This window comes from Deinococcus apachensis DSM 19763 (assembly GCF_000381345.1).
In the GTDB taxonomy this organism is placed as follows: domain Bacteria; phylum Deinococcota; class Deinococci; order Deinococcales; family Deinococcaceae; genus Deinococcus; species Deinococcus apachensis.
On sequence record NZ_KB906406.1, the window covers coordinates 1 to 112,464 of the forward strand.

The 112,464-nt window shown below is 69.4% G+C and carries 110 protein-coding genes, 1 tRNA gene and 1 pseudogene (1 of these 112 only partly in view); 60 read left to right on the forward strand and 52 right to left on the reverse strand.

Going from position 1 to position 112,464, the window contains the following annotated elements; genetic code table 11:
* The 5 genes from F784_RS25360 to F784_RS0113430 form a co-directional block, all read right to left on the reverse strand.
* Positions 1–243 (reverse strand): transposase (locus tag F784_RS25360; protein ID WP_211211902.1); only part of this gene is annotated, 243 nt, incomplete at its 3' end.
* Between the two features lie 102 nt (positions 244–345).
* The gene (locus F784_RS0113415) at positions 346–1,128 is read right to left on the reverse strand and encodes a PSP1 domain-containing protein (protein WP_019587239.1); all 783 of its coding nucleotides are present in this window, start codon (positions 1,126–1,128) and stop codon (positions 346–348) included.
* A 305-nt stretch (positions 1,129–1,433) separates the two neighbouring features.
* On the reverse strand, positions 1,434–1,811 hold the full coding sequence (locus F784_RS0113420; RefSeq protein ID WP_019587240.1) for a RidA family protein: 378 nt from the start codon (positions 1,809–1,811) through the stop codon (positions 1,434–1,436).
* A 35-nt stretch (positions 1,812–1,846) separates the two neighbouring features.
* Entirely contained in the window at positions 1,847–2,902 is a 1,056-nt protein-coding gene (locus F784_RS0113425) for a PP2C family protein-serine/threonine phosphatase (protein ID WP_019587241.1), read from the reverse strand.
* Between the two features lie 163 nt (positions 2,903–3,065).
* Positions 3,066–3,560 carry a YbjN domain-containing protein gene (locus F784_RS0113430; RefSeq protein WP_019587242.1) on the reverse strand — a complete coding sequence of 165 codons (495 nt, stop codon included), beginning with the start codon at positions 3,558–3,560 and terminating at the stop codon, positions 3,066–3,068.
* A 99-nt stretch (positions 3,561–3,659) separates the two neighbouring features.
* Between F784_RS0113430 and F784_RS0113435 the strand changes: the two genes are divergently transcribed.
* The 6 genes from F784_RS0113435 (at position 3,660) to F784_RS0113465 (ending at position 9,320) form a co-directional block, all read left to right on the forward strand.
* On the forward strand, positions 3,660–4,727 hold the full coding sequence (locus tag F784_RS0113435) for a bifunctional nicotinamide-nucleotide adenylyltransferase/Nudix hydroxylase (protein WP_019587243.1): 1,068 nt from the start codon (positions 3,660–3,662) through the stop codon (positions 4,725–4,727).
* Positions 4,728–4,835: 108 nt separating this feature from the next.
* Positions 4,836–6,227, forward strand: a complete 1,392-nt coding sequence (locus F784_RS0113440) for a nicotinate phosphoribosyltransferase (RefSeq protein ID WP_019587244.1) — start codon at positions 4,836–4,838, stop codon at positions 6,225–6,227.
* 2 nt (positions 6,228–6,229) lie between these two features.
* A complete protein-coding gene (locus F784_RS0113450) occupies positions 6,230–6,886 on the forward strand; it encodes a hypothetical protein (RefSeq protein WP_157465253.1) in 657 nt (218 codons plus the stop codon).
* Between the two features lie 78 nt (positions 6,887–6,964).
* Positions 6,965–7,636 (forward strand): TM2 domain-containing protein, encoded by a 672-nt coding sequence (locus tag F784_RS0113455; RefSeq protein WP_019587247.1) that lies wholly within the window; start codon positions 6,965–6,967, stop codon positions 7,634–7,636.
* A 210-nt stretch (positions 7,637–7,846) separates the two neighbouring features.
* Positions 7,847–8,185, forward strand: coding sequence for a PadR family transcriptional regulator (locus F784_RS0113460; protein ID WP_019587248.1), 339 nt, complete (start codon positions 7,847–7,849; stop codon positions 8,183–8,185).
* Positions 8,169–9,320 (forward strand): permease prefix domain 1-containing protein, encoded by a 1,152-nt coding sequence (locus tag F784_RS0113465; RefSeq protein ID WP_157465254.1) that lies wholly within the window; start codon positions 8,169–8,171, stop codon positions 9,318–9,320. Before F784_RS0113460 ends, F784_RS0113465 begins: the two co-directional genes overlap by 17 nt.
* A gap of 3 nt (positions 9,321–9,323) precedes the next feature.
* On the opposite strand, the gene F784_RS0113470 is transcribed toward F784_RS0113465, so the two are convergent.
* Positions 9,324–10,598, reverse strand: a complete 1,275-nt coding sequence (locus F784_RS0113470) for an aminotransferase class I/II-fold pyridoxal phosphate-dependent enzyme (RefSeq protein WP_019587250.1) — start codon at positions 10,596–10,598, stop codon at positions 9,324–9,326.
* A gap of 165 nt (positions 10,599–10,763) precedes the next feature.
* On the opposite strand from F784_RS0113470, the gene F784_RS23160 reads away from it, so the two are divergent.
* Together F784_RS23160 and F784_RS0113480 are read left to right on the forward strand one after the other, a co-directional pair.
* Entirely contained in the window at positions 10,764–11,648 is an 885-nt protein-coding gene (locus F784_RS23160) for an NUDIX domain-containing protein (protein WP_019587251.1), read from the forward strand.
* A gap of 12 nt (positions 11,649–11,660) precedes the next feature.
* The gene (locus F784_RS0113480; protein WP_157465255.1) at positions 11,661–12,869 is read left to right on the forward strand and encodes a hypothetical protein; all 1,209 of its coding nucleotides are present in this window, start codon (positions 11,661–11,663) and stop codon (positions 12,867–12,869) included.
* A gap of 56 nt (positions 12,870–12,925) precedes the next feature.
* On the opposite strand, the gene F784_RS0113485 is transcribed toward F784_RS0113480, so the two are convergent.
* Together F784_RS0113485 and pheS are read right to left on the reverse strand one after the other, a co-directional pair.
* A complete protein-coding gene (locus F784_RS0113485; RefSeq protein ID WP_019587253.1) occupies positions 12,926–15,385 on the reverse strand; it encodes a phenylalanine--tRNA ligase subunit beta in 2,460 nt (819 codons plus the stop codon).
* Positions 15,386–15,487: 102 nt separating this feature from the next.
* Positions 15,488–16,507, reverse strand: a complete 1,020-nt coding sequence (gene pheS / locus F784_RS0113490; RefSeq protein ID WP_019587254.1) for a phenylalanine--tRNA ligase subunit alpha — start codon at positions 16,505–16,507, stop codon at positions 15,488–15,490.
* A gap of 209 nt (positions 16,508–16,716) precedes the next feature.
* Here pheS and F784_RS0113495 point away from each other — a divergent pair, with 209 nt between their 5' ends.
* From F784_RS0113495 to F784_RS0113515, 5 genes are all read left to right on the forward strand, one after another.
* On the forward strand, positions 16,717–18,060 hold the full coding sequence (locus tag F784_RS0113495; RefSeq protein WP_019587255.1) for a lamin tail domain-containing protein: 1,344 nt from the start codon (positions 16,717–16,719) through the stop codon (positions 18,058–18,060).
* Between the two features lie 130 nt (positions 18,061–18,190).
* Complete coding sequence (locus F784_RS0113500) at positions 18,191–19,654, forward strand: potassium/proton antiporter (RefSeq protein ID WP_019587256.1); 1,464 nt, start codon at positions 18,191–18,193, stop codon at positions 19,652–19,654.
* An 85-nt stretch (positions 19,655–19,739) separates the two neighbouring features.
* On the forward strand, positions 19,740–21,626 hold the full coding sequence (locus F784_RS24645; RefSeq protein WP_019587257.1) for a hypothetical protein: 1,887 nt from the start codon (positions 19,740–19,742) through the stop codon (positions 21,624–21,626).
* Positions 21,627–21,838: 212 nt separating this feature from the next.
* The gene (glyA, locus tag F784_RS0113510) at positions 21,839–23,080 is read left to right on the forward strand and encodes a serine hydroxymethyltransferase (protein ID WP_019587259.1); all 1,242 of its coding nucleotides are present in this window, start codon (positions 21,839–21,841) and stop codon (positions 23,078–23,080) included.
* 87 nt (positions 23,081–23,167) lie between these two features.
* Positions 23,168–24,274, forward strand: a complete 1,107-nt coding sequence (locus tag F784_RS0113515; protein ID WP_019587260.1) for an HD-GYP domain-containing protein — start codon at positions 23,168–23,170, stop codon at positions 24,272–24,274.
* A gap of 19 nt (positions 24,275–24,293) precedes the next feature.
* Here F784_RS0113515 and F784_RS0113520 read toward each other — a convergent pair whose 3' ends face one another.
* Positions 24,294–25,181: a metallophosphoesterase gene (locus F784_RS0113520; RefSeq protein ID WP_019587261.1), complete on the reverse strand. Its 888-nt coding sequence runs from the start codon at positions 25,179–25,181 to the stop codon at positions 24,294–24,296.
* Between the two features lie 81 nt (positions 25,182–25,262).
* On the opposite strand from F784_RS0113520, the gene F784_RS0113525 reads away from it, so the two are divergent.
* Genes F784_RS0113525 through F784_RS0113535 form a run of 3 tightly spaced genes read left to right on the forward strand, consistent with a single transcriptional unit; the run spans position 25,263 to position 27,114 of the window.
* Positions 25,263–25,526 carry a hypothetical protein gene (locus tag F784_RS0113525; RefSeq protein WP_019587262.1) on the forward strand — a complete coding sequence of 88 codons (264 nt, stop codon included), beginning with the start codon at positions 25,263–25,265 and terminating at the stop codon, positions 25,524–25,526.
* Entirely contained in the window at positions 25,523–26,356 is an 834-nt protein-coding gene (locus F784_RS0113530) for a metallophosphoesterase (protein WP_019587263.1), read from the forward strand. The genes F784_RS0113525 and F784_RS0113530 overlap by 4 nt, the downstream gene beginning before the upstream one ends.
* Positions 26,353–27,114: a CHAD domain-containing protein gene (locus F784_RS0113535; protein ID WP_019587264.1), complete on the forward strand. Its 762-nt coding sequence runs from the start codon at positions 26,353–26,355 to the stop codon at positions 27,112–27,114. The genes F784_RS0113530 and F784_RS0113535 overlap by 4 nt, the downstream gene beginning before the upstream one ends.
* A 9-nt stretch (positions 27,115–27,123) precedes the next feature.
* Here the strand turns inward: F784_RS0113535 and F784_RS0113540 are convergent, their stop codons facing one another.
* Positions 27,124–27,753 (reverse strand): nucleotidyltransferase family protein, encoded by a 630-nt coding sequence (locus tag F784_RS0113540; protein ID WP_019587265.1) that lies wholly within the window; start codon positions 27,751–27,753, stop codon positions 27,124–27,126.
* 82 nt (positions 27,754–27,835) lie between these two features.
* On the opposite strand from F784_RS0113540, the gene F784_RS0113545 reads away from it, so the two are divergent.
* From F784_RS0113545 to F784_RS0113575, 7 genes are all read left to right on the forward strand, one after another.
* Positions 27,836–28,300 carry an SRPBCC family protein gene (locus tag F784_RS0113545; RefSeq protein ID WP_019587266.1) on the forward strand — a complete coding sequence of 155 codons (465 nt, stop codon included), beginning with the start codon at positions 27,836–27,838 and terminating at the stop codon, positions 28,298–28,300.
* 7 nt (positions 28,301–28,307) lie between these two features.
* On the forward strand, positions 28,308–29,180 hold the full coding sequence (locus F784_RS0113550; protein WP_245557867.1) for an AAA family ATPase: 873 nt from the start codon (positions 28,308–28,310) through the stop codon (positions 29,178–29,180).
* Positions 29,177–30,391: a vWA domain-containing protein gene (locus F784_RS0113555; RefSeq protein WP_019587268.1), complete on the forward strand. Its 1,215-nt coding sequence runs from the start codon at positions 29,177–29,179 to the stop codon at positions 30,389–30,391. The genes F784_RS0113550 and F784_RS0113555 overlap by 4 nt, the downstream gene beginning before the upstream one ends.
* A 105-nt stretch (positions 30,392–30,496) precedes the next feature.
* Positions 30,497–30,847 (forward strand): four-helix bundle copper-binding protein, encoded by a 351-nt coding sequence (locus tag F784_RS0113560; RefSeq protein WP_019587269.1) that lies wholly within the window; start codon positions 30,497–30,499, stop codon positions 30,845–30,847.
* Between the two features lie 253 nt (positions 30,848–31,100).
* The gene (locus F784_RS0113565) at positions 31,101–32,321 is read left to right on the forward strand and encodes an erythromycin esterase family protein (RefSeq protein ID WP_026332469.1); all 1,221 of its coding nucleotides are present in this window, start codon (positions 31,101–31,103) and stop codon (positions 32,319–32,321) included.
* Positions 32,322–32,515: 194 nt separating this feature from the next.
* Entirely contained in the window at positions 32,516–34,063 is a 1,548-nt protein-coding gene (gene ilvA, locus F784_RS0113570) for a threonine ammonia-lyase, biosynthetic (RefSeq protein ID WP_019587271.1), read from the forward strand.
* Between the two features lie 22 nt (positions 34,064–34,085).
* Positions 34,086–34,649 (forward strand): chloramphenicol phosphotransferase CPT family protein, encoded by a 564-nt coding sequence (locus F784_RS0113575; protein ID WP_026332470.1) that lies wholly within the window; start codon positions 34,086–34,088, stop codon positions 34,647–34,649.
* Here F784_RS0113575 and F784_RS0113580 read toward each other — a convergent pair.
* The 3 genes from F784_RS0113580 to F784_RS0113590 all read right to left on the reverse strand — a co-directional run bounded on the left by F784_RS0113580 (position 34,646) and on the right by F784_RS0113590 (position 37,658).
* Positions 34,646–35,611, reverse strand: a complete 966-nt coding sequence (locus F784_RS0113580) for a PD40 domain-containing protein (RefSeq protein ID WP_019587273.1) — start codon at positions 35,609–35,611, stop codon at positions 34,646–34,648. The two genes, F784_RS0113575 and F784_RS0113580, sit on opposite strands and share 4 nt — an antisense overlap.
* A 20-nt stretch (positions 35,612–35,631) precedes the next feature.
* A complete protein-coding gene (locus F784_RS0113585; protein WP_026332471.1) occupies positions 35,632–36,351 on the reverse strand; it encodes a M23 family metallopeptidase in 720 nt (239 codons plus the stop codon).
* A gap of 521 nt (positions 36,352–36,872) precedes the next feature.
* Entirely contained in the window at positions 36,873–37,658 is a 786-nt protein-coding gene (locus F784_RS0113590) for an enoyl-CoA hydratase-related protein (RefSeq protein WP_019587275.1), read from the reverse strand.
* A gap of 64 nt (positions 37,659–37,722) precedes the next feature.
* On the opposite strand from F784_RS0113590, the gene ruvX reads away from it, so the two are divergent.
* The 9 genes from ruvX (at position 37,723) to F784_RS0113635 (ending at position 46,815) form a co-directional block, all read left to right on the forward strand.
* The gene (gene ruvX, locus F784_RS0113595) at positions 37,723–38,130 is read left to right on the forward strand and encodes a Holliday junction resolvase RuvX (RefSeq protein ID WP_019587276.1); all 408 of its coding nucleotides are present in this window, start codon (positions 37,723–37,725) and stop codon (positions 38,128–38,130) included.
* A gap of 129 nt (positions 38,131–38,259) precedes the next feature.
* A complete protein-coding gene (locus tag F784_RS0113600) occupies positions 38,260–39,945 on the forward strand; it encodes a long-chain fatty acid--CoA ligase (protein WP_019587277.1) in 1,686 nt (561 codons plus the stop codon).
* 85 nt (positions 39,946–40,030) lie between these two features.
* Complete coding sequence (locus F784_RS0113605) at positions 40,031–40,789, forward strand: nucleotidyltransferase domain-containing protein (RefSeq protein ID WP_019587278.1); 759 nt, start codon at positions 40,031–40,033, stop codon at positions 40,787–40,789.
* Between the two features lie 23 nt (positions 40,790–40,812).
* Positions 40,813–41,823, forward strand: a complete 1,011-nt coding sequence (locus tag F784_RS0113610; protein ID WP_019587279.1) for an alpha/beta hydrolase — start codon at positions 40,813–40,815, stop codon at positions 41,821–41,823.
* Positions 41,824–41,876: 53 nt separating this feature from the next.
* On the forward strand, positions 41,877–42,944 hold the full coding sequence (locus F784_RS0113615) for a peptidase C39 family protein (RefSeq protein WP_019587280.1): 1,068 nt from the start codon (positions 41,877–41,879) through the stop codon (positions 42,942–42,944).
* A gap of 20 nt (positions 42,945–42,964) precedes the next feature.
* Positions 42,965–43,747, forward strand: a complete 783-nt coding sequence (locus F784_RS0113620; RefSeq protein WP_019587281.1) for a TFIIB-type zinc ribbon-containing protein — start codon at positions 42,965–42,967, stop codon at positions 43,745–43,747.
* Between the two features lie 31 nt (positions 43,748–43,778).
* Positions 43,779–45,485 (forward strand): adenine deaminase, encoded by a 1,707-nt coding sequence (locus F784_RS0113625; protein ID WP_019587282.1) that lies wholly within the window; start codon positions 43,779–43,781, stop codon positions 45,483–45,485.
* A gap of 65 nt (positions 45,486–45,550) precedes the next feature.
* Entirely contained in the window at positions 45,551–46,402 is an 852-nt protein-coding gene (locus F784_RS0113630; RefSeq protein ID WP_019587283.1) for an alpha/beta fold hydrolase, read from the forward strand.
* A 26-nt stretch (positions 46,403–46,428) separates the two neighbouring features.
* Positions 46,429–46,815, forward strand: coding sequence for a 2Fe-2S iron-sulfur cluster-binding protein (locus tag F784_RS0113635; protein WP_019587284.1), 387 nt, complete (start codon positions 46,429–46,431; stop codon positions 46,813–46,815).
* Positions 46,816–47,182: 367 nt separating this feature from the next.
* Here the strand turns inward: F784_RS0113635 and F784_RS0113640 are convergent, their stop codons facing one another.
* The 6 genes from F784_RS0113640 to F784_RS0113665 form a co-directional block, all read right to left on the reverse strand.
* Entirely contained in the window at positions 47,183–47,968 is a 786-nt protein-coding gene (locus tag F784_RS0113640) for a DUF421 domain-containing protein (protein WP_019587285.1), read from the reverse strand.
* Positions 47,965–48,156 carry a hypothetical protein gene (locus tag F784_RS0113645; protein WP_019587286.1) on the reverse strand — a complete coding sequence of 64 codons (192 nt, stop codon included), beginning with the start codon at positions 48,154–48,156 and terminating at the stop codon, positions 47,965–47,967. The genes F784_RS0113640 and F784_RS0113645 overlap by 4 nt, the downstream gene beginning before the upstream one ends.
* 67 nt (positions 48,157–48,223) lie before the next feature.
* Positions 48,224–49,255 carry an endolytic transglycosylase MltG gene (gene mltG / locus F784_RS0113650; protein ID WP_026332473.1) on the reverse strand — a complete coding sequence of 344 codons (1,032 nt, stop codon included), beginning with the start codon at positions 49,253–49,255 and terminating at the stop codon, positions 48,224–48,226.
* Positions 49,252–50,214, reverse strand: a complete 963-nt coding sequence (locus F784_RS0113655; RefSeq protein ID WP_019587288.1) for a carbohydrate kinase family protein — start codon at positions 50,212–50,214, stop codon at positions 49,252–49,254. Before F784_RS0113655 ends, mltG begins: the two co-directional genes overlap by 4 nt.
* A gap of 84 nt (positions 50,215–50,298) precedes the next feature.
* Positions 50,299–50,799: a ribonuclease E activity regulator RraA gene (rraA, locus tag F784_RS0113660; protein WP_019587289.1), complete on the reverse strand. Its 501-nt coding sequence runs from the start codon at positions 50,797–50,799 to the stop codon at positions 50,299–50,301.
* 67 nt (positions 50,800–50,866) lie between these two features.
* Entirely contained in the window at positions 50,867–52,012 is a 1,146-nt protein-coding gene (locus F784_RS0113665; RefSeq protein ID WP_019587290.1) for an XdhC family protein, read from the reverse strand.
* 211 nt (positions 52,013–52,223) lie between these two features.
* Between F784_RS0113665 and F784_RS0113670 the strand changes: the two genes are divergently transcribed.
* From F784_RS0113670 to F784_RS0113700, 7 genes are all read left to right on the forward strand, one after another.
* Positions 52,224–53,207 (forward strand): LacI family DNA-binding transcriptional regulator, encoded by a 984-nt coding sequence (locus F784_RS0113670; protein WP_157465257.1) that lies wholly within the window; start codon positions 52,224–52,226, stop codon positions 53,205–53,207.
* Positions 53,204–54,442: an ABC transporter substrate-binding protein gene (locus F784_RS0113675; RefSeq protein WP_019587292.1), complete on the forward strand. Its 1,239-nt coding sequence runs from the start codon at positions 53,204–53,206 to the stop codon at positions 54,440–54,442. The genes F784_RS0113670 and F784_RS0113675 overlap by 4 nt, the downstream gene beginning before the upstream one ends.
* 58 nt (positions 54,443–54,500) lie before the next feature.
* A complete protein-coding gene (locus tag F784_RS0113680) occupies positions 54,501–55,598 on the forward strand; it encodes a carbohydrate ABC transporter permease (protein ID WP_019587293.1) in 1,098 nt (365 codons plus the stop codon).
* A gap of 34 nt (positions 55,599–55,632) precedes the next feature.
* On the forward strand, positions 55,633–57,168 hold the full coding sequence (locus F784_RS0113685; RefSeq protein ID WP_019587294.1) for a carbohydrate ABC transporter permease: 1,536 nt from the start codon (positions 55,633–55,635) through the stop codon (positions 57,166–57,168).
* A 45-nt stretch (positions 57,169–57,213) separates the two neighbouring features.
* Positions 57,214–59,103: a glycogen debranching N-terminal domain-containing protein gene (locus F784_RS0113690; protein ID WP_019587295.1), complete on the forward strand. Its 1,890-nt coding sequence runs from the start codon at positions 57,214–57,216 to the stop codon at positions 59,101–59,103.
* A 181-nt stretch (positions 59,104–59,284) separates the two neighbouring features.
* The gene (locus tag F784_RS24650; protein WP_019587296.1) at positions 59,285–59,740 is read left to right on the forward strand and encodes a hypothetical protein; all 456 of its coding nucleotides are present in this window, start codon (positions 59,285–59,287) and stop codon (positions 59,738–59,740) included.
* 90 nt (positions 59,741–59,830) lie between these two features.
* Positions 59,831–60,160: a hypothetical protein gene (locus F784_RS0113700; protein WP_019587297.1), complete on the forward strand. Its 330-nt coding sequence runs from the start codon at positions 59,831–59,833 to the stop codon at positions 60,158–60,160.
* A gap of 6 nt (positions 60,161–60,166) precedes the next feature.
* Here the strand turns inward: F784_RS0113700 and F784_RS0113705 are convergent, their stop codons facing one another.
* The gene (locus tag F784_RS0113705; protein WP_019587298.1) at positions 60,167–61,039 is read right to left on the reverse strand and encodes an ABC transporter permease subunit; all 873 of its coding nucleotides are present in this window, start codon (positions 61,037–61,039) and stop codon (positions 60,167–60,169) included.
* Positions 61,032–62,006 (reverse strand): ABC transporter ATP-binding protein, encoded by a 975-nt coding sequence (locus F784_RS0113710; protein WP_019587299.1) that lies wholly within the window; start codon positions 62,004–62,006, stop codon positions 61,032–61,034. Before F784_RS0113710 ends, F784_RS0113705 begins: the two co-directional genes overlap by 8 nt.
* A 239-nt stretch (positions 62,007–62,245) precedes the next feature.
* Here F784_RS0113710 and F784_RS0113715 point away from each other — a divergent pair, with 239 nt between their 5' ends.
* Positions 62,246–63,934: a GGDEF domain-containing protein gene (locus F784_RS0113715; RefSeq protein ID WP_019587300.1), complete on the forward strand. Its 1,689-nt coding sequence runs from the start codon at positions 62,246–62,248 to the stop codon at positions 63,932–63,934.
* Between the two features lie 69 nt (positions 63,935–64,003).
* Here the strand turns inward: F784_RS0113715 and F784_RS0113720 are convergent, their stop codons facing one another.
* From F784_RS0113720 to minD, 8 genes and pseudogenes are all read right to left on the reverse strand, one after another.
* On the reverse strand, positions 64,004–64,948 hold the full coding sequence (locus F784_RS0113720; RefSeq protein WP_019587301.1) for an aldo/keto reductase family protein: 945 nt from the start codon (positions 64,946–64,948) through the stop codon (positions 64,004–64,006).
* A gap of 63 nt (positions 64,949–65,011) precedes the next feature.
* Positions 65,012–65,431 (reverse strand): cupin domain-containing protein, encoded by a 420-nt coding sequence (locus tag F784_RS0113725; RefSeq protein WP_026332474.1) that lies wholly within the window; start codon positions 65,429–65,431, stop codon positions 65,012–65,014.
* A complete protein-coding gene (locus F784_RS0113730) occupies positions 65,428–66,018 on the reverse strand; it encodes a YdeI/OmpD-associated family protein (RefSeq protein ID WP_019587303.1) in 591 nt (196 codons plus the stop codon). Before F784_RS0113730 ends, F784_RS0113725 begins: the two co-directional genes overlap by 4 nt.
* The gene (locus tag F784_RS0113735) at positions 66,015–66,800 is read right to left on the reverse strand and encodes a DUF429 domain-containing protein (RefSeq protein WP_019587304.1); all 786 of its coding nucleotides are present in this window, start codon (positions 66,798–66,800) and stop codon (positions 66,015–66,017) included. Before F784_RS0113735 ends, F784_RS0113730 begins: the two co-directional genes overlap by 4 nt.
* 124 nt (positions 66,801–66,924) lie before the next feature.
* Positions 66,925–67,848, reverse strand: a pseudogene (locus tag F784_RS0113740) (SDR family NAD(P)-dependent oxidoreductase); the annotation flags it as partial.
* Positions 67,740–68,681: a helix-turn-helix transcriptional regulator gene (locus F784_RS23175; RefSeq protein ID WP_019587306.1), complete on the reverse strand. Its 942-nt coding sequence runs from the start codon at positions 68,679–68,681 to the stop codon at positions 67,740–67,742. The pseudogene F784_RS0113740 and the gene F784_RS23175, both read right to left, overlap by 109 nt.
* 247 nt (positions 68,682–68,928) lie before the next feature.
* Positions 68,929–69,186 carry a cell division topological specificity factor MinE gene (gene minE / locus F784_RS0113750; RefSeq protein ID WP_019587307.1) on the reverse strand — a complete coding sequence of 86 codons (258 nt, stop codon included), beginning with the start codon at positions 69,184–69,186 and terminating at the stop codon, positions 68,929–68,931.
* Position 69,187: 1 nt separating this feature from the next.
* A complete protein-coding gene (minD, locus tag F784_RS0113755) occupies positions 69,188–69,988 on the reverse strand; it encodes a septum site-determining protein MinD (RefSeq protein ID WP_019587308.1) in 801 nt (266 codons plus the stop codon).
* A 160-nt stretch (positions 69,989–70,148) separates the two neighbouring features.
* Here minD and rimO point away from each other — a divergent pair, with 160 nt between their 5' ends.
* From rimO to F784_RS0113785, 6 genes are all read left to right on the forward strand, one after another.
* On the forward strand, positions 70,149–71,615 hold the full coding sequence (gene rimO, locus F784_RS0113760; protein WP_019587309.1) for a 30S ribosomal protein S12 methylthiotransferase RimO: 1,467 nt from the start codon (positions 70,149–70,151) through the stop codon (positions 71,613–71,615).
* 80 nt (positions 71,616–71,695) lie between these two features.
* Positions 71,696–72,292 carry an alginate O-acetyltransferase AlgF gene (locus F784_RS0113765; protein ID WP_245557869.1) on the forward strand — a complete coding sequence of 199 codons (597 nt, stop codon included), beginning with the start codon at positions 71,696–71,698 and terminating at the stop codon, positions 72,290–72,292.
* An 11-nt stretch (positions 72,293–72,303) separates the two neighbouring features.
* Complete coding sequence (locus tag F784_RS0113770; RefSeq protein ID WP_019587311.1) at positions 72,304–73,722, forward strand: MBOAT family O-acyltransferase; 1,419 nt, start codon at positions 72,304–72,306, stop codon at positions 73,720–73,722.
* 8 nt (positions 73,723–73,730) lie between these two features.
* Positions 73,731–74,897 (forward strand): alginate O-acetyltransferase, encoded by a 1,167-nt coding sequence (locus F784_RS23180; RefSeq protein ID WP_019587312.1) that lies wholly within the window; start codon positions 73,731–73,733, stop codon positions 74,895–74,897.
* Between the two features lie 8 nt (positions 74,898–74,905).
* The gene (locus F784_RS0113780) at positions 74,906–76,258 is read left to right on the forward strand and encodes an alginate O-acetyltransferase AlgX-related protein (RefSeq protein ID WP_019587313.1); all 1,353 of its coding nucleotides are present in this window, start codon (positions 74,906–74,908) and stop codon (positions 76,256–76,258) included.
* Positions 76,259–76,408: 150 nt separating this feature from the next.
* Positions 76,409–77,527: a prepilin peptidase gene (locus F784_RS0113785; protein WP_019587314.1), complete on the forward strand. Its 1,119-nt coding sequence runs from the start codon at positions 76,409–76,411 to the stop codon at positions 77,525–77,527.
* Positions 77,528–77,784: 257 nt separating this feature from the next.
* Here F784_RS0113785 and F784_RS0113790 read toward each other — a convergent pair whose 3' ends face one another.
* The 6 genes from F784_RS0113790 to F784_RS0113815 form a co-directional block, all read right to left on the reverse strand.
* Positions 77,785–78,150, reverse strand: coding sequence for a hypothetical protein (locus F784_RS0113790; RefSeq protein ID WP_019587315.1), 366 nt, complete (start codon positions 78,148–78,150; stop codon positions 77,785–77,787).
* Entirely contained in the window at positions 78,147–78,692 is a 546-nt protein-coding gene (locus F784_RS0113795) for a VUT family protein (protein WP_019587316.1), read from the reverse strand. The genes F784_RS0113790 and F784_RS0113795 overlap by 4 nt, the downstream gene beginning before the upstream one ends.
* Positions 78,693–78,771: 79 nt before the next feature.
* Positions 78,772–79,464 carry a hypothetical protein gene (locus F784_RS0113800; protein WP_019587317.1) on the reverse strand — a complete coding sequence of 231 codons (693 nt, stop codon included), beginning with the start codon at positions 79,462–79,464 and terminating at the stop codon, positions 78,772–78,774.
* A gap of 58 nt (positions 79,465–79,522) precedes the next feature.
* Positions 79,523–80,482 carry a GNAT family N-acetyltransferase gene (locus tag F784_RS0113805; RefSeq protein ID WP_019587318.1) on the reverse strand — a complete coding sequence of 320 codons (960 nt, stop codon included), beginning with the start codon at positions 80,480–80,482 and terminating at the stop codon, positions 79,523–79,525.
* Entirely contained in the window at positions 80,479–81,447 is a 969-nt protein-coding gene (locus F784_RS0113810) for a GNAT family N-acetyltransferase (RefSeq protein ID WP_019587319.1), read from the reverse strand. The genes F784_RS0113805 and F784_RS0113810 overlap by 4 nt, the downstream gene beginning before the upstream one ends.
* A complete protein-coding gene (locus tag F784_RS0113815; protein ID WP_019587320.1) occupies positions 81,444–82,439 on the reverse strand; it encodes a GNAT family N-acetyltransferase in 996 nt (331 codons plus the stop codon). Before F784_RS0113815 ends, F784_RS0113810 begins: the two co-directional genes overlap by 4 nt.
* 75 nt (positions 82,440–82,514) lie before the next feature.
* Between F784_RS0113815 and F784_RS0113820 the strand changes: the two genes are divergently transcribed.
* The gene (locus F784_RS0113820; protein WP_019587321.1) at positions 82,515–83,168 is read left to right on the forward strand and encodes a PIG-L deacetylase family protein; all 654 of its coding nucleotides are present in this window, start codon (positions 82,515–82,517) and stop codon (positions 83,166–83,168) included.
* A gap of 335 nt (positions 83,169–83,503) precedes the next feature.
* Here the strand turns inward: F784_RS0113820 and F784_RS0113825 are convergent, their stop codons facing one another.
* From F784_RS0113825 to F784_RS0113840, 4 genes are all read right to left on the reverse strand, one after another.
* Complete coding sequence (locus F784_RS0113825; protein ID WP_040383216.1) at positions 83,504–84,043, reverse strand: DUF4142 domain-containing protein; 540 nt, start codon at positions 84,041–84,043, stop codon at positions 83,504–83,506.
* A 215-nt stretch (positions 84,044–84,258) separates the two neighbouring features.
* Positions 84,259–84,561, reverse strand: a complete 303-nt coding sequence (locus F784_RS0113830; RefSeq protein ID WP_019587323.1) for a hypothetical protein — start codon at positions 84,559–84,561, stop codon at positions 84,259–84,261.
* A gap of 89 nt (positions 84,562–84,650) precedes the next feature.
* Positions 84,651–85,754, reverse strand: a complete 1,104-nt coding sequence (locus tag F784_RS0113835) for a M20 family metallopeptidase (protein WP_019587324.1) — start codon at positions 85,752–85,754, stop codon at positions 84,651–84,653.
* 88 nt (positions 85,755–85,842) lie between these two features.
* On the reverse strand, positions 85,843–86,034 hold the full coding sequence (locus tag F784_RS0113840; RefSeq protein ID WP_019587325.1) for a hypothetical protein: 192 nt from the start codon (positions 86,032–86,034) through the stop codon (positions 85,843–85,845).
* A gap of 198 nt (positions 86,035–86,232) precedes the next feature.
* Here F784_RS0113840 and F784_RS23185 point away from each other — a divergent pair, with 198 nt between their 5' ends.
* On the forward strand, positions 86,233–88,227 hold the full coding sequence (locus F784_RS23185) for an alpha/beta hydrolase family protein (RefSeq protein ID WP_019587326.1): 1,995 nt from the start codon (positions 86,233–86,235) through the stop codon (positions 88,225–88,227).
* Between the two features lie 140 nt (positions 88,228–88,367).
* On the opposite strand, the gene F784_RS0113850 is transcribed toward F784_RS23185, so the two are convergent.
* On the reverse strand, positions 88,368–89,225 hold the full coding sequence (locus tag F784_RS0113850; protein WP_019587327.1) for a hypothetical protein: 858 nt from the start codon (positions 89,223–89,225) through the stop codon (positions 88,368–88,370).
* Between the two features lie 203 nt (positions 89,226–89,428).
* On the opposite strand from F784_RS0113850, the gene F784_RS0113855 reads away from it, so the two are divergent.
* Complete coding sequence (locus F784_RS0113855; protein ID WP_026332478.1) at positions 89,429–90,385, forward strand: ABC transporter substrate-binding protein; 957 nt, start codon at positions 89,429–89,431, stop codon at positions 90,383–90,385.
* A gap of 54 nt (positions 90,386–90,439) precedes the next feature.
* Here F784_RS0113855 and F784_RS0113860 read toward each other — a convergent pair whose 3' ends face one another.
* The 3 genes from F784_RS0113860 to F784_RS0113870 all read right to left on the reverse strand — a co-directional run bounded on the left by F784_RS0113860 (position 90,440) and on the right by F784_RS0113870 (position 93,822).
* Positions 90,440–90,646 carry a DUF2795 domain-containing protein gene (locus tag F784_RS0113860; protein WP_019587329.1) on the reverse strand — a complete coding sequence of 69 codons (207 nt, stop codon included), beginning with the start codon at positions 90,644–90,646 and terminating at the stop codon, positions 90,440–90,442.
* A gap of 107 nt (positions 90,647–90,753) precedes the next feature.
* Entirely contained in the window at positions 90,754–92,631 is a 1,878-nt protein-coding gene (locus F784_RS0113865; RefSeq protein WP_083939224.1) for a RecQ family ATP-dependent DNA helicase, read from the reverse strand.
* 222 nt (positions 92,632–92,853) lie between these two features.
* Positions 92,854–93,822 carry a magnesium transporter CorA family protein gene (locus F784_RS0113870; RefSeq protein WP_019587331.1) on the reverse strand — a complete coding sequence of 323 codons (969 nt, stop codon included), beginning with the start codon at positions 93,820–93,822 and terminating at the stop codon, positions 92,854–92,856.
* Between the two features lie 431 nt (positions 93,823–94,253).
* Between F784_RS0113870 and F784_RS0113875 the strand changes: the two genes are divergently transcribed.
* The 9 genes from F784_RS0113875 (at position 94,254) to lpdA (ending at position 101,673) form a co-directional block, all read left to right on the forward strand.
* On the forward strand, positions 94,254–95,141 hold the full coding sequence (locus F784_RS0113875) for an RIO1 family regulatory kinase/ATPase domain-containing protein (RefSeq protein WP_019587332.1): 888 nt from the start codon (positions 94,254–94,256) through the stop codon (positions 95,139–95,141).
* Positions 95,138–95,644 carry a GNAT family N-acetyltransferase gene (locus tag F784_RS23190; protein WP_019587333.1) on the forward strand — a complete coding sequence of 169 codons (507 nt, stop codon included), beginning with the start codon at positions 95,138–95,140 and terminating at the stop codon, positions 95,642–95,644. Before F784_RS0113875 ends, F784_RS23190 begins: the two co-directional genes overlap by 4 nt.
* Positions 95,645–95,675: 31 nt before the next feature.
* Positions 95,676–96,194 carry a DinB family protein gene (locus F784_RS0113885; RefSeq protein WP_019587334.1) on the forward strand — a complete coding sequence of 173 codons (519 nt, stop codon included), beginning with the start codon at positions 95,676–95,678 and terminating at the stop codon, positions 96,192–96,194.
* Between the two features lie 69 nt (positions 96,195–96,263).
* Positions 96,264–96,647 (forward strand): VOC family protein, encoded by a 384-nt coding sequence (locus F784_RS0113890; protein ID WP_026332480.1) that lies wholly within the window; start codon positions 96,264–96,266, stop codon positions 96,645–96,647.
* Positions 96,648–96,688: 41 nt separating this feature from the next.
* Complete coding sequence (locus F784_RS0113895; RefSeq protein WP_019587336.1) at positions 96,689–96,877, forward strand: hypothetical protein; 189 nt, start codon at positions 96,689–96,691, stop codon at positions 96,875–96,877.
* A 97-nt stretch (positions 96,878–96,974) separates the two neighbouring features.
* A complete protein-coding gene (locus F784_RS0113905; protein WP_019587338.1) occupies positions 96,975–97,808 on the forward strand; it encodes an HpcH/HpaI aldolase/citrate lyase family protein in 834 nt (277 codons plus the stop codon).
* Between the two features lie 290 nt (positions 97,809–98,098).
* Entirely contained in the window at positions 98,099–99,250 is a 1,152-nt protein-coding gene (locus F784_RS23195) for a carbohydrate kinase (protein WP_019587339.1), read from the forward strand.
* On the forward strand, positions 99,247–100,194 hold the full coding sequence (locus F784_RS0113915; RefSeq protein WP_019587340.1) for a pseudouridine-5'-phosphate glycosidase: 948 nt from the start codon (positions 99,247–99,249) through the stop codon (positions 100,192–100,194). The genes F784_RS23195 and F784_RS0113915 overlap by 4 nt, the downstream gene beginning before the upstream one ends.
* A 72-nt stretch (positions 100,195–100,266) precedes the next feature.
* Positions 100,267–101,673 (forward strand): dihydrolipoyl dehydrogenase, encoded by a 1,407-nt coding sequence (gene lpdA / locus F784_RS0113920; protein ID WP_019587341.1) that lies wholly within the window; start codon positions 100,267–100,269, stop codon positions 101,671–101,673.
* A gap of 64 nt (positions 101,674–101,737) precedes the next feature.
* Here the strand turns inward: lpdA and F784_RS0113925 are convergent, their stop codons facing one another.
* The 3 genes from F784_RS0113925 to gmd form a co-directional block, all read right to left on the reverse strand.
* Complete coding sequence (locus F784_RS0113925; RefSeq protein WP_019587342.1) at positions 101,738–103,165, reverse strand: phosphoglucomutase/phosphomannomutase family protein; 1,428 nt, start codon at positions 103,163–103,165, stop codon at positions 101,738–101,740.
* A 135-nt stretch (positions 103,166–103,300) separates the two neighbouring features.
* Positions 103,301–104,254: a GDP-L-fucose synthase family protein gene (locus F784_RS0113930; RefSeq protein ID WP_019587343.1), complete on the reverse strand. Its 954-nt coding sequence runs from the start codon at positions 104,252–104,254 to the stop codon at positions 103,301–103,303.
* A gap of 7 nt (positions 104,255–104,261) precedes the next feature.
* Positions 104,262–105,323 (reverse strand): GDP-mannose 4,6-dehydratase, encoded by a 1,062-nt coding sequence (gene gmd / locus F784_RS0113935; protein ID WP_019587344.1) that lies wholly within the window; start codon positions 105,321–105,323, stop codon positions 104,262–104,264.
* 261 nt (positions 105,324–105,584) lie between these two features.
* Here gmd and F784_RS0113940 point away from each other — a divergent pair.
* A tRNA-Glu gene (locus F784_RS0113940) sits at positions 105,585–105,659 on the forward strand.
* A gap of 63 nt (positions 105,660–105,722) precedes the next feature.
* The gene (locus F784_RS0113945) at positions 105,723–106,922 is read left to right on the forward strand and encodes an O-antigen ligase family protein (RefSeq protein WP_019587345.1); all 1,200 of its coding nucleotides are present in this window, start codon (positions 105,723–105,725) and stop codon (positions 106,920–106,922) included.
* Here F784_RS0113945 and F784_RS26255 read toward each other — a convergent pair.
* The 6 genes from F784_RS26255 to F784_RS0113970 form a co-directional block, all read right to left on the reverse strand.
* Positions 106,848–107,306 (reverse strand): hypothetical protein, encoded by a 459-nt coding sequence (locus tag F784_RS26255; protein ID WP_211211903.1) that lies wholly within the window; start codon positions 107,304–107,306, stop codon positions 106,848–106,850. The two genes, F784_RS0113945 and F784_RS26255, sit on opposite strands and share 75 nt — an antisense overlap.
* A 76-nt stretch (positions 107,307–107,382) precedes the next feature.
* Complete coding sequence (locus tag F784_RS0113950) at positions 107,383–108,546, reverse strand: glycosyltransferase (RefSeq protein ID WP_019587346.1); 1,164 nt, start codon at positions 108,544–108,546, stop codon at positions 107,383–107,385.
* Positions 108,543–109,535 carry a glycosyltransferase family 4 protein gene (locus tag F784_RS0113955; protein ID WP_019587347.1) on the reverse strand — a complete coding sequence of 331 codons (993 nt, stop codon included), beginning with the start codon at positions 109,533–109,535 and terminating at the stop codon, positions 108,543–108,545. The genes F784_RS0113950 and F784_RS0113955 overlap by 4 nt, the downstream gene beginning before the upstream one ends.
* Positions 109,532–110,566, reverse strand: a complete 1,035-nt coding sequence (locus F784_RS0113960; RefSeq protein ID WP_019587348.1) for a glycosyltransferase family 4 protein — start codon at positions 110,564–110,566, stop codon at positions 109,532–109,534. Before F784_RS0113960 ends, F784_RS0113955 begins: the two co-directional genes overlap by 4 nt.
* The gene (locus F784_RS0113965; protein WP_019587349.1) at positions 110,563–111,408 is read right to left on the reverse strand and encodes a glycosyltransferase family 2 protein; all 846 of its coding nucleotides are present in this window, start codon (positions 111,406–111,408) and stop codon (positions 110,563–110,565) included. Before F784_RS0113965 ends, F784_RS0113960 begins: the two co-directional genes overlap by 4 nt.
* Positions 111,405–112,464, reverse strand: partial view of an oligosaccharide flippase family protein gene (locus F784_RS0113970; RefSeq protein WP_019587350.1) — the 3' portion only. It continues 380 nt past the right edge of the window; the window shows 1,060 of its 1,440 coding nt (coding positions 381–1,440); its start codon lies off the right edge, out of view; it ends in the stop codon at positions 111,405–111,407. Before F784_RS0113970 ends, F784_RS0113965 begins: the two co-directional genes overlap by 4 nt.

Sequence of the window (112,464 nt, forward strand, 5' to 3'; positions counted from 1 at the left end):
GACCTGCGCATCCCACTGAGCGGTAGAGAGCAAACGTTGCACTCCATCTGGGGTGTGTTCCCCAATTCGCTCAGCCACCTGCCAGCCGTTTTTACGTTCGATTGGGCTCAAGAGGGCCTGTAAGTAGGCCAGGGCGCGTTGACGCTGTTCACTGCGGGCAAAACGAGGAGCAATCCGCTGGTGGAGCGTACCCAGCTCCGTCAACCATCGCCGAGGAAGTGAGGCTGCGCCGGAACGCGTCATTCCCCAGGCTACTGCGCCTTAACTGCGGCTGTAGTACTAATAGAGGGGTCAAAAAAGCCCTCTCCGAGGGGAGAGGGTGGGGTGAGGGGTCTTTTAAAGGCTCTACGCCTCCGCCTCGGGGCGCTTGCCCTTCCCGCCCGCCTCCGGGGCGCGGGTTAGCTCGGCGGCAGGCACCCCCACCAGCATCCCCTGCTCGGTGTGAACGTCCACGGTCCCTGATAGCGGGTGCAGCTTCACGACCTTGCCGCACGCCCCGCTCCCCTCGTGGCAGACGCGGGCGTTCTTGCGCGGGAGGTCCTTGAGGAGGTCGAGATACTGAGTGTGCTCGAACTGGAGGCAGCACAGCAGGCGGCCACAGGGACCACTCAACTTCTCCGGGTTCAGGGGGAGCTGCTGGTCGCGCGCCATGCGGATGCTGACAGGCGCGAACTCCTGGAGGTGGGTGCTGGAGCAGTTCTCGCGCCCGCAGGCGCCCAGGGTGCCGATCATCTGCGCCTGCTCACGCGGGCCGACCGCCGCGAAGTTCACCCGGGCGCGGGTGTGGGCGCGCAGCTCGCCGATCAGGCCGTTCAGCTCGATGCGGTCCTCGGCACTGTAACTCACCGTCACCAGGCTCTCGTCGAGCGTGAACTCGACCGCCACGATCTTGACGGGCAAACCACGCTCGCGGGCCCGGGCGCGCAGCAGCCACTTCAGGTCCTCGCCCTGCCGGTACAGTTCCTCCCAGCGTTCCAGGTCCTCGGGTCCCGCGGCCCGCAGCACGGCCCCGTAGCGGCCCTGCGGGTCAGGGGCCGTCCCCTCGCCGCGCACGGTGGCGACCTCCGGCCCGCGCTTGCCCTGCACGACGACGCGGGTGCCCACCGCGTGCGGCTCGGGGCTGAGCATCGCGTGCAGACGGGGACTGCGTTCGAACCTTACAGGCAGGACAACCACGAGGAGCAGGATGTCACGCCGGATGTGAGGGCGTCGAGAGCCGGGTTACGAACGGATGAGAGGCAAGGGGAACACGCCCCGTGATGGGCGGGCGAGGGCAGCCCCCCGGCATTCGTCACAGAGGAAGGCTGGTGAGCGCGGCTGCTCTTCCGTCGGCACTCGGCAAGAGAGGCCCGGGAATTCTGGCTGACCTTAGGACGCTCTGCCCGCTCACCCCTTCCCCCTCAAGGGGGACGTGCTTTGAGGATCAACGGTCCTCAGTGCCGCTCGGCGATGACCTCGATCTCGACGCGCACGTCCCTCGGCAGGCGGGCGACCTGCACGGTGCTGCGGGCGGGGTAGGGCGCCTGGAAATACTCGGCGTACACGGCGTTCATCACCGAGAACTCGTTCATGTCGGCCAGGAACACCGTGGTCTTGACGACCCGGCCCAGGTCGGTTCCGGCAGCGGTCAGGACCGCGACCAGGTTGTCGAGGACCTGGCGCGTCTGGGCCTCGATGCCCTCCTCGACGAGGGTGCCGTCGGGCCGCAGGGGAATCTGGCCGCTGGTGATGACCAGGTTGCCGAAGGTGACCGCCTGGCTGTAGGGACCGATGGCGGCGGGTGCGTCCGGGGTCTCCACGATGTCTTTCATACCCCCACTGTACCCGGGTGGGCGCGGGGGGCAGCTCAGCCCGAGGACTTGCGTGCCGCGCGCTCGGGGGGAGCGGCGGCGCGCAGGGGGGCCGGGCGGGGAGGGGGACGGCCCAGCCGGGCACGCGTCACCCGCTGGGCCACCAGGACCCCGCCCAGCAGCACCACGCCGAGCAGCCCAATGGCGGTGCGCTGCTCGGGGACCAGGATCATGCCCAACAGGGTGAAGTAGGCCAGGATCAGCAGGACGTAGGTGAGCGGGCTGCTGCCCCGCTGGGCGCTGAGGAGCATGTCCACGTACAGCGGGCCGTCGACCTGGCGCGGCGGCAGCGTGTAGTGCGGGAGGCGCTGATCCCGGGGGACGTCCACCACGATGACGGTGATGTTGTCGGCCCCACCGGCATCGTTCGCCGCGTTCACCAGGCTGCGGACCAGCACCTCGGGCGGCTGGGGGCGCAGCAACAACTCCAGCAGCGCCGCGTCGGTGACCGCCCCGCTCAGGCCGTCGCTGCACAGCAGCAGGCGGTCCCCGGCCCGCAGCGGCAGGCCGAACAGTTCCAGCCGCACCCGCTCCTCGCCGCCCAGCGCGTTGCTCACCACGCTGCGCCACTGGTGGTGCCGGGCTTCCTCCTCGCTCAGGTTGCCCAGCCGCACCTGCTCGGCCACCCAGGAGTGGTCGTCGGTGAGGCGGTGCAGCTCGCCCTCCCGCAGCAGGTAGGCGCGCGAGTCGCCCACGTGCGCGATGATCGCGGCCCCCCGGTCCACCAGCAGGGCGAGTAGCGTCGTGCCCATCCCCGCGTACTCGCCCACCGCGTGCCGCAGCACGGCGAGGTTGGCGGCCTGCACCGCCTCGGCCAGCCGCACCGGGGGGGCGCCGCGTCCCCTCAGGTAATGCTGGCTGAGGGTGTCGAGCGCCAAGTTCGCCGCGAGTTCCCCCGCCGCGTGCCCTCCCATGCCGTCGGCGACGGCATACAGTCCCCCCCGCGGCAGGTCGAGGGCCAGGGCGGCGTCCTCGTTCGCCCGGCCACGACGCTGCCGCCCCACATCCGTCAGAATCCCGGAAGACAGGGGAGGCGTCGCGGCGGCGCGCATGTGAACAATATAAGGGAAGTCCCCGGCCCCGCCGTGTCGCCAAAAGCACATCTGGAGTTGATGGTGTGCGGCCCCTCCCACCTTCTGTGAGAGGCGAGTTGGGGAGAACTGAGCGCTGGTCAGCGCGTCGCCCCGGAAGCCCGGCGTTCCCGGGCGGTTCCGCTTACGACAGCTCGCCCTCGAAGTCCTCCAGGTCGCTGAGGTAGTCGGTCATCCAGGCACTCAGGGCCGCGCGGGTGTAGCCGCCCCGCAGGGGCATGGTGCTGTCGAGGTAATAACGGCCCTCGTACACGTAGGCCTGGGTGTAGTAGTTGCCGTTCCACTCGTTCACCAGGTCGAGGTTCAGGTCGGCCTCGTCCGCCGGGTCCCAGCCGTGACTTGCCGTCACCCGGGCGCAACTTCCTTCACGGCAGCCACTGAACCACACGTCGAGCTCGCGCCCGCCTGCCCTTACGGTCACGCTGGGGTCCTCGTCTGCCCGGGTGGGGTTGGGGGTCACGGTGTAGCCCGCCGCCCGCAGCGCCGCCGTGACCGCCTCGGGAGTGGCCGCTTGCACCTGTCCACCTCCGACCACCGGGGCGCCCGCGCCTCCCGCAAGCGCGCCGCCCAGGCTGGCAGACAGGAGGAGGGCCGCGGCGGACGCAAAGGCTTTGTTCATGATCTCACCTTACGCCTTTTCCCGGAAGCCCAGCTCAAAGGGGACGGCAGCTCCCCCTTGACTCATCCTTCACATCTTCTCCGGCGCTCAACGTGAAGCATGACGGCACCGCGCGACCCGGCCCTGACCTCCCCCCCACCCACCCGCGCCCGCAAGCGCACCTTCGGCGTATATATCGGGCGCTTCGAGCCGCCGCACGCCGCACATCTCCTTGTGATGCTGGAGGCGCTGCAAAGCGTGCAGAAGCTGATCGTGGTGATCGGCAGCGCGCGGGCGGCCCGCAACACGAAAAACCCCTTCACGGCCGAGGAGCGCCAGGAAGTCATCACGGCGATGCTGCGCGAGGCGGGCGTGGCGCGCAGCCGCCTGCTGTTCGTCCACGTGCGCGACTACTTCTACAACGAGGGGCTGTGGCTCTCCGAGGTGCAGGGCGGCGTGGCGGAGCATACGCGCGGCAGCAGCGACGTGGCGCTGATCGGGCACATCAAGGACGAGAGCAGCTACTACCTGCGCTCCTTCCCCGCCTGGGAGTTCATCCCCACCCACGTGGTCAGCCCCCTCAGCGCGACTGATGTGCGAAGGGCCTACTTCGAGGACCGGCTGGAGGACGTGCGGGGCATGGTGCCGCCCGCCGTCCATACCTTTCTCACCCGCTTCAGCGAAACACCCGAGTACGCCGAGCTGCGCGCCGAGTACGACTACCTGCGCGAGTACCGCGCGGCGTGGGCCGCCGCTCCCTTTCCCCCCGTGTTCGTCACGGCGGACGCGATGATCACGCGCAGCGGACATGTCCTCGTGGTGCGGCGGGCGGGGTTGCCGGGCCGCGGACGGCTCGCCATGCCGGGCGGCTTCCTTGCCCCGGACGAGACGCTGCTGGGCTGCGCCGCCCGCCGCGCGTACCAGGAGGCCGGGCTGAGCGAGGCCGTCAACCTCCCCGCCCCCCTGCGCGCCCAGGCCGTCTTCGACTATCCCGACCGCAGCCAGCGGGGACGCACCGTGACGCACGCCTTCCACTTCGACCTGGGCATTGGACAGCTTCCCGTCCTGAAAGCCGCCGCCGGGGCTGCCGACGCCATGTGGATGCCCCTCTCGCAAGCCCTAAGCCAGCCCGAACTTTTCTTCGAAGACCACCACGCAATCATCGAGCACTTCCTGATGAGGGGGTGACGACAGGGACACCCCCATCAGGCCGTCGCTCGGCTCACCGTTCTAATAAAGTGTTGTAGCAATAGTGAGAGCAGAAGAACGGTCTTCCCCGCCCGCAGGAGGCTTGCCATGACTCTGCCGCACCTCGACGACCAAAACCTCATCCTCGACACGGACAGCTACAAGAGCAGCCACTTCCTCCAGTACCCGGGGGGGACCACGCGGCTGTTCTCCTACCTGGAGTCGCGCGGCGGGCGCTACCCGGCCACGCGCTTTTTCGGGCTCCAGTACCTGCTGGACCGCTACCTGACGCGCCGGGTGACGCGGGAGAACGTGGAGGAAGCCCGCGAGTTGATCGAGGCGCACGGCGAGCCCTTCCCCTATGAGGGGTGGCTGCGGGTGGTGGATCATCACGAGGGCCGGATTCCGCTGGAGATTCGGGCCGTGCCCGAGGGAACCGTGGTGCCCATCCACAACATCCTGATGAGCGTGACGAACACCGACCCCGAACTGCCCTGGCTGGTCGGGTGGTTCGAGACGATGCTGATGCGGGTCTGGTATCCCACGACCGTCTGCACCCAGAGCTACCACTTGCGCGAGATCATCCGTGCCGAGCTGGAGCGGACGAGCGACCGGGCCGCCGAGGAATTGCCCTTCAAGCTGCACGACTTCGGCTCGCGCGGGGTGAGCAGCCGCGAGAGCGCGGGGATCGGCGGGCTGGCGCACCTCGTCAACTTCCTGGGCTCGGACACGCTGGAGGCCCTGCGGGTGGGCCGCAACCACTACGGCGCCGACATTGTGGGATTCTCCATCCCCGCCGCCGAACACAGCACGATCACGAGCTGGGGCCAGGAGTGCGAGGCCGAGGCGTACCGCAACATGGTCCGGCAGTTCGGCAAGCCGGGGGGAATCTTCGCCGTCGTCAGCGACAGCTACGACCTCAAGCACGCGATCAACGTCCATTGGGGCGAGACGCTGCGGCGGGAGGTCGAGGAGAGCGGCGCCACCCTCGTCGTCCGGCCTGACTCGGGCGATCCCCCCGCGATGGTGCGCCTCGCCGTGAACGCGCTGGCCGCCAAGTTCGGCACGACCACGAACAGTAAGGGCTTCCGGGTCCTCAACCACGTCCGCGTGGTTCAGGGCGACGGCATCGACGAGACGACCATCCGCCAGATTCTCCAGAACCTGAGCGTGGACGGTTTTTCCGCCGAGAACGTCGCCTTCGGCATGGGCGGCGCGCTGCTGCAAAAGGTGGACCGCGACACGCAGAAGTTCGCCTACAAGGCCAGCGCGGGCGTGATCGACGGCGAGTACCGGGGCATCTACAAGGACCCCGTGACCGACCCCGGCAAGCGCAGCAAAGACGGTGTGCTCGACCTGGTGTTGGAGAATGGCCGCATGGTGACGCGCCAGTACCGGACCTTCGACACGGATTTTCCAGGGAGCCTGATGCGAACGGTTTACCGCGACGGGGAAGTGCTGGTGCGGGACACGTTGGATGTGGTGCGGGGGCGGGCGTAGGGATGAACGCGCTGGAGCCTCTACTGCCTATCCTGCAAACACTGGAACCGCTCGGACTTCCGGCCGCCGCGCTGCAAGGTTGGTATGCCTACGCTAATCAGAAGCAGGCAGCGCGGCTCGCCAGGCATCTTGATCACGAGCTGAAACTTGTTCACCAAGAACTCTCTACCCGTGTGAATCACGCCTACCTGCGTTCCGACGCCTTTCAGGCGAACGTCGTTCAGGCTGTCCGTGCCGCCGAAATGGCCGAATCGGAAGATAAGCTCCGCTTCATCGCCCGCTCTCTCGCCGGGTGCATCCTGAGTTTTCCCCCACCTCAACTCGACAAGTTCCAAACGATGCGGATCATCGAATCCCTCTCCGACCGGGAACTTCGGGTGTTCGCCGAGTATTTCCAACTGCTCGATCCGATTGACCCCTATCAGGACTTCATCCCCGCTGACAGCCAGGTATCCATCCCAGGTCTGTCAAAGCAGGAATTTATCGCTGCCCTCTTGGGACTGGAACAACTTGGCCTCCTCACCAAGGAAAACATCTCTGATCGGGATGGGGAATGGACGGCCACTCCTTCGCATTCCGGGCAGGGCTTTGCCTGGAAGCTCACGGCCCTGGCTCGGCAGATTGCCACCCTAAGCCGACTGCGAGGAGAAGAGCCCTGAGCCACCTCCCCCTCCCCCTTCCGGCGGACGCAACCCCTTCACCCCCTACCGCGTAATGGGCGGCAGGAGGCGCAAGGCATGACGAAGCCCGAAGACCCGACCCCCGGTCACGAACCCGACCCCAAGCCTAGCGTGCCGTCCTGGGTGGACGAGGTGCTGCGCGCCGAGCCGTCGCCCGCGCCCACCCGTCCGGCCACCGAGGAAGCGGGCGACCTCCGCATTCCCGAGGAGCCCCGTCCCCAGCCCGCCCCCACGGTCGTGACGGCCACCACCCGTTCCCACACGGACGAGGCCGACTGGGTCGCCCGGGCAACTGGCGGCACGGCGAGAAGCCCGTCCATGCCGGTCGGGGAGCCCCAGGTCGCGCCGCCCCTGCCCAGCCGCCCGTCCGCCTGGCCCGAGCCGCCGCGCAGCCTGTCCTCCGGAAATGTGCCCGCCGACATTCCCCAGAAGAAGCTGATCGCCGGGCTGCTGGCGATTGTGCTGGGCAGCCTGGGCGTCCACAAGTTCTACCTGGGGATGAACACGCCGGGCGTGATCATGCTCGGGGCGAACGTCGGCGTGTGGATTCTGGCGCTGCTGCTGGGGCTGATCACGCTGGGCTTCGGCCTGATCATCACCGTGCCGCTGGCGATCCTGGTCAGCAGCGCCATCGGCCTTCTGGGGCTGATCGAGGGCATCCTCTACCTCACCAAATCGGACGGGGACTTCTACACCCAGTACGTGCTGGGCAAGAAGCCCTGGCTCTGACAGGAAGAACGGCACCGGCCTTGGCCTCCCACTGACCTCCGGTCCCCACCCGGCCTCCCCCCTCTGTAAGTTGAAGGGGGAGGCGTTCTTGACTCTCCGCTTCCAGGAAGGCAGCTTCACTCCCTCGAAACTTTGCGGGCCAGATCACACACCATCCTTATTTATAGGATAACGATATCGTCAAACAAGATATCTCTAAAGGACGTGGGTATGGAACCAAACCTGCTCAAGGGGCACCTCGACCTGATTCTGCTCTCCATCCTGGCAGGCGGCCCGATGTACGGCCTTGAGATCAGCAAACAGGCCCAGGTGGAGACGGACGGCTATTTCGACCTGCGGGTGGGGAGCCTGTACCCGGCGCTGCACCGGCTGGAGCAGTCGGGCGCGGTGGAGGGCGAGTTCCGGCCTGCGCCCCGGGGAGGTGCGCCGGTCAAGTACTACTGGCTGACCGAGGACGGCCAACGCCTCCTCGCCCGCAAACGCGAGGACTTCCGAACGTTCAGCACCCATCTTCAGGCTCTGGGGAGGCGTTATGAGGGACGAGGATGAACGGCGGTATCTGAGGCGCGCGACTCATGGGTTGTGGGGCCGCAAACGGCGCGAGATCGAGGCCGAGCTGCGCGGCCATCTGGACGCCCGCCGCCGGGAACTGGCCCTGATCGGCCTGAGCCCGGAGGCCGCCACCCGCCAGGCCCTGCGTGAACTCGGCGAGCCGGAGCGGGTGAGCGTGGGCCTGGCCCGCGTCTACCTCCTGCCAACCGTGGCGCGGACGACGATGCTGAGCGCCCTGCTGGGCTGCGGAGCTTTTCTCGCCGCGATCGACCTGTCGCACGGGCTGGCGCAGGTGCGGGGCTACCAGCCGAAGTACGCCCTGCCCGCCGGACCCTACACGTACCTGGACATCGGGAGCCTCCAGGCCGAGTTGCGGGGGGTGGGCGTGGGGGTGTCGGGCACGCCCACCCGGCCCGTCCTGACCTTCCCCAATACGCCCGGCCCGGTCGTGGTGAAGACGGGCGGGGAGGACCTGGGACCGTACCTGAGCCGCTCGCTGGTGCGCGATTACGGCACGGGTCAGGTGTACCTCGACGCGAACACGCTGGCACAGTCGCTGCTGAGCGCCGGGCTGGACGTGCGGGTGCGGGGCTGGGTCAATCCCCGGCTCCAGGTGGGGAACGTGACCCTCCGGCTGGGGACACCCGCGCAGCCGGTCGAGGCCTACAGCCTCTACAGCCTGGCGCTGACGGGGCTGGCGCGGGAACTGGGCTTGCGGGCCCCGTACAGTGCGCGCTGGAGCGGCGTGGACCTGGCGAGCCGCCACATGCTGCGGGTGCAGGGAGGGGCGGAGGACGTATACGCCCTCGTCAGTGTGCAGCGGGTGCCCCCCCCCGACCTGGACCCGCGGGTCAATCCGCTCGTCTTGGCCTTCGACCTCGCCCGGCCCGACGCGAGCGGGCGGCTGGCCTTCGCCCTCCCGTACGACATGTTCCACCTGCGGCTGACGGGAAAGGTGGAGGACCTGAGGCAGGACGCCCGACGACTCGCGGACCCGGCGCAGCGGCTACGCTACGCGAGTGCCGAGTCGCCCGCCCACGCCCTGCTGCTGCGGCTCAGCGGTGAGCTGTCCTCCCGGGCCACCCCCTACACGCTGATTCCCAGAAGCGAATCCAGCGTGGGAACGGACTGACCCTCACCCCAGCGCCGCCGCCAGATCGGCCTGCAAGTCCTGCGGGCTCTCCAATCCCACGCTCATGCGGATGGTCCGGTCCGTGACCCCGGCGGCGCGGCGGGCGGCTTCGGGCAGGCGGCCGTGCGTGGTGGTCCAGGGGTGAACGACCAGCGTGCGGGTGTCGCCCAAGTTGGGCGCGATGCGGATGACCCGCAGGCGTGCCAGGAACGCGGCGGGGTCGGGCACCTCGAAGGTGAGGACCGCCCCAAAGCCTCCGCGCAGGTATTTCCGGGCCAGGTCATGGTGGGCGCTGCCGGGCAGACCGGGATAGGAGACGCGCCCCACCTGCGGCTGTTCCCCCAGCCAGGCGGCGAGCGCGAGGGCCGTCTCACTCTCACGGCCCAGACGCAGGGCGAGAGTTTCCAGACCCTGGGCGATCAGGAAGGCGTTGTGCGGGGCGAGCGTCATGCCGAGTTGATGGGCGCCGAACCACCGTTGCCGCCAGGCCAGGGCCGCGTCCCCCCTTACATTCAGGATGCTGTTCTCGCCACCCTCGGTGTAGATCGGGTTGCGCGTCAGATCGTGCCGGGTGCCGACGGTCACGCTCCCGCCCATCACGCTGCCGTGCCCGCCCGCCCATTTGGTGAGCGAGTGGGTCACGATGTCCGCGCTGAACTCCAGTGGGCGGCAGAGGTAGCCGACGCCACCCCAGGTGTTGTCGATTCCGAGGAGGGCACCCCGTTCGTGCGCTATGGCCGCGAACGCTTCGAGGTCCGGCACGTCCCCTGCCGGGTTGCCGATGGTCTCGGCCCAGACGAGGCGGGTGTTCGGCCCCATCGCTGCCCTGATAGCCTCCGGCGTGTTCTCTGTCAGGGTGGCCGAGATGCCCATCAGGGGCAGGATGTTGTTCAGCAGGCCCGCACTGCCGCCGAAGAGGCTGGCGGTGGAGACCACATGATCTCCCGCTCTACACACGCTGAGGATCGCGGTGAGGGTTGCGGCCTGTCCGCTGGAGAGGGCGACCGTCGTCGCCCCACCCTCCAGCGCCGTGATCCGTTCCTCCAGGGCGCGGACGGTGGGGTTTTGCAACCGGGCGTAGCTCAGGCCCTGGTTGAGCTGAAACTCGCTCTGCGCCTCCTCCAACGTGGTGAACTGGAAGGCGGCGGCCTGGTGGATGGGGATGCCCACCGTCTGGCCCAGGCCACGGGGAATGCCGGTCTGGACAGCAGCGGTCTCGTAACTCCATTCGGTGTCGGTCGGTTGGGTCTCGTCGAGCGGAGGGCGGGTGTCGGTCATGCGCCCACGCTACGCGCCGGGAGGGGATAGGGTGCGGGGCATGTCCTACCTGTCTGAACTGCGCGTGGTGTGGGGGTCAGCGCCCCTCATCGCGGTGGGGGTGGGGCTGCTCATTCAGGACGAACGGGGGCGGGTCCTCCTTCAGAAGCGGGGGGACGACGGGTCGTGGGGACGCCGGGGGGCAGCCTGGAACCCGGCGAGACTTTCCTGGAGGCTGCCCGGCAGGAGTTGCTGGAAGAGACGGGGCTGACCTGCCCGGATCTCGCCCTCCTCCCACTCGAAGAAGGGTTGGTGAGCGGCCCGCAGTTCTACCACCGCTACCCGAACGGCGACGAAATTTATCTGGTCGGGATGCGCGCCCACGGGACGCTGCCCTCTTCCGCCCTGGAGCACGCGACGCCGGACGACCGCGGGGAAATCCTCGCCCTGGCGTGGTTCGCGCTGGGCCAATTACCGCCCATCAGCGGCAACATCAACCGCGCGCAGATGAACGTCCTGTGTGCCCGCGCGGGCCTGCCACCCCTTCCCCTTCTCCCCTTCCCGGAGCCGCCACCTATCGGGAATCACATGGCCCAGCTCCGCTCAGTGGTCGGCCCACGCCCCCTCTTCGCACCCGGCTCGACCATCCTGGTGACGGACAAGGTGGGACGAATACTTCTGCTCCGGCGCGATGATACCGGCCTCTGGACCCTGCCGGGCGGCATCCTGGAACCCGGCGAGAGCTTCGAGGCGTGCGCCCGGCGGGAACTCTTCGAGGAGACGGGGCTGAGGGTCGAACAGCTTGAGCCACTGCACCTGTACGCCGGGGCCGAGTACCGCTTCACCTTCCCCCACGGTGACGTGACCGACAACGTGAGTGTGCTGTACCGGGCGCAGGAAGTCGGCGGCGACCTCCACCTTCAGGCGGAGGAAATTTCAGGGGCGGCCTGGTTCGTTCCGGCAGACCTTCCCGGCACAACAGAATTGAGTGGTCCACTCGTCCGGGCGATGCTGACCTCTGCCTCTTCCCTCCCTTCCTCAACTTCGCGCGACAATTCCCGAGCAAAATGATGTACTGCTGAGGTGAACCTAAAGATTGTTAGAACCGGCGCGCTTCTGAGCCTGTCTGCTCTGCTGCTCGCGGCTTGCGGTCCCAAGACTGGAATCGTCACCCCCGACCCCGATGTGCTGACGGAGCCGCCCGCGCTCACGGTGGGCAAGGCAACTGAAGTTCAGAGCGTACCCGCCGTCCTCGACCGCGCTTCCAGGACAATGGTGAGCATGCTCAATCCGGGCAGCCCGGACTTCGACCCGGACCTGAAAGTCCTCTTCCAGTTGCTGGGGGCCAGCGCCGTCCCGAACGCCTCCGCCAACCCGCTCGGCCTGGGGCACGACCTGACGCGGATGCTGACCGGGCAGGGCACCATTCGGCCCCTGGACACCTCCGCGACTCCCGTGACCCAGCAAAACTCCCTGCCCACCGGGACCTATACGCTCGACGCGGCGGGGAACGTCACCTCCAGCCCGGAGCCCACCACCGGGTACGTGATGAAGAATCTGGCCAAGGGCACGACCTTCGTGGTGAACTGGCGGGAGGGCGGTGCGGCGACCGTGTGGGTGGAGTACACCCAGGCTGGCCCGTACCTGGTCCGCATCCGGCAGGAACTCCCCACCCACGCGAGCGCGACCTTCAGCAAGGGCAACACCACGCTTGCCGCCGCTGAACTTAGGCTGACGCCGGGCGAGTGCCTGGGAACCGCCGGACCTAGCGCCCTCAGCCTGGGCGCCTGGGCGGGTCGCGAGCAGAACGCCCCCGTGGCGCTTGACCTCCAGTACGGCTGGACGGACACCGGCATCACCCTCAAGGCGCAGGCCAGCTACCACACGCGCACCTACAGCGCCGGGGCGGCGGTCGACCTGGATGTGCGCGGCACGACGGCCAACCGCTGCACCCCGGCCAGCCTGAGTTTCACGCCCACCCGTGCCGACTTCAAGGCGAGCGCCAGCGTGCCGGACGACGCGGTGGAGGCCACCCTGGGCCTGCGGAAGCTGAACAATCTGGTCATCAGCGGGGCCGAGGTGAAGACCCCCTCCCCCTTCGCGCGGATCACAGGTGACGTGAGCGCCAGCGTGACACACAACGGCCAGCCCATGCTGACCGTCTTCGGCCCGCTGGCGGACGGCACCGACATGGACCTGCTTCCCGGCGACGCGGTGACGGTGCGCTACGTGCAGAACGGCAAACTGGTCGAGACGAACCTCGCCGACACGCCGAAGAAGTTCTTCCGTTAAGGCAGGTATGCAGGAGGGGGAGGTCGCACCACCGGGCCTCCCCCTCCTGCTGCCCGCTATTTCTCCCGGATGCTCCAGCCCTGGGACCGCACCGCTCCCATCAAACGCTCCATGATGGGGTCCACCTCGGCGTCCGTCAGCGTCCGCTGGCCCCGGAAGACCAGGCGCACGGCCACGCTGCGCTGCCCCTCGGGGATGGGGGCGCCCACATACACGTCGAAGGGCTCGACGCTCTCGAGCAGTTCACCCGCCTCACGCCGCAGCAGGCCAGCGATGTCCCCGTAGCTGACCTCCTGCGGGGCGATCACGGCGAGGTCGCGCCAGGCAGCGGGAGCGCGACTGGGGTCGCGGAAGGTCCAGGCCCGGCCGGGCAGGGGCAGCGCGGCCTCCAGCAGGAAGGTATCGCCCTTCAGACCGAACTCCCCCGCGATCTCGGGGTGGAGGGCGCCGAGCCAGCCCACGGGCTGCCCGTTCCACACCACCTCGCCCGCGATGCCGGGATGAAGGGCGGGGGGAACGGCCTCCCCGCGCAGTTGCCGCAGTTCCAGTTCCGCACCCAGGCTGGCGGCGAAGGATTCCACCAGACCCTTGAAGGCGCCGAAGGACCCGGCAACCCCCGCGGCGTACGTCTGCGGCGCCAGCGGCCCACGCATCAGCAGGCCGAGGCGCTCCTGCTCCCCCTCGGCGGGGAAAATCCGCCCAATCTCGAACAGCAGGACGCGCTCGCCCTTGGGGTGGACCTGCGCCGCCCTGAGCAGGCTGGGGTAGAGGGCCGTCCTCATCCCCGTCCGGTCGGCGGTCAGTGGGTTCCGCAGGCGCACGCCCGGGTGCTCGCTGCGAGCCTTCCCCGCCTCCTCGTCGCTGGTGAAGGTGTAGGTCACGACCTCCTGAAAGCCCAGGCCGCTGAGGGTGCGGCGCAGGGTGTCACGTTCCCGGCTCGCTTGCTCGGCCCCCAGGTTGCTCTCGTGAACGCGCAGGGTGGGCAGCGTCTCGGGGAGGTGGGCGTAACCGTGCAGCCGGGCGACCTCCTCGGCCAGGTCCTGCCAGATAGTCATGTCCACGCGCCAGGAGGGCGGCGTGACAGTCAGGCGGTCGCCCTCCCACTCGACCCGGCACCCCAGGCGGGTGAGGATGTCCGCCATCTCGTCTGTGCCCACCCCCATGCCCAGCAGCGTGCGAATCTGCTCGCCCATCACCTCGATGGGGCCGGGCACCTCCGGTTGACCCACCAGGGTCGCGCCGGGGTGGGCCTGCCCGCCACCGAATTGCGCCAGCAGACCCGCCACCCGGTTCGCGCCACGCGGGGCGAGGAGGGGGTCCACCCCGCGCTCGTAGCGGTACACGGCGTCGGTCTTCAGGCCGAGTCGCGTACTCGTGCGGCGCAGCAGCACCGGGTCGAAGTGCGCCGACTCGATCACCACGTCCGAGGTGTCGGCCCGCACGTGGCCGTGGTCGCCCCCCACGATCCCCGCGATGCCGAGGACGCCCTGGCCCTGCTTCGGCTCCTTCGCCGTGGCGAAGGCCTCCGCCACGCTGGGAATGCTCACCTCGCGCCCGTCGCGGATCAGGAGGTCCTCGGGGCCGACCGTGTGCTCATTGCCCAGCAGGTCGCGCACGACCTCGCTCTGACGCAGGCCGAAGGACACGATGATCTGATCATCCGTCACCTCGCGGCGGTCGTACAGCGCGGTGGGCTGACCGAGTTCCAGCATTACATAGTTGCTCGTGTCCACGATCAGGTCGATGGGGCGCATCCCGGCGAGGGTGAGGCGACGCTGCATCCACAGGGGCGCGGGGCCGTTCTTCACGCCATTCACCGTGCGGGCGGCGAAGTGGTCGCAGCCGAAGCGAATCTTGCGCGAGGGATCACGTTCGAGGGTAATGCCGCGCGGGGGCAGGGTCACGCGAATCTCACCCTGACCGCCGGACGGGAGCCCCACTTCCGGCTCCACCAGGTCGAGCTTCAGAAAGGCCGCGAGGTCGCGGGCCAGACCCAGGGCGCTCAGCACGTCGGCGCGGTTGGGGGTAACCTCCACGTCGAGGACGGAGTCCGCCTGCCACAGCTCAGACATGGGGGTGCCAGGTGCCGCCGTGCCCGCCGGGAACAGCATCAGCCCCGCGCTGGTCTCGCCGATGCCGAGTTCCTTCGCGCTCGCCGCCATGCCCCAGGACTCGACGCCCTGCATCTGGCGGACGCCGTATTCCACCTCGCCCAGCGTCGTGCCGGGCGTGACGAGGGCGACCATCGTTCCGGCGGGGAGCTGGGCGGCGTTGGGCGCCCCGGAGGCAATCGTGCGAGGGCCGTGCGGCCCCACGTCGAGCGAGAGCTTGGTGAGCTGCGTCCCCTCGATGGGCTCGGCGGAAGTCACGGCGGCGAGGATGACGCCCTCGGGAGGAGCAGGCACTTCCTCAATACCCTCCAATGGCAGGCCCATGCTGGCGAGGATGGGTTCGAGTTCGGGGGCGGGGGGGAGTTGGGGAATCAGTTCTTGGAGCCAGGAGTGGGGGAGTTTCATGGGAACCTCGGAAGGGGTGGGAGTGGCCTACAAATCGCGCTGGCGGTCGCTTGCGTCCCCTACTCTCCCCACTCGTAGGGGGAGTGGGGGACGAAGAAAGACCTACCCCAACGCCCCCCGGAACTGCCCCAGCACCCGCGGGTCGTTCGCGTAGAAGTACCGGATGTCAGGGATTCCATACTTCAGCATCGCAATTCGCTCCGGCCCCAGCCCGAAGGCGAAGCCGGTCTTGCCCTCGTACACGCGCGGCTTGCCTTGAGCTTCCCTCAGGTCGTCCACCGCCCTGAAGACGTTGGGGTGAATCATCCCGCAGCCGCCCAGTTCCAGCCACTTGCTCTCGCCGCGCGGATTCTCCCACCACACCGCGAAATCGGCGCCCGGCTCGACGAAGGGGTAATAGCTGGGCTGGAAACGCACCTTCGCCGTGGGGCCGTACAGGCCCCTCGCCATCTCAGCAATCGTGCCCTTAAGATCCGCCATGCTGATGCCGTCGCCGACGACCAGGCCCTCAAGTTGGTGGAACATCGCCTCGTGCGTCGCGTCGGTGGCCTCGTAGCGGTAAACCTTGCCGCGCACCACGACCTTGAGGGGCGGCTCGTGGTCCACCATGTAGCGCACCTGCATCGGGCTGGTGTGCGTGCGCAGGAGGCGACCGTCCTCCAGCCAGAAGGTGTCCTGGAGGTCGCGGGCAGGGTGATACCACGGCACGTTCAGCGCCTCGAAGTTGTGGTGCTCGTCCTCGACCTCCGGCCCCTCGATCACCGCGTAGCCCATTCGTTCGTAGATGCGGATCAGGTCGTCATACACGCGGCTGATGGGGTGCAGGCCACCCGCCGGGAGACTTAACCCGGGCAGGGTCACGTCGAGGGCCTCCGAGGCGAGCTTGGCGTCGAGGGCGGCACGTTTGAGGACCGCCTCGCGCTCGGTGAGGGCCGCGTCGATCGCCTGACGGACAGCGTTGATCTCGGCGCCGCGCGTCTTGCGCTCCTCGGGGGGGAGCTTGCCCAGGCTCCCAAGTTCCTTGGTGACCAGGCCGCTCTTGCCCACATACCGGGTCTTAACGGTCTGGAGGGTGTCAAGGTCGGGGGCTCGCTGGATGGCTTGCAGGGCTTCTTCTCTCATGGGGACTCCTCCGGCAAAAGAAAACCCCGCCACGCAAAAGTGGCGGGGACGGACGCTCGACCCGTTCTCAGGTCAGCGCGGCCCCGCGGCCCGTAAAGGGCGAACGTGCACCGGGGCGGGGCGTCATGGCTTCAGGGTAGCGGGCATGGGAGAGAGGGTCAAGGTGGGCCTGACCGCGCGATCACACTTGGCCCGGCAGAGTGGGGCGTGTGAGACCCCACCCGACCCTGCCCACCCTGCTCGCCCTCTCGCTCACGCTCGCGGCCTGCGGCGCCCGTTCCGGTGCCGAGCCCCCGGCCCTCGGTGCGCTGGCCGCTGCCGGGGAACCCATCATCAACGAGCTGTACTACGACTCGGCGGGCACGGACACCGGAACCTTTATCGAGCTGCGCGGTCCGGCAGGCAAGAGCCTGAGCGGATACACGCTGACCGCCTACGACACGGCGGGCACGGCGTACCGGACACTCACCCTCTCGGGCACGATCCCCGCAAGCGGGTACTACGTGGTCGCGCAGGACACGACCGTGCCGGGCCGCACCCTGGTGAACTCGGGCACCGACCTGAACAACGGCAGCGCCAGTCTGCGCCTGCTGAGGTCCGGCACGGTCATCGACGCGGTCGCTTACGGCACGCCGACAACCGGGCGCGGCGAGGGCTCGTCCGCCCCCACCACGGGCGCCGGGTCCGCCCTCGCCCGCGTTCCTGACGGGCAGGACACGGATGCGAACAGCGCGGACTTCCGGGTGCAGGCGGCCACACCGGGCGCGGCGACTGGCGGCACCTCCACCCCCAGCGGGAAAACCGTGCTGTTCGACCTCACCAAGCACGAGGACGCCGGAAACGCCGACTGGCGCATCGACGGGGCCTACAGCGACTACGCGGCGGCGTTGCGCGGCCTGGGGTACACGGTGAGGGCGCTGACGGGGACGGCGATCACCTCCACCGCGCTGAGTGGCGCCCAGGTCCTCGTGATTGCCGAGCCGCAGAATCCCCTCTCGGACAGCGAACGCTCGGCCATTCAGACCTTCGTGCAGAACGGCGGGGGGCTCTTCATGGTCAGCGACCACCGGGATTCCGACCGCGACAACGACGGGTGGGACAGCCCGGAAGTGTTCGGCGGCTGGGACGGCAGCACGCCCGCGAGTGTCACGACCTCGCTGCAGCGCAGCCTGGACAGCGACACGCTCTTTGGCCTGCGCCACTCCTTCAACTCCAGCTTCAGCGACCCGGTGTACACGGCCACCCCGACGGCGGGCACCCATCCCATCGTGGTGGGCGGGGCGGGCAGCGGGGACGACGTGGTGAGCGCGGGGGTGTACGTGGGCACCAGCATTGACGTGCTGGCGGGCACGGGCGTGCTGGGCGCGAACGGGAAGACGTACCTGGGCGTGAACACCGTGGGGGCGGGCCGTGTGGCCGCCTGGGGGGACACCAGCACCTTCAGTGACGGGACCTTCAGCGACGGCACGACCAGCCAGTACGCGAACTGGGGGAACCTGGGCAACGCGAACCTCGGCAAGAATGTGGTGCGCTGGCTCGCGGGCGACCTGTAAACCGACACCCAGGGCGCGGGCGGGCTAATGCAGCTCCCCGCGTCCTTATTTTTGGCCTTGGGACCCGTGGCGACCTGTGCGACCATGCCCCCTATGAGCGAGATCGTGTGGCGGAGCGCGGAGTCGCGCGGTGGGTGAGGTTCACGCGGAGGTCCTTCTGCTCGCGGCGGGTGTATTGCTCCTCGCCAGCTTGGTCGTAAGCCGGTTGGGCGGGCGGCTGGGCATTCCGGGGCTGCTGCTGTTCCTGGGCGTGGGGATGTTCGCCGGGTCGGACGGGTTGGGCATCCAGTTCTCCGACTACCGGCTGGCGCAGGCGCTGGGCACGCTGGCGCTGTGCTTCATCCTCTTTCAGGGTGGGCTGGACACCAACTGGCGGCTGGTGCAGCCGGTGGTGAGGCGCGGCCTGAGTCTGGCGACCCTGGGCGTGCTCCTCACGGCGGGGGTGATGGCCGCCTTCGCCCACTTCGCCTTCGGGTTTCCGTGGCTGGCGGCGTGGCTCCTGGGGGCCATCGTGAGCAGCACGGACGCTTCGGCGGTCTTTTCGGTGCTGAAGGAACGCAATCTGGGCCTGAAGGGCGACATCGACCCGCTGCTGGAGTTCGAGTCGGGCGTGAACGACCCGATGGCGGTCTTTCTCACGGTCGGCCTGATCGAGCTGATCTCGCACCCCGGGGCAGGCGTCCTGGAGATCGTGCCCCTCTTCCTGCGGCAGATGGTGCTCGGCGCGCTGCTGGGGGCCGTGCTGGGACGGGCCGCCTTATGGATACTCAACCGAGTACAGCTCCAGTTCGAGGGGCTGTACTCGGTCCTCACCCTCGCGCTGGCGCTGACGATCTTCAGCGGGACGGCGGTTGTCGGCGGGAGCGGCTTTCTCGCGGTCTACATCGCGGGCGTGATCCTGGGCAACGCCGACTTTATCCACAAGCGCAGCCTGATCTCCTTCCACGACGGGCTGGCGTGGCTGATGCAGGTGGGAATGTTCCTCACGCTGGGGCTGCTCGTCAACCCGCGCGAGCTGCTGCCGACCGCCGGGCTGGCGCTGGCGTGCGCCCTGGTGCTCGTCTTCGTGGCGCGGCCCGTCAGCGTGTATCTCAGCCTGGCGCGGGCACGGATGCCGCTGAACGAGAAGACGATGGTCGCGTGGGTGGGCCTGCGGGGCGCCGTGCCTATCGTGCTCGCCACTTTCCCGCTGCTCGCCGGGGTGCCGCAGGCGCAGACGCTCTTCAACGTCGTCTTCTTCATCGTGCTGACGAGCGTGCTGCTCCAGGGCACCACCCTCACCCTCGTCGCCCGCTGGCTGGGGGTGCGCGAGACGTTGCCGCCGCGGGCCGCCTACCCGATCACCTACACGCCGACCGGCCACAACAAGAACGAGATGGTGGAGGTCGAGGTGCGCCCCGGCAGCGACGCGGACGGCGCCCGCATCGTGGACCTGCACCTGCCGCCCGAGGCGCTGGTGATCCTGATTCACCGCGCGGGGGAGTTCCTGATCCCCAAGGGGGCCACCGAACTCGCGGCGGGGGACAGCGTGCTCGTGCTCGCAGGTGGCGAGGAACTGACCGAGGTGCGCCGCCGCCTGGGCACGGCGGGCTGAACCGAGGGTGGGAGGCGGGCGCCGGGTTCGGTAGGCTGGGCAGCGGTTTTCCCCGATCCGAACGAATGTCCCCCGGAGGTTCCCTGTGGTTCATGTCCGCGCCCCCTTGAAGGTTCTTGTCGCCGCCCTGCTCGCCCTCCCGCTGACGGCCGCCGTGGCCCAGGGCTCTGGCCAGTTCGGCGGGCTGAAGTATCAGGTTCCCGCCGGGTGGACCTCCCGCAGCGAGGTGGGCGCGCTTGTCCTCAGCCCCTCGGGACTGGCATCGGGCGAGGTGGTCACGGTGCGTTTCCTGCCGCCCGCGAAGGCCCCCACCGACTTCGCCGCCTGGTTCGCCACGCACGTCGCGGCCAATGCGCGCGACCTCGCGGGACAGCGCGCCAGCCCCGTGCAGCCGGAGAAGACGGACGAGGGCGACCGGGCGCTCACGCAGGTCGTCATCGGGACCGTGAATGGGCAGCCCCGCTTCCGGTACTTCCTGGCCGTGCTGCACGGGAATCAGGTGTTCGCGGCGCACTACACGACTTCCAGCCTGGCGCTGCTGGAGAAGTACCAGCCGGGCCTGGAGGCGTTCCTGAAATCGGTGGACCCAGCGGGGCCTTCTTCCGGGCCCCAGGCGAAGGCGCCGACCACCCCGGCGCAGGGAACGACCCGGCCCACGACCCCCACCACATCCACTGGTGGCGCCTGGCCCAGCGTGACCGCCGTCAGCACCCCCAAGTTCGTCGCCTCGGGCCGGGACCCGGAGGCGGAACCCATTCCTGACGAGTTCCGCTGCTATGCCGAGTTGCGGGGCAGTGACTACAGCAAGGCCCCGCTGCGCCTGCAAATCCTGGAGGGGCGGCAGTACCGCATCGGCGACGGCACGAAGGTGCTGGGCTCGGGGGCCTTCACGACGGTGAAGGGGACGTTGAACAAGGTGCGCTGGACCTCCGGGCCGCTCGCCGGAACCGACGACGCCTACCTGAACTTCAACGACTACGGCCAGACCATCAGCCTCCAGAACATCGGCCCGGAGGACAAGCAGATCGACCTCGAGTGCTACCAGCGTGGCCCGCGCGAGGACCAGGCCCGGCTGACCTTCGGCCTGCGGACGCCCAAGCCCGGCCGCTACGCCTGCACGGCGGTGAACGCGAACGGGAAGGCCGCGCCGCCGCTGGAACTCCTGCCCGGCAACCGCTACCGCGTGAACGGCGCGGAGGGGCAGTACCGCCTGGACCTCCTGAGCGACCAGGACGACGACAACGGTGACGTGGACTTTCTGAGCGGCCCCTGGGCGGAGAGGTCCGGCTTCTACCGGGAGGAGAACGGCCAGCGCACCCTGTACGTATCCCGCACCGCCGAGTGCAGCGTGACCGTGAAACCCACGCCGATTCCCCGCTACGGGAAGACAAAGGCCCCGGCCCCACCCAGGGGTTCCGGCGTACTCTCGGGCGCCTACGCGAGCTGGCAGGCGGACGTGGGGGGCTACTGCGGCGGGCTGTGCTGGAACTTCTACGTCTTCGACAAGAACGGCTACGTCTACACCGACGAGCCGGACACGGGGCTGGAGGACGCCGACTGCTCGCGCACATGGCCCAACGGCCTGCCAATCTGCGAGGTGTACTCCTTCCGAAACGGACAGCTGAGGATCGGGGAGGGCAAGCCCGAGCCGCTGAGGAAAAAGCCCGGCGGCGGCTACGACCTGGACGGCACCACCCTGCTCGTCGTCCGGCCCGTCTCGGGGCTGAAGCTGAACGGGACGTACCGCAGCTTCTCGGCCAGTTCCAGCCTCGGTGGCCTGACGAGCAGCTACTCGGAGGCCTTCTTGCGCTTCACCCCAGACGGCCGCTTCTCGCGGGAATCCTCGGGGGGCGCCAGCTCCACCTTCACGGACACGGGCACGTCGTCCGGCACGACGACGGGCGGCGTGACCGGACGAGCAGCCGCAGCAGCAGCGGCACGTACCGCTTCGTGGGCAACACGCTGGAGCTGAAGTACGCTGGCGGCCACGTGGTGCGCTCCTTCGCCTTCCTGCCCGACTCCGAGGGCGGCAAGCCGAGCACCGGGATCGTCCGCATCGGCGGCCGGTCGTACACGGTGCAGGAGAAGTAGCCCCGCAGACAGCCCAGTCGACACCGGGCCGCCCGTCCGGATTCGCGGACGGCGGCCCTGTTGCCCGCCGGGTGGGGGTGTTACCGTGGGGGCATGACGAGCACCGCCGACAAACCCGCCGTCCGCGACCCGGCGGCGCAGGACCCCGAAGTCTTCGATTTGATCGCCCGTGAGGCCGAACGTCAGCGCACTGGCCTGGAACTCATCGCCTCCGAGAATTTCACCTCGGCCGCTGTGCGGGCCGCGCAGGGCAGCGTCCTGACGAACAAGTACGCGGAGGGCTACCCCGGCAAACGCTGGTACGGCGGCTGCGAGGTCGTGGACGAGGTCGAGCGCCTCGCCATCGAGCGGGTCAAGCAGCTCTTCGGCGCCGAGTGGGCGAACGTGCAGCCGCACTCGGGAAGCAGCGCCAACCTCGCCGTGTACAACGCGCTGATTGAGCCGGGCGACACGGTGCTCGGCATGGACCTCTCGCACGGGGGACACCTGACCCACGGCAACCCGGTGAACTTCTCCGGCCTGCGCTACAAGATCGTGGGCTACAAGGTGAACCCGGAGACGGAGCTCATCGACATGGAGGAGGTGCGCCGCCTCGCCCACGAGCACAAGCCGAAGATGATCATCGCCGGGGCGAGCGCGTACAGCCGCATCATCGACTTCGCGGCGTTCCGCGAGGTGGCGGACGAGGTGGGCGCGATCCTGTTTGCCGACATCGCGCACATCGCGGGACTGATCGCGGCGGGGCTGCACCCCAACGCGTTGCCGCACGCGCACGTGGTCGCCTCGACGACGCACAAGACGCTGCGGGGGCCGCGCGGGGGCATCATCCTGAGCAACGACCCCGAACTCGGCGCCAAGATCGACCGGGCCGTCTTCCCCGGCTACCAGGGCGGGCCGCTGGAACATGTGATCGCCGCCAAGGCGGTGGCCTTCGGCGAGGCGTTGCGGCCCGAGTTCAAGAACTACGCCGCGCAGATCATCAAAAACGCGCAGGCGCTGGCAAAAGCGTTCCAGGAGCGGGGCTACCGGGTCGTGTCGGGCGGCACCGACAACCACCTCTTCGTGCTCGACCTGCGCCCGCAGGGCCTGAACGGCACCAAGGCGACGAGGCGGCTCGACGCCAACGACATCACCATCTCCAAGTCCACCCTGCCCTACGACACGGAAAAGATTCTGCACGGCGGCGGCATCCGCATCGGCACCCCGGCGGTGACCACGCGCGGCATGACCGAAGAGGACATGCCCACCATCGCGGCCCTGATCGACCGCGCGCTGAAGGGCGAGGACGTGAAGGTGGAGGTCCACGCCTTTGCGGGCGGCTTCCCGCTGCCCTGAGCGTAACCCGCGCCCAGGCCCTCCACTCCCCCTGGAGGGCTCTTGTCACGGCATGTTTTTGTGAGGCCTTCCTTTTAAACTACACCCATGTCTGCCCTCCCCGCCCGTGAGGAGCCTGCCACTCCTCATGACCTGTCCCTGCACCTCACCCGCCTGGGCCTGACGGCGAGCGATCTGGGCGTCGCCATGCAGCCGGTGCTCGACGCGCTGGTGAGCCGGACGGCGGCGGTGGGGGCGGGGTACTTCCAGCTCCGGGACACCACCCTGACCTACCACGCGCGGGCGGCGAGCGGGGACATGCCGCAGGGGCCGCTGATGGAGGCGCTGCTGGCGCACGGCCTGCCCCCCGAGTTGCCGCTGATGGGCGCGCTGCGGTCGGCCGACCACGTGCTGTATTTCGAGGACACCCGCACCGCGCCCGACGCCGCGGGCTTTCCTGACCTGGGCGTGATGGCGCTGACCGCCGCGCCGGTCCGGGACCAGGGCGGGCGGCTGGTGGGGGCGCTGCTCTCGCACGTGTTCACGCCGCACGAGTGGTCGCCGGAGGAACGGGGGCTGGTGGGCACGGTCACCGGCCTGCTGACGCTGCTCGCCGCCCGCCTGGACGCCGAGGAGCGCGAGCGGGCCGCGCACGAGAGCGCTCTGCGTGCCCTGGGCCTGATGCTGGAGGCCCGGGACGCCGAGACGCAGGGTCACACTGACCGGGTCACGGCGCTCGCGCTGCGGCTGGGCCGCGCCCTGGGCCTGAACGAGGTCGAGCTGCGCGATCTGCGCTGGGGCGCGTATCTGCACGACATCGGCAAGGTCGGCGTTCCCGACGCGATCCTGCACCACCCCGGCGCCCTGGACGCCGCCGCGCGGGCCCGGATGCAGGAACACGTCGCCGAGGGCGGGCGGCTGGCGGGGCAGCTCCCCTTCCTGCCGCGCGCCGCGCTGGACGTGGTGATGGGGCACCACGAGCACTGGAATGGCGGGGGCTACCCGCACGGCCTGGCGGGCGAGGCGATTCCCCTGCACGCCCGCATCTTCGCCGCCTGCGACGTGTACGACGCCCTGACCAGTGTGCGGCCCTACAAGCGCGCCTGGACTCATGCGGAGGCCGCCGCCGAGTTGCAGCGGAGCAGCGGCACCCACTTCGACCCGGCGGTGGTGACGGCCCTGCTGCGCCTGCTGGAGGAGGACGGAACCGACTGACCCGGAGGTGACCCGCCCCTTACCCCTCCAGCGTCAGCAGCGTCAGTTCCGGCTCGCAGAGGTTGCGGAAGGGAATCCCGCTGGTGCCCAGGCCGCGGCTGACGTAGGCGGGCGTGCCGTAGGCCCCGCGCACCCAGCCCATCGCGTACCGCTGGCCGTAACGGCTGGGGACGACCGGGGCGCCGACGAAGGGGAGGCGCACCTGCCCGCCGTGGGTGTGCCCGCACAGGACCAGGCCCACCGGACCGGGCAGGTCGGGGAGGAGATCGGGGTTGTGGCTCAGGAGCAGGGTGGCCCGCTCCCCCGCCCCGGCGAGGGCCGCCGTGGGGTCGGTATCGTCCTGCCAGAAGTCATCCACGCCGCCCAGCCATAGGTCGTCCCGGACGGCCCGCCCGGCGTTGAGCAGGATGGGCACGCCCGCATGCTCGAAGGCTTCGGTCAGGCCCGCGCGGCGCTGCGCCCAGTCGGGGCGGGCGCGGCCGCCGCGGCGGGTGTCGCCCCGCCCGAAGGAGTCGTAGTCGTGGTTGCCCCACACTCCGAACACGCCCAGCGGCGCGCGCAGCCGGGCGAGTTCGGCGAGGAGCGGCGCGGGGTCGGCGTCCGAGCGGATGTCGAGGAAATCGCCCCCTATCAGGATCAGGTCGGGGCGCTCGGCGTTGGCCGCGTCCACCCAGGCGCGCACCTGGGGCGCGAAGACGTACAGGCCGTAGTGCAGGTCGGTCAGGAAGGCGACCCGCAGCGGGGCGCGCAGCCCCGGCAGCGTCAGCCGCTCGCGCACCACGCCGAAGCGGGCGGCCTGCGCCAGTCCCGCGCCGCCCAGCGCGCCCACGGCCAGCCCGCCGCCCAGCAGGCCGCGCAGCACCCGGCGACGGAGGGGATTCGGGGGGGAGGGGGGCGAGGCGTCCATGTCCGCACGGTACCCGCCGCACGTGAGAGGGGCCGTCCCCCAAAAGGTGCAGCCCCCTCCCAGGCCGCGTAGACTGCCCCCATGACGTGGGCCGGTGATCTGCTGGTGGTGGACGTGCTCGACGAGGACGCGGGCCTCGCGGATGTGGAGGACGCGCGCGGGCGTACGTATCAGCTTCCCGCCGAGTGGCTGCCGGACGTGCGCGACGGCGCGGCCTACCGGGTGACGGTGGGCGGGGGCGGCGTGACCTTCACCCCCGACCCGGACGGCGCCCGGTTGCTGCGCGAGCGGAGCAAGCAGACGCTGCTCGACTTCGCCGACGAGCCGGGAGACGCGCGCCCATGACGCGGCCCGTCGTCATCCTTCCCGACCTGCACGGGCGCGTGGACCTGCTGGCGGAGGCGGTCGCCCATATCGGGGAGACGTACGGTCCGGATACGCACCTCCTGAGTCTGGGGGACGCCCTCGACCGGGGGCCGCGGAGCCTGGACTGCGCGGAGCTGCTGCTCGACCTGCACCGCCAGGGCCGCGCGACCCTGCTGATGGGCAATCACGAGCGCATGGCGCAGGAGGGTCTGCAATGGTTCCGCCGGTACGGGACCTCGCGTGACCTGGCCGACTACCGCCGCGCGATGGAGGGCTTTGGCTGGTGGATGGGCAACGGCGGCGAGAGCGTGCGCCGCGAGCTGGCGGGGCAGGGCGGCCTGACGCTGGAACGCTTTCCGCAGGGGCTGGCCGAGTACCTCGACGCGCTCGTGCGGGTGGTGTACGTGACGGCGGACGGGGCGATTCACCGCGCCCCGCCGGGGGAGCCCAGCGTGCTCGTCGCCCACGCCAGCCCGCCGGTGAAGCATCCCCAGTACCCCAACCCCGAGTCGGCGGCGCTGTGGCTGAGGCCCTTCGACGGCCCCTTCCCGCTGCCCGAGGGGGTCACGTACAGCGTCCACGGGCACACGCCCGTCCGCGTTCCGGTGCGGCTGGGGCGGCAGGTGTACCTCGACCTGGGGGCGTACGAGACGGGCCGCCTCGCGCTGCTGAGCGTGAACGTGACCGGACGGCCCGAGGTCACGGTGCTGGAGGGCCGGGGCGATCCGGGGGCGGCCCGGCGCTACGCGGCCTTCGGCGAACCGCTTCCCACGAACACCGTCCCCCTGACCGGGAGGTCGCTGCGATGAGCAAACGGAGCCAGGCGGCCAGCCGCCTCAAGACCCTGTGGGACGACCTGCGCGCGGGTGACCCGGGGGCCGTCCACGGCGCGCGCAAACTCACCCGGCGGGCCCAGGCCGAGCTGCGTGTGGCCGACGCGGGTGGGAAGACCGAGCGCGCCTGGCGTGACCTGCGCCGCGCCGCCGCGCCGTTGCGCGACCACGATGTGGCGGGCGGGCACATCCGGGATGCCCTCGTGGAACTTGGCGTGCCGGAGGACACCCTTGCGTACTTCGACCGGACCTGGGCCGGGCGGCGGGCGAACCTTCTCGCCGGGACCGTGTGGCCGGAGCGCCCGCCCGCCTTCGATCTGCGGAGTGGCTGGAAGGGCCGTGCCCGGCGCCTGATCGAGCAGGACGGGGACAAGCTCCTGCGGGATGGCAAGGCCGTGCTGAATTCCGAGCACTCGGAGGAGTGGCATGCCTGGCGCAAGCGCCTCAAACGCTACCGCTACACGCTCGACCTGATCGGCGAGGTGCCGTCCGTCGTGACGGACACGCTGGAGGCCCTGGGCCGTCTCCAGGACGCGGAGGTGGTGGTGGACATCCTGCACGGCGACCCCGACCTGTTGCGCTTCGAGCGTGCCCGCCTGATCGCCCGCGAGGAGGTGGCGCGGCAGGCGGCGCGGGAGCGGGTGCGTGGGCTGTTCCCCACGCTGGCCGAGCACCTGGAGGACCCGCTGGGGACTCCCCTCCCCGGGGAGCAGGAGGAACACGTCGGGGCGTGAGCGCAGGACTCAGCGCCCCCGCAGTCCCTCCTCCAGTCGGCCCAAGTCCTCCGGCGTGTCCACATCCGCGAGGAGGGCGGTGGGAAACCGCAGGATGACTGCCTGATTCGCGTACTCCCGCAGCAACGAGCGCGGGCCGTGATCGGCGTCGGGCAGAACGCGCAGGGGCGGGAGCAGGTCGGCCCGGAAGAGGTGGGGTGGGGCGCGGACCGCCTCCTCCTGGACATTGCCGTACTCTGCCAGGACGAGGGGAGCGCCCGTCTCCCGGAAGGCGTCGAGGAGCTGGGCGTGGATCTCCCCGGTGAGCAGCGGCATATCCGCCAGCGCGAAGTGAACGGCGGCCAGTTCCCCGGGCAGGGCGGCGACGGCGGCCCGGAAGGACCCCGCCAGCCCGCGCGCCGGATCAGGATTCACGGCGAAGGTGAAGGGCAGGCCCGCGAGTGCCGCCCGCACCCCCTCCCCCACCTCGCCGGGGGGAATGACGGCGAGCAGAAGGTCAAAACCTCCCCCGCTCAGGGCGAGCGCGGCGTGGCGCACGAGCGGCTGGCCCCGCAGGGGGACGAGCTGTTTGGGACGCCCCATCCGGGTACTCCGCCCGGCGGCGAGGAGCACGCCCGCGACCGGCCCTGAGAAGGACATGTCCGGAGTGTACGGCCCACGACCTCAAGGCTGGGGCAGAATGGGGGCACCGACAACCCACGTCTTTCCAGGAGGTTTCCCCATGAAACTGAGTTACAGCGGTCAGGAACAGGTCAAAGCGCCCCCGGCGGTGGTGTGGGGCTTTGTGCAGGACCCCGAGCGGGTGGCGCGCTGCCTTCCCGACGTGCAGGAGGTCGTGGTCCACGACCAGACGCACATGGACGCGACGGTGCAGGTCGGCGTGGGCATGGTGCGCGGCAAGTTCAAGTTCAAGATCGAGGTGCAGCCCGACGAGGCCGCCCAGCGGGTGAACGTGAAGGTGCAGGGCGGCGGCCTGGGCAGCGTGGTGGACCTGACGGCGGGGGCCAACATCGTGGACAACGGCGACGGCACGACCACCCTCGACTGGCAGGGCGACGCGACCATGCGTGGCCCGGTGGCGACGGTGGGCGGGCGGGTCCTCGACGCGCAGGCGCAGAAGCTGATTCAGAAGACCTTCCAGAACATGAGCGCGCAGGTGAGCGCCAGCGCCGGAACCCTGGCCTGAGGCGGGGGTGACTCTGCCCCCGATGGATCAGCCCCTCGACCTCCAGGCCGCCTTCCGCGAGCGGGGTTACGTGGCCGGACCCGCGCTCGCCACCGCCCTGCGGCTCGTGGTCGCGCTGGGCAAACCGCTGCTGCTGGAGGGCCCGGCGGGGGTGGGCAAAACCGAGGCGGCCAAGACGCTCGCCGCCGCGCTGGGCACCCGCCTGATCCGCCTCCAATGTTACGAGGGGCTGGACGCGCAGTCCGCCCTGTACGAGTGGAATTATGCTCGGCAACTCCTGCACCTGCGCGCGGCAGAGGCGGGGGGGCGGTCCGTCACGGACGCCGACCTGTACGGTCCCGAGTTCCTGATGACCCGCCCGCTGCTGGAGGCGATCCGCCAGCCCGCGCCCCCCGTCCTCCTGATCGACGAGGTGGACCGGGCGGACGACGCCTTCGAGGCCTTCCTGCTCGAACTCCTCGCCGAGTGGCAGGTCACGGTGCCGGAGTTGGGCACGCTGACCGCCACCGCCCGCCCCCACGTGCTGCTGACAAGCAACCGCGCCCGCGAACTCAGCGATGCCCTGCGCCGCCGCTGCCTGTACTTGTGGGTGGATTACCCCACCCGGGCGCAGGAGCTGGAGATCGTGCGGGCCCGGTTGCCCAACATTCACGAGACGCTCGCCGCCCAGGTCACGCGGGCCGTCCACGCCCTGCGCGAGCTGCCGCTGGGCAAGCCGCCCGGTGTGGCCGAGACGCTCGACTGGGCGGCCGCCCTGGTGGCCCTGCACCGCGATCACCTGGACGCCGAGGCCCTGGACCTCACGCTGGGCGCCGTGCTCAAGCTGCGCGAGGATCAGCTTCTGGCCCGCCCGGCGCTCGGCAAACTCGCGGCACCGTGACCCCCACCGCCGACCTGCGGGACCGGGTGGTCGCTCTCGTCGCCCACCTGCGCGTGGCGCACGGCTTCCGGGTGGGGCCGGGTGAGGCGACGGCGGCGCTGGAGGCCCTGGGGACGGTCAATCTGGGCCAGCGGCGCGAGGTCCGGGACGCCCTGCGCGCCATACTCACTGCCAGCCGGGAGGAGGGCCGCCTGTTCGACCTCACCTTCGACGCCTTTTTCCGGCTGCGCGAGGGGCCACCTCCGCCCCAGTTGCCCCCCCTGCTGCCCGAGACGAAGGCCCCGCTGTCCCCTCCCCCACCCTCACGCCCGCTGGCGAAAGGGCCAGGTGAGGAGCGGCCCGTTCCCGGTGGCCCACACGCAGAGGACCCGGAGGAAGGCCCAAATTCCTCTTCCTCCCATCCCAACCCGGACCGTGAGACGGAGGGCGAGCCGGACACCCCAGCCCGAATCCTCACCGCCCGGTTGAGTCCCCACGCGGGGGCCGGGGGCCGGGTGGACGCGCTGGAGGGCGACCTCCCGGACCTTCTCCGGGCGGCGGGGGCGCTCGTTCAGGCGGTGGAACTGGGGCGGGGGCGGCGGCTCGTCCCACAACCCCGTGGCGCCCGCCTGGATGCCCGGCGCACCCTGCGGGCGGCGGCAGGCACGGCAGGAGACCCGGCCCGGCTGCGCTGGTTGGGCCGCCCCCGCCGGGCTCCGCGTTTTCTGCTCGTGCTCGACGGCAGCCGCAGCATGGGAAAAAGCGCGACGCTGCTGCTGCGCTTCGCCCAGGCCCTCCATCTTCGCTCCCGGCGAGTCGAGGTGTATGCCTTCAGCACGGGCCTTACCCGCCTGACTCCCCTCCTGCGCCGCGCGCCGCCCGGCGGTCCCCTCACCCTGCCCGACCTGGGCGAGGCGTGGGGCGGCGGCACCCGCATCGGCGAGAACCTGCTGCGGCTGACGCGCGGGGAACGGGCGCGGGTCAGCCGCGACACTGCCGTTCTGATCCTGAGTGACGGCCTGGACACGGGTGAGCCGGAGACGCTGACCCGCGCGTTGCGGGACCTGCGGGCGCGAGCGGGCCTGATCGTCTGGCTCTCGCCGCTGGCTGCCCTGCCCGGCTATCAACCCGTCCAGCGGGCGGTGCAGGCAGCCCTGCCGCACCTGGACGCCTTCCTGCCCGCCGGGGGACTGGAGGACCTGCGGGCATTGGGGGGACGCCTACGGCGGTAAAGGGGCCAGACGCGGGAAGGGATACCCAGGCCTGAAGCCCGGGTGAAGGTCCGCCCCATCTTGCCGGGCCCAGGAAGGCGAACGGTAGGGCCAGGAGGCCCACCCATGACCCAGCCGGTGACGAATGTCCAGATGATGCAGGAGTGCCTGGAAGCCTGCCTCTCCTGCCTGCGGGCCTGCGAGGTCTGCGCCGAGGCCTGCCTGGACGAGCCGGACATCGACATGCTGCGCGAGTGCATCCGGCTCGACCGCGACTGCGCCGACGCCTGCGCCCTGACCGCCCGGCTGTTGATGCGGGCCAGCGCCCTGCATCTGGAGGCCTGCCGGATGTGCGCCGAGGCGTGTGGAGCCTGCGCCGCCGAATGCGAGCGCCACGCCGGTCACCACGACCACTGCCGCCTGTGCGCTGAGGCCTGCCGCCGCTGCGAGGAGAGCTGCCGCCGGATGGCCGCGTAGAGTCAGGAAAGGGGCGGCGGGGTTCAACTCCGCCAAACACGAAAATGTGGGGGGTGGCTGCTTTTCTCCCTCACTCGCAGGGCTGCTGGCGGGCTCGCAAGACTCCAAAGAGAGGGTCGGGGGGTGACGAGCGTCAGCCCGCCCCAGTTGGTCATTAAGCTTTGATAAGCAAAACTCCGTCAGGATGCTCACATCGGCCACAGGAATGCTGAGGAGGCCAGAGCAGGCGCGCCCAGTGGCAAAGGAGCAGACCATGCCCGATTCACTCCAGACCGGCTGGGACCTGACCGAGCCGCGCACCGCCGTCTCTTCTTTTCTGGGCAGCTTGCCCGCCCCGCCGCAACTCCTCGCCCTGGGTGAACCGACTCATCGCCTCGACGCCTTTCCGGCCTGGCGCAACCGCATCTTCCGCACCCTGGCCGAAGATCACGGCTTCCGCGCCATCGCCCTCGAAAGTGACATCTTCGCTAGCCTGCGGGTGAACGCTTACGTCACGTCGGGCCAAGACGCGCTGGATGAGGTCATGCGGACGGGCTTCAGCCACGACTTCGGTTCCATCCCGGCCAACCGGGAGCTGGTCGGGTGGATGAGGGGCTTCAACGCGAGCCGCGACCCCGCCGACCACCTGCGCTTTTACGGCTTCGACGCTCCCCTGGAGAATCTGTGGGCGGCCAGTCCCCGCGCCAGCCTGCTCGCCCTGCACAGCTTCCTGACCACCCATCTGGGCACCCTGGCTGTGGACCGGAGCACCCTTGAACGCCTCTGCGGGGAGGACACCCGCTGGACCAATCCGGCGGCCGGAATGGACGCGACACAGTCCATCGGCAACAGCGGGGAAGCGCGGGATCTCCGGCTGCTGGCCGACGATCTTTGCGGCCTCCTGGAAACCGAAGCGCCAGGGCTGGCCGCACAACCCGATCTCTGGGAAGCGAGGCTGCACGCCCGCACGGCGGCGGGCCTGCTTCGTTACCACGCGGTCATCGCCGACCCGGCGTCCGACCGGGTGGCGCGAATGCTGGCGCGGCGTGACCTGATGATGGCCGACAACCTGATCGCCATCGCCGAGCGAGAACAGGAGCGCGGGCCGACGCTCGTGTTCGCCCACAACAGCCACCTGCAACGCCCGATCAGCGTGATGAAGATGGGCGGCATGAGTCTGGAGTGGTGGAGTGCCGGGGCGCACGTCAGCCTCCGCCTGGGCACGCGGTACGCCTTCATTGCGAGCGATCTGGGGACGGCACCGGCAAAGGGCATCGGGGAGCCCGCCCCGGACACGTTGCAAGGCGTTCTCCTGAAGCTGACCGGCTCCGCTTCCCTGCTTCCCTCCCGGGAACTGACCGCTGCACTCCCTGAACGACTGACGGCGCGAACGGACGCTCCCGTGCGAGCCGGTTCTTATCCTTATTTCCCCCTCAAGGCAGAACAACTGTCCCTCACGGACGGCGTGCTGTTCGTGGGGCACGCGACCGGCTGAGCACGTCGGGTCCGCGGCGAGCGCCCCACCCCGCCTTGTCTACCCCTCCCGCCGCTCCTCTCCCACCCCGCGCCTATGCTGCTCCCATGCAGGCGGCGCGAATTATTCCAGGGTTCGGGGACTGACGGTTCCAGCCCGCGCGCTGCACCTCCACCCCCGCACCCCAGGCGGGGGCTTTTCTTACCGGGAGACCGATGACGCGAACACAGGACTTCACGCCGGGGACGCTGGACGCGCAGGACGTGCTGAGGCTGGCGCTGACGAGCAAGGTGTACGGCGCGGCGGTGGAGACGCCCCTCAGTGCGGCACCTGCTCTCAGCGCCCGCACCGGCAACGCGGTGTGGCTCAAGCGCGAGGACCAGCAGCCCATCTTCTCCTTCAAGCTGCGCGGGGCGTACAACAAGATGAGCCAGCTCACGCCCGCTGAGGCCGCCCGCGGCGTGATCTGCGCCTCGGCGGGGAACCACGCGCAGGGGGTGGCGTTTGCGGCGCAGCAACTGGACATCCATGCCGTGATCGTGATGCCCGTGACCACCCCCGACATCAAGGTGCAGGCCTGCCGCCGCCGGGGGGCGGAGGTTGTCCTCCACGGGGACTCCTTCAGCGACGCGGAGACGCACGCCTACACCCTTCAGCGCGAGCGAAATCTCACCTTTGTCCACCCGTACGACGACCCACTGGTCCTGGCCGGGCAGGGCACGGTGGCGCTGGAACTGCTGCGGCAGGTCGAGGACGACGCGTACACGGTGTTCGTGCCAGTGGGAGGCGGGGGTCTGATCGCAGGCGTGGCGGGCGTCCTCAAGGCCCTGCGACCCGACGTGCGGATTGTGGGGGTCGAGCCGGACGACTCCGACGCGATGTACCGGAGCCTCCAGGCCGGAGAGCGGGTGCGGCTGGACACGGTGGGCATCTTCGTGGACGGCGTGGCCGTCAAGCAGGTGGGCGCCTACACCTTCGACCTGACCCGCCGCTATGTGGACGACTGGGTGCGGGTGAACACCGACGAGGTCTGCGCGGCGATCAAGGACGTGTTCGACGACACCCGCGCGGTGATGGAACCAGCTGGGGCGCTCGCGGTGGCGGGCCTCAAGCGGTACGCGGCGGAGCGCGGGCTGATGGGGGAAACCCTCGTCGCCCTGACCTGCGGGGCGAACGTCAACTTCGACCGCCTGCGCCACGTGGCCGAGCGGGCGGAGATCGGCGAGCGGCGGGAGGCGATCCTGGCCGTGACGATCCCCGAGCGGCCCGGGGCCTTCCGCGCCTTTATCGAGGTGGTGGGGCCGCGTGCGATCACCGAGTTCAACTACCGCTACGCGCCCCGCGCCGACGCCCGCATCTTCGTGGGGGTGCAACTCGGCTCTCCCGCCGAGCGGGCGGAACTCGTGGACACCCTCACCGCGCAGGGGTACGCCGTCACCGACCTCACCGACGACGAACTCGCCAAGGTCCACGTCCGGCATATGGTCGGCGGGCGGGCGCCGGAAGCCACCGACGAGCGGGTGTATTCCTTCACCTTCCCCGAGCGGCCCGGCGCCCTGCTGGAGTTCCTGACGCACCTGCACGCCCGCTGGAACATCAGCCTCTTCCACTACCGCAATCACGGGAGCGCGCACGGCCGGGTTCTGGCGGGAATTCAGGTGCCCGAGGGCCAGGAGGCCGACTTCGCCGCCTTCCTGAACGGCCTGGGCTACCCGGCGACGGACATGACGGGGAACGCGGCGTACCGGCTGTTCCTGACGTGAGGGGGCGGGTAGGGTGCAGGGCGTGACCCCCTCCCCCGACGTGCCCCCGGGCAAGCTGATCCTTCTCAACGGCGCGTCGAGTGCCGGGAAATCGACGCTGTGCCGGGCCATTCAGGCGCAGATCGACGAACCCTTCCTCCAGTTCTCGCTGGACTTCCTAATGTTCGGGGTGGGAGTGCTGCCCCGGCGGCGTGACCCGGACGGCCCCTTCACCTGGGCGGCGATGCGGCCCCGGCTGTTCGAGGGCTACCACCGCTGCCTCCCCGCGTTCCTGGGCGCCGGGAACAACCTCGTGGTGGATTACATCATCGAGACGCCGGAAGGGTGGCGGCGCCTGGCAGAGCTGCTGCGGCCCTTCGACGTTTTCCTGGTCGGCGTGCACTGTCCCCCGGACGAACTGGAGCGGCGGGAGAGGGAGCGCGGCGACCGCCGCCCCGGGGACGCCCGGCGCGACCTGCTGACCGTGCATACCTTCACCCGCTACGACTTCGAGGTGGACTCCCGGCGCTCACCGGAGGAAAACGCCGCCGCCATCATCACCGCGTGGCAGGTGAGGCGGACGCCCGGCGCCCTCTCCCGCCCCTAATCCCCGTTCTCCGGCAGCTCCACCACCCGCACGTTCCCGTCCCGCGCGCTGAGGTACGCGACCTTCTTGCCGTCGGGGCTGACGGACCAATCGCCCTGCCGCACCTGATCGCCCAGGTCACCGAGGGTGCGCCAGGTGTTTGTCCGCACGTCGTACTCGCGCAGGACGTGGGGGCCTCCACCCGGCGTCAGGGGGATCAGCAGCAGGCGGTTCGCGTCGCGCCAACGGTACGAGCCGAAGGCGTCCAGTTTGCGCGACGCGCCCCCCGCCGTGGGCCGCAGCCACAGGCCATTGCGGGCCGCCGAGTCGAAGGCGACGTAATACACCACCCGCGCCCCGTCCGGGCTGACGCTGAGCCCCCGGAAGGACAGGGCGGTGGCGAGGGTGCGCCGCGCCCCCGTCCGGGTGTTCAACGTGTAGAGGTCGCGGTCCCGGTCACCCGGGTTGCGCTTGCCCGTCAGCAGGAGGGTGGAGTCGTTCAGCCACCCCCCCACCCCGCCGCCATATAGGGTGGCGACCTGCCGGGGTGCCCCGAACACGTCGGCGACGAAGACGCGCGTGCTGCGGCGGTCGAAGTTCCCGGTCGTGGCGCTGCGGGTGTAGGCCAGCCGCGTCTCAGCGGCGTTCCAGGTCACGTCGCCGCCATAGGTGGGCAGGGTGAACTTCCGCCCGTCGGCCAGCCGCTCCAGGGTCGTGGCCTCGCCTGTCCCGGGCCGCACCGCCCACCGCAACAGGGGCGAGAAATAGGCCACGCTGGAAAACCGCCGCGTGACCGGGCCCCCGTTCGCTGGGACCTGGTAGATGCCCGTGCTCCCCCGAGCGGGGGGGCCGTCCAGAAACAGCAGGGCGCGCGAATCGGGCGTCCACACCGCCCCGGGGCAGCACGTCCCACTCAGCACGGCCTTGGAGGGCAGGGTGGCCGCGAGGGCAGAAGCTCCCAGGGCGAAAGCGAGCGCCGCCATCCTTTTCATCCCGGGCCGCCTCACCGCGCACCTCCGGGAGCGGGCGGCCACGGCCGGGCGAACTCGTTGAGGATTCGCCCACCCCGGCGCACCTCGGGCTGGGACTCCGGCGTCTGCCACCGGCGGGGCGCGGCCAGGTCGTACTCGTACCCGCGCCCGAAACTGCCCGCCAGCGCCAGCGTCTCCCAGTCGGCGGCGATGTACGGCACCGGATTGAAGAGGCGCTGGTGCGAGCGGTCGCGGATCTCCAGGTGCAGGTGCGGCGCGCTGACGCAGGTGAACTGCGAGTCGCCGCTCTCCCCGATGACCTGCCCGCGCGTGACCCGCTGCCCGACCCGCAGAGGCGAGCGCACCCGCAGGTGCCCGTACAGGCTGCTGAGATTCCCCGCGTGGTCAATCACCACGTTGTGCGGCGGGCTGCCGTGCGACCCGTCCACCTCGGCCACCACCCCGTCCCCGATGGCGCGAACAGGCGTGCCACATGGGGCGCTGAAATCCAGCCCCGCGTGCAGGCCCTGGAGGTTCACGTACGTGCTGCGCCGCTGCCGGTACGCCCCCGTCGTGTTCCCGTACCCCTGCCCCAGCAGCCAGGTGTCCGGCCCCGGCGCCCCCGAGAACGGCAACCCGAACTGCCGCGCCGGTTTCGCTATCGCGCTGTCCGGGAGCGCAGGCGCGTAATGCGCCAACGCCACCGCCGAGGCGGCCAGCACGCCGCCCACCGCCACTCTTCTGAGCAACATGCACGATGGTCACCCAGCAGCGCGCGGGTGACGGTGCGCGGGGTTACAGGAGCAGATGCGAGGGGTGGGAAATAAAAAATCCGCCCGTTCGGCGGTGATGTAAAGAAGATAGCGTGGGATGCAGGGGAAGTCAAATTATGCAGGCGGATTTTGCAGCAGGGGCTGGGGGGGAGCCTCAAGGAAGGGCAAGCTGGCGCTTGCCTCCTCCCTCTGCAAGCAGCTCTACGAGTTCCAGCCTCCCCACAAGGAGGAAGGGGTGAAGAGCGCCAAAGCTCTTAAACCGTCTCTTGTGGACGGCCGATTCCTGCCCTCAGCTCGCTCTCGCACGGCCTTCACCCCGCCTTGCTCGCGCAGCGAGACGGTGGGTGAGCAGCCTGGAATGCAGCAAGATCAAACATGACACGTAGAGAAAAGCGACCACAGGCGCGACGGGTCGGGACCTTGCCCAGCGCAGCGCCACTCCCCCTGCCCCTGTAGGGGTAGGGGGGTGGGGGCAACCCGAAGCAAGACGCCCTGTCCCCTCACGCCTCCCGTACAAACTCCGGCGCCCGCCGAGCCTTGAACGCCGTCACCCCCTCCTCATGCTCCCAGTGATCCCCCGCGAGCTGCTGAAGTTCCGCCTCCTTCTCCAGCGCCTGATCCAACGTGGTCGTCAGCGCGGCGTTCAGCGCCTGCTTCGTCAGCCTCAGCGCATTCGCGGGCCGCACCGCCAGCCGCTCCGCGTAAGCCTGAACGTCCGCCCGGAAGGACTCGTCCGGATAGACGTGCTCGCACAGCCCCAGCCGCAGCCCCTCCTCCGCCCCCACCCGCTCGGCCAGGGCCATCAGCTCGAAGGCGCGGTGGTAGCCCACCAGACGCGGCAGGAACCACGTGCTCCCCGAGTCCGGCACGAGCGCGATGTTGGAAAAGACCTCGATCAGGCTGGCCGACCGCGACCACAGCCGGATGTCACCCGAGAGCGCCAGGCTCGCCCCCGCCCCCGCCGCGACCCCGTTCACAGCGGTGATGACCGGCTTGCCCAGACCCCGAATCGTGCGGATCAGCGGGTTGTAGGTGTGGTTCAGGTGCTCGGTGAAGGTCATGTCCCGCCCCGACACGTCGCCCAGATCCTGCCCGGCGCAGAAGCCCCGGCCCGACCCCGTCACCACGATCACCCGCACGGCGGGGTCGGCGTCGGCGGTCCTCAGCTCCTCCGTCAGCGTGAGGAGCAGCGCGTCGTTGGCGGCGTTGAGCTTGTCCGGGCGATTAAGGCTGAGGGTGCGGACACCCGCGCGGGTCTCCACCAGGATCACAGGTTCGGCGGTCATGGCGGCAGCGTAGCGCGTCCGGGTAGGTGGCCCCGGGAGAAGGCCCTCCGCTACACTCACCCCGATGCCTGGCCCCTCCCCCCTTCCCGTCGTCCTGGCGCTCGACGTGAGCAAGTCGCGGATCGGCTTCGCAGTGAACGCGGGGCGGCTGGCCTTCGGGCGGGGCAGCGTGGACCGCAAGCGGCTGCCGCTGGACCTCAAGGCCGTGCGCCTCAAGGTCGAGGAGACGGGCGCGGAGTTGCTCCTCCTCGGCTTGCCGCTGCGGACGGACGGCGCGCACAGCCCCTCGGCCGACCGGGTGCGCGCCTTCGGGAGGGTCCTTCAGGAGAAGGGCTACACCGTCGCCTACCAGGACGAACGGTTCACCACCCGCCGTGCCCGAGAGCTGGGCGCCGCGGACGAGGACGAGGCGGCGGCGGTGCAGATTCTGGAGTTGTACCTGATGGGGCGGGAGGAGCAGACGGAGGACTGATCCTCCCCCAGCTGGCCCCCTCGTTGGACCGGGTTTAGTTTGCCGGTACAATGCCCCCACACGCAGGTTTCGGCTTCCGTGGCACGCCCCAGGCGGCGGCCCGCCACTCCCGTTTCCGCTGGAGGTCATATGCAAGGCAACATGATGGACGTTCCCCTTACCATCCCCTTCATCCTGGAGCGGGCGCGGACGATCTTCGCCGGGCGCGAGATCGTCAGTCTGCTCCCCGCCGGGCGCGACGAGTCGGGGAACCCCATTCCGAAGAAGTACCGCACGACCTACGGCGAGGTGGCCGACCGGGCGCTGCGGCTGGGAGCGGGGCTGCGCTCGCTGGGCCTGAACCCCGGCGACCGGGTGGCGACGCTCGCGGTGAATTCCTTCCGGCACCTGGAGGCGTACCTGGGGGTCCCGAGCGCCGGGCTGGTGCTGCACACGGTCAATATCCGGCTGCACGCCGATCAAATCGCCTGGATTCTGAACCACGCGGAAGACCGCGTCCTAGTAGTGGAAAACATCTTCGCAGGGATGATCCCCGCCCTGCGCGCAGCCTGCCCGAGCCTGGAACGGGTTTTCGTCCTGGGCCCCATGCCGCAGCCGGTCGAGGGGGCGGAGGATTACGACGCCTGGGTGATGAGCCACGAACCCATGCGCTCCTACCCGCCCATCGGCGAGAACGACGCGGCGGCGATGTGCTACACGAGCGGCACGACGGGCAACCCCAAGGGCGTGCTGTACTCCCACCGCTCGACCGTCCTGCACTCGCTCGCCAGCGCGCCCAAGGACACCCTCAACGTCGGGGAGCATGACGTCGTGCTGCCGGTCGTGCCCATGTTCCACGTGAACGCCTGGGGCCTGCCGTACACCTGCGCGATGTACGGGGCCAGCCAGGTCTACGCCGGACCCTTCAGCGATGGGCGCACGCTGGCCCGGCTCATGCAAGACGAGCGGGTGACGATCACGGCGGGCGTCCCGACGATCTGGATGGGCCTGCTCGCCGAACTCGACCGGGCGAGGGCGGAGGGGCAGCCCTACGACCTCTCGCGCCTGGAACGCCTCGTCATCGGGGGTAGCGCGGCGCCCGAGAGCCTGATTCGCGCCTTCGAGGACCGCCACGACCTGAAACTCGCGCACGCCTGGGGCATGACCGAGACGCACCCGCTGGGCACCGCGAGCAGCGTGCCCCCCGGCGTGGACGAGCGCAGCGACGAGGGCTACGCGCTGCGGGCCAAGCAGGGCCGCCCGGTGCCGCTGGTGTTTCTCGACCTCCTCTCGGAAGAGGGCGAGCGGCTGCCCCACGACGGCAAGACGATGGGCCGCCTGATCGCCCGCGGTCCCTGGATCGCCAACAGTTACTTCAGGGGCGAGGGCCAGGGCAACTTCTTCGAGCTGGACGGCGAGCTGTGGTTCGACACGGGCGACATCGCCACGCTGGACGAGCGGGGCTTCATGCACATCCAGGACCGGGCCAAGGACCTGATCAAGTCGGGCGGCGAGTGGATCAGCTCCGTGGACCTGGAAAACGCAATCATGGCCCACCCCGCCGTCGCCCAGTGCGCCGTGATCGCCATGGACGATCCCAAGTGGGACGAGCGGCCCCTGGCGGTCGTGACCCTGAAGCCCGAGGGGCAGGTGACCCACGAGGAGTTGACGGCCTTCCTGGCGCCCAGGTTCGCCAAGTGGTGGCTCCCCGACGCCACGGTAGTCGTCGAGAGCATCCCCATCGGCGCCACCGGCAAGTTCCTGAAGCGCGAGTTGCGCGAGCAGTATCGGGTGTACGGGAACGCGGCGCAGGCGGCGGCGAACAGCGTGGAATAAGGTCAGAGGCTGTCTCTCCGCGCGGGTACACCCCCTGCGTCATTCAGCGGAGGCGGGTCGGGTGGGCGGCGGGCAAGACTGTCCCATGTCGTATCCCAGTGTTCTGGAGGAGGTCCTGCGCGACCTGAGGGCCGAACCGGGCGTCCTCGCCGTCTTCCTGACGGGCAGCCACGCTCGGGGCGAGGCGGACGAGTACAGCGACCTGGACCTCTCGGTTCTCGTCGCCTCGGACGAGTTCGTGCGGAATGACGTGACGTACCGGGGGGGCGTCCTCGTCAGCGTGGAGCGGTCCATGGTGCCCCACCGGGAGCGGGCCTTTACGGAGCCGGAGACGACCCTGTGGAATCTGACCTCCCTGCGCTCGGGGGTGCCGCTCCACGATCCGGACGGTGTGTTCGCAGCACTCCGGGACCGGGCACGGGCGGTGCAGTGGGCAGAGCTGGCGCAGGCAGCTGGCGCCCTGGCGGCGCGGCGCCTTGCGGGCACAGTGGAGGAGCTGCACAAGGTCATGGGCGGCCTGCTGACCCGGGACGACGGGAAGATTGCCCTCGCCCTGGTCGGCCTGAGCTTCGCGCTGGGCGACGCGGCCCTCCTGAGCACCGGCACCCTGATCCCCACCGAGAACCGGTATCTGACGCTGGCCCGGGACGCCTGGGAAGACGCGGTGTGGCGTGGAGCCTACGCGAGCATGGTCGGACTCACCCCTGGGGACCTGTCCGCGCGGGGGAGGGCAGCCTTGACCGCCTACGAACGCGCCGTCGCCCTCACCCGCTGGCCGGATGGCCCGGACAGGGAGTTGGCGCAGGAGGCTGCCCGCCGGGCCTGCGCGTTCCTCCCCGGCTGACCCCGCCCCGTACAATCCCCCTCATGGCCGTTTCGGTGCAGGGGCAGCAGGTCACCTTCTTTCCGCCGGAGGGCGCGGCGGCGCTCGTGGGCGACATGACCGACTGGAAGAAAAAGCCCGCGATTCCCGTTGATGGGGGGCAGCCCCTCACTCTCACGCTGCCGCGCGGCGCCTGGGTGGAGTACGCCTGGCTGGACGCGGCGGGAGAGCCTTTTGCCGACCCCGACAATCCCCAGAGGAGCCTCAATCCCTGGTGGCCCTATCCCCGCGCGGTGGAGGTGGGGAAGTACGTCCGTCACCCCCTCTGGCAGGGGCCGGAGGCAACGCAGAGAGGTACGGCCCACCGCCTGACCTGGGAGGGCAACGTCTTTCCCGGCACCCGCCGCGCCGTCGTCTACACGCCGCACGGCCACGACCCCTCGCGGCCCGCGCCCGTCTACTACGTGCAGGACGGGGTGGCCTTTTACCGCACCGGCAAGCTGGGCGAGGTGATGGACCGGGCGGTGGAGCGGGGACTCGCCTTGGGCGCGGTGCTCGTCTTCGTCGAGCCGGGCGACCGCAGCGCGGAGTATTACCTCAACGGCCGCTACCTGGACTTCCTGCGGGAGGAGGTCTTTCCCCGAGTCGAGGGTGAACACGCCACCGTGGGCGAGCGGGGGCTGTGGGGAGCCTCGCTGGGAGGGCTGATCTCGCTGCACCTGGGCAGCACGCACCCCGACCTCTTCAGCCGGGTGGTGAGCCACTCGGGGGCCTTCATCGCCCGGCCCGGCGCGACCGACGCTGACGGGACCATCGACACGACCACGGCGGGCGAGTGGCTGAGGGAACGGCTGGAGGCAGCGCCGCCCCGGCACCTGCGCGTCAGCCTCGACACGGGCACGCTGGAGTGGCTGACGGCCCCCAACCGGCGGATGGCCGCCGCGCTCGCCGACGGCGGGGTGGAGCACCAGTACCGCGAGTACCCCAGCGGCCACAACTGGGTGACGTGGCGCGAGGCGCTGCCCGAGGCGTTCCTGTACATGCAGGGGGGTTGAGGAAGGCTGGGAACTCACCCGCCTGGCCCCCACCACACGCCACAATCTCCCCCATGCGTGCCGCTCTGCTCACGGCGCTGCTCCTCGGAAGCGGCGCGGAGGCCCTGACCATGACATATCCCAATTCGACAACGGTGATCCACGAGCGCGCGGGCGACTGGGCGGGCGCCGAACTGCGGGGCGTGGAGGTGCGCGGGGACGCCCTGGCCCTCGCACCGGGAGCCGCTTCAGGCACACTGACGGGCAAGGCCCTCAAGGTCGCCGCCTTCGATGAACTCGTGCCGTCGTGGAACGCCGTGACGCCCGGAGCAGGGAGCGTGACGGTGGAGGTCCGCGCGCAGACCCCCTCCGGCTGGAGCCGCTGGTTCTCCTTCGGGACGTGGCAGAGCGGCGAGGGGCGCACCAGCCTGAACGGGCAGCGGGACGGGGCGGGGCAGATGCTGACGGACACGCTGCGCCTGACGGCGAAGGCGACCGCGTATCAGTACCGGGTCACGCTGCGCGGCGCGGGAACGGGCGTGCGCCTGCTCGCCTTCAACACCTCCGACCGCACGCGGCGTACGGAGGGGCTGGGGCAGTCGGGCGACCGTCAGACCTGGGGCCGGATCGTGGACGTGCCGAAACGCTCGCAGATGCTCTACCCGGACGGCGGCGAGGTCTGGTGCAGCCCCACCAGCGTGTCCATGATTCTGGCCGGGCATGGGGTGAACGTGACGGTGCCGCAGGCCGCACGGGGCACCTTCGACCGTGCCTACAACGGTACTGGCAACTGGCCCTTCAACGCCGCCTACGCGGGCTCGCTGGGGATGCGGGCCTTCGTCACCCGGCTCCCCAGCCTGGCGGAGGCCGAGCGGTACACGGCGGCGGGGGTGCCCCTCGCCGTCAGCCTGGGGTGGAAGAAGGGCGAGTTGCCCGGCGCCCCCATCGGCTCCAGCGACGGTCACCTGATGGTCCTGGTGGGCTTCGACGCGGCGGGCAATCCGGTCCTGAATGACCCCGCCGCCCCCACCGACGCGGGCGTGCGCCGCACCTACCCCCGCGCGGCCTTCGAGCGGCTGTGGCTGACGCACAGCGGGGGGCTGAGCTACGTGATCGCGCCGCAGGGGACGAGGTTGCCCTGAACCCGGCTTAGACTCCCCCCATGCCCTTCCCCACCACCTGCCCCACCTGTGGCCGCGAGGTGCCGGTGGAGTTCGCCGACAGCGCGATCCACGACGTGACCTGCCCGCAATGCGGCACGCGCTACGTGGTCTTCGTCCGTAAGCACAAGTTTGAGGTGCTGTTCGACCTGGGCACGCGGGCGCTGATGGACGGCTACGCGCGGGAGGCGGTGGCAAGCTTCGCGGCGGCGCTGGAGCGCTTTTTCGAGTTCTACGTCCGCTCTTTTGCGCTGGAGCGGGCGGCGGGGACGGACGGGGACTTCGGGGGGGCGCTCGCCGCGCTGGAGGGCACCTGGCGCCACGTGGCGAGCCAGTCCGAGCGGCAGGTGGGCATGTTTGCCCTCGCCTACCTGCTGCGCGAGGGCCGCGAGCCCGAATTCCTGACGGCGAAGGCGCTGGGGGCCGACTTTCGCAACCGGGTGATCCACCGCGGGTATCTGCCGCGCCGGGAGGAGGTGGACGCCTACGCGGCGCGGGTCTTCGCCCTGATCGACCGGCTGCTGGGCGAGCTGGGACAGGGGGCCGCCCACGCCGAACTCGCGCAGGAGCAGGCCTTCGCCGCCCACCTGGCGAGCCTGCCCGAAGGGGTGACGGCGGTGTTCGAGGAGCATCCGGGCATGTTCCGCGCCCGCCGGTTCGGGACGGCTGCCCCGCAAAAAAGTGCTGTCAACGTGAGCGCCGCTCCCCCCCTGAACGACGTCCAGGTCTTCGCGCAGGCGCTGGCCGAGCGGGGGCCGGGGCTGAACGTGTTCAAGCGGCGGTAGCTCCGCTGCTGGCCTCCGGCTAGACTGCGACATGGAAGCGGCAGACGCGGCGGGAGGGCGGCGGGAACGGCAGCGGCTGGTGCGGGTGGCGCGCGGTTTGGAGGACGGGGACCTGCTCGTGCGCGGCGCCCGGGTGGTGCAGCCTGCGACGGGCGAAATCTTCGAGGCCGATGTGCTGGTGGCCGGGGGCCAGGTCGCCGCACTCGTGGGAACCGGATCGGGCGCCCGGGCGGCGCGGACGGTGGAGGCGCGGGGGGCATTCCTCGCGCCCGGCTTCATGGACGCGCACGTACATATCGAGTCGAGCCTGCTGACGCCCGCCCGGTTCGCAGCGGCGGTGCTCCCCCACGGCACGACGGCGGTCGTCGCCGAGCCACACGAGGTCGTCAACGTCCTCGGTGTTCGCGGACTGAGCTGGATGCTGGAGGCAGGACGGGGGTCGGGCCTGCGGGTCTTCGCCTCGGTGCCCTCGTGCATACCCGCGAGCGAGTGGGAGCAGGGCGGGGCAGGGTTGGACGCGGGAGAGGTGGGGGAGGCCTTGCGCCTGCCCGGCGTGCTGGGCCTGGCCGAGATGATGAACTACCCGGGGGTGCTGGGTGGCGACCCCGCCGTGTGGGAGGTGCTGGAGGCTGGACGGCGGGGGCGGATGGACGGCCACGCCTCGGGCGTCTCAGGCCGCGATCTGCAAGGGTACGCGGCGGCGGGCCTGCACTCCGACCATGAGGCGACCACCCCGGAGGAGGCCCGCGAGCGGCTGCGCGCCGGGCTGTGGCTGATGGTGCGCGAGGGGTCGGCGGCCCGCAACCTGGAGGCCCTGCTGCCCGTGTTGCGTGAGCGCCCCCGCCGCGCCATGCTCGTCAGCGACGACGTGAGCGTGGACGAGTTGCTGGAACTGGGGCACCTGGACCGGCTGCTGCGTGCATGCGTGGCGGGCGGCCTGCACCCCGCCGAGGCCGTGGCGCTCGTGACCTGCAACCCCGCCGAATACTGGGGCCTGCACGACCTGGGATTAGTAGCGCCCGGCTATCACGCGGACTTCGTCCTCCTGCGCGACCTGGAGGGCTTCGAGGTGCTGGAAACGTTCGTGAGCGGCGTGGAGGCGCGGCGCGGCCAGACGACACCACCGCTTTCGGGGGGAGACGTCCGTCTGGAACCGGGTTGGGACGCCGCCACCTTTGACGTCCCCGCCCACTGGCCCGTCATGGCCGTGCGGCCCGACCAGATCACGACCGGGGTGGGGGCACCGGGAACGGGCGACGCGCGGCTCGTTGTTGCGGACCGTTACGGGCGGGGGGAGGTCGCCGCTTGCTGGACCTCGGGGACCGGGCTCACGGGGGGCGCGCTGGCGATCAGCGTCCTGCATGACGCTCACCACGTCGCGGTGCTGGGGGGCAGTGATGCCGATGTGCGAGTGGCAGGGCGGGCGCTGGAGAACCTGGGCGGCGGCGTGGTCGTCGTGGCGGGGGGAGAGGTGCGCGCCAGCCTGCCCCTCCCCTACGCGGGCCTGATGAGCGACCTGCCGCCGCACGAGGCCGCCGCCCGCCTCGCCGAAGTTACAGCGGCGGCGCGGGCGCTGGGCTGCACCCTCCCCTACCCGGTTACCACCCTGAGTTTCCTGGGCCTGAGCGTGATTCCGGCCCTCAAGCTTACGCCGCGCGGCCTGCTGGACGTAACGGCCTGGCGCCTCCTCCCGCGCGAGCCGGAGCCTCAGCCCGTCGCCGCCGGGACCGGGCCATGAGGGAGGTCAAGGCCGCTTCGGCCTCTTCCCACCGAACCATCTGACCCACCCGGGAGACTGCCCCCATGCTGACCCACCATCAGGCGGTCGTGAACGGCGTGCGGCTCCACTACGTCGCGGCGGGGCCGGAGGACGGACCTCCCGTGATCCTCTTGCACGGCTTTCCGGAGTTCTGGCGAGCGTGGGAGAGACAGATAGAGCCCCTGGCCCGCGCGGGCTTCCGGGTCATCGCCCCCGACCTGCGCGGCTACAACCTCAGCGAGAAGCCGACGGGCATCGATGCCTACCGGGTGGGCGTCTTGCAGGAGGATGTGGCGGCCCTCATCCGCGCGCTGGGGTACGAGCGGGCGCGGGTGGTGGGGCACGACTGGGGCGGCATCATCGCCTGGGCGCTGGCGATCCGGCAGCCGGAGGTCGTGGAGCGCCTGGTCATCCTGAACGCCCCGCACCCGGCCAGAATCCGGCAGGTCGCGCGCAAGCCCGCCCAGTGGCGGCGCTCGTGGTACATCTTCTTCTTCCAGCTTCCCTGGCTGCCCGAGCGCTTTCTGCACCGCTTCGGCCAGTGGGCGCTGCACGGCACGAATCCGCGGGCGTACACCGACGAGGACCGGCGGCTCTACCGCGAGGCCTGGGACCAGCCGGGGGCCGCGACCGGGATGATCAATTACTACCGGGCGCTGCGGCGTTCGGGTGGGGGGCAAGGTGGCCTCCGGGAGGCCACGGTCCGCGCCCCCACCCTGGTCCTCTGGGGCCAGCGCGACGTGGCACTGCTCCCCGAACTCGCCGACGGGCTGGACCGCTGGGTGCCGGACCTGCGGGTCGTCCGCTTCCCCTGGGCGAGCCACTGGATCATGCGCGACGAGCCGGTGAGGGTGAACAACCTGCTGATCGATTTTCTTTCGAATTCGCCTGCCTGAAGGCCGCCCTGTGTCATGCTCGGCCCATGACGCAGAACACGGTCGACATCACGGTCGAGGGGTACGGGGTCGTCACGGCGCGGGAGGGCGAGCGGCTGGTGCTGGCGCTGGAACGGGGCGGCGTGGACATCCTCCACCGCTGCGGCGGCCAGGCCCGCTGCACGACCTGCCGCGTGAGCTTCCAGGAGGGCGAACCGGACCGCATGACGGTCGCCGAATACACCAAGCTGGAGGAAAAGGGCCTGCTGGGCCAGGCGCGGCTCTCCTGCCAGATCGAGTGCGAGGACAGCATGGCCCTGACGCCCCTCCAGACGGTGAAGCTTACCGGCCTGGAACCCGGCAAAGCCCCTGCCGACCATATCGAACCCGAGCCCGAATGGACCACCCGCCCCGGAGCCTCGACCGAGGGGTGAGGTGGGGGAATTGAAGTCCTGCTCCTGCCCCGCGAAACCGCGTGATGCACGAAAGTTGGTCGCCGAAGAGAAAAGCCGTGCGGGTCAGCAAAAAAGGCACCCCCCCTTGAACGCTTGATGCGAATCGCAGATGCGGAAGAGAAGGCTTTTACCGTCCAGCAGAGGGACGAGCGGCGCTCGTCTCCCCCCGCCCGACCTCCCCCGCAAGGGGTGAGGAGGAAAAAGACCACGGCTGGGCCACTGTTCTCCCTATTGCACCTCAAGCGTCCCCTGGGGGGAGGCGGGGAGGGGGTGAACGGGCCGGGCATCAGAGCCCAATGGGTTGCTCAGTCACCCTTCCATAAACTCTAGGGGCGAGCCCCGCAGGTCACCCACTCCCCCGCCCGGCGAACTTCGGTCCGCGCTCCTGGCCTCCCTGGGCGGGGTCCGGAGAACTGTTCCCACTCCCCAGCGGGTCCGTCGTGGCGGGGGTCCAGGTGTCGCAGGCGCAGACCGGGCAGGGGGGCAGAGGGCCTCCGGCGTGCAGCGTATGGCCGCAATTCAGGCAGGCGACCGTGCCCGCGTGAGGCGTGTTCGCCGGAACCTTGCCGGGCGGCTCCAAGTCCCAGGGCGGCACGATGGGCAGGCCCGCCGGGGGGTCTTCCTTATGGCGAAAGACGCTGAGGTTGCCGTCCTGCTCGAAGTACGCGCGCTGCACCTCGCCAAGTTGACGCACACCCCCGGCGCGCAGGCGCTCGAAGAGGTCCTCGCGGCTGAGGCTGGCGCGGTCCAGCGCCCGCAGGGAGATCACACCGTCCCGGACGAGTTCGACCGGCGAGCCCTCGATAAAGGTCTCGACCTGCTCGTTGCGGATCACCAGCACCGCCATCAGCCGCTGAAAGCCCACGACGAGCGCGAGGGCCAGCATGGCGTGCAGCAGCGGCACCTCCGGGTAGAACAGCGGGTCCCCCGCCGCCGACCCCAGCCCAATCACGATGGCGAGTTCCAGGGGGCTGAGCTGTGCCAGGCCGCGCTTGCCGGTGAACCGCAACAGCAGCAGCAGCCACAGGAAGATCACGGCTGTCCGAAAGACGATCTCCAGCAGGAAGAGGGGCGGCACGTCCCCCAGCCACATCCGCGCCCAGTCGAAGGGCACGGTGTCCGCGCCGCTCAAGACCCTTCCCCGGCGGGCGGCGCCTCGGCCCCGGCCAGGCCCAGCCCGGCGAGCACCCGCGCCCGGTCCCAGCCCGTCAGCGCGCTCAGTTGAGCCAGCGTCTCCTCGAACTCGGGCGTGCCCGGCGGGAGGGACCGCAGCCGCCGCCACAGGGCGTTGCGGCGTTCCAGGAAGTCACGGGAGGGCATGGGAGGAGTCTAGAGGTCAGGGCGCCGGGAGGTCGGGCCTTTCCCGGCGTCCCGACTTCCGGCCCCCTCAGCGGTAGCGGGCCACGTCGCGCAGGTGCGCCGGGTAATCGTGGTTCACGTAGATTTTGCCGTTCAACCCGTGCAGGAAGTACAGGGCGTCCCGGCCATCGGGAAGCTCGCGCTTGGGGCTCAGGACGCTCAGCAGCGCCGCCTGGCCGGGGTTGTTGATGGGACCGGCGGGAAGGCCCATGCGGGTGTAGGTGTTGTAGGGCGTGTCCTTGGTGAAGTCCCCGGCAGGGCGGTCGAGGTCGGGCAGGTCCTTGCCCAGGCCGTAGGCCACGGTAGGGTCGCTGCCCAGCGCGATACCGTCGCGCAGGCGGTTGAGGAACACCCCGGCGATGATCGGCATTTCCCCATCGTTCGCCGCCTCCGCCTGCACCATACTGGCGAGGATCACCCAGTCGCGTACGCCGAGTTTCAGGGCCTTCGCCTTCGCCACGTTCTCCGGCGTGAACTCCCGCTCCATGCGCCCCACCATCTCCTGCACGGCTTCTTTCGGCTGCTCGCCCACCCGGAACTCGTAGGTGGCGGGAAAGACGAAGCCCTCCAGGTTCTCCTGCTTGCCCCGCGCGTACTGGCTCAGGCTGGCGTCGTTCAGCGCGGCCCGGACCCCCGCCACGTCGAACCCCGCCTTCCCGAAGATGGGGGGGATGTCCTTGACGCGAAGCCCCTCGGGGACAGTCAGGCTCACGGTGGGGATGCGCGCCGGTCCCGCCAGCTTGTCGGCCACCTGATACACGTTCATGTCGCCGTTCAGGTCGTACAGCCCCTCCTTGAGGCTGCCCGCCGTGCCGTTGCGGTCCATGATAAAACGCAGGGCGCGGGCGTTTTTGACGATGCCTTGCTGCTCCAACTCACGCGCTACGGCGGGCAGGGTGTCCCCCGGCTTGACCTCCAGCGTGTAGGGCTGGCCCCCGGCGGGCAGCGTGAGGCTGCGGAGGTACAGGAAGGCCCCCCCAGCGGCCAGCAGCACCAGCAGCAGGAGCGCGAGGAGGAACCACACCCACCACGGGGGACCCCGCCGACCCAGCCGAGTCACGCCCCCACCTCGCTGGGGCTGAAGCGCTTCAGCCGGGCGCGCAGTTCCGCGTCGGCGGGGGGCCGCGCCCCGAAGCGCGAGACGACCCAGCCGCCCACCTGCACCGCCAGCCGCGCCGAGCGCACCGCGTCCCCGTGGGTCAGCCACCCGGCGAGGAACGCGCCCCCGAAGGCGTCCCCCGCCCCGGTCGCGTCGATCAGGGTGTCAGGGGTGGCGGGGACGTGGGTGCGGGGCTGCCCGGGGCCTTCCAGTAGGGCGCCCTCCTCGTCCATCTTGAGCACGACGAGCGCGTGGGGGTAGCGGTCCCGCAGCCAGTCCAGCGCCCGCCCGTGGTCGGTCTCGCCGCTCATGGCGCGGGCCTCGTCATCGTTGGGAAAGATCACGTCGAAGGGGATGTCGTCCACGACGTGCAGGAAGTTCTCGCGGCCCATCTGCTGGATCATCTGAAAGCTCCCGGGGTCGAGGCTGAGGGTGGCCCCGGCCTCCTTGGCGATCCGCGCCGCCGCCAGTGCCGCCCCCCGCGGCGGGTCGCGGAAGAGGCTCCAGGCCGTCAGGTGCAGGTGCCGCCCGCCCCGCAGCACCTCGCCGGGCAGTTCCCCCGGCAGCAGTTCCCAGTCGGCCCCCTGCCCGGTCAGCATCGCGCGCTGGCCGCGGCGGTCGATCAGGGCGAGGATCACGCCGGTCGGGTGTTCGTCACTCAGGGTGAGTTCGGCGCGCACGCCCTCGGCCCGCAGCTCGGCGGTCGCCAGTTCCCCGAAGCGGTCGCGGCCGATCTTGCCGACGAAGGTGGCGGGATATCCGGCCCGACGCGCCCACACGGCCAGGTTCGCCGCCGAGCCGCCTCCGGACAGTTCCAGCCGCCCGGTCGTGTCGCCCCCCGGCAGCAGCATGGTGTCGGGTTTGGCGAGCACGTCCCAGGCCAGGTCACCCAGCGACACGAGAGGTTTGCGGTCAGTCATGCGTGCCCAGCAGCATACCCTCCCGGCCGAGGCAGGAGGGTGGGACCGGGTGGGGGGAGCACGGCAACGCGGGACCCGGGCCGCTCAGTGCCGGGCGGGGAGGACGACCACCCCGTCCTCGTCCGCATGCACCTGGTCGCCCGGACGAATGGTTGCGCCCGCGAGGGTGAGGGGCACATCCCGCTCGCCTGGCCCGCGCTTCCCACTGCGGCGGGGGTGGGTGGCGAGCGCCCGGATGCCGAGGTCGCAGTCGGCCAGCTCGGCGGTGTCGCGCACGCAACCGTTCACGATGACACCTGCCCAGCCGCTCCGCACCGCGATCTGGGCGAGTATCCCGCCCACCAGCGCGCAGTTTAGGCTGCCGCCGTTGTCCACGACCAGCACGCGGCCCCCTCCGGGCTCCTCCAGCATGGCGCGGACCAGAGCATTGTCATCCTGAACGCGCACGGTCGCGGCGGGACCATGAAAGCGCGGGCGACCCCCGTAGCCACGGAAGATCGGCGCCAGGACAGCGGCGTCGGGGTGCGCGTCACTGAGGTCGGCGGTAGCCGTGAAGGCTGGGCCAGATGGGGAAACTTCACTCATGGTCTCTCCTGGAGTTGGGGGAACAGGCTGACGCTCCCATTGAACTCTTCAGGAGCACGCCATTTGATTACTCTTCTGGGGACAACAGACGTTCGGGGTGAAGGTTGCGGGGCGCTGCCACATGCGTCTGTGCGTCATGGATGCGCCCCACATGCCCGCTCAAGAAGCCGCCGCCGTACCCCCGCCGCCACGCCATCAATTCCGCGAGGATGGACAGGGCGACCTCCTCCGGGGCCTCGGCGCCGAGACGGAGGCCAATGGGGGAGCGCAGCCGGGCGAGCTGCTCCGGGGTGAAGGTGACCCCCTCCGCCTCCAGGGCATGCAGCAGGTCCTCGGCGCGGGAGCGGGGACCCAGGACGCCCACGTACTCGGCTCCGGAACGCAGGGCGTGGGCCAGACACACCCGGTCCCGGTCGAGATGGTGGTTCATCACGATCAGGTGGGCGCGTCCGCCCGGCGTGAAGCGGTCCAGCTCCTCGGGGGAGAGGAGGTGCAGCGTAGCCCCCGGAAAGCGCCCGGGCGTCAGGTAGGCGGGGCGTGGGTCAATCACGTGGAGGTCGTACCCCAGGGCGTGCGCCTGCGCGGCCAGCGGCACGGCGTCGTGGCCCGCCCCGTAGATGACGAGCCTCGGCGGGGGCACGTTCACGTCGATAAAGACGGGTGTGCCGTCCGGGGCCGCCAGTGTCACGGCGCGCGGTTCCCTCATCCTCAGGCGGGTCCGGGCTGCCTCCACCGCGAAGGTGTACAGAGGCTCCTCCGGCAGACAGCCGACAACCTCCCCACTCGGCAGGACGAGCACCCGGCCTTCCCCGTTCAGGGGCACGGCGAGCGCCACCGCCCGACCCTCCCCCAACGCGGCGAGCCATCCGGCAGTCACCGGGTCCCCCGGATCCACCCGCTCCACCCGCACGTCCACGCTCCCCCCGCAGCCGATTCCCAGGCCCCAGGTCGCGTCCTCCGACAGGTCGTAGTGGGCGAGGGCAGGAATGCCGCTGCGGATGACCTCCAGCGCGACCTCCACCACCTCGGCCTCCAGGCAGCCGCCCGAGAGCATGCAGACCTGGGCGCCGTCGTCGAGGACCAGCATGCGGGTGCCCTCGCGGCGGTAGGCGCTGCCCCGCACGCCCACGACAGTGGCGAGGGCCGCCCCCTGACCGCGCGTCAGGGCGGTCGTCAGCGCCATCAGCAGGGCGCGCGTCTCGGCAGCGTTCACGTTGCCCCGAGTCTGCCGCCTGCGGGGGCAGGAGGACAAGACCCGCCCCGGCGGGAGGGACTTGACAGCCGAGCCAAAAAGCTCACAATACGGATGTAACCGGTTACAAGAAACGGAGGGGTGAGGACGGTCTCAAGACCCTTTCTCGCTGTGGCTCTCCTGCAACCGGTTACAGAGGCGGGTGATGACTCCGGCGATGAACACTGAAGCCATGATTAGGCCCACCATCGATGACATCGCCCGGGCCTCGGGGGTGAGCAAGGGGACGGTCAGCCGCGTGATCAACGGGCACGCCAACGTCGCCGCGCTCACCCGCGAGCGGGTGCAGGAGGTGATGAGCCGCCTGGGCTACGCGCCCGACCCCGCTGCCCAGCACCTGAGCTGGCGCACGGGGCATACGCTGGGCCTGTCTCTCGCCTCCGACGACCCCCTGCTCAGCCCGTACCACGTGCTGTTCCGGGAGGCTGTGGAACGCCACACCGCGCCCCTGGGCGTGCAGCCCGTCTTCCTGCGGGGGGACCTGCGCGAGGTGCGGCGGCTCCCCAGCGCCGTGCTCGTGCTGCACGCCGTCGAGGATGACCCCCGGTTGAACTTCCTGCGCGAGCGCCACGTCCCCGCCGTCCTGATCGGCCACCAGCCCGGCTTCTGCTGGGTCGCCCCGGACGACGAGGGTGGCGCGCACCTCGCCACGAGTGAACTGCTGCAGGCGGGGCACCGCCGCCTCGCCTACCTGGGGCGGGGTCCCAGCCAGGTGGCGCGCGACCGCGAGCGGGGGTTCCTGCGCGCGGCCCACACCGCTGGGGCGGAGGTCACGGTCCTGGAGGCCGATTTCACCGTGCTGTCCGGCTACCGGGCGGTGCGGCGCGCCTGGGAGAGCGGCGTGCGCTTCACCGGCTGCTTCGCCCAGAGTGACGAAAGCGCGGTCGGTGCCGTCGCCGCGCTGGAGGACCTGGGCCTGCGGGTGCCGAGGGACGTGTCGGTCGTGGGCTTCGACGGCCTGCCCGAGCTGCCCCTCCCGCTGCGCCTCACCACCGTCGCGCAGGACATCCCGCGGCTCGTCCGCACCGCGCTCGACCTGATGCAGGAGGCCATGTCGGGGCAGCCGCCCCGTGGCGAATTCGTACCCGTCCACCTCGTTCCCGGCGCGACCGTCTCCAGCGCGAGCGGCGCGTCCTCCCCCGGAGGGATGCCATGAAGAAAGTTCTGACGCTCAGCCTCGGTCTTGCCCTGCTCGCCGCCAGCGCGTCCGCCCAGACCGCCAGCAAGACGATCAAGATCAACGGGTACGGCGGTACCGACCAGACGCTGGTGAATGACCTGATCAACCGCTTCGTCAAGCCGCAGATGGCGAAGGACGGCGTCACCGTCGTGTACCAGCCCCTCCAGGGCGACTACAACAAGGCTCTGACCACCCTGCTCGCGGCGAACACGGCGGGCGACGTGATGTACCTCCCGGCGGAGACGGTCGACGGCTTCGTCGCCACCGGGAAGATCTTGCCGCTGAACGGCCTGGTGACCCCCACCCCCTTCATCAAGAGCCTGAACACCGCTTTCACGCGGAATGGCAAGCTCTACGCCATCGCCAAGGACTTCAACACCCTGACGGTCGTGTACAACAAGGACCTGTTCGACGAGGCGGGGGTGGCGTACCCCAACAACAACGACACGTGGACCAGCCTGGCGACCAAGCTGCGCCAGGTCAAGCAGAAGCTGGGCAGCGACTACTACGGCACGTGCCTCCAGCCCAACTTTGACCGCTTCGGGGCCTTTGCCTACGCCACCGGCTGGCAGCAGTTCGGCGCGAACGGCAAGACCAACCTGGCCGACCCGCGGTTCGCGGAGGCCTTCAACTGGTACACCGGGCTGGCGAAGGACAAGGTGGGTGTGCAGCCCAGCGAACTCTCGGCGGGCTGGAACGGCGACTGCCTGAAGAGCGGCAAGGTCGCGGTCGCCATCGAGGGTGGCTGGATCGTGAACTTCCTGCGCGACAACGCCCCCAACCTGAAGTTCGGCACTGCCCTGCTGCCCAAGAACAACAAGACCGGCCAGCGCGGCAACTTCCTGTACACCGTGGGCTGGGCGATCAACTCCGGGACCAAGAACAAGGCCGCGGCCGCCAAGGTGCTGAACATCCTGACGAGCCCGCAGGTGCAGGAGTACGTGCTCCAGCAGGGCCTCGCCATCCCCAGCCGCTCCTCGCTGACGAACAGCGCCTACTTCAAGAAGGCGGATCCCGGCGCCCAGAACGCCAAGCTGGTCTTCCAGGGGGCCGACGACGGCTATGTTCGCGCCTTTACCTTCGGACCCAAGGGGCCGGACTGGGCCAAGCCCATCAACGAGGCGCTGGCCTCCGTGCTGAGCGGGCAGAAGAGCGCCGCCGACGCGCTGAAGAAGGCGCAGGCGGACATGACCACCTTCCAGAGCCGTTAAGGGCGCTGCGGGGGCCCGGGCCGGATGCCCAGGCCCCCGTCTTCACCGGGAGGGTTCCATGTTCCGAAGAGGTCAGTCCACCACGACCGCCTACCTGTTCCTCGCGCCGTTCCTGATCTCCACGGCCATCTTTTTCTTCTATGCCTTCGCGCGGGCGATCTACTACTCGTTCACGGACTTCAACCTGTTCAACAGCCCGAAGTTGATCGGGCTCCAGCCCTACACCCAGGTCGTCGCGGACCCGTCGTTCCAGCGGGCGCTGACGAACAGCCTGATCTTTGCCGTCGTCACCACCACCCTCCAGACCATCTTCGCCCTGCTGATGGCCGTCGCGCTGAACAACAAGCTGCGCGGGATGGCCTTTTTCCGCTCGGCGTGGTACATGCCCTCGATCACGAGCTCCGTGGTGATCACCCTGATCTTCCTGTGGCTCTTCCAGCGGCGGGGGATCGCTAACTACCTGATCACCCAGTGGCAGACGTACCAGCCGCTGATCCTGACCTTCCTGATCGGGCTGGTGGTCGCGCAGGTCATCCAGGTGCTGCTGGAACGCCGCAGCGGGCTGCCCGCGCGCTGGACAGACCCGGCGCTGGCGGCGGTGAGCGCCCTGGCCTCCCTCGTGGTCACGGCGGGGCTGGTCTGGTCCGGGGTAGCCGGGCCGCGCGAGGTGGCGCCCTTCGACTACCAGTACTTCGCCGACAAGTGGATCAGCGTGGGCGGGGTGCAGATCCTCAGTATCCCCCTCCTCGTCGTCATCATCCAGAACACCTTCACGACCGTGCCCACGCTGATGCTGTTCTTCCTGGCCGGGCTTCAGAATATCCCCGGCGCCCTGTACGAGGCCGCCGACATCGACGGGGCCACGCCCTTTCAGAAGCTGATGAACGTCACGGTGCCGAACCTGCGCCCCGTGACCTTTTACGTCATCACGGTGGGCCTGATCGGCACCATGCAGATGTTCGACCAGGTGGCCGTCATCGGCTCGGCGGCGCCGCAGGACACCCTGATCACCCTGGCGTTCTACGTCTACACCAACACCTTCAAGGCCGGGGCCGCGCCGGTCAACCTTGCAGCGGCGGCGGCGATCATCCTGGCGCTCATCATCCTGCTGATGGTCTTTATCCAGCGCCGCTTCTTCCCCTCGGAGGCGCGCTGATGCGCCCGGGGCTGCCGGAAAACAGGAGGGCCCCATGACCGTTTTGCAGGCCCCCAACGCGCCGACTCCGGTCGTCCGCGCCGACGACCGCTGGCTGGCCCGCCGCCGCTGGGCCCGGGCAGGCTGGCTCTACGCCTTCATGCTCGTGATGAGCCTCTTTTTCCTGGGGCCGTTCCTGATGGGCCTGCTCAGCTCCATGAAGGACGACCCCAACGAGTACCCGCCCCGGCTGGCGATCCCGCAGCTCACGCCCCAGTACCTGAACCGCGCCTATAACCTGGGCGTGCAGGGCGGGGGCGGGGGCTGGAACGGGGGGTTGTACCCCGGCCACACCGTGAACTTCGACGTGTCGGTGCGCTCGCCGCAGGGCGCCCCGCAGGACCCGCCATCGGCCGCCCTCTTCCCGTACCAGCCCGTCAGCCTGGTGAGTATCGCCCGCTACGCGCAGGCCAGGGACTTCGCGCAGGTGCAACTCACCCCAACCGGCGGCGTGGGTGACGTGCGCTCCTACCGGGTCACGGTGCGGTATCCGGCGCTGACCCGGCAGACCGGGCGCACCGTCACCGGGCAGCTCACCGCCCCCACCGACACGCTGAGCGCCAAGCTGGGCAACGGGCAGGTCGTGCCCATCACCCTCGACACGCCCGAGGCCCAGGCGGTGCAGTACACCCTGGTGCAGTACCAGCCGGTGGAACTCGTCGAGAACGGGGGCCGCTACTACCTGCGCGGGCCGATCTTCGAGCGCACGCCCCTTCAGGTCGACGTGCAGCGCGGGCAGAGCCTGGAGAGCAGCACCCTGCCTCCTTCCGACCGCCAGAACTTCGGGCGCTCGCTGGCCTACCGCAACGTCACGCCGGGCATCCTGGGCTACACCTTCAACAACTACCGCCGCGCCTTCAACGAGACGACCAACCCGGCGACCGGGAACAGCCTGTTCTTCACCTGGGTGCTGAACTCGTTCCTGTACGCCTTCCTGCGGGTGGTCGCCGCCGTGGTGTTCTGCTCGCTCGCGGGGTACGCCCTGGCCCGGCTGGACTTCCCCGGCAAGAACCTGGTCTTTTTCGGGGCGGTGCTGTTCGCCCAGATGGTGCCCAGCCAGGTCAACCTCATCAGCAACTACGTGCTGCTCAAGGACCTGAACCTGCTCAACATCTGGGGCCTGTGGTTCAACGGCCTGGTGGCGGCGGGCGGCGTGTTCCTGATGAAGCAGTTCTTCGAGGGAATGCCGCGTGAGCTGGAGGAATCGGCCTCCATAGACGGCGCGGGACCCTTCACGACCTTCTGGCGGGTGATGCTGCCGCAGGCGGGTCCGGCCCTGATCGCGCTGGCGATCACCCAGTTCCAGGGGGCGTGGAACGACTTCTTCTGGCCGCTGGTGATCCTGCGTGACAACACCAACTTCACCCTGACGGTCGGGCTGTCGAACTTCCGCGAGCTGTACGGCGGGCAGGGCGACTACGGCCTGATCCTGGCGGGCGCGGTTCTCAGCGCCATCCCGGTCATCATCGTGTTCGTGATCTTCCAGCGCTACTTCGTGGATACCGGGGCCGACAGTGCGGTCAAGGGGTAACCTTCTGCTTTCCGTCCTCCCCTCCCCCACGCCAGAAAGACCCCCATGCTGAGTACCCGCACCGTTCTGAAGGAAAATGACCTCTACCTCGTCGGCAACCGCCACTACCAGGCGGTGGGGGAGGAGGGCGGCCTCTATCGCCGCGACACCCGCTTCCTCTCCCGCTACGCCTGGCGGCTGGACGGCCAGCCCCCGCAGCACCTCGTCCTGCACGAACGCTGGCCCTTCTGGCTGCACGAGCAGGCGGCGAACGCGAATGTCGGCTACACCATGCGGGTGGGAATCGCCCGCAACCTGACCGTGACGGCGACCGAGGTGCGCGACACGCTGCGGGTCACCCTCTACCAGCCCGGCACCCACCGCCTGACGCTGGAGCTGAACGCTGACTTCCTCGATATGTTCGAGGTGCGGGGCTGGCCCGGGGGGCTCGGCCCGCGCAAGGTGGAGACCCGCGAGGTGCCCGGCGGGGTGGAGTTCAGCTACGTCGCTCAGGACGGCCTGCGCTGCCGGACACTCGTGCGGGCGAGCCCGGCGCCCACCTGGGACGGTTCGGCGCTGGCCTGGGAGATCACGGGGAACACCGACATTCAGGTCAGCGTCTTCCCGCTTCAGGGGGACGAGGAGCCCACGCCCGGCGACCCCGACGCCCTCGCGCGGGAGTACGCGGGGTTGCACGCGAACCTCACCCTGCCCGATCCCCTGGACCAGCGGGTGCTGGAGCGGAGCGTGCAGGACCTCCGCAGCCTGAGCTTTCACACCGAGTTCGGCCCCTTCCCGGCGGCGGGCCTCCCGTGGTTCGTGGCCCCCTTCGGGCGCGACAGCCTGATCATCGCCCTGCTGGTGAGGGAGCAGCGGCCCGACCTCGCCGTGACCGTCGCCCGCTACCTCGCGGCGCACCAGGGCACGAAGTACGACCCCGTCACGCTGGAGCAGCCCGGCAAAATTCTGCACGAGGAGCGGGTGGGCGAACTCACCCGCCTGGGCCAGACCCCCCACCGCCCGTACTACGCGACCGCCGACGCCACCCCCCTCTTCGTGTGGCTGGTGGGCGAGATCAGCCGCGAGAACCCCGACCTGGCCCGTGAGCTCCGCCCGCACTGGGAAGCGGCGCTCGGCTGGCTCCTGACGGACGGCGATCCCGACGGGGACGGCCTGATCGAGTACACGCCCGACCCCGGCGGTATCACGAACGCCGTGTGGAAGGACAGCGGCGACTCCACCTTCACCGAGGACGGGGTGGACGTGAGCGGCCACGTCGCCGTGATCGAGGTGCAGGGCTACGCCTACGCCGCCTACCTCGCCGCCGCGCGGATGTACCGCCAGATCGGTGAGCCGGAGCGCGCCCCCGAGTGGGAGGACCGGGCCGAGCGGCTGCGCGAGATCTTCCAGCGCGCCTTCTGGTGGCCCGAGCGCGGCTACTACGTCCACGGGCTGAACGGGGACAAACGGCCCCTGCGCGTCCTGGTGAGCAACCCGGCGCACACCCTCTGGACCGGCATCATCCCGCCCGAGTTCGCCCCGCAGGTCACGGCGACCGCATTGGGCGACGAGTTGTGGAGCGGCTGGGGCATCCGCACGCTGGGGGTGAACGAGCCCCGTTACAACCCGGTCTCGTACCACAACGGCAGCGTCTGGCCGCACGACACGGCGGTCGCGGCCCTGGGCATGGCCCGCTACGGCCTACACGCCGAGGCGGGACAGGTCGCCCGGGCACTGTTCGACGTGGCGCGCTGGGCACCGGACAGCCGCCTGAGCGAACTGCTGGCAGGTTTCCCCCGCGAGGACGGCCCCCCCGTCCCCTATCCCGCCGCCTGCCATCCCCAGGGCTGGGACGCGGCGATCCCGTTCGCGCTGGCGCACCTGCTGCCTGGGAGAAACCCGCCCCAGTCGGTGGAAGAAGTCCCCGGCTCCCGGCGGGAGGAGACACCGGCTTAGCGCCCTGTCCACAAGCAGACTGTCACCCTGAACAAAGCATCCCCCCGGCACGCGGGGGGACCCTTCACTTCGTTCAGGGTGACACGTCTTTGTTCGTCCACTGCCTGAGCCTGCCCTGGCCGCCCAACGGCATTGACCCCGGCCTCACCCGTCCCACCGATCTGCGCCTGAAAATGGTCCCATGCTCGACAACATCCTGAACAGTGTTCGGCGGGGGGCCGAGCGGGTCCAGCGCCGGGGCGAGGAGGTCGCGCAGGGGACGCGGCTGCGCCTGGAAGTCTTCCAACTGACGCGGGAACTCGACAGCCTGTATGCCCGGCTGGGCCGCTCCTACCACGCGGGGGCCGCTCCCGAGGTGCTGTCCGGCATCCAGGACGACCTCCGCCGGGTGGACGAGGAGATCAGCGCCCGCGAGAGGTTGCTGCGCGAACTCGACCACGCGGAGGCCCAGCAGGCAGAGCCTGACCCCCTCCCACTGGAGGCGGAGCGTTCCCCTGGCCCGGTCACGGAGCGGACCCTCACGTTACGGGCGGCCCCCGACACCGAGCCCACGGTGCCCGACGCCGTGCCCCGCCCCCACGAACCACACGAGCCTGCCCCGGACACCGAGCGCAGGGACGAGCGAACCGGCCGCTGACGGGAGCGCCGCCCTGTCTAGCCTCTCCTCCTGCTGAGCTTGGGGCAGGGCACATTCGGCTCACCTCGCGTCTGGTCTGATGGGCGGACCATGACACAGCTTGGGAACGGTGGCGGAACCGTGGTCGAGGTGCGGGGGGCGTGGCACGGCGAGGTGGGGAACCCGGGCCGGGTCTTCGAGGGCGGGGTGGTCTCGTCGGACCTGCCGGGAGTGCAGCCGGGAAATCCGGTGAAGGTGTTCTACCGCACGGCGGCCGCCCGAGTCGCCCACCCCCGCGAACACGGCTCGTACGTCATGCAGGTGGGCGGGCGTGAGCTGGGCCTGATGCGCTTTACCTGCCACGACACCGGCCTGATCGGTCACGAGGGCAACGACGACCGAGCGGAGGCGACCTGGCAGGCGGTAACTCTCCCGGGCTGACCCCGGCTACAGGTCGCGGCGGCTGAAGCGCCACATACCGAGGACCACTGCCAGCAGGGCCAGGCCAGCAGACCAGACCACCAGGCCGGGCGCGATGGGCGCGTTGCCGAAGAAGGGGTTGGCCCCGCGCGTCGCCTCGCCGAGCTGGCGCAGCACCTCGGGTTGCAACTGATAGCTCGCGCCCAGCCAGAGCGAGTTGGTCGGCATGACCACGTTGGCGAGCCGCCCCAGGGTGGTCAGGGTCGGGCTGTCGGCGAAGGAGCCGATGGAATTCAGAACGCCACCCGCGAAGCCCACGCTGTACAGCACGAACACGCCGATGCCGTTCGCCAGCGTGGTGAAGAGGGTGCTCCCCAGCACCGTCAGGCCCGTGACCAGCGCGATGGCGAGCAGCACCAGCCCCACGGCGGGCAGGGGGTCGGGCGGCAGGAAGCCGGTGATCAGCCGGATGCCGCCCAGCAGGGCCGCGCTGATCAGGGCGACATACCCTACGTTCACGGCGGTAAAGCCCAGCCAGCGCCCCAGGACGAGCGCCGGGCGGCTGATCGGGCGCGCGATCACCGACTGCATCACGCCACTCTCCACGTCGCCGCTGACCGCCCCCACGGTGGACAGCACGGCCATCAGCGCCCCCAGGAAGTACACCAGATACATCCCGAAGATCGCCGTGTACATCACCGGGATGTTGGCCGCCCCGTTCACGCTGCGCCCGTCCAGCCCCGCGTCGAGGGCGCGCTGGTCGAGGGTCTGCTCCAGCCGGAACACGCCATACAGGTAAAAGCCCAGGAAGGCGGCGGTCAGCAGCAGCAGCACGACGACCAGCCGCTTGCGGACCGCCTCGCGCAGCGAGAGTTCCGCGATCAGCAGCGTGTTATGCACGGGTGGCCTCCGGGGCACGGGGGGAGCGGGCGGCCTCAGGCGTGTCCTCGATGAGTTCCAGGAACATCGTCTCCAGGTCGGGGCGGCGAGGGGTCAGGGCGTAGAGCCGGGCACCGTGTGCGTGGACGGCGTCGGCCAGGGCGGGCAGCGTCTCCTCGCGCTCCAACCACAGCTCGACGGCGGCGCGGCCCGGGGTGTTCGTGTCGGTGTGCCGCAGCTCTCCCAGCCGGGCGAGGACCGCGAGGAGGTCGGGTGTCAGCCGGTCCACCCGCAGGTCCACCGGCAGAACCCCGCCCATCAGCTCTCGCAAACTTCCCTGCCTCAGCACCCGCCCGGCCTTCACGAACGCCACCCGGTCACAGACCTGCTCGACCTCCGAGAGCAGGTGCGAGTTCAGGAACACTGCCACCCCTTCGGCCCGCAGCCGCTCGATGATCTCGCGCACCTCGACCCGCCCGATGGGGTCGAGCGCCGAGGTGGGCTCGTCAAGAAAGACCAGCCGGGGGCGGGCCAGGATCGCGCCCGCCAGCCCTGCCCGCTGGAGCATCCCCTTGGAGTACCCGCCCAGCGTCTCCCGCCCCCGCCCCCCCAGGCCGACCGTCTCCAGCACCTCGGGCACGCGGGCGCGCAGGTCTGCCGCGTTCATTCCTGCCAGTCTCCCGTGGAAGCGCAGGAACTCCTCGCCCGTCATCCAGGTCTGGAAGCGGAACTGCTCGGGCAGGAAGCCCAGCCGCGACCGCACCGCCGGATCGGAGGGCGAGCCGCCCAGCACATGCAACTCGCCGCCGCTGGGGTGGACGAGGCCCAGCAGCATCTTCACGGTGGTGCTCTTGCCCGCCCCGTTGGGACCCAGGAAGCCGAAGACCTCGCCCTCCTCCACCGTCAGGGTCAGGCCGTCCACGACCGCCCGGCCCCGGTACACCTTGCACAGCTCCCGCGTCTCGATGGCTGCCACGCGCCCCAGCATAGTCGGGCGGCGTGAGGCCGGAGTGCGGCAAAAGATGCAGGAGCGTCCTTCGACCCGCGCCTCACCCCAGTCACCCGTCCCGTCCCTCTCCTCCTATCCTGAAGGCCAGCTTCAGACTTCGACACGAAAATCACATCCATCAGCCGGATTTCCACCGCCCCATTTGGGGGCATCATCCCCCCCAGTACCCAGTCCTGGGGTGATAGTCCGGAAAGAACGCCTCCGTGAGAATGCTTCACATGAACGCTGTCCGCCGCTCGGAGCCGGTGTCCCCACCGTCCGACGCTCCTTCACACCTCGTGGGCGCGCTCGTCGCCGCGCGCACCGAGACGGCGCGGGCGTACCTCGCCCTGGCGCGGCACTACCGCGACCACTCGCTGGCGGTCGCCTTTCCGCTGGCCCTGGAGGCGCTGGAGGCCGCGCTGAGCGCCGAGGCCCCCGACATGACGGTGGAGGTGCTCGCCGGGCTGTCCTTTATCGAGGTCGCGCAGGGGCGGCAGGAGCAGGCCTTCGAACACCTCGCGCTCGCGCTGGACCTGGCGCACGAGCACGGCCTGCGCCACCTGGAGTCGCAGGTCCGCAACAGCCGCGCCTTCGCCCGCCTGACCGCCGGGGACGCGGTGGGCGCGCGGCGCGACCTGCTGGACGCCCGGGCCCTGGCGCTGGCGGCGGGCGGCCGGCTGGACGTGGCGCACACCTACGTGAACCTCGCGTACCTGGAGAATGTGACCGGGCAGTACGAGGAGGCCCTGCACCAGCTCAACCTGCTGGAAGAGCAGCTTCCTAGCCTGCCTCCCGAGGAGCAGCCCTCCATGCGGCTCTACCTGCTGGAAAACCGCGCGCACATCTACCTGAACCTCGCCCGCCAGGCGCGCGAGCGGGGCCGCCCCGAGGCCGAGGCCGAGGCCTGCGCCCGCGTCCACGCCGCCATCACGGCCATCCGCGAGGAGCTGCGGGACCACCCCGCCGGGCTGATCGCCCTGCTCACCGAGACGCACGCCGCGCGGCTGGCCCTGCTGGAGGGGAACCCCGACCGGGCGCAGCGGCACGCGGAGGCCGCGCTGGAGCACCACGCCCGGCTGGGCCAGCAGGCGTACCTGGACGCCCACCTGGCGATGGCCGAGGTCAGCGTGGCGCGCGGCGAGCCGGGCCGGGCCCACGAGCACTACCGGGCCGCCCTGGACTCGGCCCTAGACCAGAGCCGCCACCGCGAGACGCAGGAGGTCCTCCAGGCCATTGCCCGGCTGCACGAGGGGCAGGGGAATCTCCCGGCGGCGCTGGGCACCTACCGCGACGCGCTGGACCGCGCCCAGCAGGCCCTGGCGCGGCTGGCCCACATCGAGCAGCGCCACGAGGACCTGATCCGCGAGCTGCGCCAGGCCCGCGCCGAGGCGACCGGCTGGCAGGACAGCGTCCGCCGTGCCGAGGCGCAGGCCCGCCAGGACCCGCTGACCGGCCTGCTCAACCGCCGCGGCCTGCAAGACGGCCTCGCGGGGCTGGAGGACACCCCGGGGCCACTGCTGCTGGCGCTCTTCGACATCGACGACTTCAAGAGCGTGAACGACCACCACTCACACCTGACCGGGGACGCGGCGTTGCAGGCGGTGGGGGCGCGGCTGAGGGCCCTGAGCCCGCCGGGTGCCCTGCTTGCCCGCTACGGCGGGGAGGAATTCGTGCTCGCCCTGCCCGTGGACGACCCGGCGGAGGCCCCCGTCCTTGTGGAAGCGCTTCGCCGGGGCATCGAGGCCCACGACTGGTCGGGCCTGCTGCCCGGCATGGCGCTGACCGTCAGCGCGGGGTACATCCTGACGGAGGGCCGCGACGAGGAGGCCCTGCGCGCCGCCTTCGAGCAGGCGGACGACCACCTCTACCGGGCCAAGCGGGCCGGGCGCAACCGGATTTACCCCCCAGTCTCAGCGGCGGGTTAAGCCTCTGGGGAGACCGGAACGAGGCAGGGTGGGACACCTCCCCCACCGCGCCCCGTTCCGGTCCAGCCCTCAGCGCGTCAGGATCTCCTCGATGCGGCGCTGCACATCCTCGTCCAGCCGGACGCCCGCCGCCTTCACGGTGTCCTCGATTTGGCCCACCCTCGTCGCCCCGGTGATCACGGAGCTGACGCCCTTCTGGCGCAGAATCCAGGCCAGGGCGAGCTGCGCGCGGGTGATGCCGAGTTCGTCGGCGATGGACTTCAGGTCACGGACCTTCTGAATATTTTCCTCGGTCAGGAAGTTGTTGCCCCAGTTCTCGTTCTCGGTGAGGCGTGCCCCCTCCGGGCGGCCCTCGTCGTACTTGCCGGTCAGGAGGCCCATCGCCAGCGGGCTCCAGACGACCAGGCCCACGCCCGCCTTCTCGGTGTAGGGCAGAATTTCGCCCTCCACCCGCTCGCGGCGCAGCATGGAGTATTCGGGCTGCTCGGTGACGGGGGCGTGCAGGCCGTGGGCCTTGGCGAATTCGACCGCCTCGGCGATGCGCGCGGCGGGCCACATGCTTGTGCCCCAGTACATGGCCTTGCCGTCGCGGATGACCTGATCGAAGGCCATCACGATCTCGTCCATGGGAACGTTCTCGTCGTAGCGGTGGGCAAAGTAGATGTCGAGGTAGTCGGTGCCCAGCCGCTTCAGGCTCCCGTCGATGCTCTCCAGCACGTGCTTGCGTGAGAGCCCGCGGTCGTTCACGTCGTCACTCATGGGCCAGTAGACCTTGGAGGAGATCACCAGCGTGTGGCGCGGCAGCTCGCGCAGCACCTGGCCCATCATCTCCTCGGACTTGCCGCGGGCGTACACGTCGGCCTGGTCGAAGAAGTTCACGCCTTCCTCGTAGGCCTTCATCACGATGTCCCGCACCATCTGCTGGTCGTTGACGTTGTGCCCGAAGGTCACCCAGCCGCCCAGAGACACTTCGGAGACCTTGAGGCCACTTCTGCCGAGGTTGCGGTATTCCATGCCCGGTACTTTACCCAGTAAAGCATGGGCAGGCCGTCAGATTGAGGCGGGATGAAGGCCGGGTCAGACGGGCGGAGTCCAGCCGGGCGGGGCGAGTTCGAACCCGCTGAATTGAAAGCCCGGGGCGACCACGCAGCCCACCAGGCTCCACTCGCCCAGGGACCGTGCGCTCTGCCACGCCCCGGCGGGCACGACGCCCTGAGGACGCTCGCCGCCCGCCAGGTCCGGCCCCAGGCGCAGACGGCGGGGCTTCCCCTCCTCCCAGATCTCCAACTGCACCGCCGCCCCTGCGTGGTGGCACCAGATTTCAGTGGCGTCCACCCGGTGCCAGTGCGAGACCTCCCCCGCCCGCAGCAGGAAGTAGATGGAGGTGCAGACGGGCCGCCCGCTGACCTCCCGCGCGTCGGAGTGAATCTGGACGTAGTGCCCGCCTTCAGGGTGCGGCTCCAGGCCCAGCAGGCGGATGATCTCCTCGGCGGTCATCTCGTCCCCCGGCGCCACTGGTTCGCCCTTTCCCCGCGCGCGGCCAGGGTGGCCGTCTCGCGCACCCGTTTTTCCCGGGTGGCCGCGGTCTTCGCCTGCGCGATCCATTCCAGGATGCCGCGTTTGGCGCTGCGGGGAAAGGCGTCCCACTGGGCCTTCGCGCCAGACTCCGCCGTCAACGCGGCCTCAAGGTCGGGCGGCACTTCCAGCGCATCCACCCCGTCCAGAAGGCCCCACGAGCCGTCCCGAATCGCCGCGTCGATCTTCGCCTGCCCGGCTGGAGTCATGAGGCCCGCCTCCTGCATCCGCTCGATCCTGGCCTTGTTGACCGCGCTCCACCCGCTGCCGGGTTTGCGTGGGGCGATGTACAGCATGGAGCGCGCCTCGTCGAGTTTGCGCGGCTTGGAATCGATCCAGCCGAAGCATAGAGCTTCTTCCACCGCCTCGTCCCCGCTGAGGTTCACCGGATCCGCCGACTTCTTGCGGAGGACGAGCCAGACACCTTTCTCGGTGTCGTGATGGATCTCCAGCCAGGCCCGCCAGTCGGTGCGAGACTCCGGCTCGAAGGCGTCCGGGGGCAGGGTCATGGGAACACCTCCTGAAGCCGCGCGATGTCCCAGCGTTCGGGCAAGGTCGGAGTGAAGATGTACCCGCCGTCCAGGGTGCCCAGCACCTCGGTTCTCTCCAGCCCCCAGCGGTGCGCGTAGAGGGCGATATAGGCGCAGATGATGGCGTCGGTGCGGTCCTCGTGATCCTTGAGCGCGCGGCCCCGCAGGGCGGAGGGGTCCACAACGAGGTGGGCGTCGAGTCCGGTCAGAAAGGGGTCGGCCTCTCCCAACGCGGCGAGGTGACGGTGTAGCGCCGCCCACGCCTCCAACAGCACCTCGCGGTCCTGCCCCTTGTTCTTGTATTTCAGGGTGCGGGTCAGGCCGAACAGGGCGACCATCGCCGGGTGCGGATAGACCTCGATCACGCGGCGGACGGGATCCCCGGCGGGAATGCGCGGATCATGGATAAATCCTCGGGCTTCGAGTGCCTGGGTCAGCGCCTCCCCGCGAACGACACCCGCAGCGTCCGCCAGCCGGGTCCGGTTCGTGGGGTGGGCCGCCGCCTGGAAGCGCCCGAACACCGCCCCGACCTCCGCCTCGGCGGGACGGCGCCCGGACAGGTTGGGCACGGTCAGCGGCGCGTCGATGGCGACGATGGCGGGACCGTCCCCAGCGTGCTTCTCCACGTAGGTGAGCACGCTCGCGTCGTCTGACAGGAGGGCCGTATCCAGGAGCCGCCCACCCTTCACGTCCCCCTCGATGACCGCGCCACCCGTGGGGTTGCGGACGGACCAGGCGAGGTCGATGCCGATGAAGTGCATAGGCCACATTACCGGAGCGGCTGGCGCAGGAGGGTCAGACTTGATCCGGTGTGACCAACTCCCCCTTCATCACGTGCTGGAACCAGTTGCCCCAGTGGGGTTTGCGCCCGTCCGCATCGCTAAAGCCGTACTCGTCCATCAGGGTCCAGGAGGCGAGCGCACGGCCACCAAAGCGGTGCTTCTCCGGGTCGGCGGCGAGGGCGGCGATGCCCCGGCCCACGAAGCGGGGCGTCTCCGACTCGGCGAAGTTGGGGTCCCGGGCGGCCGCGTCGCGCCAGCGGGTCTCCTCCACCCCGAAATAGGCCAGCATCTCCTCGGAACGCAGGTAGCCGGGCGTCACGGAAACGCTGGTGATGCCGCGCGGGTCCCCCTCCAGCTCGTGCGCCCAGGCCTGAGCGAGCCTCATCACGCCCGTCTTGGCTAGGTCGTAGGCGAGGTTGCCCCGGTAGGACCACGAGTCACCGTCCGTCACCTCGACGATCAGGCCGCCGGGTCGCAGGAGGGGGAGCAGATGTTTCCCCGTGACCACATGCGTCCACAGCCCGCCCTCGATCAGCGCGCGGGCCTTGCCCAGGTCGAGTTCCCACGCCTTCTTCCCCCACTCGCTGTGCCGCTCGCCGCCCCACACGTCGTTCACCAGGATATCCAGCCCGCTGAAATCCGCCCGCACCCGCTCCGCCAGGGCCTTCACATCCTCCTCGTTCAGGTGGTCGCAGCGCACGGACACTCCCCACCCACCCGCCGCCGTCACGAGGTCGGCCGTCTCCTCGATGGTCTCCGGACGGCCCCGCTCGCGGCCCAGGTCGCTCAGGCCCGCGTGGGTGGAGCGGCCGGTACAGATGACGGTCGCGCCCGAGGCCCCCAGTTCGGTGGCGATGCCTCGGCCCGCGCCGCGCGTGGCTCCGGCGACGACGGCCACCTTTCCGGCGAGAGGACCGCTCAAGGCCGCACCTCCTCGGCGGGCAGGGGTGGCCGGGGCGGCTCGGGGATGAGCCCACCGAACAGCATGGGATCGGGGTCCAGCCGCACGCCCAACCTCCACAACCACCCGCTCAGGATGTGTCGGCGGTGAGCATCCACCGTCAGGACGTGGGCGAGCACGCCGCCGTAGGGAAAGACCTCGGCGGGCTCGCACAGGGCGTCCACGAAGGTCTGCCGCCACTTGTTCTCGGCCTGCACCTCGCGGGCGATGGCGCGGAAGGCGGGGAAGGCCTGCTCCAGACGGGCTTGCAGCCCCTGCAGTGTCCGGTCGCGCTCCGGCGTCGCCCTGCCCCGCACGGCGGCCACCCAGACCTCCTTGTTGAACACCAGCTTGTCGAGCAGGTCACGCAGGGTACGGTCGGGGCTCTCGAATCCCAGCGGCTGCACCTCGCCCAGCGGCTGATCGAGCGCGGCGGGTGGAAGGGTACGGGCGGCGGCGATGGCCTGGCGGGTAAAGGCTTCATCGAAAGCGAGCAGGTGGTCGAGGATGTCCATGTGAGCCTCCGTGTGCAGGGCGACCCCGAGGGGCTGGAAGTGAATGCCGCCCGGCGCGGGCAGGTGGTGGGTCCGTAGGTCCAAGCGGCGGTACAGGCTGGGGCTGACCCCGTAGGCCCTGCGAAAGGCCCGGGTAAAGGCCTCCAGGCTGTCGAAGCCCGCCTCCAGTGCCACCGCCGTCACCGACTCGTCCGTCCGCCGCAGGGTCCAGGCCGCCCGCTCCAGCGTCAGGCGGCGCCGGAACGCGGCCGGGCTCTCCCCGAAGCGGTGCCGGAAAGCCCGCGCCGCATGGGAACGGCTGAGGTGGACCGCCACCGCCGCCTCCGCGCCGCAGCGCCCCTCGCCTAGCTCCGAGAGAAGGAGGTGCAGCAGGGCGTCCAGCCGGTTCTCGCGCGTCCGTCCCATGGGGTCAGGGTACGCCTGAGCGCCCCATTCCGCCTGACCGTTTGTGCCCGGTTCGGGGGGTGGGGGGAGCGGTGGCTTGACGAGGTGTTGGGTGGGGCCGGGACCCCTCACCCCCCTGCTTCGCAGCGCCCCTCTCCCCCAGGTAGAGAGGTCAAAAAATCTTTCCCTTGGGGAGCGGGTTGGGTGGGGGGCTTCTTCCACGAAAAAGGACCGGAGCCTTCCCCGGTCCCCTTCCGCATTCCAGCGCCTACGGCTCGCGGCGCCCGGTGTTCTCCCCCATCTCCTGGAGGGCGATGCTCGCCATCAGCACGACCTGATCGCCGCGCTGCTCGACTTCCACGTTGCTGTTCCCGGCGGGAAAGTAGCGCTTGACGACCTCCAGCAGGTCGTTGCGGAGGGCGTCCACCTTGCCGGGCGGGATCTGCGCGCGGTCGTAGGCGAGGACCAGCTCCAGGCGGTCCTTGAGCGTTTCCTTGCTGCGCCGCTTGTTCAGCCACGAGAACATATCAGGCCCCCCCGAACAGGCGCCGCAGCGCCGCGAGGAAGCCGCGGTTCTCCTCCAGGTTGGGATACGGCACGTCCTCGCCCTTCAGACGGCGGGCGGTGTCCATAAAAGCCTGTCCCGCCCTCGTCTTACCCAGCACGGCGGGCTCGCCGACGTTCGTGCTCACCAGGATACCGTCGTCCTCGGGGATGATCCCGATGGGCTTGACGCCCAGGATTTCGAGGATGTCCCCCTCCGAAAGCATGTTGCCGCTGGCGACCATCTTGGGCCGCAGCCGGTTGATGACGAGGCGAATCTCGCGCACCTGCTGGGCTTCGAGCAGCCCGATGATGCGGTCGGCGTCGCGCACGCTGGAGACTTCCGGGTTCACCACGACGAGGGCGCCCTGGGCCGGGGCCGCCGCCGTCTTGAAGCCCGACTCGATCCCGGCGGGCGAGTCGATCAGCACGCGGTCAAAACCTTCCTCCTCCAGCAGTTGGCGCACCACGTCCTTGAAGACCTCGGGGTCGAGGGCCTCCTTGTCGCGGGTCTGCGAGGCGGGGAGCAGGTACAGGGTCTCGACGCGCTTGTCGCGGATTACGGCCTGGGAGAGGCGGCACTTGCCCTCCAGCACGTCCACGAGGTCGAAGACCACCCGAGATTCGAGGCCCATCACCACGTCGAGGTTCCGCAGGCCCACGTCCACGTCGATGACGACGACCTTCTCGCCCAGCTTGGCGAGCGCGGCGCCGATATTCGCGGTGGTCGTGGTCTTGCCCACGCCCCCCTTGCCCGATGTGACGACAATGACCTTGGCATTCATGCTGCCCAGCAGTGTACCGCGCGGGGGGGCAGCGGGCGGATGAGCTGCCAACCTGTGACCCCGGTTCCACCTCCCCTCGTCCTCACCCTGTACACTGCGCGGTCGAGTCTCGCACCCGGCGTGTCCCCACGCGGCGGTGCGCCCGCGTGGAGGAATACAGATGACGAGTGTGAATGAAACGCCGCCCGCCGTGGCGGTTCCCAAAGTCGGCTTTATCAGTCTGGGCTGCCCCAAGGCCCTGGTGGACAGCGAGCGCATCCTGACCCAGCTCCGCGCCGAGGGCTACGAGGTCGCCCCCAGCTACGAGGACGCGCAGGCCGTGATCGTGAACACCTGCGGCTTCATCACGCCCGCGGTGGAGGAGTCCCTGAGCGCCATCGGCGAGGCGCTGGATGCGACCGGCAAAGTCATCGTGACGGGCTGCCTGGGTGAGCGGCCCGAGAAGATTCTGGAGCGGCACCCCAAGGTCGCGGCGATCACCGGCTCGGAGGCGGTGGACGATGTGATGGGGCACGTGCGCGAGCTGCTGCCCATCGAGACGGACACGTTCACGGGCCTTCTTCCGGTTGCTGCCCCGGGGATGCGGAACGGGAGCCTGGACGACCTGCTCGCCCCCTCCGTCAAACTCACGCCCAGGCATTACGCCTACGTGAAGATCGCGGAGGGCTGCAACCACACCTGCGCCTTCTGCATCATCCCCAAGCTGCGTGGGCGGCAGGTCAGCCGGGACGCGGGCTCGGTGCTGTACGAGGCATACCGACTGATTGCGGGCGGCACGAAGGAAATCATGATCATCTCGCAGGACACCTCCGCGTACGGGGTGGACGTGCGCTACCGCGAGAGCGAGTTCCAGGGCGGGCAGGTTCGCGCGCATCTCACTGACCTGGCGGAGAAGTTGGGCGAGATGGGCGCGTGGGTGCGGATGCACTACGTCTACCCGTACCCGCATGTGGAGCGGATCGTGGAGCTGATGGCGCAGGGCAAGATCCTGCCCTACCTCGACGTGCCCCTCCAGCACGCCTCGCCCAGAATCCTGAAGCTGATGCGGCGGCCTGGGGGCGGCAAGCAGCTCGACACCATCCGCCGCTGGCGCGAAATCTGCCCGGAGCTGGTCATCCGCTCGACCTTCATCGTGGGCTTCCCGGGTGAGACGGAGGAGGACTTCCAGGAGCTGCTGACCTTCCTGGAGGAGGCTCGCCTCGACCGTGTGGGTGCCTTCCCCTACTCGGACGTGGAGGAGGCGGACGCGAAGGCGCTGCCCGGCGCCGTGCCCGAGGAGATCAAGCAGGAACGCCTCGCCCGCTTCATGGAGGTCGCCCAGCGAATCAGCACCGAGAAACTCGCCGAGAAGGTAGGCTGCGTGATGGACGTGATCATCGACGAGTTCAACGACGACGAGGGGGATGAGCCGGGCACCCGCCTGATCGGCCGCACCAAGGGCGACGCGCCGGGCATCGACGGGCAGGTGTACCTGTACGCGGGCGAGTTAGCGGGTCAGATCAAGGTTGGCGACGTCGTGCGGGCCCGCATCGAGGACAGTGACGAGTACGACCTCTACGGGGAGGTCGTGGCGCGGCCCGAATGGCGGCCGAATGTGCCGCAGCTCGGGCATTTCGGGCGCCACTGACCGGATCAAATGTCCGCAAGGGGAGGTCATCCGGACCTCCCTTTTACGTTTTGGTAGCGCCGGATACCTACCCTGAGCCCATGCCCAGACAGCCTCTTGCGGCCATGCTCGTCATGGCGACGCTTTCCACGTCTGCCGCACAACAGGAAGGGCTGTACGACCCCGCGCCCCCCAGCAACAGTGCCTTCGTGCGTGTCGCGGGCGCTCCGACGGCGACGCTCGGGACCCGCAGCGTGGTGGCGGACAAGGGGGCCGTGAGCACCTACGTGGTGATTCCCCAGGGCGACGTAAGTGTCAAGGCCGGTGCTGCCAGCCAGAAGTTCAGGGTCGAGGCGGGCAAGTTCTACACGGTGGTCCTGCACGGCGGCAAGCTGAGCCTGCTGCCCGACGCCCCCGCCGACAACCGGGCCAAGGCCCTGCTGGTGGTGTACAACCTCAGTAACCTGCCCAGCGTGGACCTGAAAACGGCGGATGGCAAGACGACCGTCATTCAGGACGTGAAGCCGGGCACTAGCGGCAACCGGGCTGTCAACGGCATCACCGTGGACCTGGCGGCCTTTGCCGGGCCGAAGAGCCTGAACGTGATGAAGGCGGTCCGGCTCGAACGTGGCAAGGCCTACGCCGTCGTGGTGACCGATACCGGAGCCACGCTGACTGCGAGTACCACCACCCGCTAGGGAGGGCAGACGTGGTTTTCAGCAGCAACGTCTTCCTGTTCCTGTTCCTGCCCGCCTTCCTGGTGGTGTATTACCTCCTGCCCTTCCGCTGGCGCTCGGGGTGGATTCTGGTGGGCAGCTACGCCCTGTACGGGTGGTGGCGGCTCGACTTCCTGTGGCTGCTCGTCGGCGTGACGCTGGCCGCGTACGTCTTCGCGCTCGCCCTGGGGCGGGCCGAGGGGGCGCGCCGCTTCCAGATCCTGGCGGTCGCCGTCGCGCTGAACCTGGGGGCGCTCGCGTACTTCAAATACGCGAACTTCGGGGTGGAGAGCTTCAACGCCGCGATCACCAGCCTGGGCTTCGCCCCCTTCTCGTGGGCGCCGATCCTGCTGCCCATCGGCCTCTCGTTCTTCATCTTCCACGCCATCAGCTACCTGGTGGACGTGTACCGCCGCGAGGAGCCCCCTACCCACCACCTGCTGGACTTCGCCGCCTTCATCGCCCTGTTCCCGCACCTGATCGCCGGTCCCGTGTTGAAGTACAACCTGCTCGCCGACCAGTTCCGGCACCGTACCCATACGTTGGAAGGGTTCAGCTACGGCGCCACCCGCTTCATGACCGGCTTTGCCAAGAAGGTTCTGATCGCCGATTCCATCGCCCCGCTCGTCACCGCCGCCTTCAACCAGCCCAACCCCACGCTGGCCGACAGTTGGCTGGGAGCGTTGGCCTACACCCTGCAGCTCTACTTCGACTTCAGCGGGTACTCGGACATGGCGATTGGGCTGGCCGCGATGATGGGCTTCAAGTTCCCCGAGAACTTCAACCATCCCTACATCTCCCGCTCCATCACCGAGTTCTGGCGGCGCTGGCACATGAGTCTCAGCTCCTGGCTGCGCGAGTACCTGTATATCGGCCTGGGGGGCAACCGCAAGGGACGGGCGCGGACCTATCTCAACCTCTTCCTGACGATGGTGCTGGGCGGGCTGTGGCACGGGGCCAACTGGACCTTCCTGCTGTGGGGCATGTGGCACGGCGGCCTGCTCGCCACCGAGCGCCGGATGAAGGAAGCGCAGCTCTGGAAGCCCTCCCCCGCGTGGCTGACCATCCCGGGCACGATGCTGCTGGTCATCCTGGGCTGGGTGATGTTCCGGGCCGACAGTGTGATGGACGCCCTCGGGATGTACCGGGGGATGACGGGGCTCAACGGCGCGGGCCTCTCCGACACGCTGGCCTGGCAGGTGCGGCCCAGCGAACTCGTCACGATGCTCGTCGCCACCGTGCTGGTCTACGTGGCCCCGGTCTGGGGTGAGCGGGTGGGTGATGTGGGCAGCCGCCTGTTGCGCCCCCGCCTCGCCGTGGCGGCCACCACGGCCCTGCTGCCCCTCTTCGTGCTGGCGATCTTGAAACTCAGCGCCCAGTCCTACACTCCCTTTCTCTACTTCCAGTTCTGAGGTCGCCGGTGACCGAATTCGCGCGGGATTATGTCAAGAACGACGGTCAGGGGCACGCGGTTCCCGGGGTGCTGCACTGGCTGCCCGGCCTGTTTCTCCTGGCCGTGCTGGGGGTGGGCGCCCTACTGACCCTGACCTCGCCAGGGGCGCGCACGGTGCCCCAGGATCAGAACGTCACGACCGGCCAGTGGACCGCCGCCTACGAGAAGGGCCTGGACGCGGACGTTCCGTGGCGCCGCCCTGCGCTCGACCTGTGGGGCGGCGCCCAGTACCGCCTCTTCGGGGAGGCCCGGCCGGGGGCCGTGGTGGGCCGGGACGGCTGGCTGTACACCAGTGAGGAGTTCGAGACCGCCCCGGCCGACGCCCGCGAGCTGCGGGACAAGCTGAGGTATGTGGGGGAGGTGCGGCGCGACCTGGCGCGGGACGGCGCGCGGCTCGTGGTGGCGCTGGTCCCCTCCAAGGCCCGGCTGTATTCGTCGCACCTCGGGGGCGTCCGTGTCCCGGCGGCCAAAGCCACCCAGTACGAGACCTTCCGCCGCGGGTTGGAGGCCGAGGGCATCATTGCCCCCGACCTTTATGCGGCGTTGCGGTGGGCGAAGACGGGGGACGGTCCAAACCTGTTCTTCCGAACGGATACCCACTGGACTCCGGATGGAGCGGGCGTGGCGGCCCGGGCGGTCGCCTCGCAGGTGCGGGCGCTGGGGCTGGAGTTTCCCGCAGGGGACTTCAGGGCGGCGCGGGCCGCCCCGGCGATCTACCCGGGCGACCTGCTGCGCTACCTGCCGGGGGCCGAGCGGGCGCCGTCCACCTCCGACTGGGTCCGGGCCCGGTCGACCGAACGGGTGAGCGGCGGCGGGGGCCTGCTGGGTGACGAGGGCATCGCCGTCACCCTGGTGGGGACGAGTTACAGCGCGGCGAGTTCGGCCAATGTGTGGGACTTCGCCGGGCAGCTCCAGCAGGCGCTGGGCACCGAGGTGCTCAACGTCGCCGATCAGGGGCGCGGGCCTTTCCTGCCCATGCGCGACTACCTGCGGAGCCCGGAACGCACCTCCAGTCCTCCCCAGGTGGTGATCTGGGAGATTCCCGAACGGTACCTGCGGGTAGACTACCCAGGACTGGACAACGCCGGAGCCGCCTCCCATGCGCGGGAGACTCCCGGCACACCCCCCTCCTGAGGAGCCACATGAATATTTCAGGATTCCTGCTGTCCTCCAGCCTGCTGCTCGGCCTCGGCTCTGCCCAGGAGACGCCCGCGAAGGCCAGCGAAATCCCAGCACCCCTCCAGGGCTGCGCCAAGTCCAGCAATTACGACGGCAAGGGGAATTTCGAGCTCTTCGGCCAGGACGGCTTTATCTTCGAGAGCCCCGAGTTTCAGGACACGTATGAGTTCAAGGGCCTAGACCAGCTCACCCTCCTCGTTAACACGTTCCGGGCCAGAGGCTCGGAACTCATCCTCGTTCCCGTTCCCTCCCGCGCCATCAAGTACGCGGGGAGCCTGGACCTGACCTCCTATCCGCGGCTCGACTTCTCCAGCCAGAAGTTCGTGCAGAGCTGGGACAAGATGATCGCGTCCGCCCGGGGAACGGGCGCCCACGTCGTCGACCTGCTGCCCGACATCCTGGCGTTCAAGCCCGGCGCCCGCGGCGAGGATTTCTTCTACCCGCGCGACCACCACTGGACCACCTCGGGCGCGGAGAAGGCGGCGCAGGAGACGGCGGACCTGATCGCGGGGATCATCAGGGACCGGCAGCTGGAGCTGCCCACCAAGAAGGGGACGCTCACCCTCACCAGGGGCAGCTCCTTCACCGGTTCCTACGGCAAGCGTTTCGAGGATGTCTGTGGGCAGAAGCTGCCGCAGATGACCAGCTACCAGGCCCGTTACGAGGAGGAGAACGAGTCCCTGCTGGGCGACGAGGACGACGTCATCGGCATCTTCGGGGACAGCTTCGGGCAGGGGTTTCCCGACAGCAATTTCGGTCCCCTGCTGGAATACAGGACGGGGCTGAAGACGGTCAACTACTCGTCGGCGGGGGCCGGGCCGCTGCTGTCCCTCTACGGCTACCTGGCGGACCCCAGGGTGAGGGAGAAGCTCCCCAAATTCATCGTCGTTCCCTTTATGGGGTGGCTCTCCAACAACGCCTTCGACTACAACCAGGCCACGGCGGCGCTGCTCTCCTGCACCGACAGGACGCGGCTGGCCCGGGTGGACTACCCCGCCGGGCAGGACAAGATTACCTTCGGCACGCTTCCCCAAACGGCCGCCCGGAAACTGATCCACATCCACACGAACGAGACCACCAACTACCTGGAGGTGCGGGGGAAGTACACGGACGGCTCGCCCATGCGCTGGGAGAACTGGCGCGTGTCGGCCGACTACTTCCGGGGAAGCCGCAACGACTTTTACAGCCTGGCCGCCGTCGGCCGGACACCCCTGGAGGCCTCCATCGCCATCGACGGCCGCAAACCCACCGCGGGCTACGCGGAGGTGTGCTCGGTCGATGTGGGCAACGCAGAGGGTGCCCTCTCTTCCCCCTGACGGAAGAGCGCTTGGCCGGAATCCGCACGCCTCTTCTGGGAAGGGCTAGCTGCCGACGCCGCCAGTTCTGCCCTCCCTAGGGAGTTTGCGAGGTCCCTGTCAGGCCGGTCACCCTAGACTCTGCCCGTGAGCCCTGACGTTCTCCTCGTGATGTTCGCTGGCGTGTTCGGCCTGCTCGTTGGGTCGTTCTCGAACGTGCTGATCTGGCGGCTGCCACGCGGGGAAAATATCGCCTTCCCGCCCAGCCACTGCCCAAGCTGCGACCACCGCCTCTCCCCCCTGGACCTCGTGCCCGTCGTCTCGTGGCTGGGGCTGGGCGGGCGGTGCCGTTACTGCCGGGCGCCGATCAAGGCTCGGTATCCGGTGATCGAACTGCTGACGGGCGCGGGCTACGCGGTCATCGCGGCGCTGTTCCCCCTCACGACCTTCGGGGCGGGCACCCTGGGGCTGATGCTGCTGTTCACGCTGCTCCTCGTGGCGAGCGCCATCGACCTCGACACGTACACCATTCCCGATGAGCTGACGCTGCCGGGGGTGGTGCTGGGGCTGGCACTGGCGTGGCTGAACACCCGCTCGGGGGCGGCGGCGGGAGGGCTGCCCACCTTTGCCGGGGCCGTGCAGGGAGCGCTGCTGGGTGCAGGGCTGCTCGTGACCATCGACCTGATCGGGTCGTGGGTACTGCGGCGCTTCCGCGAGCGGAACTACCCCGAGCGGCCCATCGGCTACCAGCAGATCGCGCTGGCCCTGCTGGCGGGGGCCTGGCTGGGGCCATGGTGGGGGCTGGCGGCGGCGCTCGTCTCGGCGGGGCTCAACCTGGCCGCGCGGCGGGTCGTCCGTATTCCAGAGATTGTCACCCTGGGCGGTTTCCTCGTCAGCGTGGCGCTGGGGGGCACGGGCTTTGGACCCGGTTTGATCCTGATGGTGCAGGGGGCTCTGGCCGCCGCGGGCGCCGCGTCCCTGGTGGCGGGCGTGTACTGGTGGCTGAAGCGTGAACCAGAGTCGGAGGCCGACGCCCCCTTCGACCCCTCGGCGATGGGCTTCGGGGACGTGAAGCTCGCCGCCGTGATCGGCGTGTTCCTGGGGTGGGAGCGGCTGCTCGTCGCGCTCGTCGTGGCCGTGGTGGCGGGCGCCGTGATGGGCCTGGCGCAACTCGCCCTGCGGCGCGAGAACCGGGTGAAGTTCGGCCCCTACCTGGCGCTGGGCGCCGTCGTCGCGCTGATCTGGGGTGGGGGCCTGGTGGCGGCCTACCGGGGCATGCTGGGACTGTAAAAGAAGGAGGGAGCGGGGCAGCCCTCGATTCGTGGCTGCCCCGCTCTCGTTATTTCTGGACCGGCTCCTGAGGCGGTCTGGCCCGCGCCCCTCCGCGCCGGGGACGTGGCCCGGTGGGCACGGGAACCCCCACGCCGTCGTCCTCGTCGTTCGGGCGGCGAATTGCCGGTGTCCCGCCTCGCCTCTTCTCCAGCCACTGCACCACACGTCTCGGGAAAGAGTCGGCCATGTACTCGGGTACTCGGCGGAATCCGCCCTCACTGCAACTCGGGCACCGCCACCACCGTCACGCGCTGACCCTGCCGCACGCGGTTGAGGCGCACGTCGGCGAGGGCGGTCACCTCGACTCCGGCGGCGTTCGCGGCGTCCTGCGCCACCGTCTGCACGAACAACTCCATGTCCCGCACGACCGGGTGGGCGACAAAGGCGTCGACGTAGGTGTCCAGGCTGAAGAGTTCCAGCAGGCGCTCTCCGGCCTCGTAGCGCAGGGTCAATGTACTGCCCGGCGCCGGGTTGTGGCTGGCGGGGCACAGCTCGGGCAGGTGCAGGACGTGCTCGACGACCGTGGCCAGGCCCGGCCTGGCGTTGGCAATCGTCTTCAGTAGGGGCGCGGCGTCACTCACGAGGCGGCGGCGCGGGCGGCGTGGCGCACCCGGAAGGCGAACAGGGCGGCGATGGTGTACTTGGCGAGGATGTCCGCGAAGATGATCTGCGCGATGTCACGCCCGCTCATGGTGCCGTAGAAGGCCAGCAGCGTGAACAGGATGGAGTCGAGCGGCACGCTCACGGCGTTGCTCGTGAGCACGCGGGTCCACCAGCTCTTCTCGATCAGGCGCTGGTAGACGGCGGTGTCGGCCAGCTCGCCCACCAGGATCGCCAGGAACGACGCGCCGATGAAGCGCCAGGGCGTGCCCACCAGCAGGGCCGCCAGCGTGTTGACGATCAGCGCGGCGGCGATGGCGATGTAAACAGCCTTCAGCCCGCCCGCCCGGTGGATACGGTCGCGCAGGGTGAAGACCGCCGCGAAAAAGATGGTGCCCACGCTCAGCAACCCGAACACGGGGAGCGGGATGAACTGGTTGAGCGTCAGGTTGGCGAGCAGAATGCTGCCCGCGTAGAGAAGGGTCAGGAGCAGGGGTATACGGCCAGCAACAGGAATGGTCATGGCGTCCTCCGGCCACAGCGACAGGACAGGTCACGGGCCAGCGCCGAGGGTAGCAGGTCCGGCAGTCTGGGAAATGGGGTCAGGCCGACCCTGAGCGGGCAAGCGGCGGGGTGAGGGGCACGGCGCGCAGGGCGCGGGCCAGCCGCAGGAAGGCTGCGTCATGCGCCGGATTCGTCCAGGCGGGCGACTGCACGAGCAGGACGGCAGTGACCTGGCCCGGGTCGGGGAGGCCTGCGCCGGGGGAAGTCATGCGGGTGAGGGTCACGCGCTCCAACACGTCGGGGGGGAGGAGGGGCGCAACTTCATTCCGGGTCCGCGCCAGGTCGAATCCCTCCGCGACGGGCAGTCCCGCGTGCCAGTCGGGGTAGAGGCAGGTGTAGCGTTCGATCCGTCCCGAGCGCAGTCCCAGCCCCGCCCAGTTCCCGGGCCTTAAGCGCCCCGCGTCCCCGCTCAGGCTGGCGAGGTCGTGGTGGCTGTCCACGTTCAGCACGTCCTGTCCGGGAAAGGCTTCGAGCCAGGCCCAGGCGTCCGCATGGGTGAGGGTCACGGTGGCCGGAATTCCGGCGTAGCGCTCCAACCCTTCCCAGCCGGGATAAAGGGGGAAGTCGGCGTCCAGGCCCGTCCAGCCGGATGCCGCCAGGTCACGCCTGCGAGCCCGCTCCCGCCACGCCTCCAGCCGGTCGGGCTCGCGGTCGCGGGTGCCCCAGACCGGCGCGTCGAACACGAGTTCCCGCGTGCCGCTGAAGGCGTCCCAGTCGATGCTCAGCAGCATGGCTTGGAGCAGGGGCGGGAGGGAGGAGTGGGCACGTCCCGAGTATCGCCCCGGAAGCTCAGAACTCCAGCAGGTAGCTCACGCTTGCCGGGTCCCGCACGAAGCCCAGGCGGTCGTTGATGGTGAGCATGGGCACATTGTCGCTCGCGTTGTCGGTGCGGACGGCGGGAGCGCCGAGGGTCCGGGCCACGCGCAGGGCGTGGACTTTGAGCAGGGTTGCAATCCCCTGCCCGCGCGCCGCCCGCGTCACGCCTGTCAGACCGGTGAGCAGGTCGGGGCTTGCCTCGGTGCGGAAGAGCGTGGTCTGCCCGACCCACGCGCCGCCCGCGTCCTCGGCGATCAGGTAGGCCTCCGGGAGCAGGCCGGGGTCGCCGAGGACCGCCTCCTCGAACACCTCGCGGCTCAGCGGCGTGGCGGGCTCGGAGCGGGGCACGTCCCGGCGCACGTCGCTCATCAGGGTGTGGAGGCGCGCGGGCAGGTCGGGCTCTCTGGTCTCCCGCAGCTCGTGCAGGCTGCGAACGCGCACGCCCTGCCGGGCCAGCCGGTCCTCCAAAGCTCGGTAGGGCGCCTCGTCGAAGGCGGAGAGGTCCAGCGCGCTCGTGAAATACCGGCTCCCCGCCACGAATCCACGCCGGGCGAGGAAACCGGGGGCGAGGGGATGGTCCTCCCGGGCGCTCGTGCGGACGGCCTGGGCGCCGTGCCGGACGAGTTCCGCCCGCATCGCGTCCCACAGCGCTCCACCCACTCCTCTCCACTGACGCTCCGGGTGAACGGCGAGTTCGAGCATGAAACGCTGCGGGTGGTACATGCCGGGGTTCTGGTACACCGAGGCGAGGCCCACGACCTCCTCGCCCTCCAGTGCCACGAGGGTGAAGGCCGTGTACCCCCACCCCTCCTGCTCGGCGGCGCGTTTGCGGAAGTCCCCCGCGCTGAAGGGGTCGTGCGGCACCGCGAGGGTCCAGAGCCGGGCGGCGGCGTCCCATTCGGGGTCGCGGATGGGCCGGACGGTGGGCGTCATACCCCCTCCACGCTCCCGCGCCGCATCTCGATGAAGGCGGGCCGGGGACGAAAGCCCAGCCGCTCGTTCAGGGCGAGCATGGGGAGGTTCGTGGTCGCGTTGTTCGTCCAGACGGTCTGAATCCTGCGCTCCCGGGCTACCCCCAGGGCGGCGAGCTTGAGCGCGAGGCCCAGGCCCCGGCGACGCCACGCGCGGCGGGTGCCGGTCAGGCCGGTGTTGATCCGGGTGGCGTCGGTCGAGTCAGCGTACATTTCCGTCAGCGCCAGGACCTCGCCCACGTCCGTCACGGCGAGCAGCACCCCCCAAGGCAGGAAGGTCGGCCCCTCCCCCCGCTCCCGGAACGCCTCGAAGGGGAGGGGCGTCGCCTCGCCCGTGCGCGGCACGTCCTCCCGTATCTCCCCGAAGGCCGAGTGGTAGGCCCGCCAGGCGGCGTCCTCCCCCTGTTCGGCGATCAGCTCGGCGAGGCTGACCGCGCGCAGGCCCTCCGGCAACTGCGCCTCCCCAGTCCAGGTGGCCGGATCGAAGGCCGTCAGGTCGAGCACATTGTCGAAATAGCGCAGCGTCTCGGTAAAACCGCGCCGGGTCAGGAACGCGAGGCCGCGGGGCTCGTCCTCGTAGGCGCCCGCCTGAACCTCCTGGGCGCCGCGCGCCTCCAGGCAGGCCTCCAGCACGTCCGCCAAGGCACGGCCCATTCCCCGGCCCGTCGCCTCCGAAAGCACCATCACCTCGGCCCAGTAGCGGCCGGGGTGGAACATGCCGGGGGGCTGCATGAGGAACCCCGTGCCCACCGCCCGCCCGTCCTCCTCGGCGAGCCAGACGCCCACGTAAGGGTTCAGCGGATGCTCCCGCAGGCTTCGCAACTCGTGCCCCAGCAGCTCGGCCGTGAGGGGGTGGCGGGGATTGACCGCATTCATGATCCTCGCCAGCACCGGCAGGTCGGCCTCGGTCGCCTCGCGGACGTTCATGCCTCCCCCTCCAGCCGCAGCTCGTAGCGCAGGTGGGTGGGGCCGCGCACGAAGCCCAGCGCCTCATTCATGCCCAGCATGGCCTTGTTGGGCGGGTCGTTCATGGTGCGAATCTCGCCGCCCCCCGCCTCCTTCAGGGCCCGCATCGCCGCCACCTTGAGCGCCTTGGCGACACCCCGGCCCCGGTCCTCGCGCCGCACACCGGTCATGCCGATCACATAGAAGCCCGCCGGATTCCGCATCAGCGTCGTGTAGCCGACGTAGGGGCCGGTGAGGGGGTCGTCCAGTTCGGGCCGAACGGCCACGAAGGACAGCTCCGGCGCGAAGGTGGGGTCCTCCAGCTCCTGCTTCACCCACGACCCCAGGGGCCGCTTGGTCAGGGTATTCCCCATCGGCACATCCTGGAAGAGCAGCCAGTCGAGTTCCCACAGCCGCCGGTCACGCTGGGGGTCGGCGGCGAGTTCGGCAATGCTCCGTAACTCGATGCCCTGGGCCGCGACGTTCGCCAGCAGGGGGCCGAACCGGCCCAAGTCCACCGCGTTAGTGTCCAGCCGCGACTCGTACCGCTCCCAGACCACGCGGAACCCCCGGCGCTCCAGAAAGGCGCGGCCCGGTGCGTGATGCGGCTGGTCGGTAAGCATGGTGCGGACCTCCCTCGCCCCGCGTGAGCGCACCCGCGAGAGCAGTTCCTCGTACAGCGCCCCGCCTATGCCGAGCCCCCGCGCTTCAGGATGCACGCTCAGGCTGCCCCAGTAGCGCCATTCCTCGAAGGCGAAGTCGTCGTGCCCGATCCGGCCCACGCCCACCACGCGGCCCCCCTGCTCGGCGACAAGTTCCGTTCGGAAGAGGTCCGGATCATGGGCCTCGTCCCAGGTTTTCAGCAGCTCGGGGGTCACGGGCCATTCGGGATCGGAGGCGGTCAGCACGGCGGCCACGTCCGGGAAGTCGTCCGGTTTACGCAGGTCGCGCAGGACAAAAGAAGCAACAGTCACAGCACCATCCTGTACCGGGCTCGTCAGGAGACACATCGGCCACAGCGCCTACCTCCCGGGCCTATCCTGGGCCGCATGACGGATCGCCTGAAACTCCTGCTAATCGTGCCCCACCCCGACGACGAGGTCTACGGGGCGTCGGGCACCCTGATGGACCTGCTGGAGGAGGGGCACCGCTGCGGCCTCGTCACCCTCACGCGCGGCGAGGCGGGGCGCACGCTGGGGCTGGCCGAGGGTCCCGAGGAACTCGCCCGGATGCGCCAGGCCGAGCTGAAAGCGTGCCTGGACGTGATCGGTCTGACCGTCCACGAGCAGCACACCTTTCCCGACAAGTACCTGAAGGACCAGCCCCTGGAGGAGCTGGCAAGAGTGACGCGGGAAGCGATGATGCGGCACAACCCCGAGATTGTCCTGACCTTCCCCCCCAACGGCAGCAACGGGCACCCCGACCACGTCACCACCCACCGGGCCGTGCGGGAAGTGTGGGAGGCCCTGCCGCCTGAGAACCGCCCCCGCTTGTGGTATTACGCCAGCGCCACACCTCCCGAGCGCGAGGACCTGCGCCCCGCCTGGCTTCCCCCCAACCTCCGCCGCGACGTGACGCGCCATATTCGCCGCAAGCTCCAGGCCATCGCCTGCCACCGCACCCAGGCCCTGAGCACCGTGGATTTCATCCGCAAGTTCCCCGAACGCATCACCGAGGAGACGTTCTACGAGGTCGGGGGGTAGGCTGTACCGACGGAAAAAGCGTGCGCCTGACCGTATCCAGAGCTCCTCCCCCTTGCGGGCCGAGTGATGCACGAAGGGCTCTTACCGAAGAAAAAAGCCGTCCGGAAAGGCAAAGATCTCCTCCCCCTTGGGAGGGGGTGAGCGGGCACGCCCTGAGGCGCGGCCAGTAGACGAGACAGGTCATTTTGCAGACGCTCAAGCGGGTTACACGCCCCCTCACCCCGACCCTCTCCCACGAGGGGAGAGCGAGAACAACAGCGCCCCCGCTCCACTGATCCCGCACAGAAAAAGAGCCCGGGACGCACCCAGGCTCCTTTCGTCCAAATGGCTAACCTTCAGCCCCCCGGCAGCGCTTTAGCCTCTTCCAGGTGGCGGGCCACGACGGGCTGCATCTTGGCAGCGAGGGCGAGGCCCTGGGGGTCCTTGCCAATGGAGCGGTAGGTCTGGATCAGCGCGAGGGTCATGGCGTGGCCGTTCACCTGCACGTTCTTGTAGGCGGCGTCGAAGGCGGCCCCCGAAAGCGTGGTCAGCCGGTTGTATTGCAGCCGCTGGTCGGCGCCCGGCTTGTCGGCGATGCGGATGCCCTTCTGCGCGGCGAGGTTGCTCAGCTCGGCCTGCGCCCGGGTGTGCTCGGTGATCATCTGCTGGGCGAAGGCCCGGATCGCCTGATTGCTGCTCTTTTGCAGGGCGAGCTGCGAGGTCGTGATCTCGGTGAGGTTGCTCATGGACATGACTTCCATGGCGAGCACGTCCGAGTCGTTGGACACCTGGGCGGTGGTGACGGGACCGAGGGGCGCCTGGGCCGAACCACCGGCAAAGGCCGTCGAGAGGGCAAACGAGAGGGTCAACGCGGAAACAGCAAGACGTCTATTCATGGTGAGGCCTCCAAGCCTAGGAATAAGCCCCGTTAGCTTGGCAGGTTCCGCGATGAGGTGAAATCAGGCCGCCTTCATTCCACCGTAAGTCGCTATGGAGGAAGCGTTAGTCATTTTGTGACATGAACATCGAATGGTATCAGGTTCTACGGTTCCTCCCACCGATATAGATCAATAAAAACGGTTCAAACAATCGAAGGCTCAACAGTAACTCTTCAATCCTCCCACTCGCGAACCGGAATGAACTCCACGCCCTCGCCCTCGGTGGCGGTCACGTTGTAGCGCGAGTCGAAGCGCACAAGCAGCTCCCCGCGGTCGAAGTGGGACGGGCTGACGACAGACTTGCGGAACAGGTAGCCGCCCTCGTCGTCCGCGCCGATGTGGGCGGCCTTGGTGAAGCGGAACTCGACGACCTCGCCGTGGGGCCGGGTGCGGACGCGCACGCGGAAGGTCTGCGGGTCGTCCTGCTTCACGTAGGGGCTGGCGGGGGCTTTTCTCTTGCCGAAGAGGTTGAACATGGGGTCTCCCTGGGGGCGCGGTACACGGAACCTGGTGCGAGGGGGGAAGAGGGGACCGGCGTACCGCACACGGCCCCCCTTGCCCCCACTTACACTTCCCGCAGCAGGCGCGTGAGCAGCCGCACGTGATCGGGCCAGCGGTCGAGGCGGACGTGTTCGTGCGCGGCGTGGGCGCCGTCGCCGGGGGCGCCCAGACCGTCGAGGGTGGGGGCGAGCGGCGCCGTGAAGTTGCCGTCGCTGCCGCCCCCCACGACCTCGCCGCCGATCTCGAAGCCGAGGTCGCGGGCGATGGTTTGCGCGCGGGCGAACAGCGCCTCCGTCCCCAGGCCGCGCTCGAAGGTGGGGCGGTTCAGGCCGCCCGTCACCTCCAGCCGCACGCGCGGGTCCAGGGGCCGCAGGGCCGCGACTCCGGCATTGACGCGCTCCGCCTCTGCCGCGGTGGAGACCCGCACGTCCACCTCGAACACGCACTCGGCAGGGATCACGTTCACCGCGCTGCCGCCCCGGATCAGGCCGACGCTGACGGTGGTCCCCACCTCCGGCCGGGCGAGGGCCTGCACCTCCAGCACCGCGCGGGCTGCCTCGGTGACCGCACTCGCTCCCTCCTCCGGCTTGTTGCCCGCGTGCGAGGCGACGCCGCGAAAGGTGAGCCGGAAGCTGCCCACCCCCTTGCGGCCCACCTTCAGCGCGTGGCTGTCGGCGACGGGCGGCTCGACGACCAAAACGGCGCGGGCACCCCGGGCGGCGGCCTCGATGGCCTCCCGGCTGCTGTGGCTGCCGATCTCCTCGTCGGGGGTTAGCAGAACCTGCACGCCGCCGCGCGGCCACTCGCCCCCCAGACCACGCAGCGCGTGCAGCAGGCCCACGATGCCCGCCTTCATGTCGTACGTGCCCGGGCCGTAGGCGCGCTCCCCCTCTATCCGGAAGGGCATGGTGCTTAGCGTGCCGGTGGGCCAGACCGTGTCGGCGTGGGTCAGGACGAGCAAGGGCCGTTCCGTGCCGTCCACCCCAAAGTCGAAGCGCCGTGTTCCGCCGGGCAGCGCGTGGCTGACTGCGCCCAGGCCCTTCGCCCGGCCCTCCACCGCGTCCATCACATGGCTCACGGCGACCGGGTCGGTCGAGGGCGACTCGATCTCCACCAGGGCGCGCAGGTCGGATAGCATGGCCTGAAGGTTGGGCTCCATGCCGCCCATGCTATCCGGCGACGAAGCTCTTCTGTCCTTCTGAGTCAGAACAGAGCGCCGCCCCGCGGGTCGGATGCGGGGCGGCGAAAGGTTCGTCTCAGGCGAGCAGGGCGACCTGTTGCGGGTTGGCCTTCAGGACCGCGCGGCCCTTGAGGTACAGCTCGTCCAGCGCCCGCGACCCGAAGATGCGGGCCAGCCGGGTACTCGTCAGCTCGATGGTGCGGCCCGAGACTTTCAACCGAACGATGTCGATGGTTCCAGGCACCCAGGTGCAGAGGAGTTCGTCCATGCAGTTCCTCCGGGCGGAGTGGAAAGTATGAAGCGCCACGCACGTGCTCTTTGGCAGGGAGTCCGAAAGCTTCCGGTGCCTTCAGCGTAGGTTTTCTCCCTCTGGAAAGGGCGAGAGCCGGTGCCCTTTCCCTTGAGCGAAGGCTCATGAGGCGCGTGGGCCGGGCTGTACAGAACGGAACGTGTGCTTGACTGCGGTATGTCGCAGCCCAGCCCTGCCCAGCCCGGCCCGGAGAGTCTGCTCGCCCTCGCCTTTCCCTCCGACCCGCAGGTCAGCCCGAACGGGAAGCGCGCTGTCTTCGTCCTGTCCCGGATAGAGGAGGAGGACCCCCAGAAGCCCGACCCCGAGTTCGCCCGGCCCCGCTACCGCTCGCACCTCTACCTCTCGGACGGGGGGGCGGCGCGGCAACTCACCCGCGGGGAGGGCCGCGACACCTCGCCGCGCTGGTCGCCGGACGGGGCGACGTTGGCCTTCGTCCGCGAGGAGCATGGTGAGAAGGGGCAACTCTTCCTGCTGCCCCTGACGGGCGGGGAGGCGAGGCGGGTCACGCGCTTTAAGGGCGGCGTGCAGGACGTGCAGTGGAGCCCGGACGGGCGTTTCCTGTCCTTCCTGAGCACTGGGGACGACGAGGACAAACGCGACGAACGCGGCGAGGCGCGGGTCATCACCCGACCGCGCTACCGCTTCAACGGGCGCGACTGGTTGCCCGAGCGCCCCGCTCGGCTGTGGCGCTACGAGGTGGCGACTGAGGAACTGCACGAATGGCTCGTCCCGGAGGTGGAGGTCGCCGCCTACGCCTGGTGGCCGGATAGCCGCGGAGTCCTCCTCGTCTCCAGCTCCACCGAGGAGGACGCGGCCCAGTGGCGGCAGGAGGCGGACACCCTGCTCCTGAGCGGCGAGCGCACCCGGGTCTCCTGCTGGAACTCGGCGATCAACTCGGTCATCCCCCACACGGACGGCGAGCGGTTCGCCCTCGTCGGTCGCCCCGAGGGCAAGGGTAGCCCCGAGGACGCGCACCTCTTCCTGGTCGAGCCGGGCGGCTCGTGGCGGCGACTGGACGAGGGCTGGGACCGCCCCATCGGCAACCTCGTCGGCGGGGATTGTCATGTGGGAGCCTTCCCCGAGCGCCCCGTCTGGCTGGACGGGGAGACGTTACTGGTCTCCAGCACGGTGGGCGGCTCCTGCGGCCTCTTCCGTGTGGGGCTGGACGGCACGGTAACGGCTCAGGACCACGACCCGGAGGCAGTCGTTCCCGCCTTCACCGCGCGGGGAGGGAGCACCGCCCTGATCCGCGAGCGGGCCGACCGCTTCCCAGAGGTGGAGCTGAACGGCACTCGGGTGACGAACCTGCACAGCCGCCTCCCCTTCCCCGCCCGGGGGCCGGAGCATGTGACCTTCAGCAATGAACTCGGCGAGGGGGAGGGCTGGGTCCTGCTGCCGGACGGCGGGGAGCGGGCGCCCGCCCTGCTGACCATCCACGGGGGGCCGCACACCGCCTACGGGCACGCCTTCGTCCACGAGTTCCAGCTCCTCGCGGCGCGGGGCTATGGCGTGTGTTACGGCAACCCGCGGGGCAGCGTGGGCTACGGGCAGGCGTGGTCTTCCGACATCCACGGGCGCTGGGGCACGGTGGACATGGCGGACCTGATGGCCTTCTTCGACGCCTGCCTGGCCGCGCACCCGGAACTCGACAGCACCCGCTCGGGCGTGATGGGCGGCTCCTACGGCGGCTACATGACGAACTGGATCACCGGGCACACGGACCGTTTCCAGGCGGCGATCACGGACCGCTCGATCTGCAACCTGCTCTCGTTCGGCGGCACCTCCGACATCGGGATGCGCTTCTGGGACGACGAGCTGGGGCTGAACTTCCACCGCCGCGCCGACGCCCTGAAACTCTGGGATATGAGCCCGCTGAAGGACGTGGAGAACGTCCGCACCCCCACCCTGATCGTTCACTCGGTCCTCGACCACCGCTGCCCGGTCGAGCAGGCCGAGCAGTGGTACGCGGCGCTGCAGCTGCACGGCGTGCCCGTCCGCTTCGTGCGCTTCCCCGGCGAGGACCACGAGCTGAGCCGCTCAGGCCGTCCGGACCGCCGAATCAAACGGCTGGAGGAATACCTGGGCTGGCTCGACCGCTGGCTGCTGGGGACGGAGACGGGCGAGCAGCGTGTGGCGGAGATGAGCGCGTAGGACTCGGGACAACGGAACAGTAGTCACCCTGAGCAGGGCGAAGGGTCCCCACATCACGCCCGGGGATGCTTTCGTCCCATGCTCTGGGAACCAAAGGAGAAGGCCGGGAATCGCTCCCCGGCCCTCTTCTCTAGCTTGGCTTATTCCTCGTCGCGGCGCTTGTTGCCCCAGCCACGGTCGGCGCGGGCACGGGGCCGGAACCCCTCGCCGCCCGTATCGCCGCTGTCGCGGGGACGGAACTCGCGGTCGCCGAAGTTGCGGTCGCCCCGGTCCTCGCGCGGACGGAAGCCTCCACCCTGGCGGTCGTCGCGCGGACGGAAGCCACCACGGTCACCGCCACCCTGGAAGCCACCGCGATCCTCGCGGGGGCGGAAGCCACCGCCACCCTGACCACCGCGGTCGTCGCGGGGACGGAACCCACCACGGTCACCGCCACCCTGGAAGCCACCGCCCTGACGGTCGTCGCGGGGACGGAAGCCGCCCCGGTCACCGCCACCCTGGAAACGGTCCTCGCGGGGGCGGAAGCCGCCCTCCTGACGGTCACCGCGGAACCCGCCGCGGTCGCCACCACCCTGGAAGCCGCCGCGGTCCTCACGCGGACGGAAGCCGCCCCGGTCACCGCCACCCTGGCCGCCCCGGTCCTCGCGGGGACGGAAACCGCCGCCCTGAGCACCCTGGCTCTCGCGCAGTTCGCGCATCTCGCGGCGCAGGCCGCGGATTTCCTTGCTCTGGGCTTCGAGCATCTCCTTCATCTCGCCCAGCACGGCGAGCAGGTCGTCGGCGTCGATGTACTCGTCCTCGCCCTCTTCACCCTCGCCGCTCTCGTCCTCGTCTTCCACGTTGCCGCTGTCCATCGCGGCGATCACCACGCCCTCTTCCTCGGCCTCCTGTGCATCCAGCACGGGGTCCTCGTCGGGCTCGCCCTGAAGCTCGGGCAAAATGTCGCGCAGTTCCTCCGGGGTCTCGTCCGGGGTGTGCTGCCTGCTGTCGTCGGTCATGATCTTCCTTTCCCTGCGCCCCGTTCATGTGGTGGCCCAACTGGCCCGCTTGCCTATGCAGGGCACCCCGGAGTCTACCATCCCGGGGCGGAAGCGGCCGGGCACCGATAGATCGTCCCAAGGCTGGGTGAGTAACGGCACGACAACCCCGGACCGCGAGGTGGGTCATGGTCGCGTCACCGGACCTCCCTATACTCGCCCTCATGAAGCGTGCGCTTTCCCTCCTCGCCTTGCTCGCCGCCGCCACGGCGGGCGCGCAGAGCACCCCCCGTACCGTGAACATTGGGCTGGGTTACCTCCCCAACGTGCAGTTCACGCCCTTCTACGTGGCCGACAAGCTGGGCTACTTCCGCGCCGAGGGCCTGAACGTGAAGTTCCAGCACGGCTACGTCTCCGAACTGATGCCGCTGCTCCTGCAGGGCAAGCTCGACTTCATCGTGGGCGACCCCGAGGACGCGATCTTCGCGCGCAACCAGGGCGCCCCTGTCCGCTACGTGATGGCGATGTACCAGAAGTCACCCGTGACCGTGTTCAGCACCAAGCCCCTGAACCGGGCCAGCGACCTGAAGGGCAAGACGGTCGGGATTCCCGGCACCTTCGGCAGCAGCTACGCCGCCCTGCGCGCCCTGCTCGACAGTGCCGACTTGCAGGAAGGCCGCGACGTGCGCCTCGCCTCCATCGGCTTCACCCAACTCGACGCGGTGCGGGCGGGCCGGGTGGACGCGGCGGTGGGCTTCGTGAACAACGAGGTCGTGCAGCTTCGCAACGCCGGGCAAAAGGTCTACACCCTGGACATCTCGGGCGCCTACCCGATGGTGGGCTCCGGCCTGATCACGCTCGACAAGACGCTGACCGGGGATCTCGCCCGCAAAGTCGTGCGCGCCTCGCAGCGCGGGCTGAAGTTCACGGTGACGGACCCCGCCCGCGCCTTCAAGCTCGCGCAGCCCGTCTTCGGCACGGGGGGCGGCACGCTGGACGTGCTGAGGGCCAGTACCCCGCTCATCCAGAGCGCCTACACCCGCGCGAACGGCCTGGGCGCCAGCGACCCCTCCGCCTGGACCCGCGCCATCGCCGCGCTCGTCAAGCAGGGGAGCCTTCCCGCCGGAACGAAGGCCGACGCCTTCTACACGAACAGCCTGATCAGCAAGACCGTTCGTTGAGGAATAAGGGGGAGGGGTTGCCGACCGGGCTTATCCCTCCCCCTCACGGTTACCCTACTCGTCGTCGCTGTCCACGCCGCCGAGCGCCTTATTGACGGCGGCGGGCGTCTCGTACTCCTCGTCGGGGAGCTCGTCGAGCATGGAGCGCACATCGTCGTCCGCGCCGTTCTCCTCGGCGGCGTCCATCAGGTCCTGCTTGCTCGCCGGGTAGCTCACGCCCTTGAGGTGCTTCTGAAGCTGGATGGGGTTGATCTTCGCCATGCTGCCCTCCTGGGGTCGATTATCTGCGGGCGAATGGGTGGAAGCCTTGAAGGACCTTCACACCGGCTTAGGACGACGCGGCCTTTTCTTTAACGGAGGGGAGCTCGTCAGGCCTGCACCGGCTCCAGCAGCCCGTTTTCCAGCACCAACGGCAGGGCCAGCGTCTGATACCCCTGCTGGTCGAACAGCACGGTCACCTTCCCGCCCTCGTAGCGCATGACCAGGCCCTCGCCAAGGGTGGGGTGGGCAACGCGGCTGCCCAGGGCGAAGGGCACGTCGTCGGCGTTCTGATTGGCCTGCACCAACCCAGCCTGGCAGTTGTCGCAGTGACCGCAGGGAGGGTGGTACTCCTCGCCGAAGTAATTGAGCAGGAACTCGCGGCGGCAGCCCCCCGTCTCGGCATACCCGCGCATCATCTCCAGCCGGGAGCGTTCGTAAGCGCGGCGGTGCTCCTGGGCCAGCGCGGCCTGGGCCACCACCTCGGGCGTCTCCAGCCCTTCCACGGCGGTCACCTCGCCATCCGGCAGAACCTCCAGTGCGCCGACCTCCTCCAGGCGGTTCACGGCGCTCAGCAGCCGGGTCTGGGAGAGCCCGGTCTCCTCCCCGAGCCCGGCCGGATCGACGGGCTCGCCGTGTTCGCGCACGGCCCGCAGCACCGTCTCGACCTGATCGGCGTCGACCAGCGTTCCCCCCGCGAAGAAGCGCCTCAGCCGCAGGTCGCCCGGCGTGTAGAAGAGGGTCGCCTCGGCGTTCCCGCCGTCCCGCCCCGCCCGGCCGATCTCCTGGTAATAGGCGTCCACCGAGCCCGAGAGATCGAGGTGATGCACGAAGCGCACGTTCGGCTTGTCGATGCCCATGCCGAAGGCCGTGGTCGCCACGATCACCTCCAGGTCGTCCGCCATGAAGGCCGCCTGCACGTCCTCCCGGGACTGGGCGTTCATCCCGGCGTGATAGGCCGCCGCTCGTACGCCCCGCTCCCCCAGGTCGTGCGCGAACTCCTCGGCGCTCCGGCGGGTCGCGGCATAGACGATGCCGGGCTTGGGGGCCACGACGACGCCCTCCAGGAGCGCCGTCCGTTTGGTCCCCGCGTCCTCGAACTGCCGCACCCCGAGGTGGATGTTGGGGCGGTCGAAGCCGCGCACGAGAATTTGTGGGTCACGCATCCCCAGCCGCTCGACGATCTCCTCGCGCACGGGGGGCGCGGCGGTTGCGGTGAGGGCCAGGACCGTGGGGTGCCCCAGCGCCTCCACCGCGACGCCCAGCCGCAGGTACTCGGGCCGGAAGTCGTGGCCCCACTCGGAGACACAGTGCGCCTCGTCCACCACGAACAGCGAGGGTTCAGCGGCGCGCAGCCGTTCCAGGGTCTCCGCGTGGGCGAGCTGCTCGGGGGCCAGGAAGAGGAACTCGACCTCGCCCTCCGTAAACGCCTCCAGGGTCTCCTCGCGCTCGGCGGGGCGCAGGGTGGAGTTGACCAGGGCGGCCTGGCCGGGGGCGCTCTCCTCCAACGCCTCCACCTGATCGCGTTGCAGGGCGATCAGGGGCGAGACGACCACCGTGGGGCCGCCCAGCGACATCGCCGCGACCTGGTAGATCGCCGACTTGCCGCTCCCGGTCGGCATGATGGCGAGGGTGTCCCTGCCCTTCAGGACGGACGCGATGGCCTCCTTCTGGGCAGGGTGCAACTGGTCGTAGCCGAACACCTCCCGGGCGATCTGCTGGGCGCCCCGGATGCCCCTGGCGGGTCTGGCGGCAGGCTCCGTGGGTTTGACCCCTTTGGATCTGAGCCGGGCAACCTTCGTCCCAGCACGTTCGTTGCCCGGCGCCGCCACGGGGTGAGCGGGAGCGGGCGCCGGTCTGGCCGCGACAGGGACAGGTTCAATGGTCCTAGCGCTGTCCTTTTCCGCTTCGCTGGTGGACGGCGTGGGTTGGGGTTCGGGAACGGCGGGTTCGGGCTCGGGGACGTGGACTCGGATTCGTCTGGGCATGGGTCCTTTCCTGCACGCGCGGCCCACCCGACTTGGGCAGCCAACGCGGTAAGGTTCGCTGTGGCTGGCCTCCCGGTCACCCCGTCAAGGTCAGCTGGGAGAAACGGCAGCGTTCCAGTCTCGCGGCGGGCGGCGGGCGATGACTGCGGGATAAGGCAAGAAAGCTTTACCTAACCCTCGCCGTTCCCAAGCCCCAGCTCAAGGAATCGTCAACCGGGCGCCTCACCACCAACGCCGTCGCCGGGCCGCCCACATCACAAGGGCGGAGAGCAGCAGCAGGGCGGCCAGCATCGCCAGAAAACCGCGCACGCCGGTCTTCTCCAGGGGCAACTGGAAGTTCGTTCCGAACAGGCTGGCGACGAGCGCCCACAGCCCCAGCAACACGGTCGCCACCGTCAGGACACGCATCGTGTCGTTCGTGCGCTGGCCCAGGCTCGTCATGTAGAGGTCGAAGGACCCCAGGACCGCCTCGCGCAGCCCCTCGGTGGAAGCCAGGGCCCGCTCGAAACGGTCCTCCAGAACGTCGTAGTAGTCGGACGAGGCGCTGTCTTCGATGGCCTTGAAGTCGGGCCGGGCGAGTGTCGCGTACACATCGCGGTGGTCGGTGAGGAGCCTTCGCAGCTCGCTCACCTGGCGGCGGCAGGCTGCCAGGTCACCCAGGAAGTCGCCGCGCTCGGGCCGCCCCAGGATGGCCTCGTCCAGCCCGTCCAGTTGGCGCTCCAGAACCTCGACCTCGCGCAGGTAACTCGTCAGGTGCCAGTTTAAGAGCGCCGCCAGAAAAGCCTCGGGCGTGAGCTGGCCGAGCTTGTCATTGTTCCGCTCCTGCGCGGTGAACTCCTCCAGAAAGGGGATGTCTTCCGCGTGGACGGTCATCAGCGCGCCCGGCCCCACCACAATGTTGAGTTCGGCGCCGACCAGCCGCCCTCTGTGCTCTCGCACCGCCTGCACATCCACCCGGAAGGTGTCCCCGTAGTTCCTGACCTGCGGGTGCGGGCTGGGGTCGGCGAGGTCCTGCACCGCCCCCGGGTGAAAGCGCAGCAGTTCCCCCAACCGCCTCATCTGTGCCGCGTCCCGGCCCAGCACGTCCACCCACAGGAGCTGGCGTTCCGAGAGCCCGTGCACCAGCGCCGCGTCCAGGTGGACCTCCCGGTCCTTACTGTCGGCGTCGAAAAGGTAGGGACGGACCCTCACGCCCCCAGGGTCTTCCTGGGGAGAGTCAGCCGGTGTCCGGGCCGCTGGCCCTTGCGGCGCCGACCGCCTCCCTTGAACCGTCCCCTTCCCCGTCATAGCTGCCGTTATTGGAAAGGTTGCTCACCAAGTTCTCCACCCTGTGGGGCACAAAGGACCTTGAGGCTTCTTTGAACACATTCGGCAGAAGGCGACCTCACTAAGCAGGATGGCTTACTGACCGCCGACCCGCTTCCTCACCCCTCCCTCACCTGCTACGGTGGGGGCAACACCGGAAGGAGGTGCTGTGCATGACCGACATCAACCCCATTGTCAGCCTGACCGCGACTGAACGAGGCCTTCTCGCCCCCGCATCCAGGAGCCACCTTGCCGCACCATCTTCCGCAGCCACCTTCCCCGCAACAATCCGGGCCTAACGCGCCCACGGGGCGACCTTGAGCGCCCGCTGGCTCGATGACGAGCTGGAGGGGGCCGATGTCCTGCCCGAGCGCCGCCACAAGCACAAGGCCAAGAAACCGCTTGGCAAGCGCCGCCTCGCCACGCTGACCCCCGACTCCGAGGGCGGGGACGAGACCGACGACCTGATCCGCCGCCTGACCACACTCGGGCACATCACCGAGGTCGTCGCCGAACTCAAGAGCGGCAAGGAGGCCACGGCGTACGTGGCACGCGGCCCACGCGGCAGCGTCCTGCTCAAGCTCTACCGCGAACTCGAAGCCCGCTCCTTCAAGCGCGACGGCGTGTACCGCGAGGGGCAGGTCATCCTCGACAAGCGCGCCGCCAAGGCGATGCAGGGCCGCTCCCGCAAGGGCCTGGAGATGCTCCAGGCCGGGTGGGTGATCGCCGAGTACGCGCACCTGTGGCACCTGTGGCGGGCGGGCCTGAACGTCCCCGAACCGCTCGTCGGTCCCGACCCCTACGACTACGCGCAGACCACCCCCGCTGTGCTGATGCGCCTGATCGGCGCCGAGGACACCCCCGCCCCCCGTCTCAGCGACGCCGCCCTCTCGCCCGAGGAAGCGCGGGACGCCTGGGACCAGGCCGTGGGGGGGATGGCCGACCTGCTGCGGCTGGGCTACGCGCACGGCGACTACAGCACCTACAACCTCCTGTGGTGGGAGAACACCGTGACGATCATCGACTTTCCCCAGCTCACGACCCGTCAGAACCCCAATTTCAGGGACCTGCTGCGCCGCGACGCCGACAGCCTCGCCACCAGCTTCCGCAAGCACGGCATCCAGGCGGATGGCGAGGCTACCCTGCGCGAGGTGCAGCGCCGCGCCGGGGGGCAGGGGCCGAAGCCGCGCGTGCTGCTGCCATGAACCCGCATATCCGCCCCGAGCGCCCCGCCGACACTCCCACCATCGCCGAGGTGACCCGCCTGGCCTTCACGTACAACGGTGGCATCAGGGAGAACGAGATGATCGGGGAGATTCACGCCTCGGGCCGGTTCCTCCCCGACCTCTCGCTGGTGGCCGAGGTCGAAGGTCAAGTGGTCGGCCACGTGATCGTCGCGCCCACCGAGCTGCGGGGTGACCCAGAGCATCCCGAACGCCCCCGGCGTGTGCTGCTGCTGGGACCCCTCAGCGTCCTGCCCGACTTCCAGCGGCGGGGCATCGGCAGCGCGCTCATCAGGAGCGTGCTGGCCCGCCTGGGTGGTCGCCCTGAGCCGATGGTGGTGCTGTGGGGGCACGAGGATTACTACCCGCGTTTCGGATTCCGCCGGGCAGGGGAGTTTGGCCTGCGACCAGACACCCCGGCGGCGATGGTCTACCCGCTGAGAAGTGACCTCAGCTCCTACGCGGGGCTGGAGATGCCCGCCTGAGCGCGGCCCCTCTCCCCCTGGAGTGGAACCCATGAATCTGTCCGAAACCTACAACTATCTGGTGCGTCCGCGGCGCGACCTGTGGACTTCACTGGAAGTCACCCCGGATGACCTTCTTTCCCGCCCACTGCTGGACGGCGCGCGCTTCCACTGCATCAAGGACCTGGTGCTGCACATCCCCGCCGTGGAGGACTCCTGGCTCCACGAGGACATCCTGAGGGACCAGCCCGTCTGGGATCGAGTCCCCGAGGTGGCCGGTGCTCAGGACGGGCCGTACTTCGCTCAGGTGCCGTTGAGTTCGCTCCTGACCTATTGGCAGGCCGTGGAGGCCAGCACCCTCGGTTACCTGGGCACCCTGACTCCCGAGGAACTGGCGCGGCAGGTCACGGTGAACGGATCGAGAGGCGAGGAGCACTTCACGGTGGATGGCCTGCTGTGGCACGTCATGATCCACGAGATGCGGCACACCGCACAGATCGCCACGTTACTGCGACTTTCGGGCGTCAAGCCGCCCTTCCTCGACCTGCTGAACTACCTGCCCGCACAGTGAGGAGGCCGCCACCCGCCGGACATCCCCCTTGTGGCCGGTTTTTCGCTGTCAAATGCCTACACTTTCCCCATGCGCGCCCTCGAAACCTGCCTGTACGTGGACGATCTGGAGGCCGCCGAGGCGTTCTACTCGGGCGTTCTGGGCCTCAGCCTCTTCGGGAAGATGGCGGGGCGGCACCTCTTCTACCGGCTGGAAGGCTCCATGCTCTTGATCTTCGACCCGGCGGCGAGCGCGCAGCCCGGCGATGTGCCGCTGCACGCAGGCAAACCGGGCGGCCACGCCTGCCTGGGAATCGCGCGGGAGGAGACGGACGCCTGGCAGGCGCGGCTGGAGGGGCACGGCCTGAAGGTGACGCGCTACGCCTGGGGCAACCGGGGCGAGAGCCTGTATTTCGAGGACCCAGCGGGGAATGTGCTGGAACTGGCGCCGCCGAGCATCTGGGGGCTGGAGTGAGTCTGAAGTTCGTCGTAGGGAACGATAGCGAACATAACTGCATGTCCCTGGAAATTCGTCACCCGAACGCCGACTACCAGCTCTATGTCAACGAGACGGTGGAGGGCAAGTACGGGGTTGAAAGCGGGTCTCCCCCTGGGGGAACGACGTTCACCCTTGAGGAAACGGCCTTGATTGTTGCCCGTGCCCTGCAATTCGCTGGTCTCCAAGTCCGTGAGCCGGGCAAGTAACCTAGCGGTATGAAGCGCCCCCTCCAGTTCCTCCTCGTCCTCCTGCCCTTCCTGCTGGTGTCAAGTGCGGCGAAACCCAGGCGTCAGGACACCGAGCGTGAGCGTTAAGCCGCTGCGGAGCGTTCTCTACGTGCCCGGTGACAAGCCCCGCGCCACCGAAAAGGCCCGCACCCTGAACGCCGACGCGGTGATCCTCGACCTGGAGGACGCTATCGCGCCCGAGCACAAGGAGGCGGCGCGGGAGAACGTGAGGCAGGCGCTGACCTGGCGCTGGCCCGGCCCGCTGTTCGTGCGGGTGAACGGTCTGGGCACCCCCTGGGAACACGACGACCGTGAGATGGCCCTCCTGGGCGGCGTGGACGGAATCGTGCTGCCCAAGGCCGAGGACCCCGCCGTCCTCGCGGGCCTGCACCTGCGCGTGCCCCTCTGGCCTATGATCGAGACGCCCCTAGGGGTGCTGCGCGCCCCGGAGATCGCGGCGGTTCCCGGCGTGGCTGGCCTGATCGTGGGCGCCAACGACCTCGCCCGGTCGCTGAGAACCCGCCCCGACCCCAGCCGCCTGCCCCTGCTCCACGCCCTGTCGGCCGTGGTCCTGGCTGCCCGCGCCCACAGCAAACTTCCCCTGGACGCCGTCTTCAACGACGTGCGCGACTCGGAGGGCTTCACCCGGGAATGCCAGCAGGGCCGCACCCTGGGCTTCGCCGGGAAGACCGTCATCCATCCCGACCAGATCGAGGTCGCCAACTCCACCTTCGGCGTGACGGACGAGGAAGCCGAGGAGGCCCGCGCCCTCCTCAGCCTCTGGGAACAGGCCCGCGCGGAAGGCAAGAGCGTCGCCACCCACCGCGGCGTCCTCATCGAACAGATGCACGTGGACGAAGCCCAGGAAGTCCTCGACCTTTGGAGAGCTACAAAGACCAATCCAAGCTGAAGCTTTTCAAAACCGTCTACTGCGGACGGCCAGTTCCCAACCATGGGCAGAGTTCGCACAGCCTTCACCCCGCCTTGCTCGCGCAGCGAGACGGTGGGCCCGCGGCTTGGAACACAACAAGATCAAATATTCCGCGTTAAGGAAGACGGCCACAGGCGCGGTGGGAGAGCCCCTTGCCGAGCGCTGCGGAAAGCTCCCCTCGCCCCTCTGGGGTCGGGGGCTGGGCAATCTGCATCAAAACATCCTGCCCCTTGCTTAAACATACTAAGTCCTTTTACTCTACTTAAGCCATGCCTCTGACTGACCGTGAGCGAGACCTCCTGCGCCTGATCCGTGAGTCCCCGCTCAGCTCACCGGAGGACCTCGCCCGGCGCCTGGGAACCTCCCGCGCGGCAGTCAACGTCCACGTCAGCAACCTGACCCGCAAGGGCTTCTTGCTGGGCCGCGGCTACGTAGTTGCGCCGGACAACGAACCCCGCGTGGTCGCGGTGGGTGGCGCGAACCTGGACGTGAAGGCCCGCACCCTCGCCCCTGCCGTGCCCGGCACCAGCAACCCCGGCGCGACGACCCAGGCCCCGGGCGGTGTGGCCCGTAACATCGCGGAAAACTTGGCGCGGCTGGGCGTCCCCACCCACCTGATCGCCGCCGTCGGCCGGGACCCGAACGGCGACCTGCTGCTGCGCGAGACCGAGGCCGCGGGCGTGGACGTGCGGGACGTGCTCCGCCTGGACAGTCCCACCGGCACCTATACCGCCGTTCTCGACGAGCATGGGGAACTGATCATCGCGGTGGCGGCGATGGGGGCGACCGACGCCCTGACTCCCGCTGCGTTGAATGATCGGCGGGGAGTGCTACGCGGCGCCTCGTGGGTAATCGCGGATGGCAACCTCAGCGCGCAAACCCTGACGCACCTGCTGACCCTCTGCACCCAGGGGGGCACGCCGGTCATCTTCGAGCCGGTCAGCATGCCCAAGGCGGCGCGTCTTCTCCCGGCCCTGGAGGCAGGACTCGCGCCGCACACCGTCACGCCGAACGTCGCCGAACTCGCGGCCCTGGTCGGCCGGGAGGTCCCCAATACACCACGAGCCCTCGCTGAGGCGGCAGGTCAACTCCACGCGCGGGGAGTGCAGACCGTCTGGGTCCGGCGGGGCGAGTGGGGCAGCCTGCTCTCCACCCCGGACGGGGTGACCGACCTTCCCACCCTCCCCGCCCAGGTCGCCGATGTGACCGGCGCGGGGGACGCGATGCTCGCCGCATACCTGGCCGCCCTCCTGGCCGGTCACTCCCCTGCCGAGGCCGCCCGCCACGGCCACGCCGCCGCTGCCCTCACCGTCGAGAGCAGCCACGCCGTCTCCCCCATCCTGACTCCGGCCACGGTCAAGGCGCGGCTGGAATCGACTCAACCCTCAAGTCCCCGCATCACCCCGCAGGAGTCCCCATGACCACCTCCGTTCCCATCCGCCCCGAAGTTCTCGCCCTCATGGACATCCACCCCGAGGTCGGTGCCGCGCTCGAAAGCGGTGCTCCCGTCGTGGCGCTCGAAAGCACCATCATCAGCCACGGAATGCCGTACCCGCAGAATGTGGAGATGGCGCGCGGCGTGGAGGCCGTCGTGCGTGAGCACGGCGCCACGCCCGCCACCATCGCCGTGTTGGGCGGGCGCCTGAAGGTCGGCCTGACCCCCGACGAGCTGGAGGTGCTGGCGACCGACCGGAGCGTGCAGAAGATCAGCACCCGCGACCTGCCCGTCACCGTCGCGCTCGGCAGGCACGGGGCGACCACCGTGGCCTCCACCATGCGGATCGCCTCGCTCGCGGGCATCCGGGTCTTCGCCACGGGTGGGACGGGCGGCGTCCACCGGGGCGCGGGCGAGACGATGGACGTGAGCGCCGACCTCACCGAACTCGCCCGGACGGACGTGTGCGTGGTCAGCGCGGGGGTCAAGAGCATCCTCGACATCGGCCTGACGCTGGAAGTGCTGGAGACGCAGGGTGTCCCGGCGATCACGCTGGGAAGCGAGGAGTTCCCAGCCTTCTACTCGCGCCAGAGCGGATTTGCCTCCCCCCTCACCGTAGCAGCGCCCGCCGAGGCCGCCCGCGTGCTTCACGCCAAATGGACGCTCGGCCTGACGGGCGGAGTCCTCCTCGCCAACCCCATTCCCGCCGAGGCCGAGATTCCCACCTCCGAGATCACCCCGCACATAGAGCAGGCGCTGGCCGATATGGCGGCGCTCGGCCTGACGGGCAAGGAGACGACGCCGTACCTGCTGGGCCGGATCGTGGAGATCACGGGGGGCCGCAGCCTCACGGCGAACATTGCCCTCGTGCGGCACAACGCGGCGGTGGCGGCGCGGGTGGCAGCCGAGTACGCGATGCTGCAGGGCTGAGCCTGAGCTGTCCCTCCACCGGGAACGCGCCGCAATCCGCATGAGAAGGGGGTGGTAGGCTCGGGAACGGTTATGGACTCTTACGATGTAGTGGTGATTGGGGGCGGCCCCGCCGGGTACGTGGCCGCTATTCGCGCCGCGCAACTCGGCTTCAAGACTGCCTGCGTGGACGCCTTCGAGCGGAACGGCAAGGCCAGCCTGGGCGGCACCTGCCTCAATGTGGGCTGTATCCCCAGCAAGGCGCTGCTCGACTCCAGCGAGCGCTTCGAGATGATCAACCACGAGGCGCAGGAGCACGGCATCCAGGTCGAGGGCGCCCGCGTGGACCTGACGAAGATGCTGGGCCGCAAGGAGAGCGTGGTGGACAAGCTGACGGGTGGCGTCGCCTTCCTGTTCCGCAAGAACAAGGTGACGAGCTTCCACGGCCTGGGACGCCTCGTGCGCCAAGACGGTGACGGCTGGATCGTGGACGCCGCCGGGACCGAGGTCCACGCGAAGAACGTGATCGTGGCGACGGGCAGCAACCCGCGCGAACTGCCCGGTGCCCCCTTCGGCGAGAACATCGTCGAGAACAGCGGCGCCCTCGCCTTCGAGCAGGTACCGGGACGGCTCGGCATTATCGGCGCGGGCGTGATTGGCGTGGAGCTGGGCAGCGTTTGGCGCCGCTTGGGCGCGCAGGTCACCATCCTGGAGGCCCTCCCCGGCTTCCTGATGGCCGCCGACGAGGCCGTGAGCAAGGAGGCCCTCAAGCAGTTCCAGAAGCAGGGCCTGGAGTTCCACTTCGGCGTGAAGATCACGGAAGTCCAGCAAAGCGACTCCGGCGTGACCGTCACCTACGAGGAGAAGGGCAACACGGTCACCGCGCAGTTTGACAAGTTGATCGTCTCCATCGGGCGGGTGCCCAACACCAGGGGCCTGGGCGCCGAGGCTGTCGGCCTGGAACTCGACGAGCGCGGCTTCGTGAAGGTGGACGGCCACTACCGCACCAACCTCCCCGGGGTCTATGCCATCGGCGATGTGGTCGGTGGCGCGATGCTCGCTCACAAGGCCGAGGAGGAGGGCGTGGCCGTTGCCGAACTCCTCGCCGGGCAGGCCGGGCACGTGAATTACGACGTGATTCCCTGGGTGATCTACACCAGCCCCGAGATCGCCTGGGCGGGCCTGACGGAAAAGCAGGCGAGGGAGAAGGGCCTGAACGTCAAGGCCGGGCAGTTCCCCTTCAGCGCCAACGGGCGCGCGCTGGGCCACGGCGACCCCCGAGGCTTCGTCAAGGTTGTGGCGGACGCCGACACCGACAAGATCATCGGCGTCCACATGGTTGGCCCCAACGTCTCTGAACTCATCGGTGAGACGGTCACCCTGATGGAATTTGGCGGCAGCGCGGAAGACCTCGCCCGCACCGTCCACGCCCACCCCACCCTGAGCGAAGTGGTGAAGGAAGCGGCGCTGGCGACGGACAAGCGTTCGCTGCATATGTAGGGAGCAGTCAGAAAGAGAGGGAGGGGCGGGAGCCAACGCTTTCCCGCCCCTCCCTGTTTGGCCCTCAGGCGAGCTGGCCCACGTCCAGCGCGAGGACCCGCCGCGTCGCCTCACCCAGGATGGCCCGCACGTCCTCCGGTGTCTGCGCCTCGACGTACACCCGCACCACCGGCTCCGTCCCCGAAGCGCGGAACATGGCCGAGGCCCCGCCTGCCAGCAGCAGCTTCACGCCGTCGATGGTCTTGCGGCCCTCGACCCGGTGACCGGCCACTTCGGTGTACCGCTGCACCTCGCTCATCAGCCTGCCCTTGTCGAACTCGGCGCTCAGGTGCAGGTCGTTCCGGTCGTAGTGGTGCCGGAAGCCGACCTCCGCCTCGATCTCGGCGAACAGCTCATCCAGGCTCTTGCCGCTCGACGCTATCGCCTCGATCATCAGCAGGCTGTTGAGCAGACCGTCTCGCTCCGGAATGTGCCCGCGCGAGGCCAGCCCGCCTGATTCCTCTCCCGCCATAAGTACGGCGAGCGATTCGTCCGCCTGCCCCTCTAAAAAGGCGTCGGTGATGTACTTGAAGCCGACCGGCGTTTCCAGCAGGTCGAGCCCCAGCCTCCGGGCCAGGAGTTCGATCACCCGGCTGCCCGACACGGTCTTAACCACGCGCCCGCGCAGGCCCCGCCCGTGCAGGTGCCGCAGCAGAACCGCGAAAATCTGGTGGCTGTTGAAGAACCGCCCGCCCGCCGTTACCGCCCCTACCCGGTCGGCGTCCCCGTCGGTCACCACACCCAGCGTCGTCCCCGTCTCGTCTGCCAGCAGCCCCATCAGTTCGCCCAGGCTCTGCGGAATCGGCTCGGGGTTGACCCCGTGGAAGAGGGGGTCAGGCCGCCCATGCAACTCGCGCAGATCCACGTTCAGCCCAGCGTGCCGTGCATAGCCGGTCAGCCAGCCGCACCCCGCCCCGCCCATCGCGTCGTGTATGACCGTTCCCCGGTAGCTCCGCAGCGTGTCCAGATCGAGCTGACGGTCGAGCTGCGCGTAGTACGCCTTGCGGATGTCCAGCGGTTCGATGCTTCCCGCCAGGCCGTCGTACACCTCCGGGTGTTGCAGCGCCGCCTCAATCCCGGCCACGATGGCGGGCGTCGCGCTTCCCCCGTAAGCCCCCTTGATCTTGTAGCCGCTGTACTGCGGCGGGTTGTGCGAGGCGGTGATCATCACGCCGCCCGCCGCCCCGTGATGCACCACGGCGAACGACAGGGCCGGGGTGGGTAGGAACTCCCGGGCGAGCAGGACCCGCAGCCCCTCCTGGGCCATGACCTCGGCCACCACCCGCGCGAAGCCCGCCCCCTGGAAGCGCGTGTCGTAGCCCACCACGACGGACTGTCCGCCCGCTCCCCGCAGCGCCTGGGCATGGGCCCGTGCGACCAACCGGACGTTCGCGTAGGTGAAGTCCTCGGCAATGATGTCCCGCCAGCCGTCGGTTCCGAATTTGATGGGCATAGGTCAACTCACTCCGTTCCCCGGACTGTAGCAGGGCAGGTCTGACTAACTGTTGACCCTCCGGGGGACCTCAGGACGAAAAAGACCACGGCTGGCCCGGAAGCCCGAGGCCAACCGGCTTCCACAGCCTGCGGCTCAGCTCCTGAGTTCCGCGGAGGCTTCCCGGCGCGCCTGGATATACCAGGCCAGCGTCTTCTCGATGCCCTCACGCAGTCCCGTGCGGGCAGTCCAACCCAGCGCGGCGAGCCGGGACACATCGAGCAACTTGCGCGGCGTGCCGTCCGGCTTGCTGGGATCGAAGACCAGTTCGCCCTCGTACCCCACCACCTCGCGGATTAGCTCGGCCAGCTCCCGGATGCTCAGGTCCTCACCCGTGCCCACGTTGATGGGGCCGGGCACTGAAACGTGTTGCAGCAAGAACAGGCAGGCGTCGGCCAGGTCGTCCGCATACAGGAACTCGCGCATGGGCCGCCCGCTGCCCCAGACCTCGACCTGCGGGGCGCCCAACTCCCGAGCGTCCACCATCTTCCGCATCAGGGCGGGCAGGACGTGCGAGCCCTGAAGGTCGAAGTTGTCCCCCGGCCCGTAGAGGTTGGTGGGCATCGCGCTGATGAAGTCGTCGCCGTACTGGGTGCGGTAGTGGTCGCACAGCTCGATGGCCGCGATCTTGGCGACGGCGTACGCCCGGTTCGTCTCCTCCAGGGGTCCCGTCAGCAGCGCGGTCTCCTGGAGGGGCTGCGGCGCCATCCGGGGGTAGATGCAGCTTGACCCCAGGTTGAGGAGCTTGCTGACACCGTTCTCGTGCGCGGCGTGAATCACGTTGGCCGCGATGGTCAGGTTGTCGTACAGGAACTGCGCCGGATAGGTGCTGTTGGCAAGGATGCCGCCCACTCTTGCCGCCGCCAGCACGACGATGTCGGGGCGTTCCCCGGCGAAGAAGTCATTGACCGCCGCCTGGTTCCGCAGGTCCAGTTCCCGGCTCCCCCGGGTGACGAGGTTGGTGTAGCCCTCGGCCTGGAGGCGTCGGACGACTGCGCTCCCCACCATGCCCCGGTGCCCGGCCACATAGATTTTCGAACCCCTGTCCACAGTGCTCCTACTGGTTCCCGATGCCGCGCAGCGCGATCTGGTGCCCCGCATTGATCAGCGTCTTCTCCTGCCGGGCGAGTTCCAGGTCGTGCTCGACCATCTCCTCGACCAGCTGGTCGAAGCTGGTGCGCGGCGTCCAGCCCAGGACGCGGCGGGTTTCCTCGGCGTCGCCCAACAGGTAGTCCACCTCGGCGGGGCGGAAGTAGCGAGGGTCGATCTCCACGTAGTCGCGGTAGTCCAGCCCCACCCGCCCGAAGGCCCGCTCGGCGAACTCCCGCACGCTGTACGCCTCCCCCGTGGCGATGCAGTAGTCGCGGGGCGTGTCCTGCTGCAGCATCAGCCACATCGCCTCGACATAGTCGCGGGCGTGGCCCCAGTCGCGCTTCGCCTCCAGGTTCCCCAGGTACAGCTTCTTCTGGAGGCCCACCTTGATGCGCCCCACCGCCCGGGTGATCTTGCGCGTGACGAAGGTCTCACCCCGGCGCGGCGACTCGTGGTTGAACAAAATACCGTTGCAGGCGTACAGGTCGTAAGCCTCGCGGTGGTTCACCGTCTGCCAGAAGGCATACACCTTCGCCACCGCATAGGGGCTGCGGGGGTGGAAGGGCGTATGCAGGCCCTGGGGCGGCTGGGCGGCCCCGAACATCTCCGAGCTGCTTGCCTGGTAGTAGCGCACCCCGTGCCCGGTCCGCTCGCGGTAGTCGCGGATCGCTTCCAGCAGCCGCAGCGTCCCGAGGCCCGTCACGTCGGCGGTGTACTCGGCCTGGTCGTAGCTCACCTTGACGTGGGACTGGGCGCCGAGGTTGTAGACCTCGTCGGGCTGGATGCGCTCGACGAGCACCCGCAGGTTGGAGCTGTCCGCCAGGTCGCCGTAGTGCAGGAACATCCGGGCGTCTGCCTCATGGCTGTCCTGGTACAGGTGATCGATCCGCTCGGTGTTGAAGGAACTGGCCCGGCGGATGATCCCGTGGACCTCGTACCCTTTGGCGAGCAGCAGCTCGGTGAGGTACGAACCGTCCTGCCCGGTGATCCCGGTCAGCAGCGCCTTGCGTGTGGGGGTGTGGCTCATCGTGCATGCTCCTTGTGGGTGGGGAGGCTGTTTCTAATTGGGCCTGGTGGCCGGGGCCTATACACCCCACTGCCGCGTCAGCTTAGGAACCCCGACGCTAAACTTTCGTCAAATTTCCCGTGCGGGTGAAAGCGGTTTCCGCACCCTCCTCAGACCGCCGCGTGCAGTTGACGGTTCCCCGACCCTGGGCTATTCTTCCGTGCGTGCCCGAACAGGGCGCCCCTTGAAAGGCAGCGAGCGCAAGCACAGCTGAAGTGGTGTGGCCCCATCGTCTAACGGTTAGGACACTACCCTTTCAAGGTAGCGATACGGGTTCGAATCCCGTTGGGGTCACCATGAAAGCCTCCGCTCTGGCGGGGGTTTTTTCTTTTTTCAGGCCTGCTCCCTATACTGGCGCGCGTGACTTCGCCCTCAGCCGACTCGCCTGCCTTCACTCCCCCGAAGTGGGTCAGTTGGCTGCTCGCGCTCGTGCCTATCTTTCCGCCGCTGTACTTGGCTGCGTTCGCCTGTCTCGGGAAGTTGCGGACTCTCCCCCTCACCTCGCGGTACGTCCTGTTCTTCTTTGCGGGGACGCAACTGATCGCAGCGCTGTTCACACCCAGGCCTCTGCTCTCGCTGGGGCTGGCCGCCGCTCGAACACTCCTGATCCTAGCGATGATCGCGGTAGGCGTGTACCTGCGGGACAGCCGGAACCTAAGGCCGCTCCTGTGGGGACAACTGGTCATTTTTGCGACGGCCTGGGGATATACGCTCGCCACACAAGGGTTGGCAGGCGTGCAGTCCCGTCTGGGGCACCCCTACTACTACATCGTGTCGCTGGGGCTGGTAGCGGTCGTGGCCCTTTGGATCACGGCGTTTTGGAGAGGAGGACGGCTTTGGTGGCGCCTGCCCGCCGGACTGCTCGCTCTCGCCACCTTCCTGGCGGCCGGGAGCCGGGGGCCGCTGCTGACGCTGGGGGTGGGGAGCCTGGCGGCGCTGGCGTTCGCGGGACGGCAGCGCCGTTTGTGGGTGTTGCTGCTGGGGGTACTGGCCCTCGGACTGGCGACGCTGAGCATGACCTTCAGCCTGCCGCTGAAACCTGTCGAACGCCTGCTGAACGATCAGACCACCGGGCGTGAGTACGTCTGGCGGGATGCCGTGCTGGGCTGGCAGACTTCTCCCGTCGGCGGCGTTGGCCCCTACCAGGGCGGCCCTTACCTGACCTACCTGTACAAGGATGGCTGCCAGCTCACGCCGACCCTCCAGCGCAACGACATTGCCTGCCCGAAGGCCGTGAGCCGCTGGTCCAGCGTGTGGCTGATCGCGCACAACGCCTGGCTGCACTGGCTGCTGGAAACGGGCCTGATTGGTCTGCTGGGCCTCGTGACCGTGATGGGCTATGCCCTGTGGCAGGCCGTCCTCTCCCATGACCCCTTTATCATCAGCGTTCTCTTCGGCTTCACGGCCATGAACGTGGTGGATGTGGTGATCGCCCTGCCCAGCCAGCACTTCGCGGAGTTGTGGTGGGTAGTGGCTGGTGTCGCATTACTGTCGCCCCGCCTTCGCAGGCCCACCCAACTTCAATCCACGGAAGAGGGCCAACATGAGGATCAGCGCTAATGCTGCGGCACTCCAGTGCTCCAGCGGTGAGGCCGCTTGTGGGGAAATCCGGTAGATGGAGAGGCCGTACAGCCGCAGGCTCCCCAGCTGACCCGGGGGACACTGGGCCTGAAGGGCGATGGCCGTCCGGTCAGCAGGCAGGGGCGCAGACAGCGCGAAGGCGGGGTAGCCCTTGCCCCGCAGTGTGGTCGTCTGCGTCCCCAGGGTGACGGTGAGTGAGGTGCAGCCCCCCAGACTTGCCTCCCCGTACAGGCCATACACGCCGGTGTGAACCTTTCCCTCCACCCAGGCGACAGGCACCGTCATATTCCGGTAGAGATTTACACCGTCACTGGCGGCGGGAGCCAGGCCATGCACCGTCCAACCCGGCGAAGGCTCCCGCACCAGATTGACGGGTCCCTTCCAGAGAGAACTCCGGGAAGGGGTCACAAACTTCTGGCCAGGATGCGGGCGGAGCCGTTCACCTGTCGCCTTCCAGCGGCACGGCCAGCACGGCCCGCTCGGGGTCCTGTCCGGCCGCCCTGGCCTGCCGCGCGGCCTCCATGATGTCGGCGAACTGTTGCCGGAAACGCTCGGGGCGGAACCGCTCGGCGTGTGCCCGGATCCGCCCGGCATCAAAGGCGGAGTGCCGTGCCTCAAACACCTGCACGGCCCGCGCCAGGCTCGCGTGGTTCTGCTCCCCGAAAAACACCCCGGTCTGATCCGCCACGACGGTTTCGAGGCTGCCCCCCTTGCCGTAGGCGATGACGGGTGCGCCTGCGGCCTGCGCCTCGACTGGCACGATGCCGAAGTCCTCGTCCGCGGCAAAGACGAACGCCTTGCAGCGGGCCAGGTACTCTGCGGCCGCCGCGTCACTCTGCCAGCCCAGCAACTGGATGCTCGGTCCCGCCAGCGCCCGGACCTTTTCCCAGTCCGGCCCACTCCCGATCACCACCAGCGGCTTTCCCAGCCGCGTGAAAGTCTCCACGATCAGGTCGATCTTCTTGTAGGGAACGAAGCGGCTCATCGTCAGGTAGAAGTCCTCACGTGGCCGGGTGGCGTCAAAGCGGGCGACGTCCACCGGGGGATACAGCACGCGTGCCGGACGGCGGTAGGTCCGCCAGATGCGCTGCGCGACGTACCGGCTGTTCGCCAGGAACACGTCGACACGGTTGGCGGTCGAGTGATCCCAGAGACGGATGTAGTGCAGGGCCAGCCGGGCCAGCGTGGCTTTCGCACCGCGAGTCAGGTTCGCTTCGCGCAAGTACTGCTGATACAGGTCCCAGGCGTACCGCATCGGGGAATGCAAGTAGCTGAGATGCAACTGGTCTGCCCCGATCAGGACGCCCTTAGCGACCGCGTGGCTGCTCGACACCACCACATCGTAGGGCGTGAGGTCGAACTGCTCGACGGCGTACGGCATCAGGGGCAGATACGTGCGGTAGTGGCGCACCGCGCACGGCCAACCCTGAAGCAAACTGGGGCGAACGTCCGCATGTTCCAGCGGCGTGCCGATGAAGTCTTCCGGCCGGTGGACGAGCGTGTAGATCGGGCTGCCAGGCAGGACCGTCAGCAGCTCGGCCAGCACTTTCTCGCTGCCCGCGTATCCCCCGGCCAGCCAGTCTTGGATCAGGGCGCTTTTCATGCTTGCTCCAGAGCGTCTTGCAGGACGGCCTGCACCCGTTCAGCGGCCCGGTCCCAGTTGAAGGTCGCGGCCCGCCGCAAGCTGCGCGAGCGCAAGTTTGCCCTCAGGCTTTGGTCCGTCACCGCGCGGTGCAGGCCGTCGCGAATCGCGTCCATGTCGCGGGGGTCCACCAAAATCGCAGCGTCCCCGACAATCTCCGGCAGGGAGGTGGTGGTGGACGTGACGACAGGAACGCCACAGGCCATCGCCTCGGCGGCGGGCAGCCCGAACCCCTCATACAGGCTAGGAAAGGCGAGCGCCGAGGCACCCCGGTAGTAGGCAGGCAACTCTTCTTCGGGAATCAGCCCGCTGAACACCACCCGGTCATAGACGCCCAGGCTCAGCGCCAGGTGGGCCGTCTCCGCGTCGGGGGGGCCGGAGAGGACCAGCCGCAGCTCCGGCAGCCCGAGCGCCGCGAAGGCCCGCAGCAGCCGGGGGACGTTCTTGTGCGGCTTGCGGTTCCCGACATACAGTAGGTAGGGATAGCCTGGCTGGTGAACGTCGCCGTCCGGCGTGAAGTTCGGCCCCACGCCGTTCCCCACCACCACCACCTGCGTCTCAGGGACACCGCCCCACTCCAGCAGGCGCTGCCGGGACGCCTCGGACACGGTCAGCACGCGGGCCGCGTGGTGCAGGGCGGGCCGCACCACCCGGTCGTAATACAGGCGCCGCGTCCACCCCGCCTCCTCCGGCACGTCCAGGTGAATCAGGTCATGCACGGTAAAGACCAGCGGCACGGGGCTGGCGAGCGGCGGGTTGAAGCCGGGCGTGAAGTGCAGGGCCGGACGCGTCCGCCGGAGGGCCAGATGCGTGGCGAGCGGGTCCAGGGGGTGGGTGGGGGCCAACGGCACGGAGAGAGGCACGCCGTCCAGTCGGCCCAAGACTTCCCGCGCGAAGCGGCCGATGCCGTGCGGTCCCATCCAGCGGGCATCCACGCTGAGGCGCGTCACGCTTCCCCCAGCACGCGGCGGTACACCTGCGCGGTCTGCCCGGCCACCCGTGCCCAGGTGTAGCGCCCCGCCACCCGTTCCCGCTGGCCCAGCGCGTTCCTCGGCCGCTCCAGGGCCGTATGCAGCGCGGTCACAACGTCGTCAAGGTGATGGGGGTTCACGAGGGTCGCGGCACTCTCCAGGTACTCACGAACGGGGAGCGCGTCCCCCACCACTAGGTTCGCGCCGTTCAGCGCCGCTTCCAGGTTGGCCAGGCCGGGCGTCTCCAGATCGCTGAGCAGGGCGTGCGCGTGCGCGGCGGCGTAGGCGTTGGCTAGGGTGTCGCTGCCGGGGGGGAAGCCGGTCAGGTGTGCGGCGTGACCGGGGTAGGTGTGCAATTCCCGGAAGAACGTGTCGGTGTATTCGCGTTCCGCCTCGACGGGTGCGCCGATGAACACCACCGGAACGCGCAGGCGTGCTGCGGCGCGCAGGAGCAGCAGGCTGTTTTTCCGCCGTTCGATCCGCCCCACGCTCAGCAGGAAGGGGGTGCCGTCTGGCCAGCCGGGGGGCAGGTGGGCGCGGAAGGCATCCGGGTCGCGCCCCACGAACATGGGGTCCACGCCGTTGGGAACCACCGTGAATGCCCTGTCCTCCAGACCGAACATCCCCTTCAGAAGGTCCTGCTCGGCGCGGGAATTGGGCAGGACGGCGGCGGCGTGCCGCAGCACCTGCCCGCGCAGCCAGCTCTGGGAGTACGGCACCTGGGCCAGCAGTGCCTGCGCCTGCCGGTCACGGCCCACCGGGTAGAACACGGACGACACCACGTAAGGCAGCCCCCGCGCGCGCAGCAGCTTGACGAGCTGCGCGTACACGTGGTCACTCCCGAACAGGTGGACCAGGTCGATCCCGCGGAGGAGGTCGCGGTCGAAGTAGTCGGCGTAGCGGACCTGCACGCCCAGCGGGCGCAGGGCGGCGGCGGTCTGGAGCAGTTGCACTTCCTGGCCCCCGAAGGCCAGGGCCAGGGGCCGCGGCAGAAAGTAAAGTACGTTCACAGGGGGTCCTTCGGGTGGATGGCCTGCCGGGCGAGCTGGCGGTAGCGGTTCAGCATGTCCTCGCGCGTGCCGCGCTGCACCCGTTCATCCAGCTTGATTTCCCTCAGGTACTTGTAAAGGGCCAGCAGCACGGCCAGGCGCAGGCCGTGCCGCCCGTCCCGGTAGCCCCTCTTCACCAGAAAGGTCAGGAGGAATTCCCGGACAGGCAGGGCCGTTTCCCGCAGCAGGGAAGGCCGCACGCCCTGCCCCTGTTTGGTCTGCGCCTCGATGCCGGTGTAGCGGTTGATCTTCTCCATAACGCTGGTGTAGTCGGTATAACTGAAGTGCAGCAGGGCATTGTCTCCCTGGTAGGGCAGCCTCAGGACGCGTGTGCCGGGCAGAGGATGGAAGAAATTGTGGACCTCGCCAGTTACCCGCATCTGCCCCTGCCGGAAAAAGCGGACATGGTGGTCCTGCGTCGGCCCCCAGCCCAGTCCCCGCACGGCCACCCCACCAACGAAGTTCTGGTACGGGAGATCGGCGGCGTCGAAGTCCCCACGCCGGGCAATGGCATGAAGCTGGGCCGCCAACGCGGCGGGCACCACCTCGTCGGCATCCAGCACCAGCACCCAATCGCCGGTAGCCTGGGCGAGCGCAAAGGCGCGGGCAGGGTCCGCGTACCCGAGGCGTTCATACAGAAAGACGCGGGCACCATACGCCCGTGCGACCGTGGCTGTCCGGTCGTTGCTGTGCATATCGACCACCACGATGTCGTCCACCCAGCGGCAGACGGAGTCGAGGGCCAGGGGCAGGTTGTGTTCTTCATTGAGGGTGTTGATGACGACACTGATGCGGGGATTCATAGGATGGACCTCGGGAGGGGCAGACGCCCCTTCAGCCAGCGGCGGGCGTCCGGCCACAGCAGGACCGCAACCACGACATACAGCAACAGGGGAACGGCGAACCAGGCTGCCAGCGCCCCCGGACTCTGAGTGTCGCGCCCCAGCATGCCTGCCGTGAGCGCCAGGGGAGCGGCGATCAGCCAGGGGGGCAGCACGCTCCGCGAAAACGAAAACGGCAGGGTCTGCCAGGCCACCCGGAAAAGAGCGAGGTTGGTCAGTTGCACACCGGCCGTGGCAAGGGCAAAGCCCAGCGTTCCGAACTGGAGAATAAGCGGCACACCCAGCCCCCAGGTTGCCAGGAGCCAAACTAGGGCAAAACGGAAGGTGACGTGCGAACGCCCCAGGGCGTTGAGCAGGGCCAACAGCGGCGTGGCCGTGGCGACGAACAGATTGCCGCACCACAGCAGTTCCAGCAGGGACAACGCTGACAACCACTTGGAGCCAAACACAAGCGTGGTGAGGGGGACAGCCAGGGCCAGCGTGAGTGTCGCCAGAATGGCGGTGACGCCGTTGGTGAGCAGCAGCACGCGTTCTACGGCGCGGCGCAGGGCCGCCGGATCCCCCTGCAAGCGCGCGAACACGGGCAGATACAGGCGTTGCAGGAACATCAGGGCCATCACAGGATAGGCCGCCACCGTCTGCGCCCAGTTGATATACCCGACGGCCTGCATGCCCAGCAGGCCACCCACCAGCAGCGGCGTGATGCTGTCCTTGACTAGGGAAACCAGGCTGACCCCCTGGTAGGGCAGGCCAAACGCCAGGTGAGGCTGCAAAAGGGCCGGATCCCAGCGCCAGCCGATGGGCCAGGGGTGGCGCAGATTGAGGTACATCGCCCCGATCAACGAGCGCAGAGTCAGGGCCAGCGCAAAGGTCCAGGCACCCCACCCGGCAGCGGTACCATAAATGAGAACACCATTATAAACCAGGGCCTGGAGCACCTCTGCGACCGCCAGCTTCTGGAAGTGCAACTCGCGTTCCAGGCGAATGGCGGCGATGGTCTGAAATGACGTGAGGAAC

Bases quoted from the DNA above. Each gene is read 5' to 3' on its own strand.
- F784_RS0113860 (WP_019587329.1), bottom strand. From the start codon at position 90,646: ATGGCGAAGATCAACCCCATCCAGCTTCAGAAGCACCTCAAGGGCGTG.
- F784_RS0113520 (WP_019587261.1), bottom strand. From the start codon at position 25,181: ATGGACGCCTCGCCCCCCTCCCCCCCGAATCCCCTCCGTCGCCGGGTG.
- F784_RS0113965 (WP_019587349.1), bottom strand. From the start codon at position 111,408: ATGAATCCCCGCATCAGTGTCGTCATCAACACCCTCAATGAAGAACAC.
- gmd (WP_019587344.1), bottom strand. From the start codon at position 105,323: ATGAGCCACACCCCCACACGCAAGGCGCTGCTGACCGGGATCACCGGG.
- F784_RS0113700 (WP_019587297.1), top strand. From the start codon at position 59,831: ATGACACAGCTTGGGAACGGTGGCGGAACCGTGGTCGAGGTGCGGGGG.
- F784_RS0113610 (WP_019587279.1), top strand. From the start codon at position 40,813: ATGGCCGTTTCGGTGCAGGGGCAGCAGGTCACCTTCTTTCCGCCGGAG.
- F784_RS0113730 (WP_019587303.1), bottom strand. From the start codon at position 66,018: ATGACCCTGCCCCCGGACGCCTTCGAGCCGGAGTCTCGCACCGACTGG.
- glyA (WP_019587259.1), top strand. From the start codon at position 21,839: ATGACGAGCACCGCCGACAAACCCGCCGTCCGCGACCCGGCGGCGCAG.
- F784_RS0113600 (WP_019587277.1), top strand. From the start codon at position 38,260: ATGCAAGGCAACATGATGGACGTTCCCCTTACCATCCCCTTCATCCTG.
- F784_RS0113675 (WP_019587292.1), top strand. From the start codon at position 53,204: ATGAAGAAAGTTCTGACGCTCAGCCTCGGTCTTGCCCTGCTCGCCGCC.
- F784_RS0113455 (WP_019587247.1), top strand. From the start codon at position 6,965: ATGACGAAGCCCGAAGACCCGACCCCCGGTCACGAACCCGACCCCAAG.
- lpdA (WP_019587341.1), top strand. From the start codon at position 100,267: ATGGACTCTTACGATGTAGTGGTGATTGGGGGCGGCCCCGCCGGGTAC.
- F784_RS0113680 (WP_019587293.1), top strand. From the start codon at position 54,501: ATGTTCCGAAGAGGTCAGTCCACCACGACCGCCTACCTGTTCCTCGCG.
- F784_RS0113620 (WP_019587281.1), top strand. From the start codon at position 42,965: ATGCCCTTCCCCACCACCTGCCCCACCTGTGGCCGCGAGGTGCCGGTG.
- F784_RS0113735 (WP_019587304.1), bottom strand. From the start codon at position 66,800: ATGCACTTCATCGGCATCGACCTCGCCTGGTCCGTCCGCAACCCCACG.
- F784_RS0113525 (WP_019587262.1), top strand. From the start codon at position 25,263: ATGACGTGGGCCGGTGATCTGCTGGTGGTGGACGTGCTCGACGAGGAC.
- F784_RS0113630 (WP_019587283.1), top strand. From the start codon at position 45,551: ATGCTGACCCACCATCAGGCGGTCGTGAACGGCGTGCGGCTCCACTAC.
- F784_RS0113530 (WP_019587263.1), top strand. From the start codon at position 25,523: ATGACGCGGCCCGTCGTCATCCTTCCCGACCTGCACGGGCGCGTGGAC.
- F784_RS0113590 (WP_019587275.1), bottom strand. From the start codon at position 37,658: ATGACCGCCGAACCTGTGATCCTGGTGGAGACCCGCGCGGGTGTCCGC.
- F784_RS0113645 (WP_019587286.1), bottom strand. From the start codon at position 48,156: ATGCCCTCCCGTGACTTCCTGGAACGCCGCAACGCCCTGTGGCGGCGG.
- F784_RS0113545 (WP_019587266.1), top strand. From the start codon at position 27,836: ATGAAACTGAGTTACAGCGGTCAGGAACAGGTCAAAGCGCCCCCGGCG.
- F784_RS0113925 (WP_019587342.1), bottom strand. From the start codon at position 103,165: ATGCCCATCAAATTCGGAACCGACGGCTGGCGGGACATCATTGCCGAG.
- F784_RS0113415 (WP_019587239.1), bottom strand. From the start codon at position 1,128: ATGCTCAGCCCCGAGCCGCACGCGGTGGGCACCCGCGTCGTCGTGCAG.
- F784_RS0113470 (WP_019587250.1), bottom strand. From the start codon at position 10,598: ATGACCGACACCCGCCCTCCGCTCGACGAGACCCAACCGACCGACACC.
- F784_RS0113780 (WP_019587313.1), top strand. From the start codon at position 74,906: ATGAATATTTCAGGATTCCTGCTGTCCTCCAGCCTGCTGCTCGGCCTC.
- F784_RS0113710 (WP_019587299.1), bottom strand. From the start codon at position 62,006: ATGCTGGGGCGCGTGGCAGCCATCGAGACGCGGGAGCTGTGCAAGGTG.
- F784_RS0113855 (WP_026332478.1), top strand. From the start codon at position 89,429: ATGAAGCGTGCGCTTTCCCTCCTCGCCTTGCTCGCCGCCGCCACGGCG.
- F784_RS0113450 (WP_157465253.1), top strand. From the start codon at position 6,230: ATGAACGCGCTGGAGCCTCTACTGCCTATCCTGCAAACACTGGAACCG.
- F784_RS23175 (WP_019587306.1), bottom strand. From the start codon at position 68,681: ATGGGACGGACGCGCGAGAACCGGCTGGACGCCCTGCTGCACCTCCTT.
- F784_RS0113535 (WP_019587264.1), top strand. From the start codon at position 26,353: ATGAGCAAACGGAGCCAGGCGGCCAGCCGCCTCAAGACCCTGTGGGAC.
- F784_RS0113805 (WP_019587318.1), bottom strand. From the start codon at position 80,482: ATGACGCCCACCGTCCGGCCCATCCGCGACCCCGAATGGGACGCCGCC.
- F784_RS0113605 (WP_019587278.1), top strand. From the start codon at position 40,031: ATGTCGTATCCCAGTGTTCTGGAGGAGGTCCTGCGCGACCTGAGGGCC.
- F784_RS0113515 (WP_019587260.1), top strand. From the start codon at position 23,168: ATGTCTGCCCTCCCCGCCCGTGAGGAGCCTGCCACTCCTCATGACCTG.
- F784_RS0113810 (WP_019587319.1), bottom strand. From the start codon at position 81,447: ATGAACGTCCGCGAGGCGACCGAGGCCGACCTGCCGGTGCTGGCGAGG.
- F784_RS0113685 (WP_019587294.1), top strand. From the start codon at position 55,633: ATGACCGTTTTGCAGGCCCCCAACGCGCCGACTCCGGTCGTCCGCGCC.
- F784_RS0113725 (WP_026332474.1), bottom strand. From the start codon at position 65,431: ATGACCGCCGAGGAGATCATCCGCCTGCTGGGCCTGGAGCCGCACCCT.
- F784_RS0113625 (WP_019587282.1), top strand. From the start codon at position 43,779: ATGGAAGCGGCAGACGCGGCGGGAGGGCGGCGGGAACGGCAGCGGCTG.
- F784_RS0113580 (WP_019587273.1), bottom strand. From the start codon at position 35,611: ATGGCGGCGCTCGCTTTCGCCCTGGGAGCTTCTGCCCTCGCGGCCACC.
- F784_RS0113465 (WP_157465254.1), top strand. From the start codon at position 8,169: ATGAGGGACGAGGATGAACGGCGGTATCTGAGGCGCGCGACTCATGGG.
- F784_RS0113720 (WP_019587301.1), bottom strand. From the start codon at position 64,948: ATGGAATACCGCAACCTCGGCAGAAGTGGCCTCAAGGTCTCCGAAGTG.
- F784_RS0113765 (WP_245557869.1), top strand. From the start codon at position 71,696: ATGCCCAGACAGCCTCTTGCGGCCATGCTCGTCATGGCGACGCTTTCC.
- F784_RS0113670 (WP_157465257.1), top strand. From the start codon at position 52,224: ATGATTAGGCCCACCATCGATGACATCGCCCGGGCCTCGGGGGTGAGC.
- F784_RS0113885 (WP_019587334.1), top strand. From the start codon at position 95,676: ATGAATCTGTCCGAAACCTACAACTATCTGGTGCGTCCGCGGCGCGAC.
- F784_RS0113540 (WP_019587265.1), bottom strand. From the start codon at position 27,753: ATGTCCTTCTCAGGGCCGGTCGCGGGCGTGCTCCTCGCCGCCGGGCGG.
- ruvX (WP_019587276.1), top strand. From the start codon at position 37,723: ATGCCTGGCCCCTCCCCCCTTCCCGTCGTCCTGGCGCTCGACGTGAGC.
- F784_RS0113820 (WP_019587321.1), top strand. From the start codon at position 82,515: ATGACGGATCGCCTGAAACTCCTGCTAATCGTGCCCCACCCCGACGAC.
- F784_RS23185 (WP_019587326.1), top strand. From the start codon at position 86,233: ATGTCGCAGCCCAGCCCTGCCCAGCCCGGCCCGGAGAGTCTGCTCGCC.
- F784_RS0113890 (WP_026332480.1), top strand. From the start codon at position 96,264: ATGCGCGCCCTCGAAACCTGCCTGTACGTGGACGATCTGGAGGCCGCC.
- F784_RS0113895 (WP_019587336.1), top strand. From the start codon at position 96,689: ATGTCCCTGGAAATTCGTCACCCGAACGCCGACTACCAGCTCTATGTC.
- F784_RS0113460 (WP_019587248.1), top strand. From the start codon at position 7,847: ATGGAACCAAACCTGCTCAAGGGGCACCTCGACCTGATTCTGCTCTCC.
- F784_RS0113830 (WP_019587323.1), bottom strand. From the start codon at position 84,561: ATGTTCAACCTCTTCGGCAAGAGAAAAGCCCCCGCCAGCCCCTACGTG.
- F784_RS0113615 (WP_019587280.1), top strand. From the start codon at position 41,877: ATGCGTGCCGCTCTGCTCACGGCGCTGCTCCTCGGAAGCGGCGCGGAG.
- F784_RS0113635 (WP_019587284.1), top strand. From the start codon at position 46,429: ATGACGCAGAACACGGTCGACATCACGGTCGAGGGGTACGGGGTCGTC.
- F784_RS0113435 (WP_019587243.1), top strand. From the start codon at position 3,660: ATGACGGCACCGCGCGACCCGGCCCTGACCTCCCCCCCACCCACCCGC.
- F784_RS0113800 (WP_019587317.1), bottom strand. From the start codon at position 79,464: ATGCTGCTGAGCATCGACTGGGACGCCTTCAGCGGCACGCGGGAACTC.
- F784_RS0113850 (WP_019587327.1), bottom strand. From the start codon at position 89,225: ATGACCGACGACAGCAGGCAGCACACCCCGGACGAGACCCCGGAGGAA.
- F784_RS0113840 (WP_019587325.1), bottom strand. From the start codon at position 86,034: ATGGACGAACTCCTCTGCACCTGGGTGCCTGGAACCATCGACATCGTT.
- F784_RS0113835 (WP_019587324.1), bottom strand. From the start codon at position 85,754: ATGGGCGGCATGGAGCCCAACCTTCAGGCCATGCTATCCGACCTGCGC.
- F784_RS0113825 (WP_040383216.1), bottom strand. From the start codon at position 84,043: ATGAATAGACGTCTTGCTGTTTCCGCGTTGACCCTCTCGTTTGCCCTC.
- F784_RS0113950 (WP_019587346.1), bottom strand. From the start codon at position 108,546: ATGAAAAGCGCCCTGATCCAAGACTGGCTGGCCGGGGGATACGCGGGC.
- F784_RS0113795 (WP_019587316.1), bottom strand. From the start codon at position 78,692: ATGACCATTCCTGTTGCTGGCCGTATACCCCTGCTCCTGACCCTTCTC.
- F784_RS23190 (WP_019587333.1), top strand. From the start codon at position 95,138: ATGAACCCGCATATCCGCCCCGAGCGCCCCGCCGACACTCCCACCATC.
- ilvA (WP_019587271.1), top strand. From the start codon at position 32,516: ATGACGCGAACACAGGACTTCACGCCGGGGACGCTGGACGCGCAGGAC.
- F784_RS0113560 (WP_019587269.1), top strand. From the start codon at position 30,497: ATGACCCAGCCGGTGACGAATGTCCAGATGATGCAGGAGTGCCTGGAA.
- F784_RS0113690 (WP_019587295.1), top strand. From the start codon at position 57,214: ATGCTGAGTACCCGCACCGTTCTGAAGGAAAATGACCTCTACCTCGTC.
- minE (WP_019587307.1), bottom strand. From the start codon at position 69,186: ATGTTCTCGTGGCTGAACAAGCGGCGCAGCAAGGAAACGCTCAAGGAC.
- F784_RS0113425 (WP_019587241.1), bottom strand. From the start codon at position 2,902: ATGCGCGCCGCCGCGACGCCTCCCCTGTCTTCCGGGATTCTGACGGAT.
- F784_RS0113440 (WP_019587244.1), top strand. From the start codon at position 4,836: ATGACTCTGCCGCACCTCGACGACCAAAACCTCATCCTCGACACGGAC.
- F784_RS0113565 (WP_026332469.1), top strand. From the start codon at position 31,101: ATGCCCGATTCACTCCAGACCGGCTGGGACCTGACCGAGCCGCGCACC.
- F784_RS0113420 (WP_019587240.1), bottom strand. From the start codon at position 1,811: ATGAAAGACATCGTGGAGACCCCGGACGCACCCGCCGCCATCGGTCCC.
- F784_RS0113485 (WP_019587253.1), bottom strand. From the start codon at position 15,385: ATGAAACTCCCCCACTCCTGGCTCCAAGAACTGATTCCCCAACTCCCC.
- F784_RS0113430 (WP_019587242.1), bottom strand. From the start codon at position 3,560: ATGAACAAAGCCTTTGCGTCCGCCGCGGCCCTCCTCCTGTCTGCCAGC.
- F784_RS24650 (WP_019587296.1), top strand. From the start codon at position 59,285: ATGCTCGACAACATCCTGAACAGTGTTCGGCGGGGGGCCGAGCGGGTC.
- pheS (WP_019587254.1), bottom strand. From the start codon at position 16,507: ATGAGAGAAGAAGCCCTGCAAGCCATCCAGCGAGCCCCCGACCTTGAC.
- F784_RS23195 (WP_019587339.1), top strand. From the start codon at position 98,099: ATGCCTCTGACTGACCGTGAGCGAGACCTCCTGCGCCTGATCCGTGAG.
- F784_RS0113655 (WP_019587288.1), bottom strand. From the start codon at position 50,214: ATGACTGACCGCAAACCTCTCGTGTCGCTGGGTGACCTGGCCTGGGAC.
- rimO (WP_019587309.1), top strand. From the start codon at position 70,149: ATGACGAGTGTGAATGAAACGCCGCCCGCCGTGGCGGTTCCCAAAGTC.
- F784_RS0113585 (WP_026332471.1), bottom strand. From the start codon at position 36,351: ATGTTGCTCAGAAGAGTGGCGGTGGGCGGCGTGCTGGCCGCCTCGGCG.
- F784_RS0113915 (WP_019587340.1), top strand. From the start codon at position 99,247: ATGACCACCTCCGTTCCCATCCGCCCCGAAGTTCTCGCCCTCATGGAC.
- F784_RS0113785 (WP_019587314.1), top strand. From the start codon at position 76,409: ATGTTCGCTGGCGTGTTCGGCCTGCTCGTTGGGTCGTTCTCGAACGTG.
- F784_RS0113715 (WP_019587300.1), top strand. From the start codon at position 62,246: ATGAACGCTGTCCGCCGCTCGGAGCCGGTGTCCCCACCGTCCGACGCT.
- rraA (WP_019587289.1), bottom strand. From the start codon at position 50,799: ATGAGTGAAGTTTCCCCATCTGGCCCAGCCTTCACGGCTACCGCCGAC.
- minD (WP_019587308.1), bottom strand. From the start codon at position 69,988: ATGAATGCCAAGGTCATTGTCGTCACATCGGGCAAGGGGGGCGTGGGC.
- F784_RS0113865 (WP_083939224.1), bottom strand. From the start codon at position 92,631: ATGCCCAGACGAATCCGAGTCCACGTCCCCGAGCCCGAACCCGCCGTT.